Annotated in this window: 139 protein-coding genes and 2 tRNA genes (2 of these 141 running past the window's edge); 67 read left to right on the top strand and 74 right to left on the bottom strand. The window is 62.7% G+C overall.

What is annotated here, in order from left to right:
- The 9 genes from FJ953_RS15670 to FJ953_RS15625 form a co-directional block, all read right to left on the bottom strand.
- Positions 1-627, bottom strand: the 5' portion of a protein-coding gene (locus tag FJ953_RS15670; RefSeq protein WP_140624725.1) for a site-specific integrase. Its footprint begins 561 nt before the window's first position; only the first 627 of its 1188 coding nucleotides appear in the window; its start codon is at positions 625-627; the stop codon falls past the left edge of the window.
- Between the two features lie 219 nt (positions 628-846).
- On the bottom strand, positions 847-1341 hold the full coding sequence (locus tag FJ953_RS15660) for a hypothetical protein (RefSeq protein ID WP_140624723.1): 495 nt from the start codon (positions 1339-1341) through the stop codon (positions 847-849).
- On the bottom strand, positions 1338-1886 hold the full coding sequence (locus FJ953_RS30865) for a hypothetical protein (RefSeq protein ID WP_246674815.1): 549 nt from the start codon (positions 1884-1886) through the stop codon (positions 1338-1340). Before FJ953_RS30865 ends, FJ953_RS15660 begins: the two co-directional genes overlap by 4 nt.
- On the bottom strand, positions 1883-2524 hold the full coding sequence (locus FJ953_RS15650; protein ID WP_210239646.1) for a hypothetical protein: 642 nt from the start codon (positions 2522-2524) through the stop codon (positions 1883-1885). Before FJ953_RS15650 ends, FJ953_RS30865 begins: the two co-directional genes overlap by 4 nt.
- Positions 2517-3149 (bottom strand): hypothetical protein, encoded by a 633-nt coding sequence (locus FJ953_RS15645; RefSeq protein WP_140583481.1) that lies wholly within the window; start codon positions 3147-3149, stop codon positions 2517-2519. Before FJ953_RS15645 ends, FJ953_RS15650 begins: the two co-directional genes overlap by 8 nt.
- The gene (locus tag FJ953_RS15640; protein ID WP_140583484.1) at positions 3146-3502 is read right to left on the bottom strand and encodes an HNH endonuclease signature motif containing protein; all 357 of its coding nucleotides are present in this window, start codon (positions 3500-3502) and stop codon (positions 3146-3148) included. The genes FJ953_RS15645 and FJ953_RS15640 overlap by 4 nt, the downstream gene beginning before the upstream one ends.
- Entirely contained in the window at positions 3502-4062 is a 561-nt protein-coding gene (gene ssb, locus FJ953_RS15635) for a single-stranded DNA-binding protein (protein WP_140624722.1), read from the bottom strand. The genes FJ953_RS15640 and ssb overlap by 1 nt, the downstream gene beginning before the upstream one ends.
- Positions 4062-4631 (bottom strand): hypothetical protein, encoded by a 570-nt coding sequence (locus FJ953_RS30505; RefSeq protein WP_140583532.1) that lies wholly within the window; start codon positions 4629-4631, stop codon positions 4062-4064. Before FJ953_RS30505 ends, ssb begins: the two co-directional genes overlap by 1 nt.
- Positions 4598-4671 (bottom strand) — tRNA-Gln (locus FJ953_RS15625). Before FJ953_RS15625 ends, FJ953_RS30505 begins: the two co-directional genes overlap by 34 nt.
- A 101-nt stretch (positions 4672-4772) precedes the next feature.
- Here FJ953_RS15625 and FJ953_RS15620 point away from each other — a divergent pair.
- A complete protein-coding gene (locus FJ953_RS15620) occupies positions 4773-5297 on the top strand; it encodes a hypothetical protein (RefSeq protein ID WP_140583534.1) in 525 nt (174 codons plus the stop codon).
- 459 nt (positions 5298-5756) lie between these two features.
- Here FJ953_RS15620 and FJ953_RS15610 read toward each other — a convergent pair whose 3' ends face one another.
- From FJ953_RS15610 to FJ953_RS15525, 20 genes are all read right to left on the bottom strand, one after another.
- A complete protein-coding gene (locus FJ953_RS15610) occupies positions 5757-7121 on the bottom strand; it encodes an AAA family ATPase (protein ID WP_140624720.1) in 1365 nt (454 codons plus the stop codon).
- Complete coding sequence (locus FJ953_RS15605) at positions 7114-7329, bottom strand: helix-turn-helix domain-containing protein (RefSeq protein ID WP_140583539.1); 216 nt, start codon at positions 7327-7329, stop codon at positions 7114-7116. The genes FJ953_RS15610 and FJ953_RS15605 overlap by 8 nt, the downstream gene beginning before the upstream one ends.
- 2 nt (positions 7330-7331) lie before the next feature.
- Positions 7332-7727: a hypothetical protein gene (locus FJ953_RS15600; RefSeq protein ID WP_181175028.1), complete on the bottom strand. Its 396-nt coding sequence runs from the start codon at positions 7725-7727 to the stop codon at positions 7332-7334.
- The gene (locus FJ953_RS15595; RefSeq protein WP_140583542.1) at positions 7727-8518 is read right to left on the bottom strand and encodes an exodeoxyribonuclease X; all 792 of its coding nucleotides are present in this window, start codon (positions 8516-8518) and stop codon (positions 7727-7729) included. The genes FJ953_RS15600 and FJ953_RS15595 overlap by 1 nt, the downstream gene beginning before the upstream one ends.
- On the bottom strand, positions 8511-8726 hold the full coding sequence (locus FJ953_RS15590; RefSeq protein WP_140583544.1) for a hypothetical protein: 216 nt from the start codon (positions 8724-8726) through the stop codon (positions 8511-8513). Before FJ953_RS15590 ends, FJ953_RS15595 begins: the two co-directional genes overlap by 8 nt.
- Positions 8726-8959 (bottom strand): acyl carrier protein, encoded by a 234-nt coding sequence (locus FJ953_RS15585; RefSeq protein WP_140583547.1) that lies wholly within the window; start codon positions 8957-8959, stop codon positions 8726-8728. The genes FJ953_RS15590 and FJ953_RS15585 overlap by 1 nt, the downstream gene beginning before the upstream one ends.
- A 16-nt stretch (positions 8960-8975) precedes the next feature.
- Positions 8976-9329 carry a hypothetical protein gene (locus tag FJ953_RS15580; protein ID WP_140583550.1) on the bottom strand — a complete coding sequence of 118 codons (354 nt, stop codon included), beginning with the start codon at positions 9327-9329 and terminating at the stop codon, positions 8976-8978.
- Positions 9326-9676: a hypothetical protein gene (locus FJ953_RS15575; protein ID WP_140624719.1), complete on the bottom strand. Its 351-nt coding sequence runs from the start codon at positions 9674-9676 to the stop codon at positions 9326-9328. Before FJ953_RS15575 ends, FJ953_RS15580 begins: the two co-directional genes overlap by 4 nt.
- Positions 9677-9679: 3 nt before the next feature.
- Positions 9680-10879: a hypothetical protein gene (locus tag FJ953_RS15570; RefSeq protein WP_140624718.1), complete on the bottom strand. Its 1200-nt coding sequence runs from the start codon at positions 10877-10879 to the stop codon at positions 9680-9682.
- Between the two features lie 29 nt (positions 10880-10908).
- Entirely contained in the window at positions 10909-11679 is a 771-nt protein-coding gene (locus FJ953_RS15565) for a hypothetical protein (protein ID WP_140624717.1), read from the bottom strand.
- Entirely contained in the window at positions 11666-12604 is a 939-nt protein-coding gene (locus tag FJ953_RS15560) for a YqaJ viral recombinase family protein (protein ID WP_140624716.1), read from the bottom strand. The genes FJ953_RS15565 and FJ953_RS15560 overlap by 14 nt, the downstream gene beginning before the upstream one ends.
- Complete coding sequence (locus FJ953_RS15555) at positions 12601-13017, bottom strand: hypothetical protein (protein ID WP_140583564.1); 417 nt, start codon at positions 13015-13017, stop codon at positions 12601-12603. The genes FJ953_RS15560 and FJ953_RS15555 overlap by 4 nt, the downstream gene beginning before the upstream one ends.
- Entirely contained in the window at positions 13014-13244 is a 231-nt protein-coding gene (locus FJ953_RS15550) for a hypothetical protein (RefSeq protein WP_140624715.1), read from the bottom strand. Before FJ953_RS15550 ends, FJ953_RS15555 begins: the two co-directional genes overlap by 4 nt.
- On the bottom strand, positions 13241-13387 hold the full coding sequence (locus FJ953_RS30500) for a hypothetical protein (RefSeq protein ID WP_181175027.1): 147 nt from the start codon (positions 13385-13387) through the stop codon (positions 13241-13243). Before FJ953_RS30500 ends, FJ953_RS15550 begins: the two co-directional genes overlap by 4 nt.
- Positions 13384-13575 (bottom strand): hypothetical protein, encoded by a 192-nt coding sequence (locus FJ953_RS15545; RefSeq protein ID WP_140624714.1) that lies wholly within the window; start codon positions 13573-13575, stop codon positions 13384-13386. The genes FJ953_RS30500 and FJ953_RS15545 overlap by 4 nt, the downstream gene beginning before the upstream one ends.
- A complete protein-coding gene (locus FJ953_RS15540) occupies positions 13572-13889 on the bottom strand; it encodes a hypothetical protein (RefSeq protein WP_140624713.1) in 318 nt (105 codons plus the stop codon). Before FJ953_RS15540 ends, FJ953_RS15545 begins: the two co-directional genes overlap by 4 nt.
- On the bottom strand, positions 13889-14083 hold the full coding sequence (locus tag FJ953_RS15535) for a hypothetical protein (protein ID WP_140624712.1): 195 nt from the start codon (positions 14081-14083) through the stop codon (positions 13889-13891). Before FJ953_RS15535 ends, FJ953_RS15540 begins: the two co-directional genes overlap by 1 nt.
- A gap of 3 nt (positions 14084-14086) precedes the next feature.
- Positions 14087-14347: a hypothetical protein gene (locus FJ953_RS15530; RefSeq protein ID WP_140624711.1), complete on the bottom strand. Its 261-nt coding sequence runs from the start codon at positions 14345-14347 to the stop codon at positions 14087-14089.
- A gap of 103 nt (positions 14348-14450) precedes the next feature.
- Entirely contained in the window at positions 14451-14576 is a 126-nt protein-coding gene (locus FJ953_RS31110) for a hypothetical protein (RefSeq protein WP_281405117.1), read from the bottom strand.
- A 382-nt stretch (positions 14577-14958) separates the two neighbouring features.
- On the bottom strand, positions 14959-15618 hold the full coding sequence (locus FJ953_RS15525) for a LexA family transcriptional regulator (protein WP_140624710.1): 660 nt from the start codon (positions 15616-15618) through the stop codon (positions 14959-14961).
- Positions 15619-15705: 87 nt separating this feature from the next.
- On the opposite strand from FJ953_RS15525, the gene FJ953_RS15520 reads away from it, so the two are divergent.
- The 21 genes from FJ953_RS15520 (at position 15706) to FJ953_RS15425 (ending at position 32073) form a co-directional block, all read left to right on the top strand.
- A complete protein-coding gene (locus tag FJ953_RS15520) occupies positions 15706-15978 on the top strand; it encodes a hypothetical protein (protein WP_140624709.1) in 273 nt (90 codons plus the stop codon).
- Positions 15975-16817, top strand: a complete 843-nt coding sequence (locus FJ953_RS15515) for a hypothetical protein (RefSeq protein ID WP_140624708.1) — start codon at positions 15975-15977, stop codon at positions 16815-16817. The genes FJ953_RS15520 and FJ953_RS15515 overlap by 4 nt, the downstream gene beginning before the upstream one ends.
- Positions 16810-17199, top strand: a complete 390-nt coding sequence (locus FJ953_RS15510) for a hypothetical protein (protein ID WP_140624707.1) — start codon at positions 16810-16812, stop codon at positions 17197-17199. Before FJ953_RS15515 ends, FJ953_RS15510 begins: the two co-directional genes overlap by 8 nt.
- Positions 17196-17789 carry a GcrA family cell cycle regulator gene (locus tag FJ953_RS15505; protein ID WP_140624706.1) on the top strand — a complete coding sequence of 198 codons (594 nt, stop codon included), beginning with the start codon at positions 17196-17198 and terminating at the stop codon, positions 17787-17789. The genes FJ953_RS15510 and FJ953_RS15505 overlap by 4 nt, the downstream gene beginning before the upstream one ends.
- Positions 17789-18295, top strand: coding sequence for a hypothetical protein (locus FJ953_RS15500; protein WP_140583594.1), 507 nt, complete (start codon positions 17789-17791; stop codon positions 18293-18295). The genes FJ953_RS15505 and FJ953_RS15500 overlap by 1 nt, the downstream gene beginning before the upstream one ends.
- A gap of 143 nt (positions 18296-18438) precedes the next feature.
- Positions 18439-19047, top strand: coding sequence for a hypothetical protein (locus FJ953_RS15495; RefSeq protein WP_140583598.1), 609 nt, complete (start codon positions 18439-18441; stop codon positions 19045-19047).
- On the top strand, positions 19016-19363 hold the full coding sequence (locus FJ953_RS15490; RefSeq protein ID WP_140624705.1) for a hypothetical protein: 348 nt from the start codon (positions 19016-19018) through the stop codon (positions 19361-19363). Before FJ953_RS15495 ends, FJ953_RS15490 begins: the two co-directional genes overlap by 32 nt.
- A 50-nt stretch (positions 19364-19413) precedes the next feature.
- The gene (locus FJ953_RS15485; RefSeq protein WP_140583603.1) at positions 19414-19611 is read left to right on the top strand and encodes a hypothetical protein; all 198 of its coding nucleotides are present in this window, start codon (positions 19414-19416) and stop codon (positions 19609-19611) included.
- A 118-nt stretch (positions 19612-19729) separates the two neighbouring features.
- The gene (locus FJ953_RS30670; protein WP_210242379.1) at positions 19730-20449 is read left to right on the top strand and encodes a response regulator transcription factor; all 720 of its coding nucleotides are present in this window, start codon (positions 19730-19732) and stop codon (positions 20447-20449) included.
- Entirely contained in the window at positions 20446-20913 is a 468-nt protein-coding gene (locus FJ953_RS15475; protein ID WP_140624704.1) for a hypothetical protein, read from the top strand. Before FJ953_RS30670 ends, FJ953_RS15475 begins: the two co-directional genes overlap by 4 nt.
- Positions 20910-21113, top strand: coding sequence for a hypothetical protein (locus tag FJ953_RS30495; RefSeq protein WP_181175026.1), 204 nt, complete (start codon positions 20910-20912; stop codon positions 21111-21113). The genes FJ953_RS15475 and FJ953_RS30495 overlap by 4 nt, the downstream gene beginning before the upstream one ends.
- Before the next feature lie 178 nt (positions 21114-21291).
- On the top strand, positions 21292-23046 hold the full coding sequence (locus FJ953_RS15470; RefSeq protein WP_181175025.1) for a DUF87 domain-containing protein: 1755 nt from the start codon (positions 21292-21294) through the stop codon (positions 23044-23046).
- Positions 23043-24875: a ParB/RepB/Spo0J family partition protein gene (locus tag FJ953_RS15465; RefSeq protein ID WP_181175024.1), complete on the top strand. Its 1833-nt coding sequence runs from the start codon at positions 23043-23045 to the stop codon at positions 24873-24875. The genes FJ953_RS15470 and FJ953_RS15465 overlap by 4 nt, the downstream gene beginning before the upstream one ends.
- Before the next feature lie 4 nt (positions 24876-24879).
- Complete coding sequence (locus tag FJ953_RS15460) at positions 24880-26097, top strand: phosphoadenosine phosphosulfate reductase family protein (RefSeq protein WP_140624701.1); 1218 nt, start codon at positions 24880-24882, stop codon at positions 26095-26097.
- Between the two features lie 2 nt (positions 26098-26099).
- Positions 26100-26390: a hypothetical protein gene (locus FJ953_RS15455; RefSeq protein WP_140624700.1), complete on the top strand. Its 291-nt coding sequence runs from the start codon at positions 26100-26102 to the stop codon at positions 26388-26390.
- Positions 26387-27151, top strand: a complete 765-nt coding sequence (locus FJ953_RS15450; RefSeq protein WP_140624699.1) for a hypothetical protein — start codon at positions 26387-26389, stop codon at positions 27149-27151. Before FJ953_RS15455 ends, FJ953_RS15450 begins: the two co-directional genes overlap by 4 nt.
- A 1-nt stretch (position 27152) precedes the next feature.
- Positions 27153-29426, top strand: coding sequence for an AAA family ATPase (locus FJ953_RS15445; protein ID WP_140624698.1), 2274 nt, complete (start codon positions 27153-27155; stop codon positions 29424-29426).
- On the top strand, positions 29423-29905 hold the full coding sequence (locus FJ953_RS15440; protein WP_140624697.1) for a hypothetical protein: 483 nt from the start codon (positions 29423-29425) through the stop codon (positions 29903-29905). Before FJ953_RS15445 ends, FJ953_RS15440 begins: the two co-directional genes overlap by 4 nt.
- Positions 29902-30330, top strand: a complete 429-nt coding sequence (locus FJ953_RS15435; RefSeq protein WP_140624696.1) for a hypothetical protein — start codon at positions 29902-29904, stop codon at positions 30328-30330. Before FJ953_RS15440 ends, FJ953_RS15435 begins: the two co-directional genes overlap by 4 nt.
- Before the next feature lie 256 nt (positions 30331-30586).
- On the top strand, positions 30587-31144 hold the full coding sequence (locus FJ953_RS15430; RefSeq protein WP_140624695.1) for a DUF6362 family protein: 558 nt from the start codon (positions 30587-30589) through the stop codon (positions 31142-31144).
- Between the two features lie 599 nt (positions 31145-31743).
- Positions 31744-32073, top strand: a complete 330-nt coding sequence (locus tag FJ953_RS15425) for an HNH endonuclease signature motif containing protein (protein ID WP_140624694.1) — start codon at positions 31744-31746, stop codon at positions 32071-32073.
- Here the strand turns inward: FJ953_RS15425 and FJ953_RS15420 are convergent.
- Complete coding sequence (locus tag FJ953_RS15420) at positions 32070-32264, bottom strand: hypothetical protein (protein ID WP_140624693.1); 195 nt, start codon at positions 32262-32264, stop codon at positions 32070-32072. The two genes, FJ953_RS15425 and FJ953_RS15420, sit on opposite strands and share 4 nt — an antisense overlap.
- Positions 32265-32441: 177 nt before the next feature.
- Here FJ953_RS15420 and FJ953_RS15415 point away from each other — a divergent pair, with 177 nt between their 5' ends.
- The 25 genes from FJ953_RS15415 (at position 32442) to FJ953_RS15295 (ending at position 57030) form a co-directional block, all read left to right on the top strand.
- Complete coding sequence (locus FJ953_RS15415) at positions 32442-32888, top strand: hypothetical protein (RefSeq protein WP_140624692.1); 447 nt, start codon at positions 32442-32444, stop codon at positions 32886-32888.
- On the top strand, positions 32888-34663 hold the full coding sequence (locus FJ953_RS15410; RefSeq protein ID WP_140624691.1) for a terminase large subunit: 1776 nt from the start codon (positions 32888-32890) through the stop codon (positions 34661-34663). The genes FJ953_RS15415 and FJ953_RS15410 overlap by 1 nt, the downstream gene beginning before the upstream one ends.
- Before the next feature lie 15 nt (positions 34664-34678).
- A complete protein-coding gene (locus tag FJ953_RS15405) occupies positions 34679-34912 on the top strand; it encodes a hypothetical protein (protein WP_140624690.1) in 234 nt (77 codons plus the stop codon).
- Entirely contained in the window at positions 34912-36216 is a 1305-nt protein-coding gene (locus tag FJ953_RS15400; protein WP_140624689.1) for a phage portal protein, read from the top strand. Before FJ953_RS15405 ends, FJ953_RS15400 begins: the two co-directional genes overlap by 1 nt.
- A 2-nt stretch (positions 36217-36218) precedes the next feature.
- The gene (locus FJ953_RS15395; RefSeq protein ID WP_181175023.1) at positions 36219-36929 is read left to right on the top strand and encodes an HK97 family phage prohead protease; all 711 of its coding nucleotides are present in this window, start codon (positions 36219-36221) and stop codon (positions 36927-36929) included.
- 10 nt (positions 36930-36939) lie between these two features.
- Positions 36940-38322, top strand: a complete 1383-nt coding sequence (locus FJ953_RS15390; protein ID WP_140624687.1) for a phage major capsid protein — start codon at positions 36940-36942, stop codon at positions 38320-38322.
- A 97-nt stretch (positions 38323-38419) separates the two neighbouring features.
- Positions 38420-38845, top strand: a complete 426-nt coding sequence (locus FJ953_RS15385; RefSeq protein WP_140624686.1) for a hypothetical protein — start codon at positions 38420-38422, stop codon at positions 38843-38845.
- 94 nt (positions 38846-38939) lie between these two features.
- A complete protein-coding gene (locus tag FJ953_RS15380; protein ID WP_140624685.1) occupies positions 38940-39626 on the top strand; it encodes a hypothetical protein in 687 nt (228 codons plus the stop codon).
- A gap of 22 nt (positions 39627-39648) precedes the next feature.
- Positions 39649-40302 carry a hypothetical protein gene (locus tag FJ953_RS15375; RefSeq protein WP_140624684.1) on the top strand — a complete coding sequence of 218 codons (654 nt, stop codon included), beginning with the start codon at positions 39649-39651 and terminating at the stop codon, positions 40300-40302.
- Positions 40302-40649: a hypothetical protein gene (locus FJ953_RS15370; protein WP_140624683.1), complete on the top strand. Its 348-nt coding sequence runs from the start codon at positions 40302-40304 to the stop codon at positions 40647-40649. Before FJ953_RS15375 ends, FJ953_RS15370 begins: the two co-directional genes overlap by 1 nt.
- Positions 40649-41269 carry a hypothetical protein gene (locus FJ953_RS15365; RefSeq protein WP_140624682.1) on the top strand — a complete coding sequence of 207 codons (621 nt, stop codon included), beginning with the start codon at positions 40649-40651 and terminating at the stop codon, positions 41267-41269. Before FJ953_RS15370 ends, FJ953_RS15365 begins: the two co-directional genes overlap by 1 nt.
- On the top strand, positions 41269-41682 hold the full coding sequence (locus FJ953_RS15360) for a hypothetical protein (protein ID WP_140624681.1): 414 nt from the start codon (positions 41269-41271) through the stop codon (positions 41680-41682). Before FJ953_RS15365 ends, FJ953_RS15360 begins: the two co-directional genes overlap by 1 nt.
- Positions 41679-41861 (top strand): hypothetical protein, encoded by a 183-nt coding sequence (locus FJ953_RS15355; protein ID WP_140624680.1) that lies wholly within the window; start codon positions 41679-41681, stop codon positions 41859-41861. Before FJ953_RS15360 ends, FJ953_RS15355 begins: the two co-directional genes overlap by 4 nt.
- A gap of 74 nt (positions 41862-41935) precedes the next feature.
- Positions 41936-43399, top strand: a complete 1464-nt coding sequence (locus FJ953_RS15350; RefSeq protein WP_140624679.1) for a phage tail tube protein — start codon at positions 41936-41938, stop codon at positions 43397-43399.
- 99 nt (positions 43400-43498) lie between these two features.
- The gene (locus tag FJ953_RS15345) at positions 43499-43936 is read left to right on the top strand and encodes a hypothetical protein (protein ID WP_140624678.1); all 438 of its coding nucleotides are present in this window, start codon (positions 43499-43501) and stop codon (positions 43934-43936) included.
- A complete protein-coding gene (locus FJ953_RS15340; protein WP_140624677.1) occupies positions 43876-44298 on the top strand; it encodes a hypothetical protein in 423 nt (140 codons plus the stop codon). The genes FJ953_RS15345 and FJ953_RS15340 overlap by 61 nt, the downstream gene beginning before the upstream one ends.
- Positions 44299-45050: 752 nt before the next feature.
- The gene (locus tag FJ953_RS15335; RefSeq protein WP_140624676.1) at positions 45051-48152 is read left to right on the top strand and encodes a phage tail length tape measure family protein; all 3102 of its coding nucleotides are present in this window, start codon (positions 45051-45053) and stop codon (positions 48150-48152) included.
- Positions 48153-48155: 3 nt separating this feature from the next.
- On the top strand, positions 48156-48911 hold the full coding sequence (locus tag FJ953_RS15330; RefSeq protein ID WP_140624675.1) for a hypothetical protein: 756 nt from the start codon (positions 48156-48158) through the stop codon (positions 48909-48911).
- Positions 48912-48914: 3 nt separating this feature from the next.
- Entirely contained in the window at positions 48915-49547 is a 633-nt protein-coding gene (locus FJ953_RS15325; RefSeq protein ID WP_140624674.1) for a hypothetical protein, read from the top strand.
- A gap of 7 nt (positions 49548-49554) precedes the next feature.
- The gene (locus FJ953_RS15320) at positions 49555-49962 is read left to right on the top strand and encodes a hypothetical protein (protein ID WP_140624673.1); all 408 of its coding nucleotides are present in this window, start codon (positions 49555-49557) and stop codon (positions 49960-49962) included.
- Positions 49947-52232 (top strand): hypothetical protein, encoded by a 2286-nt coding sequence (locus FJ953_RS15315; protein WP_140624672.1) that lies wholly within the window; start codon positions 49947-49949, stop codon positions 52230-52232. The genes FJ953_RS15320 and FJ953_RS15315 overlap by 16 nt, the downstream gene beginning before the upstream one ends.
- Before the next feature lie 76 nt (positions 52233-52308).
- Positions 52309-54729: a hypothetical protein gene (locus tag FJ953_RS15310; RefSeq protein ID WP_140624671.1), complete on the top strand. Its 2421-nt coding sequence runs from the start codon at positions 52309-52311 to the stop codon at positions 54727-54729.
- Between the two features lie 44 nt (positions 54730-54773).
- A complete protein-coding gene (locus FJ953_RS15305; RefSeq protein ID WP_140624670.1) occupies positions 54774-54968 on the top strand; it encodes a hypothetical protein in 195 nt (64 codons plus the stop codon).
- Between the two features lie 148 nt (positions 54969-55116).
- The gene (locus FJ953_RS15300) at positions 55117-56736 is read left to right on the top strand and encodes a hypothetical protein (RefSeq protein ID WP_140624669.1); all 1620 of its coding nucleotides are present in this window, start codon (positions 55117-55119) and stop codon (positions 56734-56736) included.
- Between the two features lie 90 nt (positions 56737-56826).
- On the top strand, positions 56827-57030 hold the full coding sequence (locus tag FJ953_RS15295; RefSeq protein WP_140624668.1) for a hypothetical protein: 204 nt from the start codon (positions 56827-56829) through the stop codon (positions 57028-57030).
- A gap of 58 nt (positions 57031-57088) precedes the next feature.
- Here FJ953_RS15295 and FJ953_RS15290 read toward each other — a convergent pair whose 3' ends face one another.
- Complete coding sequence (locus tag FJ953_RS15290; RefSeq protein ID WP_140624667.1) at positions 57089-57304, bottom strand: hypothetical protein; 216 nt, start codon at positions 57302-57304, stop codon at positions 57089-57091.
- Between the two features lie 78 nt (positions 57305-57382).
- Between FJ953_RS15290 and FJ953_RS15285 the strand changes: the two genes are divergently transcribed.
- Genes FJ953_RS15285 through FJ953_RS15270 form a run of 4 tightly spaced genes read left to right on the top strand, consistent with a single transcriptional unit; the run spans position 57383 to position 59101 of the window.
- Positions 57383-58234, top strand: a complete 852-nt coding sequence (locus FJ953_RS15285) for a glycoside hydrolase family 108 protein (protein WP_140624666.1) — start codon at positions 57383-57385, stop codon at positions 58232-58234.
- Positions 58231-58524, top strand: a complete 294-nt coding sequence (locus FJ953_RS15280) for a hypothetical protein (RefSeq protein WP_140624665.1) — start codon at positions 58231-58233, stop codon at positions 58522-58524. The genes FJ953_RS15285 and FJ953_RS15280 overlap by 4 nt, the downstream gene beginning before the upstream one ends.
- Positions 58499-58678 carry a hypothetical protein gene (locus FJ953_RS15275; protein ID WP_140624664.1) on the top strand — a complete coding sequence of 60 codons (180 nt, stop codon included), beginning with the start codon at positions 58499-58501 and terminating at the stop codon, positions 58676-58678. The genes FJ953_RS15280 and FJ953_RS15275 overlap by 26 nt, the downstream gene beginning before the upstream one ends.
- A 51-nt stretch (positions 58679-58729) precedes the next feature.
- The gene (locus FJ953_RS15270) at positions 58730-59101 is read left to right on the top strand and encodes a DUF1515 family protein (protein ID WP_246674824.1); all 372 of its coding nucleotides are present in this window, start codon (positions 58730-58732) and stop codon (positions 59099-59101) included.
- Positions 59102-59302: 201 nt separating this feature from the next.
- Here FJ953_RS15270 and FJ953_RS15265 read toward each other — a convergent pair whose 3' ends face one another.
- A complete protein-coding gene (locus FJ953_RS15265; RefSeq protein WP_140624662.1) occupies positions 59303-59530 on the bottom strand; it encodes a hypothetical protein in 228 nt (75 codons plus the stop codon).
- Positions 59531-59607: 77 nt separating this feature from the next.
- Here FJ953_RS15265 and FJ953_RS15260 point away from each other — a divergent pair, with 77 nt between their 5' ends.
- Positions 59608-60486: an RNA ligase family protein gene (locus FJ953_RS15260; RefSeq protein WP_140624661.1), complete on the top strand. Its 879-nt coding sequence runs from the start codon at positions 59608-59610 to the stop codon at positions 60484-60486.
- Positions 60487-60709: 223 nt separating this feature from the next.
- Here FJ953_RS15260 and FJ953_RS31170 read toward each other — a convergent pair whose 3' ends face one another.
- The 6 genes from FJ953_RS31170 to FJ953_RS15225 form a co-directional block, all read right to left on the bottom strand.
- Entirely contained in the window at positions 60710-60955 is a 246-nt protein-coding gene (locus FJ953_RS31170; protein WP_140624660.1) for a hypothetical protein, read from the bottom strand.
- 2 nt (positions 60956-60957) lie between these two features.
- Positions 60958-61221, bottom strand: a complete 264-nt coding sequence (locus tag FJ953_RS15245) for a hypothetical protein (protein ID WP_140624766.1) — start codon at positions 61219-61221, stop codon at positions 60958-60960.
- Positions 61222-61415: 194 nt separating this feature from the next.
- Positions 61416-61604: a hypothetical protein gene (locus tag FJ953_RS30490; RefSeq protein WP_181175020.1), complete on the bottom strand. Its 189-nt coding sequence runs from the start codon at positions 61602-61604 to the stop codon at positions 61416-61418.
- A gap of 18 nt (positions 61605-61622) precedes the next feature.
- Complete coding sequence (locus FJ953_RS15235; protein WP_140624659.1) at positions 61623-62327, bottom strand: SOS response-associated peptidase; 705 nt, start codon at positions 62325-62327, stop codon at positions 61623-61625.
- Positions 62328-62336: 9 nt separating this feature from the next.
- Complete coding sequence (locus FJ953_RS15230; RefSeq protein ID WP_140624658.1) at positions 62337-62717, bottom strand: hypothetical protein; 381 nt, start codon at positions 62715-62717, stop codon at positions 62337-62339.
- Positions 62717-63304: a hypothetical protein gene (locus tag FJ953_RS15225; protein WP_140624657.1), complete on the bottom strand. Its 588-nt coding sequence runs from the start codon at positions 63302-63304 to the stop codon at positions 62717-62719. The genes FJ953_RS15230 and FJ953_RS15225 overlap by 1 nt, the downstream gene beginning before the upstream one ends.
- A 623-nt stretch (positions 63305-63927) precedes the next feature.
- On the opposite strand from FJ953_RS15225, the gene FJ953_RS15220 reads away from it, so the two are divergent.
- Positions 63928-64004: transfer RNA gene (locus tag FJ953_RS15220), tRNA-Pro, on the top strand.
- 46 nt (positions 64005-64050) lie between these two features.
- On the opposite strand, the gene FJ953_RS15215 is transcribed toward FJ953_RS15220, so the two are convergent.
- Both FJ953_RS15215 and FJ953_RS15210 read right to left on the bottom strand, forming a co-directional pair.
- Positions 64051-64512 (bottom strand): YbaK/EbsC family protein, encoded by a 462-nt coding sequence (locus tag FJ953_RS15215; RefSeq protein ID WP_140624656.1) that lies wholly within the window; start codon positions 64510-64512, stop codon positions 64051-64053.
- A gap of 138 nt (positions 64513-64650) precedes the next feature.
- Positions 64651-64935, bottom strand: coding sequence for a helix-turn-helix transcriptional regulator (locus FJ953_RS15210; protein WP_140624655.1), 285 nt, complete (start codon positions 64933-64935; stop codon positions 64651-64653).
- A gap of 285 nt (positions 64936-65220) precedes the next feature.
- Here FJ953_RS15210 and FJ953_RS15205 point away from each other — a divergent pair, with 285 nt between their 5' ends.
- Entirely contained in the window at positions 65221-65832 is a 612-nt protein-coding gene (locus FJ953_RS15205; protein ID WP_140624654.1) for a hypothetical protein, read from the top strand.
- 220 nt (positions 65833-66052) lie between these two features.
- Positions 66053-66238 carry a hypothetical protein gene (locus FJ953_RS15200; RefSeq protein ID WP_140494001.1) on the top strand — a complete coding sequence of 62 codons (186 nt, stop codon included), beginning with the start codon at positions 66053-66055 and terminating at the stop codon, positions 66236-66238.
- A 282-nt stretch (positions 66239-66520) separates the two neighbouring features.
- Here FJ953_RS15200 and FJ953_RS15195 read toward each other — a convergent pair whose 3' ends face one another.
- From FJ953_RS15195 to FJ953_RS15165, 7 genes are all read right to left on the bottom strand, one after another.
- Positions 66521-66823: a hypothetical protein gene (locus FJ953_RS15195; protein ID WP_140515713.1), complete on the bottom strand. Its 303-nt coding sequence runs from the start codon at positions 66821-66823 to the stop codon at positions 66521-66523.
- 100 nt (positions 66824-66923) lie between these two features.
- Positions 66924-67463, bottom strand: coding sequence for a MerR family transcriptional regulator (locus tag FJ953_RS15190; RefSeq protein WP_140494005.1), 540 nt, complete (start codon positions 67461-67463; stop codon positions 66924-66926).
- 224 nt (positions 67464-67687) lie between these two features.
- Positions 67688-68011: an integration host factor subunit alpha gene (locus FJ953_RS15185; RefSeq protein WP_140494007.1), complete on the bottom strand. Its 324-nt coding sequence runs from the start codon at positions 68009-68011 to the stop codon at positions 67688-67690.
- A 100-nt stretch (positions 68012-68111) separates the two neighbouring features.
- Complete coding sequence (locus FJ953_RS15180; protein ID WP_140494008.1) at positions 68112-69083, bottom strand: beta-ketoacyl-ACP synthase III; 972 nt, start codon at positions 69081-69083, stop codon at positions 68112-68114.
- 9 nt (positions 69084-69092) lie between these two features.
- Positions 69093-70163, bottom strand: a complete 1071-nt coding sequence (plsX, locus tag FJ953_RS15175; protein ID WP_140494009.1) for a phosphate acyltransferase PlsX — start codon at positions 70161-70163, stop codon at positions 69093-69095.
- A 119-nt stretch (positions 70164-70282) separates the two neighbouring features.
- Positions 70283-70831 carry a DUF177 domain-containing protein gene (locus FJ953_RS15170; RefSeq protein ID WP_140515709.1) on the bottom strand — a complete coding sequence of 183 codons (549 nt, stop codon included), beginning with the start codon at positions 70829-70831 and terminating at the stop codon, positions 70283-70285.
- The gene (locus FJ953_RS15165; protein WP_140624653.1) at positions 70828-71376 is read right to left on the bottom strand and encodes a ubiquinol-cytochrome C chaperone family protein; all 549 of its coding nucleotides are present in this window, start codon (positions 71374-71376) and stop codon (positions 70828-70830) included. Before FJ953_RS15165 ends, FJ953_RS15170 begins: the two co-directional genes overlap by 4 nt.
- Before the next feature lie 114 nt (positions 71377-71490).
- Between FJ953_RS15165 and FJ953_RS15160 the strand changes: the two genes are divergently transcribed.
- The gene (locus FJ953_RS15160) at positions 71491-72006 is read left to right on the top strand and encodes an outer membrane protein assembly factor BamE (RefSeq protein WP_140624652.1); all 516 of its coding nucleotides are present in this window, start codon (positions 71491-71493) and stop codon (positions 72004-72006) included.
- A gap of 243 nt (positions 72007-72249) precedes the next feature.
- Here the strand turns inward: FJ953_RS15160 and FJ953_RS15155 are convergent, their stop codons facing one another.
- Positions 72250-74391, bottom strand: coding sequence for a sodium-translocating pyrophosphatase (locus FJ953_RS15155; protein WP_140521791.1), 2142 nt, complete (start codon positions 74389-74391; stop codon positions 72250-72252).
- A 230-nt stretch (positions 74392-74621) separates the two neighbouring features.
- The gene (locus FJ953_RS15150) at positions 74622-75122 is read right to left on the bottom strand and encodes a DUF2165 domain-containing protein (protein WP_140515707.1); all 501 of its coding nucleotides are present in this window, start codon (positions 75120-75122) and stop codon (positions 74622-74624) included.
- Here FJ953_RS15150 and FJ953_RS15145 point away from each other — a divergent pair.
- Positions 75094-75435 (top strand): hypothetical protein, encoded by a 342-nt coding sequence (locus tag FJ953_RS15145; RefSeq protein WP_224519177.1) that lies wholly within the window; start codon positions 75094-75096, stop codon positions 75433-75435. The genes FJ953_RS15150 and FJ953_RS15145 overlap by 29 nt on opposite strands.
- A 25-nt stretch (positions 75436-75460) precedes the next feature.
- On the opposite strand, the gene FJ953_RS15140 is transcribed toward FJ953_RS15145, so the two are convergent.
- From FJ953_RS15140 to FJ953_RS30485, 5 genes are all read right to left on the bottom strand, one after another.
- Entirely contained in the window at positions 75461-76210 is a 750-nt protein-coding gene (locus tag FJ953_RS15140; protein WP_140494023.1) for an ABC transporter permease, read from the bottom strand.
- Positions 76207-77145 (bottom strand): ABC transporter ATP-binding protein, encoded by a 939-nt coding sequence (locus FJ953_RS15135; RefSeq protein WP_140565206.1) that lies wholly within the window; start codon positions 77143-77145, stop codon positions 76207-76209. Before FJ953_RS15135 ends, FJ953_RS15140 begins: the two co-directional genes overlap by 4 nt.
- Positions 77142-78305 carry an ABC transporter permease gene (locus FJ953_RS15130; protein ID WP_140556991.1) on the bottom strand — a complete coding sequence of 388 codons (1164 nt, stop codon included), beginning with the start codon at positions 78303-78305 and terminating at the stop codon, positions 77142-77144. Before FJ953_RS15130 ends, FJ953_RS15135 begins: the two co-directional genes overlap by 4 nt.
- Positions 78306-78621: 316 nt before the next feature.
- Positions 78622-79533 (bottom strand): ABC transporter substrate-binding protein, encoded by a 912-nt coding sequence (locus FJ953_RS15120; RefSeq protein ID WP_140494029.1) that lies wholly within the window; start codon positions 79531-79533, stop codon positions 78622-78624.
- A gap of 79 nt (positions 79534-79612) precedes the next feature.
- Entirely contained in the window at positions 79613-79822 is a 210-nt protein-coding gene (locus FJ953_RS30485; protein WP_181165181.1) for a hypothetical protein, read from the bottom strand.
- On the opposite strand from FJ953_RS30485, the gene FJ953_RS15115 reads away from it, so the two are divergent.
- A complete protein-coding gene (locus FJ953_RS15115; protein ID WP_140494031.1) occupies positions 79739-80311 on the top strand; it encodes an NADPH-dependent FMN reductase in 573 nt (190 codons plus the stop codon). The two genes, FJ953_RS30485 and FJ953_RS15115, sit on opposite strands and share 84 nt — an antisense overlap.
- A 14-nt stretch (positions 80312-80325) precedes the next feature.
- On the opposite strand, the gene FJ953_RS15110 is transcribed toward FJ953_RS15115, so the two are convergent.
- From FJ953_RS15110 to FJ953_RS15050, 13 genes are all read right to left on the bottom strand, one after another.
- Positions 80326-81540 (bottom strand): MFS transporter, encoded by a 1215-nt coding sequence (locus FJ953_RS15110; protein WP_140494033.1) that lies wholly within the window; start codon positions 81538-81540, stop codon positions 80326-80328.
- Positions 81537-82037, bottom strand: coding sequence for a transcription antitermination factor NusB (gene nusB, locus FJ953_RS15105; protein ID WP_140494035.1), 501 nt, complete (start codon positions 82035-82037; stop codon positions 81537-81539). Before nusB ends, FJ953_RS15110 begins: the two co-directional genes overlap by 4 nt.
- On the bottom strand, positions 82034-82528 hold the full coding sequence (gene ribH, locus FJ953_RS15100; RefSeq protein ID WP_140494037.1) for a 6,7-dimethyl-8-ribityllumazine synthase: 495 nt from the start codon (positions 82526-82528) through the stop codon (positions 82034-82036). Before ribH ends, nusB begins: the two co-directional genes overlap by 4 nt.
- 237 nt (positions 82529-82765) lie before the next feature.
- Positions 82766-83383, bottom strand: coding sequence for a riboflavin synthase (locus FJ953_RS15095; RefSeq protein WP_140624651.1), 618 nt, complete (start codon positions 83381-83383; stop codon positions 82766-82768).
- Positions 83384-83394: 11 nt separating this feature from the next.
- Positions 83395-84525 carry a bifunctional diaminohydroxyphosphoribosylaminopyrimidine deaminase/5-amino-6-(5-phosphoribosylamino)uracil reductase RibD gene (ribD, locus tag FJ953_RS15090; RefSeq protein WP_181171634.1) on the bottom strand — a complete coding sequence of 377 codons (1131 nt, stop codon included), beginning with the start codon at positions 84523-84525 and terminating at the stop codon, positions 83395-83397.
- Positions 84522-85001 (bottom strand): transcriptional regulator NrdR, encoded by a 480-nt coding sequence (gene nrdR, locus FJ953_RS15085; RefSeq protein ID WP_010915593.1) that lies wholly within the window; start codon positions 84999-85001, stop codon positions 84522-84524. Before nrdR ends, ribD begins: the two co-directional genes overlap by 4 nt.
- A gap of 139 nt (positions 85002-85140) precedes the next feature.
- Positions 85141-85725 (bottom strand): hypothetical protein, encoded by a 585-nt coding sequence (locus FJ953_RS15080; protein WP_140494043.1) that lies wholly within the window; start codon positions 85723-85725, stop codon positions 85141-85143.
- 81 nt (positions 85726-85806) lie between these two features.
- Complete coding sequence (glyA, locus tag FJ953_RS15075) at positions 85807-87120, bottom strand: serine hydroxymethyltransferase (protein ID WP_140494046.1); 1314 nt, start codon at positions 87118-87120, stop codon at positions 85807-85809.
- A gap of 181 nt (positions 87121-87301) precedes the next feature.
- Positions 87302-88942, bottom strand: coding sequence for a Na+/H+ antiporter (locus FJ953_RS15070; protein WP_140494048.1), 1641 nt, complete (start codon positions 88940-88942; stop codon positions 87302-87304).
- Between the two features lie 163 nt (positions 88943-89105).
- A complete protein-coding gene (locus tag FJ953_RS15065; protein ID WP_140494050.1) occupies positions 89106-90359 on the bottom strand; it encodes a murein L,D-transpeptidase in 1254 nt (417 codons plus the stop codon).
- 349 nt (positions 90360-90708) lie between these two features.
- Positions 90709-91224 carry a winged helix DNA-binding protein gene (locus tag FJ953_RS15060; protein ID WP_013896002.1) on the bottom strand — a complete coding sequence of 172 codons (516 nt, stop codon included), beginning with the start codon at positions 91222-91224 and terminating at the stop codon, positions 90709-90711.
- Positions 91225-91461: 237 nt separating this feature from the next.
- The gene (locus FJ953_RS15055) at positions 91462-91884 is read right to left on the bottom strand and encodes a DUF6163 family protein (RefSeq protein ID WP_140494052.1); all 423 of its coding nucleotides are present in this window, start codon (positions 91882-91884) and stop codon (positions 91462-91464) included.
- Entirely contained in the window at positions 91881-92924 is a 1044-nt protein-coding gene (locus FJ953_RS15050) for an enoyl-CoA hydratase/isomerase family protein (RefSeq protein WP_140494054.1), read from the bottom strand. The genes FJ953_RS15055 and FJ953_RS15050 overlap by 4 nt, the downstream gene beginning before the upstream one ends.
- Before the next feature lie 193 nt (positions 92925-93117).
- On the opposite strand from FJ953_RS15050, the gene FJ953_RS15045 reads away from it, so the two are divergent.
- From FJ953_RS15045 to FJ953_RS15035, 3 genes are all read left to right on the top strand, one after another.
- Positions 93118-93948 carry a DUF2066 domain-containing protein gene (locus FJ953_RS15045; protein ID WP_140494056.1) on the top strand — a complete coding sequence of 277 codons (831 nt, stop codon included), beginning with the start codon at positions 93118-93120 and terminating at the stop codon, positions 93946-93948.
- Between the two features lie 88 nt (positions 93949-94036).
- Positions 94037-95068, top strand: a complete 1032-nt coding sequence (hemB, locus tag FJ953_RS15040) for a porphobilinogen synthase (RefSeq protein ID WP_140494058.1) — start codon at positions 94037-94039, stop codon at positions 95066-95068.
- Between the two features lie 244 nt (positions 95069-95312).
- A complete protein-coding gene (locus FJ953_RS15035; RefSeq protein ID WP_140494060.1) occupies positions 95313-95960 on the top strand; it encodes a dihydrofolate reductase family protein in 648 nt (215 codons plus the stop codon).
- A 90-nt stretch (positions 95961-96050) separates the two neighbouring features.
- On the opposite strand, the gene ppk2 is transcribed toward FJ953_RS15035, so the two are convergent.
- Positions 96051-96971 (bottom strand): polyphosphate kinase 2, encoded by a 921-nt coding sequence (ppk2, locus tag FJ953_RS15030; RefSeq protein WP_140624649.1) that lies wholly within the window; start codon positions 96969-96971, stop codon positions 96051-96053.
- 240 nt (positions 96972-97211) lie between these two features.
- Here ppk2 and FJ953_RS15025 point away from each other — a divergent pair, with 240 nt between their 5' ends.
- Together FJ953_RS15025 and FJ953_RS15020 are read left to right on the top strand one after the other, a co-directional pair.
- A complete protein-coding gene (locus tag FJ953_RS15025) occupies positions 97212-98255 on the top strand; it encodes an aldo/keto reductase (RefSeq protein WP_140624648.1) in 1044 nt (347 codons plus the stop codon).
- 80 nt (positions 98256-98335) lie between these two features.
- Positions 98336-98482, top strand: coding sequence for a hypothetical protein (locus FJ953_RS15020; protein WP_140494066.1), 147 nt, complete (start codon positions 98336-98338; stop codon positions 98480-98482).
- 27 nt (positions 98483-98509) lie between these two features.
- Here the strand turns inward: FJ953_RS15020 and FJ953_RS15015 are convergent, their stop codons facing one another.
- Both FJ953_RS15015 and FJ953_RS15010 read right to left on the bottom strand, forming a co-directional pair.
- The gene (locus FJ953_RS15015; RefSeq protein ID WP_140494068.1) at positions 98510-98770 is read right to left on the bottom strand and encodes a DUF982 domain-containing protein; all 261 of its coding nucleotides are present in this window, start codon (positions 98768-98770) and stop codon (positions 98510-98512) included.
- Between the two features lie 103 nt (positions 98771-98873).
- A complete protein-coding gene (locus FJ953_RS15010; RefSeq protein WP_140494070.1) occupies positions 98874-99539 on the bottom strand; it encodes a GntR family transcriptional regulator in 666 nt (221 codons plus the stop codon).
- A gap of 118 nt (positions 99540-99657) precedes the next feature.
- Here FJ953_RS15010 and FJ953_RS15005 point away from each other — a divergent pair, with 118 nt between their 5' ends.
- Both FJ953_RS15005 and FJ953_RS15000 read left to right on the top strand, forming a co-directional pair.
- Positions 99658-100911 carry a multidrug efflux MFS transporter gene (locus FJ953_RS15005; protein WP_140583731.1) on the top strand — a complete coding sequence of 418 codons (1254 nt, stop codon included), beginning with the start codon at positions 99658-99660 and terminating at the stop codon, positions 100909-100911.
- A 36-nt stretch (positions 100912-100947) separates the two neighbouring features.
- A complete protein-coding gene (locus tag FJ953_RS15000; protein WP_140583733.1) occupies positions 100948-101313 on the top strand; it encodes a DUF423 domain-containing protein in 366 nt (121 codons plus the stop codon).
- A 15-nt stretch (positions 101314-101328) separates the two neighbouring features.
- On the opposite strand, the gene FJ953_RS30480 is transcribed toward FJ953_RS15000, so the two are convergent.
- Together FJ953_RS30480 and FJ953_RS14995 are read right to left on the bottom strand one after the other, a co-directional pair.
- Positions 101329-101469, bottom strand: coding sequence for a hypothetical protein (locus FJ953_RS30480; protein WP_181167406.1), 141 nt, complete (start codon positions 101467-101469; stop codon positions 101329-101331).
- Between the two features lie 73 nt (positions 101470-101542).
- Positions 101543-101686 (bottom strand): hypothetical protein, encoded by a 144-nt coding sequence (locus FJ953_RS14995; RefSeq protein ID WP_140583734.1) that lies wholly within the window; start codon positions 101684-101686, stop codon positions 101543-101545.
- A gap of 164 nt (positions 101687-101850) precedes the next feature.
- On the opposite strand from FJ953_RS14995, the gene FJ953_RS14990 reads away from it, so the two are divergent.
- Positions 101851-102927 carry a LacI family DNA-binding transcriptional regulator gene (locus tag FJ953_RS14990; RefSeq protein ID WP_140583736.1) on the top strand — a complete coding sequence of 359 codons (1077 nt, stop codon included), beginning with the start codon at positions 101851-101853 and terminating at the stop codon, positions 102925-102927.
- Between the two features lie 18 nt (positions 102928-102945).
- Here FJ953_RS14990 and FJ953_RS14985 read toward each other — a convergent pair whose 3' ends face one another.
- On the bottom strand, positions 102946-104124 hold the full coding sequence (locus FJ953_RS14985) for an OpgC family protein (protein ID WP_140583738.1): 1179 nt from the start codon (positions 104122-104124) through the stop codon (positions 102946-102948).
- A gap of 201 nt (positions 104125-104325) precedes the next feature.
- Between FJ953_RS14985 and FJ953_RS14980 the strand changes: the two genes are divergently transcribed.
- Positions 104326-104985: an alpha/beta hydrolase gene (locus tag FJ953_RS14980; protein WP_140583740.1), complete on the top strand. Its 660-nt coding sequence runs from the start codon at positions 104326-104328 to the stop codon at positions 104983-104985.
- A gap of 24 nt (positions 104986-105009) precedes the next feature.
- On the opposite strand, the gene FJ953_RS14975 is transcribed toward FJ953_RS14980, so the two are convergent.
- Positions 105010-105109, bottom strand: partial view of a TetR/AcrR family transcriptional regulator C-terminal domain-containing protein gene (locus tag FJ953_RS14975; protein ID WP_140624647.1) — the 3' end only. It continues 521 nt past the right edge of the window; only the last 100 of its 621 coding nucleotides appear in the window; its start codon lies off the right edge, out of view; its stop codon occupies positions 105010-105012.

The following is a 105109-nucleotide window of genomic DNA, read 5'->3' as shown; positions in this document are numbered from 1 at the left end:
GGCGACATCGTAGCCGCGGCCGAGTTCGGCCATGATTGCGGCCTCCTCGCCGGTGCTGGCTTCGCGAACTCGCTCCTTGGGCTCCGGCAACAGATGTTCGGACCAGTCGATCGTCGCCGTCCTGGCGCCCCAGAGGGCGCCGGCGCGCAGAATGATCTCGCGCAGCGGCTGCGTCACCGTCCGGTTCACCGTGGCGTTGCTGACCCGCCGTCGAACCTCCGGCTTCTTGTACTTGCGGCCAGGCAATCGTTGTGACGGCACGAACTCGCCGCGACGCTTCGCCACCATAGCGGCAACCTTGCTGTCGCCGATCTCCTGGAGGAGGATCGATTCGCCGAAGTGATCCTTCAGCCAGCCCATCGACCAGAGCGTGTTTGACGCGTTTTCGTGGTGCTGACCGACTTCCTGCCAATATCTTGCCGTGGCGTTGAGAAGGGTGAGGTCTGGCGCAAACAGGGCGGCCTCAGCCTTGATGACAGCGCGGGCCTCCTCGCGCTTGATCTTCTCTATCTGTTTGGCTTCCCGCTCCGTTTTGCGTTCAGTGCTTCCAGAAAATCGGCGACCGCCGAGCTGGAAGTCGTACGAGAACGCGCCATCCTTGGCGTCGGGCCTTCGATAGACGGACATTCTGCGACCTTCTTTCTCCGCGCCTTCCAGGCATTGAGGTCGTCGAGCTCGTACCGTGGAGTTTCGCGCTTCTTCCCCTGCCCGACGTTGATGTACGGGATCTCGCCTGCCTTGCGCATCGCGCGCAAGGTGTCTTCGCCGATGCCCAGTTCCGCGCATGCCTCCTCAGGCGTCAAGAGCGGCATGGCGGTGGTCCCCATGTTTCTGGAGGATATAGCATCAGTCGTAGCCCTCCAGCCAAAGCCGGTAGCTCTTGTCGATGTCGCGGAAGCTGGCGGCCTTACCTTCATCGTAGTCGAAATCGATCCGGCTCTCGACGCTGCACAGCGCCTTCAGGCATTTCGCGGCCTCATCAACCGACGCGATGGTCATTCCATATTTCTTCGCCAGGAACGTCCAGAACCCCTTTTCACCGCAGATGATCCCGGCCTGACGGGCAAGCGGGCCGCCCTTGCGGGGCGGCTCGACGGGCGCCGCCGTTGCCGTGTTGATTTTTTCCTCCGCTTCGGATGTGCTCTGCGCTCGGCCGTCGACCGTGTATTCGTACTCGCCAACGCGCAAACTGACCTCCGCCGGCCCGACAACATCGATGACGACTTCATCGCCCTCGATCCGGATGCGCCAAGCATCACAATCGCCGGCGGCGCCACCGAGCAGGTGCTCGATCGCTTCGCGGACCGGCCATGTGTAGCGGTGGACGAGCGTTGGCGTCATAGCCCGATCTCCTCGAGGAAGGTTTCCAGCCCGGCCGGCTTGTCCGGCTGCTCGATCGATTGACGTATCTCTGCCCAGCCTACGTTGAGGCGGTCGACCCATTCGTTGCAGATATCGCGCATGCGTTGCGCCTTGAGAGGGTCGGCAGTCCGCAGGATGCGGCGCTCCAATTTGTTGATCTCGCGCCAACAGCGGCGATGCTCAGCGCGGAATGCTGCCGGCAACGCGCGGAAACACTTGCCGCAGATGATCTCGTGGCTGTCCGGAAACTTGTCCTGGGCTGCCGTGCGCCGGCAGCGCGGGTTGATGCAGGGGATGCGATCAGACACGTCTACCCCCCCCCATGTCTGAGAGTTCTCGGGAAGGCCGAACAGGCTGTCGCCGGCCTCCTTCAGCGCGAACTCGCCAGTGGCGCGGATTCTCACCACGACTGCGTCGGGTACATCCTCGAACGGTTCATCAAACCACCACTGCCGGCGACCATCGACGATCTGCTGGTGTAGACGCTCGCCAGCGCGGAGGCGGGTGAGGACGGCTTCGATCATGGTGCCACCTGATCGATATTGCGGCATTCAACGCTGAAGGTGACGGCCACAACCCACGGGTTGGTGTCCCATCCGAAGCCGCGATCGTGATTTAAGCTGTCCCATAGCCCGCAATAACTTGTGATCGGGCTGGCGGCATGATGGTCGTTGGCGATATGAAACAGCCCATCAACGGACTGGACACCCTCGGCGACCGCGTCGGCTTCGCTGATGTCCTGCAAGCGCTGCACCCGAACATCGGTGACGGTCAGCGTCAGCCGCGAAGCCCAGCGCGGCATGTGCATGCCCTGGCGGAAGCGGCCGAGCTTGGTGATGGCTGGATACCCGCAGGTCTGATGGACACCGTCCGCCACGTATAAAATGGCTTCATCGCCGCCCATAGCCGCGGGCGAAACGTCGTCGTACGCCGCATGGGTTTTCCATGCCTCGCGGACATAAAGGCGGTCGCCGACGGCATACGGAATGCGGAAATAATGGTTCATCGTCAACAGACCGGCGCCGGTAGACAAATGGAAATCGTCGACACGACGGAGGTGCGGCAGAGTTGTCTCGGTAGCGACCCGCCGCGTCTGCGTCTTGGTGCCGGCGAGCAGCGCGCGGACCATCGGGGCGGAAAACAGGATGGGGAGATCAGCCACAGCCACCCTCCTCTGAGGCCGCCGCCGGCTTCAGCCAGCGTTCCCCATAGACGTGGACGACTTTCGTGCCGACCTGCTGCAAAACGACGCCATGCTTGCCCTCGCGCGTGACATAGCTGCCCTGCGCCGTGCCTTCGAAGCCGTCGTGTTCGATGCGGTGCACCGCTCCCAGTTCTGGCGCCGTGGGGGTGGAAAGGGCAAAGCGGTCCCAAGCTTCGCTATCGGTGTCGTCTCCGAACTTGCCCGCTGCTTCACCGGCGCTGAAGCCTGCGAAGAACGCCGTCCTGACCTCCCCTGGAGCGGGTGGCGGGGATAGGGATGCGATGACGAGGCGTGCGCGTGCGAGGCATTGGTCTAAATCGGCGGATCGGCTCGCCTTGTTCGGTGCGTAGTCGAACATGTCTGTTAGGCCGTATCCATTCAACGTGGCACCGGCCATGGTTGCCTGCCGGGCCTCGTCATCGCATCGCAAAATATCGGTGAGCGCTGCGAGTGCCGTGTCTCCCTTGGCGGCGGGTAGCGCGGCAAGCAGAGCTGTGATGCCGGCGACTGAGAACGTCGCTCGCTCCTTGCCGGCGTGCTTCTCGACGTGCGTGCGAATAGCCTGGATATGATCGTCGCTCATGCTGCGATACCCAGCGGAACTTGTGCAAGGATCTCGGCGCGCGTCGCCCAACGGAGATTGGTCTCAACGTTGTCGAGCGTGTCGCCGTTGCGGTGCAGGACGTCGGCGTTGTCGAACGGCGCGGGACCGTGGAACGCCTCGCAAACGAGGCGATGAACCTTGTGAGTCTTGCCACGGAAGCGGATCACGCGGCGCGGCCTACTGACATCGCGGGCTATGTTGCCAAGCCAAGCATGCCCGCCATAGGTGCGGACACCGCCGTAAGGCATCTCCCTCTGATAAGCCAAGACGCGGATGCGGCCGAAGCTGCTGACCTCAAGCCCGTCGACCGACGGCTTCCAAACCTCGGTCATCAGCGCCACTCCATAAAAAATGGGATGTCGTCGTCAAGGTCGCTATTTGATCGCCGACCGGCACCGCCACCGCCCTGCCCGCTAGCGTGGCCACTGCCCCCGCCGAACCCTCCCCCACCGAAGTCGCTCGATCGACCTCCGCCTCCGCCACCACCATTGGATCTGCTGTATCCGCTGCGATCATCACCGCGATCGCCGTCTCCACCATTCTTGGTATCGAGCATCTGCAGTTCGCCCCGGAACTTCTGCAGCACGATTTCCGTGGTGTAGCGGTCCGCTCCGGATTGGTCCTGCCACTTCCGGGTTTGCAGCTGGCCCTCGACGTAAACCTTGGCGCCCTTCTTCAGGTATTGCTCCGCGACCTTGGCGAGATTGTCGTTGAAAATTACAACGTTATGCCATTCCGTTTTCTCCTTGCGTTCACCGGAATTCTTGTCGCGCCAGGACTCCGAGGTCGCTATGCGGATGTTGACGACCGGATCGCCGCTGTTTAGGCGGCGGATCTCGGGGTCGGCGCCCAAATTGCCCACCAAAATGACTTTGTTGACGGAACCGGCCATCAGATATCTCCCATGATTGCAGATGAAAGTCGGTAGAAGCCGCGCTCTGGCTCCTCGATGAGGTCGTTGCTGCGGACGCGCGATAGATAGGTACCGAAAGTGCCGCCGCCGGGCGCCAGGCCAAGTCTGAATGCAAGGTCAGTGCGGCTGATCAAGTGTGGATAGTGATTGCGCAGCGCATCGAGCATCGGTCCGACGCCGGCGATCTTGCCCTTCCACATCGCGAGGCGTTCATCCGGGGTGCGCGGCATCGTCGGCACATCACCGCCGATCGCGTCGACGCCGGCTTGCGTCGCGAACCACAGATCACCGCGTTGCTCGATCGCCGCCTTGGTCCGGAGCCGGCTCTTGTAGGTCGACCAGGTACCGCCGGTCCGCTTGAAGCCAGCCAGGCTCGCCCATTGCGCCTCCGTGTAGCCGGCCGGATAGGCAGCGGCGAGCAGCGCCAGAGGCTTCCGTTCCGCGCCGAGGCCGATCGACGCTTCAATTTTCGGGACGATTGTGCACGGGCGCTTGAGTTGATTGTCGGGTGAAGTGGTTCCCTCCCGTGGATTCGAACCACGATTCACGGCGTCAAAGGCCGATGTCCTACCGTTAGACGAAGAGGGAAAAGCAGTCGAAGCAACATCGACGACCATATCGGGTATGCGAAGCGCTTCCAATGCGTTTCGAACTGCAGCGAGCGCAACGGCGGCGCCGACGCTCTTACCGTGGTCGATGCCTTCGTTCCTGCCTTGGGCCAAGCCGCGTTCAAAGGCCCGCTTTTCAGCCGCCTCGATCTCGGCCGGCGTCGTTCCGCTACTCAAATTCGAGGCGTCTTCAATGCGCGGCGCCGCCTTCAGGGCGGTGCGCAGCGCGTCGACGTCAACAGCGGTCAGCGCCGGCGCAACCACGCTTTCGCCGTCGCCAGGGGTCCGACTGGAATCGAAGGTGCGGATCGCGGGGAACTCGACACGCTCGAGCAGATCGTCCGCCGGCGACCACACCCACCCTTCACCGCGCTTCAGAGTCGGCAGGCTCGACATCACAGCGCGAGCCTGGCCGGCGTCGGCGTTTCCCTTCACCCACTCCTCGATCGCCTTGCGGTCCTGTGGACTGGTCAGCTTCATCGCGATCAGGGTGCCGATCTGCGAGAGCACGTTCTTGTGAATCACCGCCGGCCGCTGCGAGATCATCAGCGGGCGAAAGCCTTTGATGCGGCCGCGACGGACGATCTTGTCAAAGGCACCGAATAGCCGCTGTTCTCCGTCGGCGAGGCGCTGCGCGGCGACCTCGTCGGCTTCGTCGACGACGAGATGGAGCGCCGCCTTGTTGCGGGCGTAGAGGTGCTCCAGGAAAGGCGTGAGGAATCGGTTCTTCTCGCCGCCGGTCATCTCCGATGTATCGATGATGGCTTGGACGTCACGTTCTGCGAGTGCCAGAGCGAGAGCCTTACCGGCCTCGCCGGTCGGGTCGATCGGGATATCAGCGTGGTCGCCGCCGAAGATCAAGACGGGAAAGCCGCCCTCGGCGCCACCATCGGCCCCGGCGCGCAGCCCGTACCATGCGCCGGTTGGATCCAGGATGATGACGCGGCGGCCGAGCTCGAGCAGCCGTTCAACCGCGCCCTTCGCGGCAAAAGTTTTACCGGCGCCGGTTGTGCCGACGATGGCGGTGGGCTTGTCCAGGAAGGGCGCGATATCCATCGTGGTCCCTCAGCTCGAAACCAGTTCGAAGCGGGTGCCGGTCTTGTCGGTGACGACAGGACCCTTTCCCTTCTTGCCGGCTTCAATGATGGGAACACCGGTGATCTTCAGCACTTCACCTTTGGCGTTGAAGCCGTTGATCGTGATCGATGCGCTGGCCCGCTTTGCCGACCAGTTCATGACCTTCTTCGGTACTGCCATTTCCATGCTCCTCATGCTCACCGCCGGCGTCATGCCGGTCGGGATTCGCATCACAACGGTGATTTTCTCGGCCGCGCGGGTCAGGCCGGTGTAAAGCCAGCGCGCGCGGTCGGATTGGAAGTTGGGGCTTTCGTCGAACAGGCAGACGGTCTCCCATTGGGAACCCTGCGCCTTGTGCACTGTCAGCGCGTAGCCGTAGTCGAACTGCTGGGTTCCGTTGAGCTCGCGCCACGGGATCTCATTACCGGCGCCCTCGAAGAACTCCTTCCGCACTTTGATCTCCACGGGCTCTGTCGAATCGAAATCGAGCGAGGAGACATGCATGCGGATGCAGTGGTCATTGAGGTGACCCTTGCGGCGCTTCAGCAGTTCGATGACGCGCCAGAGACCGCCGTTGAAGATGCCCTTGTTGCGGTCATTCTTCAGACACACCAGCTGGTCGCCGGGCTCCGGCATCGTACTGGAGCGGCCGTGGAGCGCCCGCATCCTGGTATTGTAGCTCGCTCGTGTCTTGTTCAGGCCGACGAGGACCTGGCCGGCCTTCATGACGTGATCCTGCGTCAATGCGGAACGGCGGATCACCTCGCTGATGCCGTAGACGCCATAATCGAGCCGACCGCCCTCGCGGATCGTCGTCGCCATCCTGACGATAGGATTCTCCGCGGCTTGCCGGTGGATCTCGGTCAGCATGATGTCGGGGTCGGCGTTCGTGAAGAAGCCGCCGCCCTTTACCGGCGGTAGCTGGGCGGGATCCCCCAGCACCAGCACGGGGACACCGAACGAGAGGAGGTCCTTGCCGATCTCCTCGTCGACCATGGAACACTCGTCGACCACGAAGAGTGCGACGTCGGCGAGCTCGTCGACATCCTTGACGACGAACTTCTTGACGCCGGTCTCGTGGTTGAATTCGACATCGTAGATCGAGGCATGGATCGTCATGGCGTTGCGGCAACCGTTCTTGCGCATCACCATCGCGGCCTTGCCGGTATAGGCCATGTACATGACGGCACCCTTCAGGGCGTCGGCGAAATGGCGGGCCAGTGTCGTCTTGCCGGTGCCGGCGTACCCGAAGACGCGGAAAACTTGACGTCGCGCCAAGCCGCTCCCGTACCAAGCGGCGACTGCCTTCAGCGCGCCATCCTGTTGCGGCGACCAAATCGGGGCGTCAGCCACGGCTCGCCTCCGCCTTGCGCTTCAGCATGTATCCCATCCCGGCCTCGGACAGGATAGGTGCGCCGGCGGCGCGCAGCTGGCGGATATAGCGATAGATCGTCCGCTCGCTGACTTTCACGTGCGCCGCCAGCTTGTCAGCCGTCGTGACCTGGTAGTCGCCAAGCGCGGCGAGAACCTCGTCTTTCTTGGCTTCGCGGAGGCCGGGCATCGTCACCACCTCGGCCCGTCGTCGTCACGATCAATGAAGGGATCGTCATCCGAGGGAGCCGGCGGCGGCTCTTCCTCATCCGGCGGCGCCAGATACAGGGCAGGCTTCGCGTACGGCGCATTACGGACCAGGACGGTCCGCTCGTCCGTCAGGGTGTTGGAGAAGATCGAGGCGCCGCCATAGAAATGCGTCACCCAGCCTGTGGCGATCGGCTCCGGCGCCGGCTTCTCCTCGGTCGGAGTGCACTCCACCTGCGGGACATCGATGCGCAGCATCTTGGCGCCGAAGCGTTCCACCTCGATTCCTCGACCCCAGTGGGTGCGGTGACCGAAGATCTCCACCAGCATCCATTCGAACGGCTGCTCGTCTGCCTGCACAGTTTCAGCGACAGTTTCCATCAGAAGGCCTTCCCTATGTCTTTGCGCCACGCATCTGGGTCGACGACTTCGAACTGTGGCCGTGGCTGTTGCGGTTGGGGATCGGAGGTCCGCTTCACCCATTCCAGACGAGCGGTATGGACGACATCGACCCGCTTTGGGTCCTTCGGCATGTCCGATTTGTGCAGGATCCAATCGAGATACGAGGTCGGGATCTCGGAGAACCGCTTTCCCTGATGCTCACCGAAATCCATCTTCAGTAGCAGCACCGGTTTCGCCGAGATCTCGATCAGGGTTTCCGGCGGATAGAGCTTGAGGAGATCGAGCAAGATATGGGCGGTGACCCAGGTGTCAGGGCCGGCGCGATGCGACGGCTCCGTCCTCGGATCGTCGAGGCAGAGCCCCCGCTCGTACCGGATCGAACCGTTCTTATGACTCTGGAGCTCCGGCCAAGCGGTGCGCGCCGCTTTGAATGAGCAAATCCACGGCAGATCGTGACCGCGAATGAAGCGGCTGTCGAACTCGACGTTGTGAGCGCAGAGGGTATCGGCGCCGGCGACTACATCCTTCCGCGCCAGGTCAGGGTCCATACCCCCGCCCGCTACCGCGTCGGTGATGTGGTGCACCGCCATCGCGGGGAAGCTGATCGGCATACCCGGGTTGACGAGGCGGGAATGCGGCCCGGTCTCGATGGCCCAGCCGGTCGGGAAGAGGCGGACATCGGTCCAGCCCACTTCGACCATCTCGGCAGGATCTTCCATCGATGTTGTTTCGACGTCGACGACGCGGATGAGGGTGAGCGGCTCAGTCATCGGACTTGCTCCCGAAGGCCGATCCATCGCCGTGGGTTACTCTGACCTGGTCGATCTTGCGCTCCAAATCGACGATGAACTCCTCGCGGAGATCGTCGACATGCGTGTCGATCAAGCGCGCCAAGAGGCGGTGCAGACGCTCTCCCGGCTCGATCGTGATGTATGTGTCGAGATGCTCTGGATCGATGGGCAGGAGTTCGTCGGCCATCAGCCGATCGCCTTCTCGACGTAGGTGACGGCGTCACCAACGGTTAACCAGGTCTCGGCCTCGGCATCCGAGATCTCGATCCCGAATTCCTCCTCGCAATCCATCACGAGTTGGACGAGATCCAGGCTGTCGGCGTTGAGGCCGTCGATGAAACCGGCTTCCTTCGTCACCCGATCGGCGGCGACACCCAAGGTCTCGACGATGATCTTCTTCACGCGGTCTGCAATGGTCATTGCTTTTCCTCGGGGTTCAGGTCGCTACGGCGACGGCTTCAACGGGTTCAGGCGTAGGCTCCGGTGCCACCACCTGCGCGGCGAACCCAATTACTGCGGTCGCCAGCGCGCGCAGAGAATGGCTGTCGGTCACCGCGCCGGAGTGGCCCTCGATGACGGCCCGAGCGAGGTCGGTGGCGCCGGCGAAGCTAAGCGGCGTCACGATCGCGCGACCTCCGGCTTCAACGAGCATGACGTCGCCGACATTGAACGGCTGATCGATTGGGCCGGTATTGCTTGGCACCTTCATGGTGCCGGGCCGGGTCACGCTGACGACTTTGCGGCCGTTCGCGAACTTGGCGACAGCGGCGGCGTGAACCTCGACCGTCATGCCCGGATGTCCTTATGGACTTGGACGACGGTGTCCGCTGCATTGGGGACGGCACTCGGGACCAGCCTGCCGACCTTCTTCGACGCCGATTCCTGCACGGGCCGCTTGCCGCCCTCGATGATGGCACCGGCGGCATCAAAGGCGGTGATGGCAACACGAGTCTGGCGAAGCCGCTCGGTCATATCGGCGATGTCGCGTTCAAGCGCGACCTCATCCGCCCGAAATCGGTCCAGCATGTTGGTGACCGAATTCGCGCTTCTATCGAGAAGCGAGACGAGCAGCGTGTCCGGCTTCAGGTCGGCCTCGGTGAGCTCGACCTCGCGCATGGCTTTGCGGAGCTTGAACATGGCTCACTCCTCCTCCACCGAACCGGGCTCCGGCGCCTCGGCGTCCTCCTCGGCGGCGAAGCCGTCGAGCCAGGCCTGCCGCTCCGCCTCCCTGCCCTCAGTCTTGAAGTCGACCGGGATAGCCTTCTTCGACATGTTGCGGCGGTAAGCGGCGCGGCCCATGCGGGTCGCCTTCGCGATCGGGTCGCCGTCGTCCGGGTCTTGGGAGGGTTTCTGGCCGGACGACGGCTGGTTTCCGGTAGCAGTCGCCTTCGGCGTGGAGGCCTGCTTGCCGGACTGCTCGGAGCCGGCCGGAGAGGAACCGGCATCCGATTTTGTCGCCGCTTTGTCTGCGGCGGGCTTCTTGTCGGTGGCATCGCCGGCGAGCTGGTCGAGCTTGCCTTTGAGGCCGGCGGGCTGATCTCCGGTTTTCTTGACGGCCGGGAAGACCTCGTCGACGTCGGTCTCCTTGCTTTTCACACCCTGGTACATCGCATAGAGATCGGTGAGCTCATCGAGACCGATCTCCTCGATCCCGGCGACGCCGACTGCAGCAAACACGCGCTCCGGAGTGACGCCGATGCCGGCGAGCGCCTTCATGGCCTCCTCGCGGCGCTCCACGAGCGTGGTGACATCCCCCCTGATGACGTTCTCCGCATGCTCGAAGGCCTGCCGCCAGACCGCCTTGGGGACGCCCTTCAGGATAGCTTCGCGCATGCCGATCGAGGCCGCCGCGTTACCAGCCGTCATGATCATGTCCTGCGAATATAGGCCGCCGTCGCGCTTCGAGATATTCTTGCGGGTCCGCGCGGTGCGCTTCAGGCCGGTCTCGAGGTCGTGGAAGATACCTTCCGATTCGACGTACTTCTCGATCTTGTCGACGTGAACCACGCGGGAGGCGCAGTGGCAGTTCCCCCATTGAGACGCGATGATCTCGGCAAGGCGAATCGAAGGTCCGCGGATCGTCTTGCCGTCGCGCGGCACCGCATAGACGCATTCCTTGGCGGTCTGCTCGTCGAGCATGACGAGCTCGGTGATATTGCGCATCACTGCGGCGACGGACCGCGGGAACGCGCGGGCCGTGGTGACATCCTGGTTGAGTTCGGCCATCGCTAGCTGGACAGCGAGGCTTTGATTGCTGCCCGACATGCCTGGTGGCAGGGTGGTGAGTTCGCCGGTGGTGCGGTCGATTGTCTCGACGGCCTTGCCTGCTTGAGTGTTCATGGTGTCGGTCTCCTGTTGGCCGCCGGCGATCAGCCGCGGAATGAGGTCTTCTGATCCTGGAAGATTTCGACGCCGGGCAATGGCGCCGTGTTCTTGTTGGCGCGGACATAGGCCCGGACGAACTTGTCGATGTCGTCGATCGACATGTACGGCCGGAGCCTTTCGAGCGGGATCTTCGACGGCTCCGTGATGCGGTGCGTCCATTTCGCTGTTGCCGACACCGTGCCGGCTTCAGTGCGGGTCGGGCCCGATCCCGCGGTGATCGCCTCGTTGACGAGCACGGCCGCCTTGTGCTCCGCATCGACGGCTTCCTGCATCAGGACGTCACCCAGAACGCTATGGCTCGATGATGCGGCTTCCTCGAGCTTGCGCTTCGCTTCCTCTTGGGCGCGCTGCGCCTCCGCGGCGGCGGCGATCCTGGCCTCCTCGCGCTTCTTGGTGTCGTACTTGCCGACGATCGTCTCGAAAGCGCTCTGGATGGCCTCCGGCCGGACAATGACCGTATCGAAGAAACGATTTGTCTCGGTGACCTCATCGCGAAGTGGCTTTGTCGTCGCCAGCTTGGTTTCGGCGAGACGCTTCGCCAGTTTTCGGGCCTCGATGCCGAGCGCAATGAGGGGGTCGCGCTCGTTGTCGTTGGCGATGGCACCATCGGTCAGCGCGTTTTTTGCCGCGGTGGCGCGTTTCGCGAGATCCTCGACTTCGTCAAGCATCGGCTTGAAGCGATCGCGCAAGAGGTCGGCTGTCGTCGCCAGATTGTGCCCCGGCCCTACGATAGATGGTGCCTCAGAAACTTGCATTGGGGTCTCTCCTTGGTTTGACGCGCAGCACGCGCGATTGCGATCCCGACCGGAACGTCGTCCTCGCGGAGACCTCCCAGTTGGCGGTCAGGCCGATTTCGGCGTTGCCTAGCGAGTGGATGATGTGCGGCCGCAGTTGGTCGACCACCGCCTTCGCGCCGGCGGCTTCAACCCGGGCGCGGTTGTACTGATGGATCAGCATGTCGAGCTCGCGGTCAGCGCTGAGATCGCGCCGCTCCGGCATGCTGTCGCGGTAGACGTCCGTGACGACGTCGCCGTCGCGCTGCCAGTCCGGGGAAGGCTCCTCGCCGCTCGCCACCATCGCCCAGAACTCGTCGACCTTGGTGACGAGGCGATTCCAGAGACGGAGGTGGATCGGGATGTCGATGATGTGCAGCTGGAAGGTGCCGCGCCAGGTGATCACCACCAGTGCGACGCAGGCCCACGCGCAGCCGGTCAGCTGTGCTTCCGTGATCGCCTGGACGGCGATCCATGTTGGGGGGACGACCTCGTCGGTGTCCGGGTCAAGCCAGAACTGCTTGAAGGCGTCTTCCGAACAGGTCTTGATCTGGCAGTTCCCGGTACCGGCGCGGTCGGCGCGCACGATGAAGGCGTCCGGGGTGGCGCCGATGCGCCGGTCGGGATCACGAAAGTAGGCGCGGTCGTTCTCATAAGTGACCAGCCACACTGGGAACCGCTTCCGGATCATCGCGACGACGACCGGCTCCATCAGGTTGCCGCGCTCCATCGCCTCGGTTTCTTCATCGTCAGGCGAGAGACGGCCGGTCTTTTCGGCCCAGAGGGCATAGGGCGTCGTGTAGGGGTGTGCGCCGAGGACCGCGGCCACGACTGAGGCGGTAACGTCATACTGCCGGGCGGCAAGCCAAGCCTGGCGGTCGGCTGGTCGGATAATTTCGATGGTCATAGCTGCGCATCCAGCGCTGAGCGTCCGACGTCGGTGCGACGGCACCGGCCTTTCTGCCACTCGACCGCGCCCTTGTTGCGGACGCTGTCGGCAACGTGGATGTCCATCGTCTTTCTGACGTCGAGGTCGGGATCGTATTCGTTGGGGACGGAGGCGATGAACGCCAGTTCCTCAGCGGAAAAAACCGGTGGGGTATTCAGTCGATCAATCGCCTCGGCAAAGGTCGGTACATCCTCGCCATCCACGCGCCATGTGCTCGTGCTCGAGCGTGTTGCTCGCAGGTACTTATCGAAGCGCGACAGCCGGGGTTGTTCAACACAGCGATGCAAATAGGCGAAGAACACCTTGCCGCCATTGTAGTGCGCGGCCTCTTGCATGTGCCAGCCGCCGGCCTGTTCGAGGGTTATGCTCATGGCCGCGCCTCCGCATACCTGCCGTAGATGTCCATCTCGGCGATGCGCAGCTGGCAGCCATCAAAGCCGGAGTAGCCCTGCCATGCCGTCTGGTTGCGGCGGGCATCATCGAGGGCGCGTTCCCGGTATCTGACGCGATCGCGCTCGGTCTTGCCGTCATCGATCGGAACCGAGGTTACGTTCAGCCAGTCTTTTCCGCGCAGGACCTGGACGTAGAGCTTGGTCATTTCCTGGTCCTCCGGCGGATGTGGCAGCACCCGAGCCGGCGCCAGAACGCGACGTAATCGTCGGCATCGATCGGCCGCGCGAACTCGCGGCGGAACATCGGCGCCGGCGGCATACTGAGTGAGAAGATGGTGACCACGGTCATTCGGCGGCCTCTACAGGGCGGACCGGCTCGCGGTAGCCAAGCCGGACCTCGAAGGCCCGGACGAGCTCGGCGACCTGGGCATCCTTCCTGAGGCCGTTGCGCTTCGCCCAATTCAGGACATCAAACGCATCGTCGGCGAGCTCGAGGAGCTGCGCGCTAGTCAGACGGTCTGGGCGGTCCGCGCTCATGGCCACACCATGCAGAGCGCGATCGCGATGACCGAAGTCGCCGCGATGGCTACGAGCCAGACCACGCGTGGTGGTGGCGGCATCGGACCGATCGGGTCGTCGTTGAAGTCGGACAGATCGAGACCCAGGAAGTTGTCGTGGTGGAGGAATGGAACCGCGAGCTCGTCATCGAGCGCGTAATCGAGCGGTGGGGCGTCGACTGTGGCGCGACAGGCTCGGCGCTCCATTTCCTCGACGAACCGAGCGGACGATATCGCCCTGCAGTCCGCCATCGCACGAAGATCGCCTTCTGGGATTTCTGAGAGCGAGGCCATTAGTTCCGGCCCTCCGCGTCGTGGAGAACGGCGATCTGCGTCTTGATGGCGTCACGCCGGCGACGCGCCTCATCCATCTCGATCTGCCGACGTTGCCCGTTGTCGATCATGTCCGCGCAGACGAGGTCACGTTCGGCGCGGGCGAGTTCGATGCGGAGGTCGTCGAGGTTGGGGACGAGGGGCGGCGTTTCCATCGGTCAGCCCTCCGCCTTGGCGATGGCGGCGCGAACGGTTGCCAGCGCGGCGACCTCCTGTCGCACTTCGGGGGCCCAGCCGTCCGTCGCGGAGCCCGCCTCATATCCGCGAGCCTTCAAGGTGCTGGTGAGCGCGTCAGCGGCGATCTTGAGCGTCGCCAGCATGCCTGGCGCTGCGTCGATCAGCCTGAAGTTCGCCGCCTGCTCCTCCTCGCTTGGAAGGCGAAACTCAGCTGGGTCGCCGTCGATTCTGCGTGGCCGCATCGCGATAATCATCGTGCCGCCTCCACCGAAGGTCCGCACTCCGAGCTGGCGCAAGCTGTTGAAGGAACACCATGGGGCGGGCGTGTGCTTGGGAGTACCCATCTCAGCGCACCATCTGGGCGAGGCAGTACGCCGCGACGGTCAGCGTCGGCGGCAGCACGAAGAACACGATCAGGCACTTCGCGAATTCGGAAATATTCTCGGCGATGACGCGGGATGGTTTTGGCATCGGATGTCTCCTACTGCCATAACGATAAGTGGGTTTATTCCTACTCGTCAAGCGGAAAATAGGAATGATCCTACTTTTTCGAAAAGCTTGGAAAGCCTCGCGCGCGCAGCGCTAAGTTCTGATTCGTAGGGCGCGGCACAGTGATTGCGTCAAGCAATCACCCTAGATCGCTGCGGGGCACGGAATCGTTTCAGGATGTAGCGGGACACAGAATCGCAGCGCTCAACCTGCAACGGTGAATCGTAGAGCTCTATGATCTAAGGTTAGAGTTAATCTCCAACCGAGCGCGAGGACGCGCGCGGTTAGACCGCGCGCTCTGCGATTGTCAACAACGCTCACTTCAATCTCGACGGAGAAATTTAAGCCCTGCCAGCGGGAGATCTCACTCCCGACTCACGGAGTAGACGACACGTCCGACGACACGCACGGTATCGTCCTCGCCGCCCTCGATCGGGATCGGCTCCTGGAACCTGGGATCTTCCGATTCGGGAAGAAGCCAGACCTTGCCGGCCTCGTCGCGCCACAGCGTCTTGACGGTGGCCTCGCGCAAGCCATCGGCCCGCTCACGTTCGACGATGTAGCGTTTTCCGAGATCGAGCGACGCCCCTGTCTCGACCACGTCGGTGAAGACCAAGACGGTGCGTTCCGGGTACCTCTTGTTCATCGACGGCCCGCGCGTCTCCGCAGCGTGCAGCATGAAGGGGCGCAGCGCGGGATCATCAGGCACCGGAACGGAATAGACGTCGTCGTCGCCCCACTCCCAAGTTTCCGCCCAATGGCCGGCCTGGACGAAGCCTTTGACCGGCACGTTGCGGACAGTGCTATCCACCGCAGTCGATTTCGAGTGGCTCAGATCGGCAGCATCGAGCTGCAGTGCGCGCGCCAACGATTCGAGCTTGTCGGTTCGTACCGAAAGCTTCTTCCCCTGGACGATATCGCGGATATAGGTGCGCTCAAGCCCTGCCTTCGTGGCAGCCTCGACGGGCCCAAGACCGAGCTCATCTAGCCGTCGCACAACAATTTTTTGCAGTTCATTCTCCATGTAGGAATTATCCAACTCGCGCTCCTGACACGCGAGGGGGAAGTTTCCTATTGACGAAGTGGGATAGTTCCTACTATCGTTTCGTCTATGGAAGCCGAACTCATTCGCCATCTTCTGACACTTCTCGATCGGTTCCGGGCCCACCGGGACCGCGAGGAATCGACAATCGGCCGCCACTGCGCCGCCGATGGCGCATTCTTTTCCCGTCTTCGTGAAGGGAAAACGCTGACCGCTCGCAAGTACGATTCGGTCGTTGGCTGGTTTTCCGAGAACTGGCCGGAGGGCGCGGAATGGCCGTCCGATGTGGCGCGGCCGACTAAGGCGCAGAACGCGCCGATCGAGAACGAGGCCGCGGAATGAGCACCTCAGTGCCCACCCTTTGCCAAGCTGACTCGACCTTCGACGAGCAGCTTCCGGAAGGCCTCGTTGCTCATAACGAGATGAGCAGCCGGATGTCGATCGGATTTCCGGTCTCCGTCCTCTGTCGCGAAGCCGACGAGGTGGACGAGCCCTTCATCCAGCACCAACTTTATCTCTCGAACAAAAAGCGCTGGCTGCATGGTTTCCTCCCCGTGATGCACTCGGCCCGAAAGAGCGAGTCAGATCACGGGAAGATTCGGCGTGAAACAATCCGTAAAGCGGTTTGCACAGCTTTTTCCGAGAATAGTTTCCAAGGCCTTTCAGTTCCGGCTTCTTCCGATCTTGCGGCCGTCCGAGACGAACCGCCGAAATATCTTCTCCGGCATCGCCATTCGGGCTTGAAGCCGGGCCTGATGCTCCTGCCCACCTATGGCGGGCAGCTCGGTCCAGAACAGCAGCCGGACAATATTTTCCTCGACGACCTGGATCGCATATCCGCTCACAAAGAGACTGGGGAGCGGTTCCGGTTCCGTCAATGTCGGCGTTTCGCCGTGGCCGTCGGTCTTCATCTGCTGCAATCCTTATTCTCGATTTCGCGCGCGTCCCAAACCCTGGCGCGCGATCGCCGGCGCCACCCCGCCGGCATGGTGGCCCTGTCTGTCCCGTCTGACATGGGCCACCACTCTTTTTCGCTCGTCCGGGCATTGGTGAAGTCTCCGTCTGTTTCCGTCGCTGGAAATGGAGATAGCAATGTTCGGTTCTGGAAACTCGGAACAGCCTTCCAAGGTCTCAGAATTCCATTCAGAGGCCCAGAAGCGCCGCGGTGGTCTCATGTCTAGCGTGGCCACCGCCCAGTCGCTCACCAAAGAGATCGGCGACATTCTTGCCCCTGGTGAGAAATGGAAACGGCAGATCAGTGCAGTGCATCGGGCACTGACCTCAGATCACTTCGAGCATGCGCTTACCGGCCTCACTTGGAGCCGCGTGAAGACATGGTTCTATGGCGAGGCCAGGCGTGTAAACTATGAAGAGGTTGTGGCCCTGCGAGAGCTGCGGGCCATTGAGGAGGCTAGACGTGCAAGGCTCAAACTCGCCGCCACGGCGAACATTCTGGCAGCTCATCTTGCCGCGGAGGGTGCGCCGCTGGATAGCCACCAGATGCGTGCTCTGGGCCGACTCGCTGGCTCGGTGGATCTATCCGGAAGCGGAGCCGCCAGATGAGTGGGCTCCCGGACTGGACGAAGATCCCACGGGATGAACGCAAGCAGCTGCTCGCCGCCTACTGCGACGAAGGCCTGACCGCCCAGAAGATCGCCGACAAGTTTTTCAACTGCACCCGATCCGCGATAATCGGCCAGGTCCAGCGCCTCGGCCTTCAGCTGAACAACGGGAAGCCTCGCAAGGGTAAAGTCGGCAGGCGAGCGAAGACTGGCGCCGCTGCCGCGCCAAAGCCGGCGAAACCAGCTGCCCGCCGTCCCTCTAAACTCGTCCAGCAAACCAGTTCCTGGCGCCGCGCCAACAACCCACCTGCGATGGATTTCAAGGCCCGCGCCGAACAGCGCGCCGCTTCGCCGGGCATCGTGATCAAGCGCGAAGACGCCTTCCAGCCCATTCCCGGTGTTGACCCCGTCGCCTTCGGCTCCGCCGGTTGCCGTTGGCCGGTGGATGGCACCAACGGTCAAGGTCTTCTCGCCTGCGGCGCCACGAAGGAGCCTGAGCGCTCCTACTGCGAAGCGCATCGGCGGCTCTCCTACACCCCACCAACCATCCGTCAGCACGCCGGTCTTCGATCGGCGGAAAGGATCTCCTGATGACGAAAGTGCATGAGCGCCCTAACCGCGCATCCCCTTCTGAGGCGGGTTCCTTCGTCGAGGAGTTCGATCGCCTCGAGCAGGAGCGCGAGGAGAAGCTCCGCGTTCTCGACGCCGAATTCAAGGTCAAGAAGCGAGCGATCCAGAAGGCGACCGACACGGATCAGAAAGAGATCCTGTCCGACGCGAAAAAGCACGGCGTCAACAAGGGCGTCATCCGGGCGATCGTCGACGCGCAGAAGCTGAAGCGCAAGGCCGAAGCCATGATCGAGCGCGCCGACGGCAAGGTCGACGGTCTGGAAGACGACGATCGCGAGTTCGCAACGGATATCCGCACCGCCTTAGGCGACAACTTCGCCAGCTTTGGCCTCGGCGCCGCCGCGGTGCAGCGCGAGGGAGCCGATGAAGAGCCGGACGAGACCACATCGGCCGTCGTCAATGCCGTCAAGGGCAGCATGACCGATGACGAGTGGAACAAAGCCGGCGGTGCCGGCGCGCCACACTGAATTCAGAGGCAGCGGGAAGACGTCGTGTTCCCAGCGTGAGGGTCAAAGCTCTTAGGAGCCTCCCGAGCAACAGCGCAACACCATCGGCGTAACAGGGCGGAGAGACGCCCACCAATCAGCCCGAACGGGCACGAGGACCTGGGATGACGGCTCCACGCATTCTCGCGATCGACGCGGCCAGACGCCTTGGCTTCGCATATGGCGCCGCTGGCTCGAAGCCGACGTCGGGCTCGATCGAGTGCGCCAGCGAAGGTGCTTCACGCGGTGCGATCTTCTCCGGCGCCGGTCGCTGGATCACCGGCTTCATCTCGGCGAACCCGGTCGATGTTCTCGCCATCGAGGCGCCGCTGCCGGGTTCCTTCGTCCAAGGCCAGACCAACATCAGCACGGCCACCATCCTGCTCGGCCTTCCTGCTGTCCTGGAATTCATGGCGTACCAGCTGAAGGTCTATCGCCATATCCGTATCAACCAGTCCTCGGTGAAGAAGCATTTCGCCGGCCACGGCCAAGGCGACCAGAAAGCCGCGATCATGGCGAAATGCAGGGCGCTTGGCTGGATCGACAAGGACGATGCCGACCAGTCGTTCGATCGTAGCGACGCCCTCGCGGTCTGGTCGTTCGTCGAGGCCGACGTCGCGCCGAAATTCACGCAAAGCGTTGACGATCTCTTCATCGCTTCGGAGCGCCGCAAGCGCGAAGCCGAGGAACTCAGCCGCCGATATGCCCCTGCCCAAATCCCGGAAAGGTTCTGAAGTGGACTACCAGGTCAGCAAGCTCGTCGCCTGCATCGACGATGATTTCAGGTTCACGCGGGAATGCGAGCCCGGCATGGTGATCCCGCACAAAGGGACTGTTTACCGCGTCCGGACCGTCGATCTGTTCCGGGTGCGCGGTGTCGACAAGGCCCTGACGTTCCTGCGGTTCGACGAGATCCACAATCCAAAATATCCGAGCATCGTCGGGCCCTACGAACCCGTCTTCGACGCCCGATCTTTCCTGCCGCTTGACGATCGGCGGCTCGACGCCCTCCGTCGGCATCTCGCACCAGTCGATCGGGTGCCAGCATGAACCTCCGACATCGCCTAATCAGATACCTATCATTTGGCGACCTCATATTGATGAACGCCGAAATCAGCCTAGCCGGCGTGCTCAGGACGCGAGAGGCGGGTGGTTTCCTGATCGACAATGTACGTATCGATCACCAGCGTACCGCAGCGATCGGGTTCAACTATCCGGACGCCGGTCTTGCACTCGAGATGACGCAGACGCAGCAGTTCGTCGCGCGTGAGTGCTTATTTAGGTCGGTGCCATCGTGAGCACGCGCCCATCGAACGGTCGTATGCGCGGCAACCATTCCCTCAGCATGGCTCTGGCTCTCAGCATGCTGTTGGCCTCGGTCGCGTTCATCGTCTTCGTGATGTGCGGTGGCGCCTGATGCGCGTGCTCGTCTCCGCCCCATCTCGCGAGATCGAGCGCGCGCTGCGGACCGCCGCGGAAAGCGCCGGTTTCGAAACCGCCGGCGAAACCCTTCCTCAGGATCTCTGCAGCGCCCTCTTCCGCGATCCCGATGGCATCGGCGTCATCCGTGCGCTGAACAGCGCCTATGCCGCGGTGGTCTGCCGGGATTTCCGTCGCGCCGACGTCAAGAACATCCTGTTCGTGCTGCTCGACGCCGGCGAGTTCGACAGTGGCGCGGCGTCATTGATCCTGCGTTGCGGTGCCGATGATGTGCAGCCCGCCCCGATCCACACCGACGAGTTCATCGCCAGGCTGAAGGCGCTGGTGCGGCGTGGCAGCTACAACGATCATCTCTTCATCAAAATGCCAGGATGCGTCTATGACGCCGATACCGGCCTTGTCGAAGGCAGCGACAGGAAGAGCAGACTGGCACCGGCGGAAGCAAAGCTGCTGACGACACTGGCCCTAGATCCGAACAAGGTGTTCTCCAAAGCCGATCTGATGGATCACATCTATGGCGGCGAGGACGAACCGGAACAGAAGATCATCGACGTCTTCGTCTGCAAGCTCCGCCACAAACTCCTGGAGATGAATGACGGGCTCGATGTCGTCCGCACTGTCTGGGGCCGCGGCTACCAGTTCGAGCCGAAGGGCTTCGAGCCGGTCTTCCGCAACCGCGTCAGGGCGCCGCGATGAGGGCGGTCCGCGACATCCTCGCCGAAGGGATGCGACGTGAGCGCCTCGGCCTTGTGCGCCCCCTGTGGCACGATTGGGACGACGACAGCCGTGAAGAGGTCCGCCGGCGCGCCGACCATCTCATCCGCATCCTGGCCGACTACGGCGTCCAGATGGTGCAAGCTGGCGACCCGGCGCCGATCGCGATGCCGACGTCGTCGACTATTGTCGCAAACCAGGTCTACGCGCAGCCCGACACGATGCGCGAAGTCCGCGCCGAGGCCGGCAAGTTCTCGGTCGTCACCGTCACGGGCGGCGTCGACACCGTCGAGCAGACCTTCACCCTCAACGATGTGATGGTCAACGCCGGCTTGGTGCTGACCGGCGATCCCGCCGCCAAGACGATCAAAGATCTTGGCAAGCAGCTCGCGGCCGCAACGGAAATCTATCGGCTCAACGCTGCCGGGATGGGTGGCGGGAAATGACGGGCCCGCTCTCCACGGCCTCACGTGCGCTCGACGAGCTCGTCGACGTCACCGCGGATTGGTCTGCTGAACAGCTGCGCCGCGCCGCCGACGATATGGCGGCCGCGCTGGATGATGCCGCGATGGCAGCGATCGAAGGCGCAACGGAATGGCGAACTCTTGCAACAAAGGACAGCCGCTATGCAGCATCTCGTCCGTGAGGCCGGCGAACGGCCGATCGACCGCCGTTTCGGCATCGCATTCCCGAAGCCAGAGGATATGGCGAAGCTATCGCTGGCCGACCAGAAGGTCGCCCTGCTGCTGGCGCAAGAGGCCGGCGTCCCGTCGCCTGTCCGTGCCGAGGAAGAGGAACCAATCGAGAGGGAGGCCAGCGCCACCGTGCTGCCGATCGAGACCTCGGCGCCGGCGCGGCCGATCACCGATAGCGACATCCACATCGGCGCCACCGGCAAGGGTGAACCAGTAGGGATCGACCTCGCCAAGCTGATCGACGGCCGCCTCTTGATTCAGGGCAACAGCGGCGCCGGCAAATCGATGCTGCTGCGCCGCCTCTTCGAGAAGTCCTTCGGCCGCGTCCAGCAGTTGCTCATCGATCCCGATGGCGAGTTTTCAACGCTGAAGGAACACTTCGATGTCGCCGTGCTAACCGCAGCGGACATCGCGCGTGTCGGCGGCCAGATTTTCGCTCACCATCTCCGCGAGCATCGTTACAGCGCTGTCCTCGATCTGTCCGATGCTACATCAGAGGATCGCCTCGATATCGTCGCCGACCTCGCCGAAGGTCTGCTGAGCGCATCGGAGCAGTTCTGGCATCCGTTGCTCGTCCTGGTCGACGAGGCCCAGACGCTGGCACCGCACTACGATACGGGCGACGTCTCCGCCGATACACGGAAGCGGTCGACCGCAATGCTGGCCGACATGATGGGCCGCGGCCGCAAGCGCGGCATCGCCGGCGTCATCGCGACGCAGCGCATCGCTGAAACCGCCAAGGCTGTCGTCTCCAAGGCCACGAACGTCGTCGTTGGCCGCACCATCTTCGATCGGGATCTCGAACGCGCCGGCGCCCTGCTCGGATTCACCCTTGGCCACAGCCGCGCGCTGCGCAGCCTCGCCGACGGCGAGTTCCTTGCCATCGGGCCTGCCATCGCCGGTCCGCGCCGTATCCGCTTCAAGGCTGGATCAGTGGTGTCTCGCCACAAAGGCCGCTCGCCGGACATCGTGGCACCACCATCGATATCGGCGGCCGATGCCGCTGCGTTGCTCATGGCGGTACCCACCGCAACCAGCCTTGCGCCGGCGGCACCTGAGATTGACCCCAACACCAATCACCGGCGCGGCTGGAGCGCGTCAGATGACGCGATCGTGCGGGAAGGGTTTGCCAGGGGCTTTAAGCTTACGGATATCGCCGCCTCGCTGATCAAGAACGGCGGTGCCGCTCGATCGCTCGGCGCGATCTCCGTGAGGGGCCAGACGCTCGGCATCAAGAACACTCGAACCGTTGGCGGTTGGACGGACGAAGAATATCAGGTCGTTCTCGACGGGTATGAGGCTGGTGCCGCGATCGCCGATATCCGCAAGTCGCTTGCCGCCGCCGGCTACGATAGAACCTTCGGTGCCATCCAAATGGCGGCGATCAAGCTTGGCGTTAGCGGGTCTCGCGTCAATCTCTGGACCGAAGAAGAAACCCGGATCGCGTTGGCCGGTCTGGCCGCCGGCAAATCCCACGCCGAATGTCTGATCGAACTTAAGGCGGCTGGCTACATTCGTGGCCCCACAGCCATGCACAAGTTCGCGACCAAGCACGGCGTTTTGCGCAAACACCGCGACTTCACCGACGAGGACATCGAAACGATGCGGACCATGTTCGCAGAAGGCAAGTCGCATGGCGATATCGCGACGCGCCTAGATCGGACGAAGGCGTCAATCGCAAGCCAGTGCAGCAAAATGGGCCTGAAGCACCGTCGTCCATGGACCGAGGCGGAGCGCCAAACCCTCATCGATTACCAAGCCACCGGGAAGAAGTTGAAGGAGGCCGCAGAAAAGGTCGGCCGTCCCTACGCCAACGTCGCCGCCGAGTGCGGTCGTCTGGGTCTCTCCTTCCTGAAACCCTCCATCGAAAGGACACCGACATGACCTCTCGCCTCATCCCGCTCGATCAACTCCGCTTCGGCCACGAGGCAGAACCTCCCATCAACGCCCGGCGCGTCGGTCGCGACGACAGCATCGCAGAGTTGGCCGCTTCGATAGCGGCCCACGGCCTACAAACGCCGCTCAAGGTCAAGGAAGGTCACGATAGCGATGGCGTCGTCGGCATCTTCGTCGGCACCGGAAACCGCCGTCTCGCCGCGCTGCGCCTCTTGGTCGATCAGGGCCAGACCGCAGCGGACGCCCCGATCGAATGCGGAGAGTTCGATGTTTCGGTCGATGCCAGGGAAGCCGCACTGGCGGAGCAGATCCATCGCGTCGAATTCCACCCCGCCGACGAATATGTCGAGTTCCGCGAACTCGCCGACCACGGGCTCGACGAAACCGCGATCGCCACCAGGTTCGGCATCGATCCGAAGCGCGTGAAGCGCATCCTAGCGCTGGGTCGTTTGTCGCCGGTCATCATCGACTGGTGGCGCGGTGAAGCACAGAGCAACGAGGTCTTCGCGACCGTCTGCGCCTTCACGCTGGCGCCATCGATCGAGGACCAGGAGAAGCTTTTCAAGAAGCTCGAGAAGCAACGAGATCTCCGCGCGTGGGCGATCAAGGACGCCCTCGGTGCCGGCAACCAGAAGGCAGCTCGGCACATCAAGATTGCCGGCCTCGAAGCCTACAAGGCCGCCGGCGGGCACATGACGACGGATCTCTTCGGTGACAATCACGTCATCGCCGATCCCGACATCGCGGAGAAGGTCGCCGAGGAGAAGATCGCGGCGGTCATCACCGGGTTGAAGGCTGAGGGCTGGTCTTGGGTGAGCATGGGCGCCGACCTCGGCTACTACTGGGAGCACAGCTGGAAGCGTGAAAAGGCGGGCGACGGCAAGGCGACGGCCGACGAGAAGAAGCTGATCAAAAAACTGGAGAAAGCGGTCGCCAAGGGGACAGATGGCACCGCCGACGAGCTCGCCCGGCTTCAGGCGGCGATCGCCGGCCGCCAGTGGACACCGGACCAGCTCGGCAAGGCCGGCGCCGTCGTGAAGATCGGCCACTACGGCGAAGTCGATGTCGTTCGCGGCGTCGTGAAGCCGCAGGCGGAGAAGAAGCCTGCGTCGGCGTCTGGCGCGCCGAAGGAGAAGGGTCCGCCGGCGATCTCGAACGCGATGACGCACCGCCTATCAATCCAAGCCACTCACGCGACCAGCAAGGCAATAGCCGAGGAGCCGCGCCTCGGCTTGGTGGCCCTGCTGGCCGGGTTCCTCGGCGGCATCCATCATGGCCCCGTCAAGGTCTCGATGAGTGGGATCGGTGGCCGCATCCCGCACGGTGAGCAGGAATCGTATTCGGGTGCGTTCGCACGCCTGTCGGCGATGTCAGACCCCGATCTGTTCAAGGTGGCCGCCGGGCTCGCCAGTCGTGCGCTCGATATGCAGTGCCACAACACTGGCAACCTGCCGTTCGACAGAGGCGCAAAGGAGCTTGCAGCCGCAATTGACGCCTCTCACATGACGGCCGCGCTGCGCGAGACCTTCGACGCGGCCGACTACTTCGGGGGCGTCTCCAAGCCGATCGTCATCACCGCGATCCGCGAAGCCCTGAACGACGACGAGGCCCGCAAGGCGGAGAAGCTGAAGAAGGCGGAGTTGACGGCATTCGCCCTCGCCAACGTGCCTCAGACCGGCTGGCTCCCACCGGAGTTGCGCGCTCCGACCTACAGCGGCCCGGGCGCCATCCCGATGCTGGAGGAGGTGCCACCAACCGAGCACGATCCTGACTTCGACGAGATCGAAGGCTTCGAAGACGAGATGGAGGAAGCCTGATCAAATGGGGCGGCAACCAACCCTTTTTGATGGTTCAAAGCGTCTTGTCTATGACGAGGCAGTCGACCTGACCTTGCAGTCCATGCAGGCCTACGGCCCAGCGCATGATCATTGGGGCATCGCGTGGTCCGGCGGCAAGGATAGCTCGGCCACACTGACGCTCATCGTCCATCTGCTCGACAGCGGTCGGCTAGCGCGGCCGAAGAGCCTCACCGTCTTTTACGCCGACACCAGGCAGGAACTGCCACCGCTGGCGATAGCCGCGTCGAGCATCATGTTGCAGCTTCACCAGCGCGGCATCCGCTGCGAGGTCGTCACCGCTCCGCTCGACAAGCGTTTCCTCGTCTACATGCTCGGTCGCGGAGTGCCGCCGCCGAACAACAGAACCTTCCGGTGGTGCACTCGGCAGATCAAGGTCGATCCGATGGCAGATGCTATAGCGGCGCGCCTCGACCAGCTGACCGGCAACGTGCTCATGATCACTGGTGTCCGCGAGGGCGAAAGCGCCATTCGCGATGAACGCATCCGCATGTCCTGCGGGAAGGACGGAGCAGAATGCGGTCAAGGCTGGTATCAGGAAGTGCTACCCCAATCGAGGGGAGTACGCGGCCGCATCGCCACGTTGGCGCCACTGCTGCATTGGCGGGTCTGTAACGTCTGGGATTGGCTTCGGATATACGCGCCCATGCCTGCATATGGTGGATGGGAGACATCCGCGATCGCTGACGCCTATGGCGGGGATGAGGCCGAGGAGGTCAACGCCAGAACGGGCTGCATAGGTTGCCCACTCGCCAGCAAGGAGATGGCCCTCGAAACCATCCTGGCAATGTCTGCATGGTCATATCTCGCGCCATTGCGCGGCCTGAAACCGATCTACCGTGAACTCCGGGAAGACGACAGCAAGCGCCTGAAAAAGACCGGGCTCGATGACGACGGCTCGCTCTCTTCAGGGAAGAACAAGCAGCGCAAAGGCCCCTTAACCTTCGAGGCCCGGCTCGAAGCGCTCGACCGCATCCTCGCGATACAGGCGGCGTGCAACGCCGCCGCTCGATCTCTCAATCGGCCCACCATCGACATTCTCAATCGCGAAGAGGAGGAACGCATCCGCGAACTGATAGCAGCCCAGACTTGGCCGAACGGCTGGGATGGGGACGAGCCAACCGCCGACACGCCGATGGATATGATCTTCAGGGACGGCTCCGTTCAGCCGCTGTTGGTGTAACCATGAACGGCGTCAACGCGCGCGCCATCGCCACCCGGGGCGGCTTCGAAGGCCAGTTCCGCAAGGTCCACAAATCGGAGTGGGAGCCCGTCCAGGTCAACGGCGTCCCGCAGCTCTATGAAACGGCCGATGCCGCTGAGGTCGCTGCCTGGCGGGCTCTTCTCGCCCACCTGCAGGGCGATATCGTAGGCAGCGGCGAGAAAGCCTCGATCGCCCGCACTCAGGCGGAGGAGCGCTTTGGCAAGATTTTCCTTGGTCACGGCAAGAAGCCGGTGGTGGTGGAGCGTCGATGAGCAAGGACGTCTTCTTCAAGACCGAGGCGGAACTCTGCACCGCGTTCGTCGCCGCGCTACCTGCGGGCTGGACAGCCTACGCCGAAACGGAGGGCTACGACATCCTGCTGGTGCGGCAGGACGGCTTACAGATCGGTGTCGAGGCAAAGCTGAGGCTCAACCCGGAAGTCGTCGTTCAAGCCTCCAAGGCGTGGGGATATGTTGCCAATGCCCCGGGCCCCGACTTCCGCGCCGTGCTGGTGCCCGCCGGCCATGCGCAGAAACACATGTCCGAGATCTGCGCCATGCTTGGCATCACCGTCATCACGGCGACGCACCCCGACGACAACACGGAAAAACGGTATGGCTGGCGATCGCCGCCATTCCGCCCTGATCTCCCTTCTCTCGATGCCCGCCTATACTGGAGCGGCCGCGAGCACGACTGGTACGATCGTTGCCCCGCGGCACGCTGCAAACTCCCGGAGTACGTCCCTGACGTCGGCGCCGGCCACTCCGCGCCAGTGGCGCTGACGAACTGGAAGATCCAGGCCATCAAGCTGCTCATCATCCTGGAGCGGCAAGGCTACGTCACCAAGGCGGACTTCAAACATGTGAAGATCGATCCCAGCCGGTGGACGCGCGATTGGCTGGAGCGTGGTCCGGAGCGCGGTCAGTTCGTCACCGGCAAATACACTCCTGATCTGAAGGCGCAACACCCAACGAACTGGGCCCAGATCGAGGCCGACTTCGACAAGTGGAAGCCGGCGGAGGTCGCCGCCTAGCATGTCAGGATTCGATTTCGGAGCATTGATGCCGGAGGTCGCCAGCATGTTGCTGGGCGCCCCCAATCCTCACCACAGCAAGGGCAACGACAACCGCTACGGCACCAACGGCTCGCTGTCGATCGACCTTGAGAAGAACACCGCGTTCGACCACGAGAATAGCGAAGGCGGCGGCGTCCTCTGGCTGGTCTCGAAATTGACGGGCTGCGGCGACGACGGCGCCGTGGACTGGCTCAAGGCCAACGGCTTCGATATCCCGGACAATCGCGGCGCCGCGGCTGGTTCCAACCAGAATGCGGGACCTGGCAAGAAGGAGATCGTCGCCGTCTATGACTACGCCGACGCCGACGGCAACCTCGTCTTCCAGGTCGCCCGGATGCAATACAAGCAGCCCGATGGCACATGGCGTCTCAACAAGCACGGCAAGATCGACAAGACCTTCGCGCAGCGTCGCCGTTTCACCGAGGAGAAGGACGTCTGGATCAACGGCCTCCTCGATGGCGAATACATGCGCAAGGGTCCCGGCCAGAACTGGACCCGATACGATTCCAAGACCTTCGACAAATGGGGGATGAAGGAGCGTCGCGAGTTCGAAGGTATCACGCAGCTGCCGCTATACCGCTGGCCGGAGGTCGCCGAGGCGATCAGCATGGGTCAAGCGATCTACCTCGTCGAGGGCGAGAAAAAGGCCGATGCCCTTTGGCAAGCCGGGATCGCGGCGACCTGCAACGCTGGTGGGGCAAAAAAATGGACGCCCTATCATGCGGAGCAGCTGCGCGGCGCCCACATCATCCAGATCCCGGACAACGACGACGCCGGCAGGATGCACATGCAGATCGTCGGTTCCCGAATGAAGGAGATCGCGGCGTCGGTCATGATGCTCGATATCCGGTCGTTCTGGCCCGAGGTTCCGGAGAAAGGCGATATCTGGGATTGGGTGCAGGCTGGTGGTGACCCCACGGATCTCTTCGACATCGTCGATCAGCACGCCCGACCATGGACAAAGGAGCCGCCGAAGTCGCGGTTCGGCGCCGTCACCTGGGACCGGCTCGATGAAGTCGGCCAGGAGCATGAATACCTCATCGAGGACATCCTGACCCGGCATGAGGTCGCCGTGATCTACGGTGAATCCGGCTCCGGCAAAAGCTTCGAGGCCATCGACATGGCGATGGCGGTGGACCGCGGCGTCCCCTTCAACGGCAAGGAGGTCAGACGGGGCGGCGTCATCTACCAGGCCGGCGAAGGTGGCATCGGTGTAAAACAGCGCCTCCGCGCCTACCGGCAGACCTACATGGAGCCCGGCGAACGTGTCGACTTCGTCCTGTTGCCATCCCGCGTCGATCTCTTCGCCAAACCCGGGGAGCAGGATGTGGAGACCTCCCGAGGCACCGATGCCTTGATCGCCGAGATCAAGGCGTGGTCGGAGACCTTCACGGTTCCGCTCGAGCTCGTCGTCATCGATACCCTGGCGACGGCGACGCCGGGCGCCAACGAGAACGCCTCCACCGACATGTCCGTGGTGCTCACCAACCTGGAGCGGATCCGGGACGAATGCCGGACCTCCGTTCTCATGGTCCATCACAAGCCAAGGAACGGCAACAATCCCCGGGGTCACTCCTCGCTATTCGCCAACGTCGACAACGCCATCGAGCTCGAAATCACGCAACGCCTCGATGTGGGCCAGCGCGCCGACGGCACCCAGCTGATCCGCCAGATCCACCGCGCCACCGTTCAGAAGAACAAGGATGGCGAACGCGGTCACGGCTGGGACTTCATCCTGAAGCAGGTCGTCCTCGGAACCCGGCCGAACGGGAAGCCACTGACCTCCGTGGTTTGCGCTCCTCCAGGCGGGCAGAGCCCGGAGACCAATGACGACAAGCGGCTGACCGACCAGCAGCACATCGCAATGCAGGCTTTGATGTTTGCCCTGGAGCAGTTCGGCGAAGACACCCCCGAGATCCTCAAGCTCCCACGCAGCATCAAATCCGTGGTGCTGTTCAAGCACTGGCGAGCCGAGTTCGAGAAGCTCACCTTCGTCGACGATGAAGATGAGAAGAAGCAGCGGGAGCGCATCAAGTCGGCGCTGAAGCGCGCAGGCGAGGCCTTCTACGGCCGCAAGTTCATCGGTCGCGCCGATCGGTTCATTTGGCTCACCGGGAGGCCGATCCCGGGCTTCAGGACGAGGAACAGCACCGGCATCGAACCGCCGAGGGAGGATGCTCCACAGACCTTGGCGGCGATGCAGGAGCTCGCCGATGGGGACATCCAGTTATGAGCAAGGATGTACCCTTCGATGTACCCAGCCATATTTCGGCACCTTCCAAGCAAAGCCTTGCGGCGCAAGGGCTTGCGGTGGATGCGCGGGAAATGCGCCGGGAGGCCTCATCGCGGTCCCGTACCCAGAATGTACCCAAAACGCCAGAAAATGTACCCTGCCCTGTACCCCCGCTGCGCGTTGAAGCAATCGGCTTCGGCGCCTACTATTGTGCCGCCTATCGACGTGACGGCGCCCCCGACATCCTGCTGGATGGTGCCGACGGCAAGCCGCAGCGCTTCGCCTCGGCGACAGCGGCCGTCAAAGCCGCCAAGCTCGCCCTGCACTTCAGGCCGGATCAGCCGGTTGCCCCTGACGTCCTCGGCGCCAAGCGGTTCCACGAGCACCGCGCCGCCGAGCAGGCCGCCCTTCAGATCGAAGCCCTTGGTGGTGTCGTCGTCGACGGCCGCGTCGTCCCGGTGGAGGTGCGCCGGCGATGAAGCACCGTTGCGATATCTGGCGTGTCGCCGAACAATGTGGTGTTCGCCTCGTCGACCCCGATGCTCATGCCTGGCGCCAGCGCCGGCCGCGGGAGTGTTTCGCCAAGAAGACGCTGAAGAAGATCGGGCAACGGCATGGCGAAGCCCACCTCGCGCTGACGTTGCGGCTCATCGTGGAGACCTATGGAAACGCGGCGGAGCTTTATTCGGAGACCATCCAGGCGGTGTCCTCGCTGGTGGCGAACCCCGCGGTCGAGGCGCGCGGCGGCGCCCTGTTCGAGCAGTTCGATCTGATCAGCCTTGCCGAGATCCGGCATCAGGCCCGACAACTCGCCCTAGGGCTGCCGCTGGCGCACGTCATGCGGGTGCTGCTGGCGGTTAGGCTGGCCGATGGTATAGTCGCTGGGGATCGGAGGGCGGCGTGATGAGCAAGATGGAATTGGTGGGCGCGGTTTGCGTTGCGGTTTCGTGGTACTTGGCGCTCGAGGGCGGCTTCCGCGGGGCCAGGTGGGTATCGGAGGGCAATGATCCGGGTGGAAGCTGGTCCAAAGCTTCAACGATGATCATCCTTTCAATACCGATCGGCCTTTTCGGGATCGCGGCAATGGTTTGGTGGGGTTAATGGGGGCTTGGACCGCCAAAGCCGTCGAATACCGCGTCCTCGAAGCCGCGGAGACACTGATGCTGACCCCGAATGTCGGCGGTGGCGTCGGCTCCGCATGGCCGGAGTATATCCCACACTATCCCAGGGCGATGAAGATCAGGATCCGACCCTCCCCCGGTGCGCTGACCCGGATGATGGAAACCTGGGGCTGGATAAACGCGTTGCAATCCGAGTCGGATCGGCGTCTTCTCTACGCTTGGGCCTGGACGAAGGCCCGGAAGGGGAAATTCCTCGACGACTTCGCCTCACGAGAAGGGATCAAAACCCGGACGCTTCGCTGGACGATATCCCGTATTTGCCAAGCCATTGCGGATCGATTGGAGCAAGCCAAAGTACCCTGCTTCGAGCAGGCCGTTGACGACGTTGCCGAAATCGAGCCAGAACCTGCATCACAAACGGTATCTTCCGAGACGTCTGCCCTCACCGGAATCGACGGTATCGTGAGCCACATCGAGCCTGGCGCCCGGCCCCGCTACCCCACCCGGGAAGAGATCGAGGCGCTGCGGAAGCGCCTTGAAAAGCAGAACAAGCTAAGAGCGCGTCAGTCCAGACGAGCACCTGGGAACGCCGCCTGAAGAAGTTCCTTCACCCCGCCGGCCCCTGGATCAGATGCCGATGTCGCACTTACTCCTCTGATCAAAGCTTCGAGCTCCCTGTCGGTGAGTAGCCCCTTGTCGCGTAGTTTGATCATCAGGCTGCTCAACAAATTTAGAGCGGCCGCAGTTGCCGCTTCGTTTGAAACCATAGCCTCTTCCCTCGTTGCTGATTTGCATGATTTGCAACGAGTCGGCCGATGCCCGTCAAGCTAATTCGCAGCCCACGGGGGTACATCGCAGGGGTCATCGCCTCACCCGCAAACCCTTGTGTGTCCGTCGAAATGGGTACATCGACGGGGTACATTGTGGGTACATCTGGGTACGGGCCAGAGTCGACACAATTCGTGATTTCCCTTAACGCCCTGAATTCGTGCATTTCTTCGCGCCTCCCTCCCCTCGCGTAGACGCCAAGTACTGATGAGTGCAGCCTGACGGCGAGCGCGAAAGCGCGCTGCCGCCGTCGTAGAGCTCTACGTTCTCAAGGCTGGCTCTACATCAAGAACCGTAGAAGAGAAGAGCGCTCGCTTGCGCGAGCTCCTGTCCGTCAGGGGATCGCTACCGTAGAGGTCACCACCAGCATGGCGAAGCAAATCGGCCCCCAGGTCCGGCAGCTCGACATGCGGACCGCGATGCCCGCGGCGAAGAAGGCGGACGCCGAGCTGCTCACCCCTCAACATAGGGCATGGCGTGAAGCCGTCCTGCGTCGTGCCAACCATAGATGCGAAGCCATCGATGATGGTCGTCGCTGCCCTACATCGGCACCATCACGCCTCTTCGCCGACCACATCATCGAGCGCAAGGATGGTGGTGCCCCCCTCGATGTCGCCAATGGGCAGTGCCTTTGTGGGCGGCATCACACCCTGAAGACCGCCGCCGCTCGAGCCCAACGGATGAAAGAGCGATACTAGCTCTCCCACTGTTCCGTACTGCGATCGTATCGGACCGTTCGCATCTCTACCGTGGACTGGCGCGGATAGCAGTCGATTGCCACCTCGGCCGCGGTCGATACGATGTGCTCATCGGCCCTTGCTTTCGCCGCCTCAAGCGCGCCGAAAGGGGGTGCGATCATATGGCCGTCCAGGGTGATGAAATGTTGCATTGGTCCGATCTCCTTCAACTCGCCCATCTTCCGGCGAGCTGATCCTCGCCGTCAAGGCGGGGGGGGTATCGAATCTCTAGGGCCTTTCGGGGGTCGAACCGCTCGGGGCTCATGTTCACGAAATTTTTTCCGCCACCACCAAAATCCGGCTGATTTGCCGAAAGTGACCGAAAAAGCATGGCGAAACGAGGAAGGCCGCAGTGGAAGCCGACGGCGGCGATCCGGCGCACGGTTGAGGAAATGCGGTCATGCGGCGAGAGCGAGGCCACCATTGCACGGTCGCTGGGCGTCGACGCCGACACGTTGCGCAAGCATTGCGCCGATGAACTCGACAATGGATTCTCTCACCGCCGACGCGAGGTCATCGGACTGCTCTACAAAAGTGCGCGCGGCGGGAACGTCACCGCGCAGAAGCGCCTCGAAGAGATGACGCGCCTCGCCGGCGCCGCGGCCGAGTTCGACGACAAGCAGAAGCAGGCTGGTCCCACGGCACCCCAACCGGTCGCCACGAGGTCGCCGAAGCGCGGCAAGAAGGAAGTCCAACGCGAGGACGCCTTTCACGCCGGCACGAATTCCGAATGGGGTGAGGATCTCGCGCCTATTCCGGGCACGAAGCCGAACTGATGCAATGGTCGACCGCGTGTCTCGACTGGGAGGCCCGCATCATTGCCGGCCGGTCTCTCATCCCGGATGGTTTGCCGATCGACAAGTTCCGCGCAGAGAAGGCGCTGCGCATCTTCAAGCGGCTGAAGGTGAAAGACATCATTGGCAAGCCGACCTTGGGAGAGGTCTGCCCGCAATGGATTTTCGATCTCGTTTGGGTGGTGTTCGGTGCCCATGACAGCGCCGCGAAACGCCAGCTGATCCGGGAATTCCTCGTTCTGATCAGCAAGAAGAACGCGAAATCGACGATCGCCGCCGGCATCATGGTCACCGCGCTGATCATGAACCAGCGCGCCATGGGTGAGTATCTGATCCTAGCGCCGACGAAGGACGTCGCGGATAACAGCTTCCTGCCGGCGCACGGCATGATCACGGAGGACGACGCGCTCTTCAAGCGCTTTAAACCGAGCGATTCGACGCGGGAAATCACGAACCGGCTCGATGGCGCCGTGCTCGCTGTGAAGTCCGCTGACGCCGATGTTGTCGGCGGACAGAAGGCGATCAGCTCGTTCATCGACGAGCTCTGGCTCTTCGGCAAGAAGGCATCATCGGCAAACGTCCTGTCTGAGGTCACCGGCTCGCAGGCGTCACGGCCGGAAGGCTTCACTATTTACGCGACAACGCAGAGTGACGATCCCCCCACAGGAGTGTTTGCTCAGAAACTGCTCTACCACCGCAGCATTCGCGACGGAAAGATCGAAGATCCAACCTCCCTGCCGCTGATCTACGAATATCCGGAACGGATGGTTAAGGCGCAGGCTTGGCGCGATCCGAAAACATGGCACATCCCGAACCCCAGCCTCGGCTACTCCGTCGACAAGCAGTGGCTGACCACGGAAGTCAAGAAGAAGGAGCTTGAGGGGCAGGATGCCCTCAGCCTCTTCGTTGCCAAACACTTCAACATTCAAGCCGGTCTCGGGCTGAAGGATGAAAATTGGGCAGGAGCCCAGTTCTGGACCGCGGCGGCCAACAGGCGATTGACCCTCCAGGAGGTCATACGGCGATCTGATGTGATCGTGATCGGTATCGATGGCGGCGGCCTCGACGATCTCCTCGGCCTCGCCATGATGGGCAGATGCAAGATCACCCGCAAGAATCTGCTTTGGTCCCACGCTTGGGCCCATGAAATCGTGAAGAAGCGCCGCACCGAGATCGCGACGAGGCTCGACCAATTCGCCGGGCTTAAGCAGCTGACGTTCGTCAAGCTGCCAGGCGAGGACGTCAACCAGCTCGCGGACATCGTGATGGAGGTTGAAGCCTCGGGCTTGCTGGCGGCTGAAAACGCGATCGGCGTCGACTCCTTCGGCGTCGCCGCGATCACCAAAGCGCTGACCGGCGAGGACCGCGGGATCGCTAAGGAGCGGATCGTTGGCATCTCGCAGGGCTGGAAGTTGAACGGCGCCATCAAGGACATGGAGCGAGATCTCGCTGGCGGCCAGCTTGTCCATTCCGGACTCGAGCTCATGGATTTCGCAGTCGGCAACGCCAAGATCGTTCCGCGAGGCAACGCGATCTCAATCGACAAGCAGGTCAGCGGGTCGGCAAAAATCGACCCGCTGATGGCAGGTCTGCATGCGCAGGTTCTCATGGGCCTGAACCCTATCGCCTCCGGTGCCTCGGGCTGGGACACTGATGATCTCGATGCTCTCGAGGCGAAGATCGAGGCGGAAGTTGCCAGAGCTGAAGCGGATGGGCTGGCGCAAGCCAAGGCCGACGCAGTTTCCCACGTTTACTGACCGCTGGAGCAGCAGATGCGCTTTGTTTCCGCCGCCGCGCGCGGTATCGGCCGCGCGGCCGCCGTGGCGATCGCGGTCGTCCCGGCGCTGCTGCGCGATCTCGTCGGCATCGCTGGCGCCGGATCGATCGTGTACGGGATCTGGCAGATCTACGTTCCTGCCGCCTTCATTGCAGGCGGCATCATATTGACGGGTGCCGCCTTGGTGCTGGCGCGCCGAGCGGCGCCGCGGCCGCAGGATAACGCTTGATGCGCGGCCTCTTCGGGGCTCTCGCTGGCGGGGAGCGAAAGGACCAGGGCGGAAGTCGATATGGCTTGGTCGACGAGATGTGGGCGGATTTCTTCGGTGGGTACCGGTCATCGAAATCCGGTATCTCGGTAAACTGGAAATCCTCTCTGTCGAACACGACGGTCCTGGCGGCTTGCCGCGTTCGTGCTGACGGCCACGCGACGGTGCCATGGAAACTCTACCAGCGCACCGAAAAGACGAAAAACGGGCGCGTTGTTGTGGGCCGCCGTGAAGCTCGCGACCATCCGCTCTATGATTTGCTGGCGACGGCGCCTAACGAATGGATGACAAGCCTCGAGTTCCGGGAAACGCAGAGTTTTCACGTCGATCTGGTTGGTCGCTCTTACGCCTTCAAGAACATCGTACGCGGCGAGATTGTGGAGTTGATCCTCCTCGATCCGGGCCGTGTCACCAAGCGCACCAATAGCGACTACTCACGCGTGTATACGCTTCACGGCCTCGACGGCACCACTGAAACCGTGTCTGGCGACCAGATTTGGGAGGTGAAGGGCCCATCCTGGGATACGATCGACGGGCTCGATGTTGTCCGTCTCGCCGCGGAGGCCATCGGCCTGGCTCTGGCAACTGAGGAGAGCCATGCCGCGTTCCATCGCAATGGGGTGAGGCCAAGCGGCATGCTGTCGGTCGAAGGCAACATGAATGAGGCCGGTTTGATCCGCCTCGCCGCATGGGTTCGTCGGAACTTTGGCGGCGCCAACAACACCGGGCGGATGATGGTGGTCGATCGGAACGCCAAGTTCCTTCCGATGCAGATGACCGGCGTCGACAGCCAGCACATCGAGACCAGAAAATTCCAGGTGGAGCGGATCTGCGAAGTTCTGCGGGTAATGCCGATCATGATCGGCTTCTCCGGCGACAAAAATGCAACCTTTGCCTCAGCGGAACAGATGTTTCTCGCCCATCTCGTCCATTGCGTCCGGCCGATCCATCGTCGCTTCGGCGGGTCCGCAGATCTGCATCTGCTGACGAAAAAGGAACGGCAGCAAGGTTTCTACACCGGATTCGTGGATTCCGATTTCCTCAGCCCCAGCGTCGAGGCGAAGGCAAAATACAACCAGATCGCACTCGGCGGACCGAATAACGCGGGTTGGGTAACGCAGAACGATGTCCGTGGCTGGGACGAGATGGACGCCGTCGACGGTGCCGACACCTTGTTCGTGCCCGCCGGCATGGCCGCGCTGGACGAGAACGGCAAACTTGTTCCGATCACCGCGCCGGCGAAACCGGCGCCATCTGGAGAATGAAGATGGATCGTTTCACCTCCGATCTCTGCGAGGTCAAATTCGCCAACGGCGCGCAGGACGGCACGTTCTCCGGCTATGGGTCCATTTTCGGAAACGTCGACAGCCACGGCGACGTCATCGAAAAAGGTGCCTTTAAGGAATCGCTGCGGGCGTGGGAGGCCAAAGGCAAGCTCCCGCCGATGCTCCTGCAGCACGGCGGTTTCTTCGGTCCCGTCGACGATATGCTGCCGATCGGCAAGTGGAACTCGATGGAGGAAAACTCCAAGGGTCTGAAGGTTGAAGGCCAGCTCTTCGCCCTTGGTACTGACCGCGGTCAGCTGATCTACGAAGGCATGAAGGCGGGGTCGCTTGACGGTCTTTCGATAGGCTATCGTGCCAAGAAATACACTGTCGGCACGAAGCCGACCGATCCGTCACGTACGTTACACGAAATCGACCTGGTCGAGCTCAGCGTCGTCACCTTCCCCTCCAATGACAAGGCCACGGTTGGCGCGGTGAAATCCGCTGACATCGATGCCTTGAAAACCCTTTCGGACTTCGAGGACTTCTTGCGCGAGGCAGGCGGGCCGCGATGGACGAAGAACACGGCCCGCGATTTTGTCGGCCGTCTGACCAAGATCGCACGGCGCGAGGCTGGGGGCGATCTGGACGTAACTGGCTTGCTGGAAGGACTTCGGTCCACGCGCAAGCTGATCTCCCCCAACCAGGCATAAGGAGGGCGACATGCCCGAACTGAAAGACGTGCTGGAAGATGTCCAGCGCGAGGTAAAGAAGTTTGGCGACGACGTCGGCACGCTGAAGACCTCGATGGAAAAGGACCTCAAGGAGGTCCGCGAACTGGCCGAGAAGGCCGGCAAGGCCGCAGGCGAAGGAACTCAGCTCAAGAAGGACCTCGAAGCGCTCACCGCCGGCGTGACCGCGAAACACGAGGCCATCGAAAAGCAGGTTAAGGACATCATGGACAAGGCCGCCAAAGAGGCGGACGCGATCCTCGAGATCCAGAAGAAGCTCGGCCGCCCCGGTCTCGGCGGCAACGTTGACGACCAGGCGAAGTTCCTGAGAGAAGCCACCGAGTTCAAGCGCGTCGCGATGTCTCGTCGGGGCGAACTGAAGGCGACCACGATCCTGAAGCCGGAAGACGTCAATCCGGACGAGTACAAGGCCTATCAGGAGGCATTCAAGCAGTCGTTGCGCCGGGAAGTGAATTTCCTGTCGCCTGACGAGCAGAAGGCCATGCTTGTCGGCTCCGATCCCGACGGCGGCTCCCTGGTGCCAACGCAGACCTCTTCGCGTATCATCACCAAGGTCTACGAAACCAGCCCGATCGACGAGCTCGCATACCATGAGACCGTCTCGACGGACGCGCTGGAGATCGCCGTCGACACCGATGAGGCCGGCGCCGGCTGGGTTGGTGAAACGGAGGCGAGACCGGAGACCAGCACACCGCAGGTCGGCGTGCAGCGCATCCCCGTCTTCGAGATCTACGCGAAGCCGAAGGCGACGCAGCAGCTGCTCGAGGACGCCGGGATCGACATCGAGGCATGGCTTGCCAACAAGGTGTCGGAAAAGTTCGCCCGCATGCGCGCCCTGGCCTTCGTTTCCGGCAACGGCATCAAGAAGCCCCGGGGCATCCTGACCTACCCGTCCGGCTCCAACGGCGTCCGCGGCACCATCCTGCAGGTTGCATCCGGCAATGCGACCGCTCTGACGGCGGATGGTCTCGTCACGATGACCTTCTCCCTGAAGGACAAGTATCTCGCCAACGCGACCTGGCTGATGAAGCGCCAGACGGTTGGCGCCGTGATGCTCTTCAAGGATCTCAACGGCCAGTATATGTGGAGGCCCGGCCTGGAGGCCGGCAAGCCCTCAATGCTGCTCGGCTACAACATCCGGCGCGCCGACGACATGCCCACCGTCGGCGCCGGCACGCTGCCGGTCGCCTTCGGTGACTTCCGAGCCGGCTACACAGTGGTCGATCGGCTCGGCATCCGCACGTTGCGCGACCCGTATTCCTCGAAGCCGTTCGTCGAATTCTACACGCGACAGCGTGTTGGCGGCGATGTCGTCGACTTCGAGGCCTACGCACTTCAGGTCGTCAGCGCCTGATCCCCATGTGAACCCGCGAGGCGCGCCAATGCGCCTCGTTCCCCAACCTGACCGGGGTCGCGTTGCGTTTCCGGCGTAAATCAAAATGGAGGTTCCCGTGCGGGACATCATTTCTCACATCGACCCGAAGCGCGGCATCTCGCCCGCGGCTGCGGTTGCCGACAACACTGCGATTGTTTCGCAGATCAACAACCGTATCGGCGCGGAGTCCGTCGCGTTTCTCCTGCTGATGGGTGCAATCGCAGATGCCGACGTCACGTTCACGTTTCTGATGGAACACAGCGATGCCGCCGATCTCTCCGATGCCTCCGCGGTGCCGGACGACATGCTCAACGGCACCGAACTCCTCGCGACGCCGCTGTTTTCCAGCGACGATAAGGTGTTCAAGATCGGGTACACCGGCGGCAAGCAGTATCAGCGCGTTACGCTGACCCCCGCTGCGAACGCCGGCAATGTCTTCGCGGCCGGTGTCTGGATAAACGGCAAGCTCAACCGGGGTCCAGCGGCGAATCCGCCGGCATAAGGCGAACGCCGCTCTTTTTGAGGGGTTGATCAGCCGGTCGGCGTTCCATCCGAACGCCGGCCTTCATCCATCACAACCATGAGGATTGACCGCCATGAAAACCGGCAAGGTCACAAGGGCATTTCCGTTCGCATTCGACGGAATCAATGTGCAGCATCTCGCGGAGGGCTCCGATTTCCCACCGGCAGGCTATTCCGTCACCGATTCCGCTTTCGGTGGCTTGGTGGCTTCAGGATATATCGAAGAGAGCAAGAGCGGTGTTCCCGCCGCTGAGCAGCTGAACCAGGACATCATCGAGGCTTTCGATCGGAAGATCTCCGCCGTTTCCGACGAGGAACTGAAGGCCATCATCGCCCGCTCCGGCGAGCCGTACAGCGGCAACCTCATTCATGCCCACCTCGTCTTAGCGGCGAAACAGCAAATGCTCCGCGAGCTCCAGGGGGCCACACCGATCTTTTCCATCGATCCCAACGCAGGCGTCACCGAACAGCCGTTGGCGAAGCCGGGCGAGGCGACGCCGCCATCTGCCGCGGCCGCGGTCGAGAAACAGAAGGCCGAGGTGGAAGCCGCCAACGCGGCCGGGGAGAACAAGGCGACCAATCAGTTCGGCGACCCCCTGCCGGCCGGCGGCGCCAAGCCGAAAAGCGAAGCCGATGTCGACCTCGAGAGCCTGAAGAAGGATGAACTCGAGAAGCTCGCAGCCGATCGCGGTGTCGATATCAGCGCCGCAAAGACGAAGGCCGACATGATCGAAGCGATTAACGCCGGCAAGTCGGCCTGATCGAACATCCGGAGCGGGCCGCATGCGTTCGACATTCACCGTGGTTACGCCTGCGGCCAACCCTTCCTTGCTGACGATCGAACAGCTGCGCGCCGCCGCAGGTCTCACGGCCGGCGACGCGAGCCGTGATGGCGAGCTGACGGAACTCGGAGCCCGGGTGTCGGCCGACATCGCATCGGCCTGCCAGGTCCGAGGCGACGGGGTGCACGTCCCTACCCTCAGAAGCGAGACCGTCCGCGAAACCTTCCGCCAGCGCGGGCGCGACGACATGCTCTTTCTTGCTCGTCGGTTCGTCTCTGATTTGGTTTCGGTCAGCGACGCCGGGACGACACTGGTGACGGATGACACGGACTTGGACGCCGAGGCTGGGCTGCTCCAGAAAATATGCGGTACCCGTACGCTTGTGTGGACCCGCGGAGACGCGATCGTTGAGTACACCGCAGGTTTCACAGACGTCCCGGCCGACCTCGCCGGCGCCGCGATGGATCTCGCTCGATTGCGCCTCTCCGCCGATGCCCGGGATCCGCTCGTCAAGAGCGAGAGCGTCGAAATCCCGGATGTGCGAACCGTCAGGCACGATTTCTGGGTGGGCGCCATCCCCGGTTCATCGGCGGGCCCTGTGCCCGCCGACATTCTCGCTAAGCTGTCGCGGTACATAAACGTTGCGGTCGCGTAATGACGAATCCTGCATCGCTCATCGCCGATCTCGACGCCGCGCTTGCCGATGCCGGCGAGACCGTCACTGTACGCCGCTACACCGCGCCAACAGGCAGCCCGCGGCCGAAGATCGACATCGAGGACGTGCCGGCCGCCGTCCGGCCGGTGAAGCCGGACGAGCTCGTCGGCGACATCCAGCAGTCCGACCGCGTCGTCGTGATGAGCCCGACGCAGATCGGCGCGCTGCTGCCTATGAAGATCGGGGATAAACTGCTGATCGCCGGCGCCGAGGTCAACGTCCAGTTCGCCGGCCATATTCGGGTTCAGAATGTCGTCGTGCGCATCAAGCTTATGGTGCGAGGCTGATGGCCAGTTTCGCCACCTTCGAGCGCGACCTCAAGGTTGCCACAGCCGGTCTGGAGCCAGATGCAATCAACGCAGCCGTCGCCAAGTTTGCTCGTGAGGAGATCGCACGGGTCGTCGCGTCCGGCGAAGGTAGCCCGAATTTCGACCGCTACGTCAACGGCCGCGCCGGTGCCGCCGAGGAGTCGGTGCAGGCGCCAGGACCGATCCTTTATGTCTTCAACTGGTGGGCGGACATAATCACCGCAGCGCTCGAGGAGCTCGTGAAGCGAAGCCCACGGAAATCGGGGCGCTACGCCCGCTCGTTCCTGGTTGTCGTCGGCGGCAGGACCGTCGTCACCGATTTCACCAAGCTTCGCAGCGACGCCGAGGTCGTCATCTTCAATCCGCAGCCGTACACACGCCGCATCGAAACCGGATCGATGTCGCTATCGGTGCCGGCACGTCATTTCGAAACGGCGAGAGGTGCGCTGCGCCGGCGCTTCGGCAATTCGTACCGCGTCGAGATGAAGTTCGTCGAGGTACCGGGCGGGATCTCCACCATGGCGCCCTACCGGCTTCGAACGGGCAAGCGAGCCGGCGCCATGCTGACCTATCCCGCACTCGTGATGAACGCGCTCTGATGTCTAGTCCCGAAGCCTTTGACGGCATCCACGACTACCTGTTGGCGGCCTGGGCCGGCCGGACGCCGATGGTGTTTGAAAACGAGCCCTCCCCGATCGGCGACACCCCGGAGGCATGGGTGCTCGTCGAGATCTTCGGCGACTTCTTCGATCTCGCCTCGATCGGCGCCGAACCCGTGCTTGCGAATCGCTGGCGCGAAGGCGGCCAGGTTCTCATGCATGTTCTCACTCCGAACGAAACCGGCTCTCGGGCCGGCCGCGTCTACGCCAAGCAGCTGGTCGATCTATTTCGCGGCAAGGAAATCGCTGGGGTGCGGTTTCGCGACGCCTCGATCGGCGCCGGCGAGCGGGGAACGCAGGATGGAAACTACTACCGCATGACCGCAACAATCGACTGGGAGCTCGACCAATGAACAATGTTCTGAAGCCCTTCAACTCGACGTCACGCCGGTTTGCTGTTGGCGATCCGGTCCGCGAAACCGACGATCTCTCGCCGCACTCCTTCGTGGACCTGAAGGCGCGCAAGTTCATCGGGACGCCCAAGCCTGCCCAGGCCGAGAAGCCCGTCGCGCCATCCTCAAAAGACAAATAGTCCGCCTCACCTTCCTGACCACCAGAACCGCCCGCCCGGCCCCGCCGTAGCGGGGTTTTTCATGGAGAAACCCAGTGACAGATTCCAATCGTCTGCGCCTTACCACCGTGCGGGAATCCTCGCTCGGCGTCACTCCCGTTACCCCACGCATGCGCACCATGCGCATCACCGGCGAGGGTTTGAAGTACGAGCCTCAGTTCGTGCAGTCCGCCGAGCTGCGGTCCGACCGCATGAACGCTGATCCGATCAAGATCAACGAGCAGAACTCGGGTCCCGTGAATTTCGAATTCTCCTACCCCGTGCAGGATGGATCGCTTGCCGACTTCATCCAGTCCATGATGTTCAATCCTTGGGTCAACACCCCGACCCGTGACAACGACGGCACCGCCGATAGCGTCATCACGGCGCTCACCGGCACCACGGATGTGGTGACCTGTACGACTGGTCCCGCCTTTGCCGCGGGACAGATTGCCAGGTTCTCCGGGTTCGCCACCGGGGCGAACAACGGTGTCTTCAAGTGCACCACTGGCGGCGCCACCGCTCCGGCGTTTCTCGGCGCCGGCTTCGTCACGGAAGCGGCGCCGCCGGCAGCGGCACGCATCAAGGTGGTTGGCTTCCAGGGTGCCTCTGGCGACGTCACCGCGCTGGCCGATGGTCTGGGATCGACCGCGCTCGATTTCACCACTCTCGGGCTGGTGCCCGGTCAGTGGGTCAAGATCGGGGGCAGCGCGGCAGGCGATAAGTTTGCGGCTGCGGTCTGCAACGGATGGGCCAGGATTTACGGAGCCATCACGGCGACCAAAATCCCCCTCGACAACCTGCCAGTGGGCTGGACCACCGATGACGGCTCCGGAAAGACCATCAAGGTGTGGTTCGGCGATCAGATCAAGAACGGCGTCACGATGACGTCGCAGACGATCGAGCGTGGCTTCATGGGCCAGGCCGTGCCGACCTATATCGCGCAGCGCGGCATGGTCGTTGGCCAGGCCTCCTTCAACTGGACCACAGAACAGGTGATCTCGGGTTCGTTCACGATGAACGGTCTCACCGGCGAGCAAGGTACCACGCCGCTCGATGCCTCCCCGGATGCAGAAACCACCAATCGCATCATGGCCGCAAATGTCGACGTCGGCCGCATCGCGGAGTCCGGGGCATCTGTGGGTTCCCCGAACTGGATCCGGGCGTTGACGATGAACGTCAACAACAATCTCCGCATGAAGACGGCGGTTGGCAATATCGGCTCCGTCGACATCGGCGTCGGCGAACTCGCGATCGACGTCACGCTGGAGACCTACTTCGGCGACAACGCGCTTCTCACCAAGCTGCTCGCCGGCACCGTCGGCAACCTGAACTGCCGCACCGCCAAGGACGGCCAGGCCGTCGTGATGGCGCTGCCGCGGCTGACCTTCACCGGCGGCGCTCCCTCAGCCGGCGGCAAGAACCAGGATGTCACCATGGCGCTCGCCGGCATGGTGTCGAAGGATGCCCTGACGGCTGCCAGCCTCATCTGGGACCGGTTTGAGTACTTCGAGGCCTGATCCCAAATCCCGGCCCGACACCGGGGGAACGTTTGCGCGCGAAGGCGGGCGGCGCTGTCGGGGCGTCGCCCGTTTCCTCCCGACAAAGGATCCACCGACATGACGATCAAGCTAGGCAGCCTTGCTGCAGATCTCAAAAAAGAACGCGAGGGCGACTGGATTGAGCCTAGGGAATGGGGCGGTCTAAACCCGGAGAAGCCTTATGAGCAGACAGCGCTGCCGGGCCTGGCTTTCTTGGTGCGCTCGACGAACTATCCGCCCTACACGACGGCACGACAGGCCGCGCTGGAGGATCTGAAAAAGAACTATCCGGACGACAAGGTGCCACCGGAGGTGCAGGCTCGCGTCGAGGGAGAGCTGTCTGTCCAATATCTTCTCCTCGACTGGAAGGGGCTCGATATCCAGTATTCCGCCGAGTTCGCAGGCACCATCCTTGTGGCCGAGGAGCACCGCGTCATGCGCAGTATGATCTTCTGGTGCGCCGGCCAGGTCGGCAAGAAGAAGGTCGAATTCGTCGAGGCCGCCACAAAAAACTAACAGCGGCCTTCCGCTACGATCTGAAGCGGAAAGGCCTTGATACATGGCTGCTGAAACTGGCAGCCCAGTATCCGAACGAATTCCCGAACTCCCAACTGCCGTCACGTCCGGTCGAAGCAAAAGCCGAGGCCTGGCACAGCTTCTACTGGCGAGCCTGGGAAGCGCTTCGGTTCGACCGCCACTACGGCGCCTTCGGTGGTGAAAGCCCGATCAGCTTCGTCACCCTTGATACCTATGCGCGTCGCTACGGGATCGAGGGCGAAGCCTTCGAGAACTTCCATAGGTTCATGACTGCCATCGATACGGAATGGCTGCTCTACAGGGCAGAAAAAGACAAGGAAGAGGAGGCTGCACGAAAATGAGTAACGTTCAGCTCTCCAGCCTTCGCGTCTCCGCCGACATGGACGCCGGCAAGTACAAGGCCGGCGCCGATCAGAAGGTGGCGGCCGATGCGGCGATGGTGGCGTCGTCGCGCGCGGTCGGCGAGGCCATCGCACAGACCGACACGAAAATCAGTGCCTCCGGCAATGTGGTTTCCCTCCTCAGCCGAAAATACGTCGATGGCCAGAAGGAAGCACAAGCCTTCGAGCGGGACCTGCGCGGTCTCAACAAGCAGCTTGAGACCGGCAAGGTGTCCGTCGAGCAGGCCGCTACAATCCTTGTCGGCATGAACCAGAAGCTCGGCATCACAGCCGATCAGTCAGAGATCGCAGCAAGGGGCCAGGTGCAGCTTGCCGCGGCTGTGGGGGCCGCCAACGCCCAGATACAGGGGCAGACCGCCGCACTGGCGCGGGCTTCGGCAGCCCATCAGGCGTTCATCGCCCAGGCCCGGGCTGACCAGCAGGCCGAGAACAGCCGGCAGAGCGGTGCCGCCAACCAGAGCCGGTTCAACAGCTTACTCGGCGTCCAGACCACGCCGTCATCCGGCGCGCGCTCGTCGGCATCGGTTTTCGAGGCTCAATTCGCGCAGATCGAGCAGATGGCGCAGCTGCGGGCTCAGCACGCCGGCGCACTGTTCGCCGACAATTTCAACTCCTCGCTCATGATGAATTCGGGGAAATCGGCGAGAGCCTCCGCATCGGTTTTCGAGGAGGCCGGACGCGAGGCCGATCAGATGGCGGCGAAAGTCGCCGCGCTGCGCGCCGAGCTGAACCCGCTTGGTGCCGCCCAGGACCGCGTCAACGCCGAACTCGCGGAATACTCCGCGTTGGCCGCAAAAGGAGCGATTTCCGCAGAAGAGCTGGCGCGAGCCCAGAACTTGGCCAGGGGACGTCTTGCCGCCAATCAGAACGGCCATGGCGCCGGCAACTTTGCCGCATTCAATTCAGGGCAGCAGCTGCAGGACATCGCCGTCACCGCCAGCATGGGCCAAGGTATCGGCACCATTGCGCTCCAGCAGGGTCTGCAACTCGGCACCGCCTGGCAAATGTCGATGGGGGAAAAGGGCGCGACCGGCGTCGTGAAGACACTCGCCGGCGGCATCACGAGTCTCTTCTCCCCTCTCAATCTTGCTGCAGTTGGCTTCACTGCGGTCGTCGCCGCCGGTATCCAGTTTGGATCTAAGCTTCTGCCGCAGGTGAAGTCTGTCGACGATGCTATTCAGGCTCAGAAGAAGTCGGTCACCGAATTGGGAGAAGCCTACGGTGTCACGGGGCTGAAAGCGGACGATTTTGGCAAGAAGTCCGTTATCGCAGCGGAATCGGCGGCAAGGCGTGACACCGCTGCACTGCGTCTGTCCGCTGCCGCGGCCGACAAGGCAGCGCTGTCGCAGCTCACAACCTTTGTTACCCCGGGTCGCAGCGCCGGCGGCTTCTTCGGTCCAACCGAACCTGAGTTCCGCGCCTTCGATTCTGCGATCCAGACGTTACGAAAGAGCGGCCATGATTTCGCGGCTTTCGAACAGTTCGAGAGGTCGGTCACTGGCGTCGTAGCCAACAATCCCGGCCTTCAAACTGCAGGCGACAAGATCCTCGGCATCGTTGCGGCTGCCACCGAGGCGGCTAAGCAGCTGCAAAAGACCAACGAGATCATCAAGGACATCAATCGCGGCTCCGTAGGCGGTCCCGCCGCGATGGATCGCGCTCAACAGGCCGGTCGTGACGAATTGGAACGCCGCCGCCGCATAGGGACAGATCCCTTCGCGACGATCCGGATTGACCCCGCCGCCGATCAAGCCGGCATCGCGCAGCGCCGCGAGGCAGCGGCGGCCCAGCTGCAAAGCCTCGTCGCTAAATCGCCGGCGGAAAAAGAGGCGGCAGCACGCGCTGAAGCCGCGGCACAATACGTCAAGGGCGAAAGTGAGGTCGCTCGAGCAGACCGTATCGATCTCGCCGGCAAGATTGCACTGGCCCAATCAACGAACGCGCTGTCTGAGGCCCAGAAGGAGCGCGGCCGCTCACTCGAAAACACGCTGGCATCGGGCAAGTTCGATATCGACCTGATCGGCAAGACTACTGCGCAAGTCGAAGCCTTGCAGATGGCGTTCCAGTTGGAGCAGCAGGTCCGCGACGAGGCCGCCCGAAACAATGTCGCCGTCGACCAGGCCGAACTGGCAGCCATAAAGGCCAAAGCGGCCGAATACGGCAAATTGCGCGCGCTGCAACAGGCTCGTGACACCATCTTCACCCAAAGCCAGGATATCGACCTGCAAAGGGCCGAACTCGGTCTGATCGGTCAGAATACGCTCGCGCACGACCGCGCCATCGCCAGCTTTAAGGCTGAGCAGCAAATCCGCCAACTTGGCATCCCGCTCTACGGCGCCGAGGCCGTAGCCATCCGCAAGAACACCGCCGAGCTGGCGGCGATGGCGGAAGCCTCCGCAAAGGCGAAGCTAGCGCAAGACCTGATGTTCGAGCGCGACCAGCTCGGCCGCACCTCGCAGGAGCAGGACATCGCGTCCCGTCTGCGCGGCGCCGGCTTGCCCGTCGATCTCAACTCGCCGGAAGCGCAGCGGATGCGTTCCAACCAGGTGTTCTCCGACAACAAGGAGATGGCAACCGGCTTCCTCAACGACTTCAAGAGCGAGCTTCTCAATAGCGGCGGCAACATCGGCAAGGCGCTTGGTACCTCGATCCTCAATGCCCTGACGCATTCGATGGATAAGCAGTGGGAAGCCATCTTCGACAGGCTCGGCACCGCCTTTGCCAACTGGATGAGTGGCGGCAAGGGCGCCGGCGGCGCACTCGGTGCGGGGTCGAGCATCGTCGGTGCCGCGCTCGGTGGTGCCAACGATAATTATGCGCCTGGCGCGGTCACGCGCGCGCCGCTGGGAGCGATCGGCGGCAGCATGGCGCAATATGCCGCCGCGATCCGCTCGATCGAGAGCGCTGGCAGCGGTGGGTATTCAGCGCTGGGACCGGTCCTGAAGAATGGCAACCAGGCGCTCGGCGCCTATCAGGTCATGAAGAGCAACCTGCCGTCGTGGTCGCAGGATGCCCTTGGCAAGACCCTGTCGCCGAGCCAGTTCCTCGCCGACTCCGGCGCGCAGGACGCGATCTTCGCGAAGCAGTTCGGCAAATACCTGTCGAAGTACGGAAATCCGCAAGATGCGGCATCAGCATGGTTCACCGGCCGGCCGCTATCGAGCGGCGCCGGTGCCACGGATGTCCTCGGCACCACCGGTTCCGTCTATGTCGACAAGTTCAACGCCGCGGTGGACAAGGCCGCCGGAAGCCTTGGTGGCCTGGATAGCAGCGTCACCAACACGGTGCAGGCGCTCGCCGGCGGGATTGGCGGCAAAGGCGGTCTCGCCTCCATCCTGGACGGCTTGAAGCCGTCGAATTTCCAGGCCAACACGACGCTGTCGGACATTCTGGGATATTCGGGAGGTGGCGCCGCGGCACCTAGCGGCGGTGGCAGTGGCTTCCTAAGCTCGATCTTCAGCTTCATCCCGAAGTTGTTCGGTTTCGCTGACGGCACCGAATCGGCCCCAGAGGGCTGGGCATGGGTTGGTGAGCGCGGCCCGGAGCTCCGCAGGCTTCGCGCCGGCGACACCATCCGCAGCAATGCGAGGTCGATGCAAATGGCATCGGCCGGCAATTCGAACAGGCAGCCCAACGTCGAGCTGCATGTCCACGTCAATGGCGCCAGCGGTGATGATCATATCCGAACGCTGTCCAAGCAAGGCGCCCAGGAGGCGATCGGCGAGTATCACCAGGGCCAGGTGAACGGCGGGTTCGGTGATACGCAACGCCGCTACACCTCGCAGAAGGGGTAAGGCATGGGGTACATCAATCTCCCCACGCTCGACATCGACTTCCTGCGGCCATCCAAGATGTCCTTCGACACCAAAGGCGGCGGTCTGGAAGGCGGCCGCAACGGACTGGGCGAATCTATCACGATCGAAACCAGCGGCGGCGGTGTCCTCATCGGCTCCTACGAGGAGTGCTTCGTCCAGGCGAGGGAATCGCACGAATACATCAACTGGGTGGCGGCCCGCATGAACAGCTCGGTCCGGTTCATGAACGTGCCGATCAAATCAGACTGGATGGGGCCTTTCCCGGTCGACACGAGGAGCATCCCGCGGCCGATCATCGACGGCATTCCGCATTCGGATACCTCGCTGTTTTCCGACGGCGCCGGCTACAGCCAATTCTCCGTATTCGGCACTATGGGGGCCGCCGCGGCTCTCAACGCGGGGCAGATCACGCTCAACCTGTATGGCGCCGAGCGCAACCTGCGTTGGTCGGACTGGTTCTCGATCTATCATCCAATCAAGGGCTGGCGGGCCTATCGCTACTGGGAGACCACCGACCCGGTTCCGATTACCGAAACCGTTGAGGGTGTCGTCTACACCGGTTCGCAATACGTGCTGTCGCTCGACCGGCCGTTGCGCGAAGCGGTGCCGGCGGGGACGCGTATCGAGTTTGCGAGGCCGCGCTGCGTTATGAAATTCCCGTCAGGGTTCACGCTGCCTTGGGATGCGCAAGGGTTCTGGCAGTCTTCGCCGACCATCCAATTCGTCGAAGGTTTCTAATCGATGGCCTGGCAGGATCTGATCGGCTCCTACTCCGTCGACTATGTGCCTCAAGAGGTCGTCGATCGCATGGGATCGAGCCATATACTTGGCATCTTCTTCCGGCTCGACAGCGATCCCGGCCTGCATATCTGGGCAGGCGTCAACGACATCCCGGCCGGCTTCGACAGCCTCGACGAGGACGGCACAGTCTATCTCGGAGGCGGCAGGCTGCTCAATATTCCGACGCTCGAGGTGCTGGTCAACGGCCAGAGCTCCAGTGTGGAATTCGGGATATCTGGCGTCGACCCGGACACCGCGGCCAATGTTCTTGACACCATGCCAGACGTTCGCGGCAAGGATTTGAAGATCGGCTTCACCACGCTGGACGACTACTATCAGCCGACGACGCCGATCATTGCGCTTTGGACAGGAACGGCGTCGCATCCCACCGAATCCATGCCGCCAGTCTCAGGCACCGACAATCCGACCACGACGCTGACGCTTGCCGTGGTTTCCGGATCGAACACCAGGTCGCGCGCCTCGCTGGTGCTGTGGTCGGGGCCGCACCAGAAGGCGATGTATCCGACTGACAAGTTCTGCGATGGCACCGCGCGTCTGGCGCGCGGCGTCGCGCCGGCATGGCCGAACTACTGAGGCACCAATGACGCTGAAACAGTATATCCGGCTGCCGCATCGCTGGCAGTGGGGGTTCACCGACTGCACCCTGTTCGCCGCCGACTGGGTGGTCGAGGCGACCGGCAAAGATCCGGGCGCCGAGTTGCGCGGCACCTACTTCGATGCCGATGGCGCTGAAGCCATCCTGCGGGCCGCTGGCGGCTGCGAAGCCCTCGTCGGGGCAAAGCTCGGCGCCCATGGATTTCAGCGCGTCCAGCAGCCACAGGACGGCGATATCGGCATCATTAGCGCCATGACGGGTTTCGAGGCAGCCGGCCTCGCGGTCAAGGAGATCCCAGCCATCAAATTCGGCCCGCTCTGGGCGGTGATGTCGGCGCGCGGGGCAATGGTGAAGCATCTCGACTGGACCGGCGTGGCATGGCGCATAGCGTGAACCCGTTCGACGATGCGTTGCGCCAGGCGCTGGCCACGGTCTCGCGCCGGCGGAGCTATAATCCCGGCATCGGCGCTTTCGAGACAGCGACGACGCAGGAGATCATCGCAGAGGGCTGGCACGGTGCATATCGCTGGCCGGTCCGCAAGGACCCGATCTTCACGCCAATCTTTACCGCCATTCTGGGCAGCGGCGGGTTCACGCTTTTCGGCACGACCGTCTCCTATGCGGCGATCGCCTCGGCTATTGCCACCACCGCGATCGTCGCCGGCGTGCAGTATCTGTTGACGCCGAAGCCGCCGAAGCCGGAGGATGGCCGCGCGCCACTGACGCAGCCGATCCCATACCGGTTCTGGGGCGTCGGCGAGGCCAGGCTTGCCGGTGCGATGATGCTTTGGGAAGCTGTCGACAACCGCATGTATTCGGTGCAGGCGATCGTCGGCCATCGCATCAATGCCTATACCGGCTACTACCTGAATGACGACAGGGTCGAGCTCGACGGCAACACCGTCATCAGTCCGGACGGCGACCGATACGCCAGTGCCGATCCTGTTCGCATATACCGGCGGCTAGGGCTGACACCGGAAACTGCGATTGCCGAAATCGTAGATGATCTGGGCGCAGAAGGCGTCTGGACTTCAGACCATCGGGGCGACGGCCAGGCGTCGGTCGGCATGACATGCCGCGCGCCTGGTGCGGAAAACTTCCAGAAGCGGTATCCGTACGGCAAGCCTGCTCTCTCAGTCGTCGCCGAGCTTGCGCTGTGCTGGGATTTCCGCGATCCGGCGCAGGACCCTGAAAACCCGGGGACATGGCTCTTCACCAGGAATTCGGCCCTGATTCTGGCCTGGCACGAATGCTTCAATCCGTTCGGCACCAAGCGTGATTTCCGCAAGGCGCTGCTGCCGGTTCTCGACATGTGGCAAGAAGAGGCCGACGTCTGTGATGAGGATGTGCCACGTGCCACCGGCGGCACGGAGAAGCGCTACGAGTGCGGCGGCTTCGACACCACTGACCATGATCCGAAAAGCGGCACGAATGCCATCCTCGCCTCCTGCGACGGCTGGATGTGCGAGCGCGGCGATGGCGCACTGCTATTCGTCGCCGGCAAATTCAGGGAAAAGTATGTCGCCACGCTGACTGACGCCGATATCGTCGGCCACACCGTGCAGCACGATGTCCTGTTCGAGGAAGAGGTCAACCAGTTCATCCCGAAGTTCACCTATCCCGCTACCGATTTCACGACAACGGACACCGATTTTTTCGAGGATACGCCGGCCCAGATCGAGGCCGGCCGCGTCTTGCCGCAAGACGGCAACTATATCTGGGTACAGCAATGGCGGCAGGCTCGCCGGCTCGGCAAGCGGGAGTTCGCGCGACTGCGGGAGAAGAAGCGCGGCACGTTCGATGTCCGCTTCACCGGCATCAACTCGGTCTACGCACCATGGGTCAGGCTGGCGACACCGCGGCGGCTGCCGTCGATGGATGGCAAGCTGATCGCCAACCGGCGGTCGGCTCTGTCGGTATCGCGCGGCGGTTTCCAGATGACATGGATCAAGATGCCGGGTTCCGGTCCCGAGATCGACGACTGGAACCCGGCGATCGATGAAGGGGCGGCGCCACCGGTGCCGGCGAAGCCGGTTTCCGACGGCATTCCGAAGCCAATCATCGATACTGCGGCGGCAATATCCGGCAGCGGGACCGTCTACATCCGCCTCGCCTTGGTTGATCCGAACCGCAGTGATCTAACATCGGCCTTGCGCTATCGCGTCGCCGATGTGGGCGGTGGCGTCCCCGGCGCCTGGATCGAGCAGAAATTCCCCGGGATCGCACCGGATGCCGGTCTCATCGTGCTGAACACCAATCCGGTTCCCGCCGACACATCGATCAACATCGAGGCCGTCTATATCGGGTCGAACGGCAGCTATGGCGATTACTCCGATAGCGAAACGGTGGTCTCCACCGTCGACAACACACCGCCGGCCGCGGTCTCGGGTGTTGTTGCAACCGGCGGCGTCGGCCAGGTCGCATTGACCTGGAATACCCCGAACTCCGGCAATTATGTCGCCACCAATATCCGCAGGAATACGGTGAACACAGAGGGCTCGGCAACCGTGGTCCGCACCGAATACGGGGCGCCGTCGTCGTCCGATGCCTGGACCGATACGGCGATCGCCGCCGGCACCTATTACTACTGGCTGCGCTCGGTGAACGGCTCTGGTGTGGAAAGCACGTCCAGCGTCGCCACCGGACCGAAAGTCGTTACCTAACCCCAATCCGTCAAAGCCTCGTCGACGATTTTCACCCTTGCCGTTCCGGTGGGGTCTCCAGCCCTGGAGTTTTCGCATGCCCGAACTGATGAACACGATCATGGCCGATGGGCCGTCCTCCAATCCGTCTCAGCCGGTCAAGGCCCTGTTGCGGGCATGGGGCACTTGGGTCGAGGGCATCATCACCGCCTTCCTGTCTAATGGCGGTCTCATCTATGACACCAAGGCGCACATGGACGCCGATCTCGCCCACGGCGCCAATTCGTCAGCATGGGTGGTGAGCGATGCGACGGTCGCCAATAATGGCATCTACCGCAAGCTCGGCGCCTCCGGGGCCGGGTCCTGGACGCGAGTTGCCGATCTGCCCTACAGCTTCATCAAGGCGATCGATGCTGGTGCCGGGGCGCCGAACGCGATCGTGGCGACGAGCACAATTCCGCTGCCGTCGGCCGACGGTGGCACGCTCGTCAACTTCATAGTCTTCGAGGCAAATACCGCATCGCCAGTGACGGTCGCGTTCAATGGTGGCACCGCGCTGACGATCAAGACAGCTTCCGGCAACGATGTCGCGCCGGGCGGGCTGACGGCCGGCATGATGATTGCCGGTTTTAAGTCCGGCGCAACTTTCCGGCTTTTGTCCGACCAGGCGAGCGCTGCAATCCAAGCCGCGGCTGAGGCTGCGGCAAACGCCGCCGCGGCCAGTGCATCGGCTTCCGCCACCAGTGCCGCCTCTGCGGCAGCATCCGCAGCGAGTGCATCTGGAGCGGTCCCGGTTGCCAACAGGACGGCGGCCAAGGCGCTCGATCCCTCCACGAAGAAGGCATTTATCATCTATGACGAAGGTGGCCGAAACGGACCGTTCGTCTATACGCTGACGTCATCGCTCTCAACGATGGAGGCAGCAGCTGCTGCGGCCGATACACTTGAGGGCGTCTTCTTCACCAACGGCCTTTACACGGCAGTCCGCCAAGCAGACTGGCACGAGTCTGGTCTTGACGCGCGCTGGTGCGGGCTAAAGGCGGACAGCAACGGAACGACCGGAAACGGCACTGACAACCAGCCCGCATTTCAGGCGGCGGTGAATCTTGCCGTCGCCTTGGACATACCCAAACTCAACCTCCCAAATGGTATCGTTCGGTGCGGGTCTGTCGTCACCATCAGCGAGAAATCCCTGACCCTGAACGGCGCTGGCATGGGCCTGCCTGACGCATGGCCTGACCCGATTATCCCGTCAATGTCACCCGGCACCTGGCTTTATTTTGATCACACCGGCATCGGCATACAGCACACCAAGACCTCTACAAATCCGCGTTTTGCATCGCGCGTGCAAAACCTGACCACGATGCGGAATCAGCCCGCACCAGGACCAGGGTGGGCACCCACCTCAAGCGGAGCAGACTTCGATATATGGGCGCACATGGTTCATTTCGATAATGTCGGCCTGCTCAACCCGTACATCGCATTCAGCATGGTCGGCGCTCCGTGTTCGTTCAACCACGTCCGGGGGCAACCGCTTTACAGGTTTGTCCAGGTTTTCGAGACTTTCGATGTCTGCCGGTGGAATGACATTCATTTGTGGCCGTACTGGTCACTCGATGCCGATGTCGGCGCGTTCATGAACAACAATCTCATCGCGTTCAATATGGCGCGATGCGACAACCCACAAATGTCGAATATCTTTTCAATTCGGCAGAACATCGGCATTCGGCTGTATCAGGGCACCACTGGGTCGACCACGCGCCTAAAGGGCACCAACATAGAGTTTGACAACGGCGGGTCTGGTCTTGTCATAGCATCGGGAACGACCGGGCTAATCGTCCAGCTCACGCATTTTATCGTCTATTGTTCCACTTCAATAGCCGCTGACACCCGCGGTATAATTATTGAGGGCACCGGCCACAATGTCCACATCAACGGTCTGGACGTATCAAACTCCGGTGCGCAGGCAGTGCTACTTCAAGGGACCTCCAATAAGCTTGGCATCGAAAACTACCGGCTGGCGAACTACGGTGAAAATACCGCTACCGTTGGGGGACTGACGGTTTCCGGAACAGGTAACCGTTTGACGTTGACGGGCGCGGAAGACGTTTCCTCGCCACAGGTTGGCTCTACCAAATACAGCGATCTCGGCACAGGTAATGCCATCGTTGTGGATGATTGGAGAGCCTACACTCCGACCATCACCGCAACGACCGGAACGATTACTACCGTATCCAGTGTTGTGGGACGTTTTCGGCGCAACCTGAAATCGATAGATTGGTATGCCGAGTTTGTCGTCACAACAAACGGGACGGGAGCGGGAATGCTGCGGGTTACAACGCCCGAGGCGGCTACGGCCAGCGCTGGGGCGGAAGGCACCCAGTCCAATAGTGGTTTCAACCTCAATGGAAGTATCGCGTCCGGTAATGCGTACGCAGACTTTCGGAAATATGACGGCACTTACCCCGGTGTGTCTGCGACGGTGGTTCGGGTTTGGGGGAATTACCCTGTCGCTTAACGGCTCATTGCGCACAGAAGGCCAATTGTGCAAATGATGGTGGCATGCCGTTGATCGAGAAAATCACGCTTGCCACCCTGATTTGCCTGCTGTTTACCGTGGTTGCTGCTTGGTTCGTCACCCCTCGTCGAGCCAATCAGATACAGGACATCGCCAACGCGGAAATTCTTTGCCTGGAAGACGCGGCAAAACACCTCCCGCCGGGGACGCCCCCTTCCGTTGCATGCCCAAGCTTTTGATCATCCCAAATCGCTGGCTGACCGGCGGGCATAGGATGGTTGAACGCGCCCAATCCTTCGGATAAGTGGAGAAGTGGGAGCCAGAGGGGCAGTAATGCGATCTAGATCATCTCTTGTAGTCGGGGCACTCTGCGCCGGCTTGTTCTGCGTGCTGGCTCTACTTGCCATCGGTTTCCGGTTCCCGACCGTGAATGATGAAATCGGCTATCTCTCGATCGCCAACTACCTGGCGGGCGGCGGCGGCTTCTCGATGGCGGAGAACCCCTTCTATCATGCGGGTCAGGGCATTTTGATCGCCCCACTCTTCGCGATTTTGGGAGACACAGGCACGGTCTATCAGGCGGCGGTGCTTTTGAGTTGCCTGGCTACCGCCTTAATCCCTGCCGTTCTGGTTGGTTTGGCGAAGGAACTGGAGATTCCGCTTGATGCGAGGCTGTTGGCGGCATCGGTCCTGGTGGCGGTGTTCCCGAGCTTTTTCTATCATAACTTCCTGGTCTGGCCGGAAACAACTCTGCGTCTAGGCGTTCTGGTGTGGCTCTATGTCTTCGCTCGATCGGTTCGCACCGGATCGGTGGTGACTTGGGTTCTGTTCGCGGCGATAGCCTGCCTGCTCTATGCGCTGCACCCGCGAGCGCTTCCGTTCATACCCTTGTCTCTTGGGCTGGCCTTTCTCGGTGCATGCTGCGCACGCATTTCCTGGCTCACATTCGCGCTGTGCGCCGTTGCAGCTGCTTCAATCTTTCTCGGCATCGGAGCGGTCCACGACCAGTTCCGCATTCTATGGGAAGGTACACGATCCCAAGGCGATCAAATCGGGCGCCTGGTTGCGAGCATTCAGAACGTAGTGGGCGTGAAAAGGCTTATAGTCACCGCCACGGGGCAGCTCTGGTATCTTATCGCGTCCTCGTTCGGCCTTTTCCTGGTAGGCTTGTGGGCCGCATTCCACATCGTTGGCGAGCGGAAATCGCTTAAGTCGTTCGCGATATGGGCGGCGGCAATCCTGGCGTTTATCGGGGTGTTTGCCGCTAGTGCGTTGCAAATGGTCGGCTTCTCGCGGGTCGATCATGTTATCTACGGGCGCTATCTCGACGCGGTTTCGACGCCTTTCATCTGGCTTGGGCTGCTCTACCTGCCGATGCTCTGGAAGCAGTCGCGCGTTGGTCTCCTCTTTGCGCCGGTTCTGGCCATAGTCGTTCTTGGGGCGATCCCCTCAAAGGCTGTCTACGACGAAAACCTGGCCAGCGCGGTCGAGCCCAATATCTCCGGCCTCTTGTGGGTGAAATACATAGGCAGTCCGATCACTTCATTGCCGGTGCCGACAATCGTGCTGTTCGGTTCAGCCCTGGGGATCTTGGTCTTCGTCGTCGCCGGCCTGCTGGCGAGAACGAGCGCGTGGCGAGGCATGGCGGTGGTTGCTGTTGCGGTTCTGTTTGCGGATGTCGCCGTCTATGGCCAGAACCAAAACAATCGTGATGGGCGAGAGGATTACGTCGCAAGAAGCGCCGAGCTACTATCCGCCGCCGGCGGCAAGCCGGTCTATTGGGACCGATCGGCCTGGCCGCTCATAGGAGCGTTAGTCGATCAGTATTCGGCACTTCAGCAGCGCATTCCGACTGTTGACCTGCGCAACGAGCAGTTGCCTGATGGTTCTTTCGCGGTCTTCGGAGTCGAGGGGCCGTTACCTGCTGGTTATGGCTGCGCGGGGCGGTTTCTGGACGGGACACGGCTTATAGGCCCGTCAAGCGTTCTGCCGTCGACTTTCTGCTAAGCCTGCGCTTCACTAGCACCTTCAGCCTTCCTGGCTGGTAGCAAAGCCTAATTGTAGGCCGGCAGTCAGGGGAATTAGGAGAAGTTCCTTATGACAGAGACGAAAGAAGAGATTGGAGAGGTTCGGTTAGCCCGGTGCATCCTTCGCGCCTTGACCGCGGGGGATCGGGATGCATTCGTCCAGCCAGACGCAGATGATTTTTCGTCTGTGGATCGAAAAGTGGTGATTGATGGGCGCTTTGATATACTAAAGGTGGCAAAAGAGTTGGATAGGTTGCTTTCAACGCGGGAATGAATATTGCACGGCCTTCATGGCGGCATCTATGCTGGCTAGGATCGGGCCTGACTAAAGGCTAGTTCGGCCTTCGCAGTACATTCAGCACCACGTCGGCATCGTTGTGATCGCCGCTCACCATTACTTCCCATAAGCCGTCGACCAGCAGGAGATGTCCGCCGTCATAGGTGCGGATTTCGCCGGCGTTGAAAACCGCGTCGCGCATGCCCTGCCGTAGCTCCAGCCACGGTTTCGGCAGCGATACCCAATCCCCTCGGGGTTCGTCGTATTTCATCCCCTGGCCCTCCCGGGGCCGACCATAGCCAAAATCTGAAAAGCCACAAGCTGCCCGCAAGGGCGGAAAGGAACTGTCATGGCCGTTTCGCGCGAAAAGGAATCGCTTGCCAAGGTGCTGGTGCACGAAGGCGGCTATGTGAACCATCCGGCCGACCCGGGCGGTCCAACTAATAAGGGCGTCACTCAGCGCGTCTATGACGGCTACCGCAAGGGCAAGGGCCTGGCGAAGCGCTCGGTCAAGAGCATCACCATGGACGAGGTCGGCGAGATCTATGATCGCCAGTACTGGGACGCGGTGAAGGGTGACCTGCTGCCCGACGGCGTCGATTATGTCGTGTTCGATGGCGGCGTGAACTCCGGGCCCGGCCGCTCGATCACGTGGCTTCAGCAGGCGCTTCGTCCGATCTACACCGGGCCGATCGACGGCGTCATGGGTGTGGGCACGCTGGCGGCGCTGAAGGCGGTCAACAACAACGACGCGTTGATCGATCGCATCTGCGACGCGCGCATGAACTTCCTTCGCCATCTCGGCACGTTCCCGACCTTCGGCAAGGGCTGGACGGCGCGTGTCGCCGAAGTGCGGGCGATCGGCAAGGCATGGGCGACCGGCGAGAAGCCGCAGGCCGCCAACTTCATCGACGGGGGCCAGGCAAAGGCGCTGGTCGAGGACGCCAAGGCAGCGCCATCGACCGCGCCGGCCGACTTGGCGACCGGTGGTGGCGTCGCCGGCGGCGGGCTTGCTGGCACGTTGACCGAGCTGCAGAACCAGATCTCGCCGCTCTCCTATTCGAGCGAGCTTATTGGAAAAGTCGTCGTTGCCCTGGCGTTCGCGAGTGCGCTGCTGGTCATCGGCGGCCTTGCCTATCGCTGGTACGTCAATCGCAAGGCCAAGCACCTGGCTGAAGCCCTCGGCACGGTGCCCGCATGACCTGGCTCATCTCCCTAATTGCCGGCCTCGTCGGCGTTCCCCGACCGCTGGCCGGCGTCATCGCCTGGGCCGCCATCGCTGTCGCCGTCTCGGGCGCCGCAGTCGGCGGCTATGCACTCATCAAACATTGGGGCGCCGACGAGCTGCGCGCCAAGATCGAAAAGGAGAATACCGATGCGATCCACAAGGGCATTGACGCTCGCATGTCTCTTGACGAGTGCATCGACGCTGGCGGCGTGTACGACTTCGGGCGTCAGCGGTGTGATGCCGCTACGCTCGGCCCTCGGTAACAGCCTTGCCGGCGCGCAGGGCAAGACCATCGCCGACCAGAACAAGATCGACCGCACCATGGCGCCTGGCTGCGCCGTGAAGTTCTATACGCCGGCCGAATGCGACAGGCACACCAAAGCGAGCGCCGCGCGCCGCGCCGAACTGAAATCATAGCATCGCATCGAGGGCGGGATGATGCCGACATCAGGAACGAAAAGCTTGGAAATGATGATCGGCGGCTTGCTGCAAGCGACGCAGGATATGCAGCGCGACATCACCGAGATCCGGCGCGACATCAAGGACAGCGATGCCCGAGCGGCGCTCAGCTACGAGCAATCTGAACAGCGCGCCGCTGCCAGCCGGGCGAAGATGTACCAGAAGACCGACGAGCTGGTGGAGCGCGTGAGCGCCACCGAAAGCGCGGTCAGCAAGCTCAATTCTGACATGACCAGCGTCAAGCAGGTGACAGCGGATGTGACTAGGTGGAAGCTCATGGGCTTGGGCGCGTTGGGCGTCACCGGTATCGCCGCCGGCGCCGTGGCCTCGGGCTTAACCTACTTCTGGCACGACATCTGGCGCGTTCTGCGCGGCGGCTGACCTTTTTCCCCGACCTTGGCAATATGATCGCCCGTCTCGGCTCGCGCCGGGGCGGGCTTTTTGCGTTATAGCGCGGAACAAACCGGCTGTGTGCTAGGTTTTGAGCGTCGGAAGCTTCGCAGCGATGACAACTCCCCAGGCTTCCACAGCCCGTCTCGCTCCACGGCAATGGCTTCGAGACGGGCTGTTCTTGCGTTCAGGCTATGCCTTGATATTCGGCGCCGGCGGCTTCATGGTCGCTTGCAATTGCAATCTCTCTACCGTCGCCACGATTGCCGCTGAGATCGCCTCGGCCTCGCCCAGCAAATCGGGACCAAATAGGCCGTTGACCGTCTCTTCGCTTGGCAGCACGCCCGGCGGGCAGTGTTCCTCGATCGTTCGCCGGATCATCGTCAGCGCCAACCGGCAATCGTCCACTTCGATCTTCATTTTTCCCACATTCAATTTCGCTAAAATGCAACCAAAACGCCCCGCGCGCCTTGTGTCGCGGTTGGAGTAACAAGTGCATGCGTAACGCCGGAGAGCGGCTGAAGTTCATCCCGCCCATGGAGCCGGAGCTTGTCGACACCCCACCTGAGGGTGACGACTGGCTGCACGAGGTCAAGTTCGACGGCTACCGCACACAGGTCATCAAGGACGCCGACGGCATCCGCCTGCTCACCAGGAGAGGGCACGACTGGACGGGCCGGTACCGCCACCTCGCCGAAGAGGCCGCGGCAATCGAGGCCGAGACCTTCATCCTCGAGGGCGAGGCCATCATGATCAATGAGGCCGGCCTGTCCGACTTCCACGCCTTGCAGGCCGCGGTGAGCAAGCGCACGCCTTCGCGCGAGCTCTACCTCGTCGCCTTCGATCTGCTCCATCTCAACGGCCACGACCTGCGCGACATGCCGGTGGAAGACCGTCGCGAGATCCTGCATGCGATGATCCCGGCCGGGGGCCGCATCCAGTTCAGCGAGGCACTGCCAGGCACCGGCGATGCCGCCTACCACCTTGCCTGCGAGGCGAACATCGAAGGCATCGTCTCGAAGCGGAAAACCAGCGCCTACCGCAGTGGGCCGACGATGAATTGGCGCAAGATCAAATGCTTCGACGAAAAGGAGATGGACATCATCGGCGTGCAGCGAGAGACCGGGAAGCCGGCCATGGTGCTGATGGCCGACAAGGGCCACTACAAGGGCGGGGCGTTCGTCACCTTCAAGGCCGACAAGCGCCAGCGCCTGTGGGATCGCGTCCAGGGCAAGGTTGGCGGGCCGGTGCCCAAGGGCCTGAAAAAGGAAAAGGCCGAATGGCTGAAGCCGGGTCTTGTCGGCCGGGTCAAATTCCTCAAGGGTGAGGAAAAGCTCCGGCATGCGAAGCTGGTGGACTACCGGGAGAATGTATGATGGCAGTAGCCAAAAAGGACCAGGAGCGCATCACCTACGCCTGGATGTATGGCGCCCAGGCGCGAAAGGACGGCAAGGAGCGCGCGGTACCCGCCTAACTGCCAGGAATTCGCCGACGCCTGGCTCCAAGGCTTTGATGGCCCGCCCATCGCCGGCGCGGGCAAGATTCGAAAATCAGCGACCAGATGGAAGCGGAGATCGACGAGGCCGGCGTCGAGAAGAGCTAAATCCGCTTGCCGGCGCGGATCATCGCCCGCGCAAGTGCAAGCTCCGCCTCGGTCCTGGCGTTCTCTTTCTGGGTCATGTTGTCGGCCGCGATGAGCCGCTTCAACGATTTCAGGATCTCGCCGCGCGTCCATCCGACCTCAAGCATGCAATCCACGATGGCTTGAAATCCCGGTTCCATGGCCTCTTGGCAATCGATCGATCGGTCCGGATATTCTTCCTGTCGCTTGGGCGGATTGAACATCTTCATTCCATGTCAGGCACTTCGCCGCTGGTGAAAAGCACATTCGGCGGGCCGTAGTCACCCAGTGCGGGGTCTGCATCTCGGCTCCAGGCTATGACACCGGCATGTTGCGCGGCAAGCGCTTTGGCCGTCCTGATGGCGCGGTCTTCGCTCTGCTGGTCTGTCGGGCCGTATGCGGTGAACAACTCACCGTCTTCGCCACGATCGAACGCGACGACAACGATCAGTTTTGGTTTCTTCTGGTTAGGCAGGACTTGATCAGACATTGCCGCTCCTAAAGGTAATGATCGCCCATCAGCTCGATGCGCCAGACAGAACCAGTGTGGCTCTCGTCGCGGCCGAGCAAAGCCGAACGGCGCCCGCAGACCGCACCCGGCATGTTCGCAGACGTGGTTTTCAATCCGCGCCCGCTCGCGGGGTGCCGCGGTCATGCCAACGGCAAGTCTGGCCGGTTCGTCGCTCATCCGTAGCGCTTGCCGAGAGGAGAAGCCTTGAGCGCGTCGAGCTGATCCTGAAGGCGGCCGTTCAGCACGATCATTTCCTTCAGGGCTTTCATCGTGTCGCCCTTGTGCAGGGCAACGAACTTGTCGGCTACGGCTTGCAATGCTGCTTCCTGGCGACTGTCGAGAGTGATGATGCGGTCTGCCATGAGCGGAACCTCCACTGTCTAGAACAACGAGCCCTGCTGCGGCGCCTGCTGTGGGAATTTGATCTGGGTGGCAGGCTTGTCGACGATCACGAGGGCATCGTCGGGCGCGGGGCGCTGCAACTTCTTCGCTTCCGACCAGGGCGCGGTAAGCCAGGTCTCGATCTCTTCCTGGCTCGTCAGGATCACCGGCATAGCCTTCTCGTGGATCGGCTTGACCAGCGCGTTGGGCGCGGTCGTCATGAAGCCGTAGAGCTCAAAGTCGCCCGGGCCATCCTTGACCTTGCGCACGCCATGCCAAGGCGTCCAGAGGCCTGCGAAGAAGAACAAGGGACGCTCCTCGTTCAGCGCGAACCAGTAATTCCGCTGGATACCGGTTTCGGGGTCTTTGTCGCCGGGCGTTGGGGACGGCTCGGCAAAGCTGGTTATGGGAACCACGCACCGATGCTCGATCCCGACATATTGCTGCCAGTGGCCATACTGTGGGTTTCGTATGTTCGTGGTGCCGTAGTCGGCGGCACCTTTCACGCGCTCGGCCGGCGTCGGCATCCCCCAGAGAAGGTTAGCGACCTCGCGCTGCCCATCCTGGGCGTTACGAACTACCGGCCCCGGCCTGTTCGGGTAGATGTCAATCGACGGTTCCAGGTTGCCGAGGATATCCCGGAGGGCGCCCGTCCACTGGCGTATGGCCTCCTGGCTGGTGGTGAGATTGTAGAGATTGCACATGTCTTGCCCCTAGTTGCGCAGGATCTCGGGAACGCTCAAAGGCCCAAGGTCGAGGATGCGCTTGTATTCGCCCGTGCGGCGCCAGACACCCCGGATTTTCCCACCCTCCCGATCGCGTTTGGAATCGAACACGTCGCCGGCAAAATGGTCAAGAAACGCCTTCGCCGCGGCGGGGTCGGAAAAGCAGTGGATGCGATAGTCCTCATATTTGCCGTTCGGCCATATCGCCTGCACGCGCCTTATCTGTGGCTTGACGCCGATGTCCTGGCAGAACTTCGTGATCATGGTCAGGTTGCGGTCAGTGCAGATGTCGTCCGGCAAGGCAACCTGGTACGGCCAATCCCGGTCGATAACCGATGGCGCCGGCGTGACGCGATTGCGTTTCGGCATCAGTGTAACGACGGCTTCTCGGTAGCTGCCTCCAGCGCATTGATTGCGTCGCGCACAGCCCGGCGCTTCGGTTCGATCGGCTCATCAGGGCGACGATGCGCAAGGGCTAGGACGGTGAAGGCCCTAGACAGGTCGCCAATAAGGTCGCGCATTGAAAGCTGGTCAACGACCTCGGCAGCAACCCGCCAAGCCAAAACAGCGTCCTCCCCGTTCAACGTGTCCTTGCCATCTTGCTCGAGATGTTCACGAAGCATTGCCAGCGCTGTCGAACGATCGGCGAGTTGCGTCTCGGGATCGGTCAGCAACTCCAGCTCTACTGATATGGGCATGCGGCCCTCCGGCCAGCCGTTACAACAGGCCTCCAATGCTGCAGCATGAGCTTGCGCCCAAGCACTTGCGGCGCGGGATGCCGAATGGTCAGGACCATCTTCGGGCGGACCGTTGATATCCCAACCTTCAACGGTAAAGGCACCGTAAGCTGCTTCCTCGGCAGTGAAGCCAGCGCGCGCCAGGGCTTCCTCTGCTGCCGCTAGGCCTCGCGAAATTTCCTCGGGCGATGCGCCCGGAACTGACAGAACGAGGTCCATGTCATCCTCCTGTGGCTATCCTGCCGATAGTGAACGAAATGAGAACATTTGAGTCAAGCCCCCTCTTGACGAGTCAGGAATACGTTCCTCATTTCTGGGTATGCCAGAGACCTATGCACCCAAAAGACGAGACTATCCGCTGTCAAATTTGAACGACGGCATGCGTCTGGTGCGCATCCGCTGTCGCTACTGCAAGCGGACCCACTGCTACTACCCCTCGGACCTCATCCAGATATTCGGGGACGTCGATGTCGATTCCCTGATGGAAAGAATGAAGTGCGAAAACGATCCAAGCCACGGCCGGCTCGATGTCGAGGCGTTCGCGCCGACGGGCAGAGAGGCAGTCGGGCTTCGGATCCGGCGCCTTGTTGCTCTCAAGATCCAGCGCGTTCCTGTCTGGCGAGAGGAGCCGCCGCGGTGACCGATCGCCTGACCGTCCGCCTAGCCTAGGCGGTTTGGCCCCGCTAGTTATCCACAGAACGACTCGCGAACGTCCGTGGGACTTCCCGTGGGACTTTTCGTCGGGTTCCCCCGATATCTGCCCAGATTGATCGGCTTCTGTTCTCATCGCGCTTTTTTGCTCTTGCACCGCAACGCCTGAGAATATAGGGCTTTGCGCGGTCCGGAGTGTAGCGCAGCCCGGTAGCGCACTTGACTGGGGGTCAAGGGGTCGTCGGTTCGAATCCGGCCACTCCGACCATTGTAAACAAGGACTTACCCCCAAAGTCCGTCTCATCGATCGCCATCTACCCCTGGCACACATCGACCCATTCGGCGCCGGTGAGATCAGCCATGCGCTGCGGTGCGATCCGCACCGCCGCGTTGGTGGCGCCGGCGGCAGGCACGACCTCTTCGAAACCGCGCAGCGACACGTCGCAATAGACCGGCAGCGGCGCCGGCAGGCCGAACGGGCAGACACCGCCGACCGGATGGCTGGTTGCCTCGATAACCTCAGCGGCCTCCAGCATGCGCGGCTTACTGCCGAACCGATCCTTGAACTTGCGATTGTCCAGCCTGGCGGTGCCGCTGGTCACGACCAGCATGGTGCGTTCGCCGACGCGAAGGCAGATCGTCTTTGCGATCTGCGCCGGCAACACGCCGTGTGCCTGCGCAGCCAATGCTACGGTCGCCGAACTCGCCTCGGTCACGATCACGTCGATATCGGGCGCCTTGCTGGCGAAAAAGGCACGAACGGATTCCAGGCTCATCGAAACCCCGCGGATCGAAATGACGAAGCAGCAAGCTAGGCCGGCGCGTCCATAAACACGTGCCAAGGCCTTCAGTCACGGCAAACAGAAAACCCGCCAAGGTCCCCGGCGGGTTTTCGAACATGCATGGCACTGGCGCTACAGCACGGGGCGGTCTTGCGCGGCCCGCGCCTGCACGGCCGTGCCGAGCAGCGCCTCCTGAGGAAGCCGAAGCGCCGACGCAATACGGCGCAGTTGCGACGGATCGGCCGTCCTGCCGTTCTCGATATCCTCGATTTCGTCGACCGACAGACCGGTTGTCAGGGAAAGCTCCTCGACACTGTATCCCTTGGTTTCCCGAATCGTTCTGAGGGCGCTATGGCCTTGCCCGGCTTCGCTGGCAACCAGTTCCGGGAGGGGTTCGCGCTTTGCACTGTATGGCATTGGCAACTCCGTTGGCTGAAAGAGTTTGATGAAAATGGTGTTGCCTGAGACGGCGAGAACATGCCCGCTTGCGGGTGATTTGCCAAGTCACAAACTGGCCGTCACAGCATCGTGAACCATGCCTGGCGGACGCCGCTCGCAACCGCTCTCGATCAAGTTCTTTTGAACACCTGATCACCTCGTCCCTCGATGATTTTTACGACCCCGTTCGTTGGTTCAATTGCGCCGGCGCGAAACCCAAGACGTTGCCGGCGCGGCTGTCATTTTCCTGAAAGGATCGATGCGATGAAATTGCGGACAATCATGATCGTGCTCGGCACGCTTTCCAGCCTTGGCCTTGCTGCAACCAGCGCGCCGGCGGCAGACACGGTGCGGGTGCGCGGCGTCGTGGCCAGTTCCGACCAATCCCAGCTGACGGTGAAAAACCGCCAGGGTGGCATGGATAAGATCAAGCTCGCTGCCGGATGGAAGATATCGGGCGTCGCGGGCGCGTCGGTAAAGGACATCAAGCTCGGCGATTTCCTCGGCATAGCATCCGTGTCGAAGGCCGATGGCGGCAGCGGCGCGCTCGAGGTCGTGGTGTTTCCCGCAGCCTTGAAAGGCACGGGCGAAGGCGACCGCGCCTGGGACCTCAAGCCCAACAGCCGCATGACCAACGGCACCGTCGCCGACGTGACCGACGTGAATGGCCGCGCGGTGACGCTGACCTATGACAACGGCCAGACAAAGAATATCTCAATCCCCGACAAGACGCCGGTCGTCACCTTCGCGCCGGCCACGCCGGGCGATCTCAAGCCCGGCGCGCCCGTCGTGATCACCGCGACGCGCGGCGTCGACGGCACGCTGAGTGCCAACCGCGTCGTGGTCGGCAACAATGGCGTGGTCCCGCCCATGTAAGCCGGTTGCGTCTGCGGCCCCGTACCGAAATTTCTCCCGCTCATCGGCGCTGTGGGCTCAGCCTGTCGGCGGAGCCCACAGCCTGCGCCGCCAGACACATTCCAGAAACAAAATTCTATATTCGGGAAATACTGACGAAAAAAAACGGGAGCGTAATCCCGCTCGCGGCGAACAGGCTGTTGGCCTGATTCAGATTGCCTGCGAAAAAAGGAAGATATCCATGAAGAAGTCCCTCCTCTCGGCCCTCGGGCTTGCAGTTGCACTTGCATTCACCATGCCAATTCTCGGCGCGACCAGCGCTGATGCGGCGCCGATGCACAAGCATCACCGTCATCATCGCAAGCACCATCGCAGCCACCACTACCATCATCACCACCACCACAAGGTTATGGGCAAGAAGGCCTGAGCTTAACCGACTGCCAATGAGAAGACCGGCTTTGGCTTCTTGTTCGAAGCCGGTCTTCTCCTGGTTTCCTCCGGATACGCGCCGTATCAGCGCGATCTCGCAGCGCTACAACGAGCGCCTGCTCTGACGAAAAAACCCCTGTTCGTGCTGCAGACCGACAAGCTGGGGCTATGGCCCTTTTTTCGTGGCACCCACAGGCGCCGCTGTCCTAAACCGGGTGCACTTTCGGGCAACATGAATCGCCCGCGCACCGATCCAGCGGAACCGAGGAATAAATAAAGGTCAGCGCCGGCTGAACAGCAGACTGGCGACCAGACCAAGCACCACAAAGCCGATCGCCGCGGCCGTCGCCGGATGCTCGCGGGCGGATTTCTCGATCGCCCTGCCCCGCTCGCGGATCGCCGGCAACGCATCGTGCAGACGTTCCGCAAGGTCGGAATACGTGTCAAGCGCCGCGTCGCGACCGTCTTCGTAATAGGCGCCGCCCCGCCTGGACGCAGCCTTCTTCAGGGCCGCCAATTCCCTGGAGAGTGCAGCGACCCGCCTGTCGAGATCGACGTCCGAGAGGGTCGAGAATAATGCCATGATGCGTTTCCTTGTCTGCTCAAGCCTTGTCTTGCTCAAGAAAACGTAACGCATCACCCAAAGGCGGGTTCCCGTTCTTCAGGCGCCGGCCGGTTGCCCGTCAGCGCACTTGGTCGAGGAGGCGCTTGCATTCGAGGAGGTCGAACAACGCTTCCTGCAACAGCGCGCGATTGTCCCGCGACAGTTTCGAAGCGTCCGGCTGGACCGGGCCTTCCTCGTCGCTCTTGCCAAGACCGAAGAAACGGCGGCTGGGCTTGACCCTCGGCTGGCCAACCAGTTCGTCATCTCCGCCGCGCGGCTGCGCTGCCGCCGTCAACGGCACCTGGTCGGCCTGCTTTCGTTGCGAGATCGCCTCGACGGCGGCCATATCGCCATTGCCGATGGCAACCAGGAAATGGTTGCCGTTTTCGCGCAACAGCTTCTGCACGCCCTTGATGGTGTAGCCCTGGTCGTAGAGCATATGGCGAATGCCCTTGATCAGTTCGACATCCTGCGGCCGGTAGTAGCGGCGGCCGCCGCCGCGTTTCATCGGCTTGATCTGGTTGAAACGCGTTTCCCAGAAGCGCAGCACGTGCTGCGGCAGATCGAGGTCTTCGGCGACCTCGCTGATGGTGCGAAAGGCGTCAGGGCTCTTGTCCATGGGCGAAATCCTCACACTGGAGCATGATCCCGGGACATGGGAACCGGCGTTCGAACGGGATTCCCTCGACAGGAGGGGAGCTCATTCCGGCTGCGCGTAACGATCACGCGGAACACCAATCCGGCCATGTTGCCGAATCGGGTCTCATTTCAGCGGTTTGTGAGGCAATATTCAAGCCCGGCATCATCGCAAGGCCTGTTTTCAACCGTGCATTTGCAGCGAGCCTACTTGCCGCCCTTCGCCTTGCCGCTCTGGTGGGAGCGCAAGATGCGGTTCTTCAGCACGTTCGACGACTTGAAGGTCATCACCCGCCGCGGCAGGATCGGCACCTCTTCGCCGGTCTTGGGATTGCGCCCGATGCGCTCGTTCTTGGAGCGGACGTGGAACGTCGCGAAAGACGACAGTTTCACCGTCTCGCCACGGACGATCGCCTCGCAGATCTCGTCCAGCACCGCCTCGACGAGTTCGGCCGATTCAGTGCGCGACAAACCTACCTTGCGGTAAACGGCTTCGGCAAGGTCGGCGCGCGTAAGTGTCTTTCCCCCCATGCGACCGTCCCATCAGCTCAAACATAAAATCGACACAACAGCGGCAGAGCCTAAGTAATTGATCCGGCAAGGTCAAGGACCGAACCGGACCGTTCGGCACTTACCAGCGAAGCAGAACCGCGCCCCAGGTGAAGCCGCCGCCCATCGCTTCCAGAAGCACAAGGTCGCCCTTTTTGATGCGGCCATCGGCAACAGCCACGGAAAGCGCCAGCGGCACGGAAGCAGCCGAGGTGTTACCGTGCAGATTGACCGTCACCACCACCTTTTCCTCAGCTATCCCGAGCTTCCTGGCGGAAGCGTCAATGATCCGTTTATTGGCCTGATGCGGCACGAACCAGTCCAGGTCGTCGGCGGTGATGCCGGCCTGCGAAAACGTCGCCTCGATGACGTCGGTGATCATGCCCACCGCATGCTTGAAGACCTCGCGGCCTTCCATCCTGAGATAGCCGACCGTTCCCGTCGTCGAAGGCCCGCCGTCGACAAAGAGCTTGTCCTTGTGCGCGCCGTCGGAGCGCAGGCTCATCGCTAGCACACCGCGGTCGGCAATACTGCCGCCCCCTTCGCCGGCTTCAAGAACCAGGGCGCCGGCGCCATCGCCGAACAGTACGCAGGTCGAGCGATCGGTCCAGTCGAGGATGCGCGAGAAGGTCTCCGAGCCGATCACCAGCACACGCTTGGCCAAGCCGCCGCGAATATAGAGGTCGGCCGTGGTTACCGCATAGACGAAGCCCGAGCATACCGCCTGCAGGTCGAAGGCAAAGCCGTGATGCATGCCGAGCCGGTTCTGGATTTCGACGGCCGTGGCCGGAAAAGTATTGTTGGGTGTCGAGGTCGCCAGCACGATCAGGTCGATGTCTCCGGGTGTCAGGCCGGCATCGGCGAGCGCTGCGCGCGCCGCCGCCTCACCCAGCGAAGCGGTGGTCTCGTCGTCGGCCGCGATATGGCGCTGGCGGATGCCGGTGCGCTGGGCGATCCACTCGTCCGAGGTTTCGACCATGCCTTCAAAGTCGGCATTCTTCATGATGCGGCGGGGCAGCGCGGCGCCCATGCCGCGCACGACTGATCTGATCAAAGTTCTTTCCTATTCCTTTGCGTCGCTGACGACGTCGGATTTCCTAGATGTCTGGGCATGCGGATTGCGCGCATGGAACAAGTCCAGGTCGGCCTCGATGCGGTCGAGCAGATTGTTGCGCACCATATCGTAGCCGAGTTCGATGGCGGCGGCGAAACCATCCGAATCGGCGCCGCCGTGGCTTTTCACCACAATGCCGTTCAGCCCCAGGAAAACGCCGCCATTGGAGCGGCCGACATCCATCTTTTCGCGCAGGCGATCGAACGCGCCCTTGGCGAAGATATAGCCGATCCTGGCCATCAGCGTACGGCTCATCGCCGCCCGCAGGTAGCCGCCAATCTGGCGCACCGTGCCTTCCGCCGTCTTCAGGGCGATGTTGCCGGCGAAGCCTTCGGTGACGACGACGTCGACCACGCCCTTGCCGATATCGTCGCCCTCGACGAAACCGTGATAGTTCATCGAGGCCATATTGGCTTCACGCAGCATGCGCCCAGCCTCCTTGACCTCTTCCTGGCCCTTGATCTCCTCGACGCCGACATTGAGTAGGCCGACACTGGGCCGCGAGACGCCGAAGACCGATCGGGCCATGCCGGTTCCAAGGATGGCAAAATCAATGAGCTGGTGCGCATCCGCGCCAATGGTGGCGCCGACGTCGAGGACCACGCTTTCGCCGCGCAGCGTCGGCCAAAGTGCCGCGATCGCCGGGCGGTCGATGGTGGCCATGGTGCGCAGGCAGAATTTCGACATCGCCATCAGCGCGCCGGTGTTGCCGGCCGAGACGCACGCGTCCGCCGTACCCGACTTGACCGCCTCGACAGCCTTCCACATCGACGATTTCCAGCGGCCATGGCGCAGCGCCTGGCTCGGCTTGTCGTCCATCCTGACGGCCACCTCGCAGTGGAAGAATTCGCTCACACCGGCCAGCTTGGGAAATTTGGCCAGTTCGGGTCGTACGGCCTCCTCCCGCCCGTAGATGACGAAGCGGACGTCGGGACGGCGGGTCGCGACCGTCATGAGCGCCGGAATGACCACGGCTGGTCCGTGATCGCCGCCCATGGCATCGATGGAAATCCTGATCACGCGGTATTCATCTCACGGTTTTGCTTAGGCGGCGGATCGTTTTAGTGATCGCGAAGGTTCGGCGAAAATAGCGGTTTTGGACATTCGCACAACCGACTTTTCCGTCGCGGGTGAGGTTTTCAGGATTTTCCCAACAGCGACCGCAGTTTCTGCTGAAATTCATTCTCCACCGGTTCGGCCTCGCGGCCGGCATCAAGCGACGCACCCGGCTTGCGCGGATAAGGATCGATGGCCAGTCCGAAGAACTGCTCGGCGAGTGCCCCGACATCGATCGTGTCGCCTGAAAAAGTTTCGGGACTGTCAGGTCCATCCGCGTCGAGCAGGATCTCGCCGCCGCCTTCGAATCCCTGTCGTCCAAGCTTGGAATCCTCGGGCAGGAACAGAGCCTCGAATGATTCGTCGATATGCGCCCCGACCGGATCGAGCGTGACGATACAGGCCTGGGTGATGTCGGCCTCGACCCGGCCGCTGACCTTCACGCCATTGCGTTTCCACGGCGTCACCAGGAATTCGGCACGGTAGGCTTCGACCGAGAGCAAGCTGTGCTCTTCGGCGAGGGTCGCGCGCTGGGTGGCGTCGGCCTCGATGACCACCGGCAAGCCCTTCTGCGGCAGGCGGGCGACGTTGGCAAAAAACGATACCGGACTTTGCGGATCGGCGTGCTTCATCGATCTGCCTCCTGGGCGAGCGGAAAGGTCACCGTGCCGGAGACGATCGCCCGGCACGGCTGCGTGGCCAGCCGGTTGCGGGCATCGGCGACATAGTCGGACAGTCGTGACGCTTCCGCCCAGGCCGCGGCGTCGGGCCGGACATTGCGTGCAAGGGCGGCGGTGAGCCCATCATGATCATTGCGCTCCAATGCGTCGTCATAGGCGGCGGTGCGGCCATAAAACATCTTCGCCAGCTTTTTCATGCGCTTGGGCACTCCGACATCGCCAATGCCGAGTTCCCGCAGCGAATGGTCGACGTCGAGGAAAAACTCGTCGATCAGCACCTGCGCGATCTCCTGCGCCACGCCGTCTTCCCCACGCAGCCGGTGCTGGACCAGGAACATGTGCAGCGACAGCATCTCGAAACGCCCAAGCGGCGTGTCCGGCACACTCCAGTGGGAATAAAATACGGTCTGCCGCGCGGCCGCCACGATTTGTGCGTAAAGCGCGTCGGTGATGGCGCGGTTGGCGTGGCGTTCGCGACCAAAAAGGCGCTGGAACATGGGGATGGTCTCCGGGGACCGTTTGTTGAATTGGCCTTGTTGCATCGGCAAGCAAGCTGGTTTACCGGTTTTGCGGCCCAGCGCAAGTTGCGGCGATATAATGGAGAATTGTTGTTGCGCGCGCTGAATTTCAAGTCGACCTTCTCTTCCAGGCCCGCTGGCGCGATCTCGCTGCTGGCCATCATTGCGGCGCTTTCGGCCTGCAACAGTTCCAAGATGATCGGTGATCTGAACCCCAGCGAAACGCTGACGCAGGGGTATGTCATCGATCAGCAGGCGATCGATTCGGTGCCGGTCGGCTCAAGCCGCGAGCAGGTGCTGCTGGCGCTCGGCACGCCCTCGACGACGGCGACCTTCGACAATGAAGCCTTTTACTACATCTCGCAGACTCGCAAGCGCTATGTCGCCTTCGACAAGCCCCGGCTGATCAATCAGCATGTGCTGGCGGTTTATTTCGGGGCCGATGGGCGGGTCACCCAGATCGCCAATTACGGCCTGAAGGACGGCAAGATCTTCGACTTCATCTCGCGCACCACGCCGACTGGCGGCAAGGACCAGAACTTCCTCAGCCAGATCATCAACGGCGCCAGCAAGCTGGCGCCCGGCATTCCCGGCGGCGGCACTCCCTGATCTCAGACCCGCCTCCCCTTGGGGATGGCAGCACCATCTCAGGCGACCAAAAACCCGTGGGAGCGATCCCACGGGTTTTTGTTATCATGGGGCGGGAGAGGCCGGCTCGTGGGCGATGGGCAGACAGCGACGGCAGGACGCGGACGCAGCCGTTGAAATTCGTTTTCCGCGTTCCAAAACCGCCGTCAAATAAAAACCCGCGGGGATTGCTCCCCGCGGGTTTTCAATGTCGAGCTTTGCCGCTCAGCCGTGCGCCAGCACCGCCAGCAGCAGGAGCGCCACGATATTGGTGATCTTGATCGCCGGGTTGACCGCCGGGCCGGCCGTGTCCTTGTAGGGATCGCCGACCGTATCGCCGGTCACCGAGGCCTTGTGCGCCTCGGAACCCTTCAGGTGCTTGATGCCGTCCTTGTCGGTGAATCCGTCCTCGAACGACTTCTTGGCGTTGTCCCAGGCGCCGCCGCCCGAAGTCATCGAGATGGCGACGAACAAGCCGTTGACGATGACGCCGAGCAGAGAGGCGCCGAGAGCCGCAAAGGCCGACGCTTTCGAGCCCGAGATCAGCAGCACGCCGAAATAGACGACGAGCGGCGCCAGCACCGGCAGCAGCGACGGGATGATCATTTCCCGGATCGCCGCCTTGGTCAGAAGATCTACCGCGCGCGCATAGTTCGGCTTGGACGTGCCGGCCATGATGCCCGGGTCGTCACGGAACTGCTTGCGCACCTCCTCGACGATGGCGCCCGCCGCGCGGCCGACGGCCGTCATGGCGATGCCACCGAACAGATACGGGATCAAGCCGCCGAAGATCAGGCCGGCGACGACGTAGGGGTTGGAAAGATCGAAGGAGACCTCGCCCATGCCCTGGAAGTAGGGATATTTGTCGCCATTGGCGGCAAAGAATTTCAGGTCGTTCGAATAGGCCGCGAACAGCACCAGTGCGCCGAGGCCCGCCGAACCGATGGCATAGCCCTTGGTCACCGCCTTGGTGGTGTTGCCGACCGCGTCGAGCGCGTCGGTGGAGTGGCGCACTTCCTTGGGCAGGCCGGCCATTTCGGCGATGCCGCCGGCATTGTCGGTGACCGGGCCAAAGGCATCGAGCGCGACGATCATGCCGGCAAGGCCGAGCATGGTGGTGACGGCGATCGCCGTGCCGTAAAGGCCGGCGAGCTGATAGGTCGAGATGATGCCACCGACGATGACGATGGCCGGCAGTGCCGTCGATTCCAGAGAGACCGCAAGGCCCTGGATGACGTTGGTGCCGTGCCCGGTCACCGACGCCTGGGCGATCGAGTTGACCGGACGCTTGTTGGTGCCGGTGTAGTACTCGGTGATCACGACGATGAGACCGGTCACCACGAGGCCGATCAGGCCGCAGATGAACAGGTTCTTGCCGGTGATGACCATGCCGGCGACAGTGCCGACCTCGCCCCAGCCAAGCGTGGCCGAGGTGGCGACGCCCAAGCCCACGATGGACAACAGGCCGGTGACGATCAGCCCCTTGTAGAGCGCGCCCATGATCGAACCGTTGGAGCCGAGCTTGACGAAGAAAGTACCGACGATCGAGGTCAGGATGCAGGCGCCGCAGATAGCGAGCGGATAGAGCATCGCGGCACTCAGAACCGCGGTGCCGCCAAAGAAGATGGCGCCCAGCACCATGGTGGCGACGACTGTCACCGCATAGGTCTCGAACAGGTCGGCCGCCATACCGGCGCAGTCGCCGACATTGTCGCCGACATTGTCGGCAATGGTGGCGGGGTTGCGCGGATCATCCTCGGGAATACCAGCTTCGACCTTGCCGACCAGATCGCCGCCGACATCGGCACCCTTGGTGAAGATGCCGCCGCCGAGACGGGCGAAGATCGAGATCAGCGAGGCGCCGAAGCCGAGCGAAACCAGCGAGTCGATGACGATACGGTCATTGGGCTGAAGCCCCATGAAATGGGTGAGGATCAGGTAGTAGATCGACACGCCAAGCAGGGCAAGGCCGGCAACAAGCATGCCGGTGATGGCGCCCGACTTGAATGCGATGTCGAGGCCGGCGGCAAGGCTGTTGGAAGCGGCCTGTGCCGTGCGAACATTGGCCCGCACCGAAACATGCATGCCGATGAAGCCGGCCGCGCCCGAAAGCACGGCCCCGATCAGGAAGCCGATCGCGGCGGTGATGGACAGCAGCCACCAGGCGAGCAGCAGCACGACCACGCCGACGATGGCGATGGTGGTGTACTGGCGCGCCAGATAGGCTTGCGCGCCCTCACGGATGGCGGCGGAGATTTCCTGCATGCGTGCATTGCCCTGGTCCGACGCGAGGACCGAACGTGTCGCCCAGATGGCGTAAAGGACAGAAAGCAGGCCGCAGGCGATGACGGCGGAAATTATGGTCATGCCGGGTTTTCCTCGATTGCTGGCCCAAAAGAACCCCTCCCTGGGCCGTTGAGACAAAGACGGAATCCCGTGCGCGGAATCCCCCTCTTCGCAGCGGTGTATGCGAAACAGGGCCGCGAACGTCAAGATATTGTTCGGTTTTTGCCCGGCTTTCGCCCAAAAGAGCCAGACGGCGGCAGATGTCGCCATGCCGCTGCTGCTTTATATCGATTGAAATCACGGATCAGCACTCAGGTTTGGCGCAGATCACCGTCTGGCTGGATGACGAAGATCAGCACCGCCAGCATGGTCATGTAGAACATGAATGCCTTCTGCTGGCCGTTCCAGATGCTCGATTGCCACATGGCGAACCACTCGCCGCCCACCACCATAAATCCAAGATACCAGATCAGGAATCCCATCGTCGCGGCGATAACGGCGAATTTCTTGGCATCGTTGAAAACCTCTCCGCTGGCATTGCGCGCTTGCCACAGGTTCCAGGCCGCGATCAGGTAGAGCAGACAGGTCAGCGCCTCGCCGGCGATGATGAGCCAGTAGCCCGTCGTCCATAGCGAGGGGTCGGTGATCGAGCGATACATCAGCGCGTTCCCGGGAAAGGTCGTGTCCATGCTCAGCACGTGCTGGACAAAGGCGAAGTTTGAGCCGTAATCGGTGACGTTGCCGAAAGCGACAAGAAAGGCGAAAGCCGCCAGACAGAGACACATGACGATCTTGGAGAAGCGCAAGGTCATGGCAAGAACTCCTGCTGAAGGATCGGGGCATCGGCCCAATCAATCGCCGAGTCCCGAAGATCGCGCAACTGGCAGGCGGGTGTTGATTACGCTCACGGCCAGCGCAAGACATTATGCCGGCAAGCAAGTCATCGCCGAACCCATCGAGGCGCTCCAGCTCGGCAGCGATTGCGCCGTGGGTGATCTTGTCTCGCTCGTGAAAGCCGGCACACAACACGACTTTGCCGTCATCTGCCGCCGCTGGATCTGCAAAGAGCAAGGCATCGAACTCGAACTGACGCTCGACCACCCTGCCCGTTCAAGTGGACGTTGAAAGATCGGAGCACCGGGACAGAAGCCTACTCGGCCTGGCGCCCCATGCGCCGCGCGGCATAGCGTTCGACCGCCGACAACCCATCATAGATCAGCACGGCCAAGGCGGCGACGATCAGGCCGCCCTGCAAGATGAAAGCGAGATTGTTGGACAAGAGCCCGGCAATGATCACCTCGCCCAATGTCTTCGCTGCAACCGTCGAGCCGATGGTGGCGGTGGCCAGGCTGATAACCACCGACAGCCTTATGCCGCCGAGGATGACCGGCGCGCTGAGCGGCAATTCGACCTTCAGCAGCCTTTGCCAACCGGTCATGCCGGCACCGCGCGCCGCTTCCATGACATTGCCGGGCAACGTCGTCAGGCCGGTCAGCGCGTTCTCGAAGATCGGCAGCAGACCATAGAGGAACAATGCGATCAGCGTCGGCTTCTCGCCGAACCCGACCGCCGGCACGGCAAGCGCCAGCACCGCCACCGGCGGGAAAGTCTGACCGATATTGACCAGGCTGCGTGACAGCGGCAGGAATTCGGCGCCGGCAGGCCTGGTGACCAGGATGGCGAGCGCGACCGCCACGATGGTGGCGGCGAGCGTGGCGATCAGCACGGTGCGCAGGTGCAGCAGCATCAGCGTCAGCAAGCTGCCCTGATTGTAGATCACCGGCGCGCCGTTCTCGGTCAGCGGCTTGAGCAGCGGCTCGAACCAGCCGGGACTGGTGACGAAAGCGACCAGCAGCACCACCAGCGCAAGCCTGAGCAGCAACGGCAGCCAGGCTTTCATGCCGGCCTCGCCGCACGCTTCACCAAGCCGTCGACGGTAACGCGACCGAGCGGCTTGCCGTCGGCATCCTTGACCGGCAGCGCCGGGCGGCCGGACCAGAGAAGTTCGGCCAGCGCGTCGCGCTGGCTGGCGTCGCCAGGAATCGCCTCACCTTCCGCCGCGCCCTTTTCGACTGCGTCGCGCACGCGGCCGAGCGACAGCAGCCGGAACGGTTTTTCGCTGGCGCCCACCAGGGTCTCGACGAAGCCGCTGGCCGGCCTCGCCAGGATCTCCGCCGGCCTGGCATATTGTACCAGCTTGCCGGCATCCATGACGGCGATCTTGTCGCCCATATGCACGGCCTCTTCCATGTCGTGGGTGACGAGGATGATGGTGGTGCCGAAGCGCCTCTGGATCGCAAGAAGGTCTTCCTGCGCCTTGGTGCGGATTATGGGGTCAAGCGCGCCGAACGGCTCGTCCATCAACAGCACGTTGGGTTCGGCCGCGAGCGCGCGGGCGACGCCGACGCGCTGCTGCTGGCCGCCGGAGAGCTCGTGCGGGTAGCGCGGGCCGTAGGCCTGCGGGTCGAGCTGATAGAGCGTCATCAGTTCGTCGACGCGCGCCTTGATGCGATCCTTATCCCAGCCAAGCAGCACCGGCACGGTGGCTATGTTCTGCGCCACCGTTCGGTGCGGGAACAGGCCGTGGCCCTGGATGGCGTAGCCGATGCTGCGCCGCAGCTCGTAGCCGGGCACCGAGCGGTTGTCGGCGCCGTCGAGCTTGATGACGCCGGAAGTCGGCTCGACCAGCCGGTTGATCATGCGAAGCAGCGTCGTCTTGCCGGAGCCCGAGGTGCCGACGATGACGCAAAGGGTGCGGGGCTCTATGATCATCGAGACTTCATCGACCACCGTGATCGCATCGTAGCGCTTGGTAATGCCTTCGATCTCGATCATGCGGGGTCCGCCCTGCGCTTGGTTGAGGTCATTTCGATCACCGCGTCGAGAATGATGGCAGCAGCGAAGGCGAGCGCGACCGTCGGCACGGCGCCAAGCAGCACCAGGTCCATCGCGGTCTGGCCGACGCCCTGGAACACGAACACGCCGAAGCCGCCGCCGCCGATCAGGGCAGCGATGGTGGCGAGGCCGATGTTCTGCACAAGCACGATGCGGATGCCGGTGAGGATCACCGGGAAGGCCAGCGGAAACTCGACGCCGAACAGGCGTTGGCGATCGGTCATGCCCATGCCGCGCGCCGCGTCATTGGCGGCACGCGGCACACCGGCAAGGCCGACCACGGTATTGGCGACGACCGGCAGCAGCGAATAGAGGAACAGCGCCACGAACGCAGGTGCCGTTCCGATGCCGCGGATACCGAGCGCGGCCGCTCCCGGCACATGCGCCGCCACCCAGCCGAGCGGTGCGATCAGCAGGCCGAACAGCGCGATCGAGGGAATGGTCTGGACGATGTTGAGCACGTTGAGCACGCCGGCGCGCAGGCGCTCGACGCGATGGCACAGGATGCCAAGCGGCAGGCCCAGTATCACCGCCGCCGCCAGCGAACCAAGCGCCAGCGTGACATGTTTGGCGCCCTCGGCCCAGAAACTGTCGGCACGGTTGAAATATTCCTTGAGGATCGAAAGGCTGTCCCAGGATCCCGATATGAGCAGCAGCCCGATGGCGAGCGCGGCAACGACAAGCACGCCGACACGTGACCAGGGAGACAGGTTCATTCTCGTCAGCACGTCGGCCAGCAGGAGGGTAAAGGCAAAGATCAGCAGCCAAAACCCGGAGGCCGGCGAAACGCGCGCGAAGGTATTGCCTGCCGGGGTCAGGAATGTCCCGGTGACGCCGATCAACAGCGCGAGAGCCGCCAGCGTGATCACGCTGGCGGCAAGGCGCAGGACGAGCGGCGTTTTCAGCAGCGCGACAAGCGCGGCTGCGACAACGATGGCCAAAAGCAGCGGGCCGGCCATTGCCGGAAGTGCCTCTACGATCGAGCGCGCCTGGCCGGGCACGATGCGATTGGCGCGGAACGTGGCGAAGGGTGCTACGAAAGCCGCATAGGCAGCGATCGCAGCGATGACCACGCCGAGCTTGTCGAAGCGGAGGGTCATGGCTGCCCCTCAAAGGGGGAAATCTGCCACGAGGTACACAGTTGGCTGGCGACTGGCGAAAGCCGACGCGATTTCCGATCTCCCCCCTTGCGGGGGAGATGGCCGGCAGGCCAGAGGGGGGTGTGAAGGATCGCCAACTTTCGAGCGTCGGCTTGTTCGAAAACGGTCCTGTCCGAGCGCGCAGCTGTGACGAGTTGAGAGGTCGGCGGGACAGCACCCCCCTCTGTCCTGCCGGACATCTCCCCCGCAAGGGGGGAGATCGGCAGCTTCCAGAGGGGGGCGCCTCGCACCAGCATCACGGTCAGCTAAGCGCTGACTACTTCAAGAACCCATTCTTCTTCAAAAAGTCTTCCGCCACACCCTTGACCGGCTCACCGCCGACCTGGACCCGGCCGTTGAGTTCCTGCAGCGTGATGAGGTCGAGCTTGGCGAAGACCGGCTTCAACAACGTCTCGATCTCGGGATGCTCCTTCAGCACCGCCTCGCGGATGATCGGCGCCGGCTGGTAGACCGGCTGCACGCCCTTGTCGTCGTCGAGCACGACCAGCCCGGAGGGCGCGATGCCGCCGTCAGTGCCGTAGACCATGGCGGCGTTGGCGCCATTGGTCTGGTTGGCTGCCGCCGCGATGGTCGCGGCCGTGTCGCCGCCGGAGAGCGTGATCAACTGGTCAGGCTTCAACGTGAAGCCGTAGGTAGTCTGGAACGCCGGCAGGGCCGCGGCTGAATTGACGAACTCGGCCGAGGCCGCGAGCACCACCTTGCCGCCGCCGGCGACATATTTGCCGAAATCGGACAGGGTGGCGAGCTTGTTGGTTTCGGCCACCTCCTTGCGCAGTGCGATCGCCCAGGTGTTGTTGGCCGGCGACGGCGACAGCCAGACGATCTTGTTGGCGTCGTAATCGAGCTTCTTGGCCGTCTCATAGGCCTTGGCGGCGTCCTTCCAGACCGGGTCGTCGGCCTTCTCGAAGAAGAAGGCGGCATTGCCGGTGTATTCGGGATAGATGTCGATCTCGCCGGCGGTGATCGCCTTGCGCACTACCGGCGTGCCGCCGAGCTGGATGCGGTCAGTGGTCTTGATGTTGTTGGCGTTGAGGACGAGCTGGATGATATTGCCTAGCACGCCGCCCTCGGTGTCGATCTTTGAGGAAACAACCACCTGAGCATTCGCCGATGCCGCCGTGATGCCGAGCGCGAGCGCCGCGCCAGCCAGAAGCTTGATTGAAAACATTGTGAAAATCCCTTGCTGTGAACCGGAATTCGGTGCCGCATATGAGCACGGCTCCAACGTCTCGTCGGGGCACACGGTTTCATAACAAGTGGTACAGACGCAATATTTTTGTTCGGAAGGCCAATTGCGACGCGACGCTGGCGATCTGCTGCCATCTGGCGGATAATGCGGTGAGGGTGCGGGTGGCAAACACGGAGAGCGTGTCATGGCCATACACAAAGTCGGTTACCTCATCGGCAGTCTTGCCCGGGAATCCATCAACCGCAAGCTCGCGAAGGCGCTCGTTCAACTTGCCCCTCCCGAACTCGACATGACCGAAATCGCCTTCAAGGATCTGCCACTGTACAGCTACGACTATGACGCCGACTTCCCACCGGCAGCCCGGGATTTCAAAAAGGCGATCGCCTCCGTCCAGGCCGTATTGTTCGTCACCCCGGAGTACAACCGCTCGATCCCTGGTGGATTGAAGAACGCAATCGACTGGGCCAGTCGGCCCTACGGCAAGAATTCGTTCGCGCGCAAACCGTCGGCTGTCATCGGAACATCGCCGGGCGCCATCGCGACCGCCGTCGCCCAACAAAGCCTTCGAAGCGTTCTGAGTTTCTGCAATTCGCCCCAGATGAACGCGCCTGAAGCCTACATACAGTTCACGCCGGGGCTGATCACCGACGACGGCGAGGTGACGGTCGAATCCACTGAGGACTTCCTGCGCAACTACATGGCTGAGTTTCACATGTTCATAGCGCGAGTGCTTCAGGTTCTGCCGCCGGACGCATAGATTCAAATTGGGCGTCAAGCCAGACGCAAGCTCGCAATCCTCAGCGCGCCGAGCGCGACGAAGCATAGCACGGTGACGGGAAAGATCATCCAGTTCAGCATGGTCCAGCCCCAGGCATTGTAGACCATGCCCGACATCAGCGAGGCGCAGGCCACGGAGCCGAACAGGACGAAGTCGTGGAACCCCTGCACCTTGCCCTTTTCGGAAGGCCGGTAGCTTGCCGCGACCATGGCCGTGGCGCCGATGAAGCCGAAATTCCAGCCGAGGCCGAGCAGGATCAGCGCCGTCCAGAATTGCCATAGCGCCAAGCCGGACAGCGCGACGACCGCACAGCCGATCAGCAGCAGGAGGCCGACCGCGACAATGCGTTCAGCACCGAAGCGATGGATCAGCGATCCGGTGAAGAAGCTCGGCCCGAACATTGCCATGACATGCCACGAAATGCCGAGCGTCGCATCGTCCTCCGACAGGCCGCAGCCGACCATGGCGAGCGGCGCGCCGGTCATGACGAAGCTCATCAGGGCATAGCTGCCGACCGCGCAGAAGAGTGCCGCGACGAAACGCGGCTGCGTGACGATCTCGGCCAAGGGCCGGGCATCGCTGCCGGCAATTTCCGTTCCGCCGGCGGCGGCCCTCGCCGGCAGGCGCAGCAATGACAGGATCGCCGCGCCGACGGCGGCTAGCACCAGGATGGATGCGAACGAACCGGCAAACATCACCGGTGCGAACAACTCGCGGGTGAAGATGACGATCTGCGGTCCGAGAATGGCGGTGATGATGCCGCCCGCCAGCACGAAGGAGATGGCGCGCGCCTTGAACTGCGGCGGCGCATTGTCGGCGGCGGCAAAGCGGAACTGCTGGACGAAGGCGCCACCGACACCGATCACCGTCAGGCCGAAGGCAAACAGCCAAAAACTGCCATGGAAGAGTGCCAGCGTCGCGACCAGACCGCCAAGCGCGGTGACGATCGTACCGGTCATGAAGCCGCCGCGCTGGCCCATGGCGCGGATGATGGCCGCCGCCGGCAGCGCACCGAGTGCCACGCCGAGATTGAAGCCGGTGATCGGCGCCGTCGCCAGCGACTTGTCCGGGCCGAGCAGATATTGACCGGCAAGCGCGCCCATGGAGATGGCGATGGGCGCTGCCGAACCGATGATCGCCTGCGAGGCGGCGAGGATCAACGCGGTGCGCCGCGCCTCCCTGGCCGCCTCGATGGCGACCGCCGTCATGAAGCGTCCTTGCCGCGTCCCTCGCCACGCACCCGACGGGAGACGCGATCGAGCACGGCGTTGACCAGCTTCGGCTCGTCTTCCTCGTAGAAAGCCTTGGCGATATCGACGTATTCGGAAACGATCACCGCCACCGGCACGTCTTCGCGCTTCATCAGTTCGTAGACACCGGCGCGCAGGATTGCGCGCAGTGTCGAATCGAGGCGCGACAGCGGCCAGTCATCGGTCAGCGCCTGGCGGATAACCGGATCGATGGTTTTCTGGTCCTCGACGACACCGGTGAGGATGGCGCGGAACCATTGGGCATCCGCCTCGCGGTAAAGCGCGCCATCGACTTCCTTGCCAAGGCGAAACGCTTCGTATTCGGCAGTGATCTCGAAGACGCCGCTGCCGGCGACATCCATCTGATAGAGGGCCTGCACGGCGGCAAGCCGCGCCGCGCCGCGCTTGTTGGCGTGGCGCACCGTGGGCTGTCCGGGCGAAGCGGGGTCGCTCACGATCGCGCTCCCAGTCGTTCCTTGAGCGCGATCATGGTCAGCGCCGCGCGCGCGGCAAAGCCACCCTTGTCGCCCTCCGAACGCTTGGCTCGCGTCCAGGCCTGTGCGTCGTTTTCCGTGGTCAGGATGCCGTTGCCGATACAGACCGAGTCCTGCACGGACAGGTCCATCAGTGCGCGGCTGGATTCATTGGCGACGATATCGAAGTGATAGGTGTCCCCGCGGACGACGGTGCCAAGCGCGACGAAGCCGTCATAGTTCATGCCGCCTTCCGCCGCGCCGTCCAGCGCGAAGGTAATGACGGCGGGAATTTCGAGCGAACCTGGAACGGTGACGACGTCGTAGGTCGCACCCGCTTCGTCAAGCGCGCTCGTTGCGCCTTCGAGCAGCGCGTCGGCAAGATCGTCGTGGAAGCGTGCCTCGATAACGAGAAGGTGGGCCTTCTTCTTCGGGCGAATGAACGCTTTGCCGTGTTGGGATGTGCCAGCCATAAATGTCTCCGGGATCGCCGGTGACTTAGGCCGAAGCCGGATTGATCGCAAGCACAAGATTGCCTCATTGGGACGGGGTACCGAGATCGGACAGTCTGTAGCGAGGCTTTGAGCCCAGGCAACAATGGCGTGGGCCACTACTCGGCCAGCATCTACATCGGCCACCCCAGCCGCGCTTGCACTTTGGAATTCCTGTTTTCCATCACCGCTAGTTCCTCATGAACAGCTCGGCGATGCTCAAAGCCCCTCTTTCGCCGCTTCCGCCAGGCGGGCCGCATAGCGGGCCATGGTGTCCATCTCGAGATTGACGCGGTCGCCGACCTGGCGCTCACCCCAGGTGGTGACGGTCAGCGAATGGTGGATCAGAAGCACGTCGAAGCGGGTGCCTTCCACCTTGTTGACGGTGAGCGAGGTACCGTCGAGCGCGACGGAGCCTTTCGGCGCGATGAACTTCGCCAGCCCGCGCGGCGCTTCCAGCGTGAAGCGAACGGCGTCGCCTTCATCCTTGCGCTCGACGATCTCGGCGGTACCGTCGACATGGCCCGACACGATGTGGCCGCCAAGCTCGTCGCCGATCTTCAACGCCCGCTCCAGATTGATCCGCGTGCCCGATTTCCAGCCCATCGCCGTCGTCAGCCGGAGCGCCTCCTCCCAGGCCTCGACTTCGAACCAGCGCGCGTTCGAGCCGCTGTCGGGCAAGGCCGTCACGGTAAGGCAAACGCCGCCGCATGATATCGAGGCGCCGATGGCGATGGTTTCGGGATCATAGGCGGTGTCGATACGCAATCCCACGCCTTCCCGCAGCGGCTTGACGGCCGCGACGGTACCTATGTCTGTAACAATGCCGGTAAACATCGGTGTTGATCCTAAAAGTCTCTTATCCACTCGGCGTAGCTGTCCTCGCCGAACCGCATCTCGCGCAGTTTGCGAAATCCCGCTGGGACATGGTTGGCATCGATGGGCGATGCAATGCCCCCCTTGCCGATCGCCTCCGGCCCCCGGAACAGCACGATGCGGTCGACCAGGCCTTCCGACAGGAAGGCGCTGGCCACCCTGGCTCCGCCTTCGACCAGCACGCTGGCCATGCCGAGCGCGGCAAGATCCTCGAGCAGTTCCGGCAGCGCCACGCCGCCTTCATGCGTCTCGGTGCCGATGAAACGCACGCCGGCGCGTTCGAGCGTTGCCCGCCGCAGAGGATCCGCTTCCAGACAAGCCGCGACGTAGAGCGGCACCCTGTCGACACCGGACACCAGTTTCGAAGTCTCAGGCAGCCTGATCTGCCTGTCGAGCACAATGCGCGCCGGCGACCGGTTCTCCAGTCCGGGCAAGCGCACCGTCAGCGCCGGGTCGTCCTCCAGCGCCGTGCCAATGCCGATCAGGATGGCATCGGCTTCGGCGCGCATTAGATAGACTTCACGGCGCGCAATGTCGCCTGTGATCGACACCTGCCCAACACCTTCCATGCCGATCTTGCCGTCGCTGGAAAGCGCTAGCTTGAGAGTCACTTCCGGCCGTTTCCTAAGCGATCGAATGAGATAGCCGGCCATCTGCTCGGCGGCCTCCGCCGCCAGGACATTCTCCACAACATCGACGCCCGCGGTGCGCAGGATCGCGTAGCCTTGGCCTGACACGCGCGGATCGGGGTCGCTGGCGGCGCCAACGACGCGCGCGATGCCGGCATTGACCAGAGCGTTGGCGCAAGGCGGCGTGCGTCCGTGATGCGCGCAAGGCTCCAGCGTGACGTAGGCGGTGGCGCCGCGCGCCAGTTCGCCCGCTTCGGCGAGCGCCTCGGTCTCGGCATGCGGGCGGCCGCCGACAGCGGTGACGCCGGTGCCGACAATCATCGGGCCCAAGCCATCGTCGCGCACGATGAGTGTACCAACGGAAGGATTGGTTGAGGTCCGGCCCGCATTCCTGCGCGACAGTCTGAGTGCGGCTGCCATGAAACGGCGGTCAAGGGCTGCCTGTCCGGCCTCGCTGTGTTCCGCCATGCTCAGCCAGCGTCCTCTTCGCTCTTGTCCTCGTCGCCTTTCAATTCCCCCAGCAGCTCATGGAAATCCTTGGCCTCGCGGAAATTGCGGTAGACCGAGGCGAAGCGGACGTAGGCGACGTCGTCGAGCGACTTCAGCGCTTCCATGACCAGCCGCCCAACCTCGCCCGAGGCCACTTCGGTCTCGCCGGAGCTTTCCAGCTGGCGCACGATGCCGGTCACGGCACGATCAATGCGCTCGGGATCGACATTGCGCTTGCGCACCGCGATCTCGACGGAGCGCAAGAGCTTGTCGCGGTCGAAAGGCACTTTTCGCCCCGACTTCTTGACCACGACGAGGTCGCGCAACTGCACGCGCTCGAAGGTGGTGAAACGGCCGCCGCAATCGGGGCAGACGCGACGCCTGCGGATCGCCGCGCCATCCTCGGCGGGGCGCGAATCCTTCACCTGCGTATCTTCGGACTGGCAATAGGGACAGCGCATTGAGAGCCTTGGGTTCACGAATCTGGTGAGGCGAAAAGGCTTAGAGCCTTTTGCCACGATGGCAAGGCACGCAGACCCTTTCGCGTCAGAGATAGCGAGCCGCGAGGCAGATTGCCAGCACCCGCCTTCGCGCGCTTGGCTAGGGTGCAACGTCCTTGGTCGGAAAGCCGCATGATGTGCCGAGGTTGCGGTAGGCTTTAGTGAAGCCGTCCATCGGAATGCTGGCGAAAGCCTCTTTGCCGAAAGCGACATCGAGCGAGGTGACTTTGCGCATGGCTCGCAAGAGCGCGAGACTGGTCTTGGGCTGGTTGTCGACCGTCCAGCTGGGACGGCCGTTCACGGCATCGTTCGAATAGACGGTGGCGGAAACCTTGACGCCAGGATCACCAAAAGTCGCGGCGATCTTCTTGCCAGTGGGCAGGTTCCGGTTGTCGACAATAAGCATGATGGCCGGGTAGGCGTCCGGCGGCATGGCGTCGCCGTTCGAGATCGACAGCGTCAGCGTGCCCGAATTGCCGCTGGCATCGAAAAAGGCAGTCGAAGCGGCGCAGGTCTTGCGCGCATCCTGCCCGGTGTCGAGCGTATCGACGATGGTTGTCCATCTGCCGAAGGTAGCGGTGGCGGGCACTTCAGGGGCGGTCTGCGCAAGGGCAGTCCCGGGCAATGTCAGGGAAACGGCCAGCAAGCCATGGGCGCCAAGGATGGCGGGACGGAAATTACGCATCGTCTGGTCTCCAGTTCGGCGCGTCGACCGATCGGGGGTCGGCGCGCCGCTGGCGGATAAGAGATGACGCGTGGCGCGAGGTCAACCGAGATAAGGGTAGAGCGGGAATCGATCGGTCAGCGCCACGACCTTGGCCTTGACCGCGGCCTCGACCGAGGCATTGCCCTCATCGGAATTGGCGGCCTTGAGGCCATCCAGCACCTCGGCGATCAGCTTGCCTATTTCGCGGAACTCGGCCTGGCCGAAGCCGCGCGTTGTGCCGGCGGGCGTGCCGAGCCGCACGCCGGAGGTGACGAAGGGCTTTTCCGGGTCGAAGGGGATGCCGTTCTTGTTGCAAGTGATGTTGGCGCGCCCAAGCGCTGCCTCGGCGCGCTTGCCGGTGGCATTCTTGGGGCGCAGGTCGACCAGCATCAGGTGGTTGTCGGTGCCGCCCGACACGATGTCGAGGCCAGTCTCCTGTAGGCTGGACGCCAGCGCCTTGGCGTTGGCGGCGACGCTCTCGGCATAGAGCTTGAAGCTCGGCTTCAGCGCCTCGCCGAAGGCAACCGCCTTGGCGGCGATGACATGCATCAGCGGTCCGCCCTGCAGGCCGGGGAACACCGCCGAGTTCATCTTCTTGGCGATCTCCTCGTCGTTGCACAGGATCATGCCGCCGCGCGGGCCGCGCAGCGACTTGTGCGTGGTGGTCGTCACCACATGGGCATGCGGCAGCGGCGAGGGATGCACGCCGCCGGCGACGAGGCCGGCGATGTGGGCCATATCAACCATGAGGTAGGCGCCGACCGCATCGGCGATCTCGCGAAAGCGCTTCCAGTCCCAGATGCGCGAATAGGCGGTGCCGCCGGCCAGGATCAGCTTCGGCTTCGTCTCATGCGCCGTCTTCTCGATGGCGTCCATGTCGAGCAGGTGGTCGTCCTTGCGCACGCCGTAGGACACGACCTTGAACCATTTGCCGCTCATGTTGACTGGCGAGCCGTGCGTCAAATGCCCGCCGGAATTGAGGTCGAGGCCCATGAAGGTGTCCCCCGGCTGCAAGAGAGCCAGGAACACCGCCTGGTTCATCTGGCTGCCGGAATTGGGCTGCACATTGGCGAAGTTGCAGCCGAACAGTTTTTTCGCGCGCTCGATCGCCAGCTCCTCGGCGACATCCACGAACTGGCAGCCGCCATAGTAGCGCTTGCCCGGATAACCCTCGGCGTATTTGTTGGTCATGATCGAACCCTGCGCTTCGAGCACGGCGCGCGAGACGATGTTCTCAGACGCGATCAGTTCGATCTCGTGGCGCTGGCGTCCGAGTTCGTTGCGGATCGCGCCGAAAATTTCCGGATCGGCATCTTCCAGCGTGGTTTCGAAGAAGGATTCGAATTTGTTCGACGCTGCCGCTGCTGTTGCCATGGCCTGAATTCCTTAGGTCCGGAGGTCGGTTTTGTCTTGCGCATGCCGTTGTCCCAAACCCCTGCACATTTTTGTGTGACAGGATTGGGTTCGCCGCGCCATTAACACAGTTGTTTTCGCCTCGCCACGTTTGCGGCGCGAAATTTGCTGGCCCGATTGCGGCAAGCAGAGCGGCGAACCGTTATTTCCTGTCGCGCCGCTGCTTCAGAAGAGCCTCGGTCAAGGTGATCTCGGAAAACAGCGCCCGCATCGTATGGTCATTGATCTCGCGGCTGAGAAACATGGCGCGTAGCGCGGCGCGCTCGGCTTCTATGCCGGCCGCCCTGAGTTCAAGCTCCAGACGGCTCGCCTCACGCGCCTCGGCACGCGCTTCGTCGGCCTCGTCGGAGGCGGCGATGCGGCGCCGGTAGCCGGCGACGATGCTGTCGGCAACGGCGAGCCGTGCCTCGACGGCCCCGCCCTCGCCTGCCTCATTGGCGATGCTCTCGATCCTGGCGATCGCCGCATTGGCTGCGCCGACCCGCGCCCGGCGCTCCTCGGCCGCTGCCGGGTCCTCGCCCGGTTCGACCAGCCCGCGAGCGATCTTCGGCAGCGCGAGGCTGGCGATGGCCAGCGAGCAGATGATGACCCCGGCGGCGAGGAAGATCACCACGTCGCGGGCCGGGAACGGCGAGCCGTCCTGCAAGGTGAGCGGCAGCGACAGGATACCGGCCAACGTGATCGCTCCGCGCACGCCGGCGACCGATCCGGCGAGCCGCACGCGCAGGCCGAACGGCTCGGCCTTTCGCTTGCCGAGCCGCGCCGCCATGGCGCCCGCCATGTCGCCGATCCATATCCACAGGAAACGCAGGCCGATCAGGCAAAGGGTCAGCAGCAGGACTGTCAGCACCGGCTCGATGATCCAGTGCCGGCTGGACAACTCCGGCGGCACCTTACGGATGATATCGGGAAATTGCAGGCCAAGCAGAATGAAGAGCGCGCCGTTGAAGACGAAGGACAGCGTCGACCACAGCGACATCGTCTGCATGCGCGCCGAGACACCGAGAAAGCGGAACATGCCGGAAACTCCGGTCAACAGGCCGGCGGTGACCGCCGCCAGGATGCCCGAGGCGCCGATATGCTCGGCGCCGAGATAGGAGACGAAAGGCACCAGGATCATGACCAGAACCTGCGCCTCCGCCGGCACGCCGCCGATGCGGTTGAGCAGTTGCAGCGCCTTGGCGGCAACGAACAGCGCCGCCATGCCGGCGAGGATGCCGGCAGCCACGGCATAGAGAAAGCTCAGCGAGGCCGCGGCAAAGGAAAAGCTGCCGGTCAATGCCGCCACCACGGCAAAGCGGAACATGACCAGACCCGACGCGTCGTTGAGCAGCGACTCGCCTTCCAATATGTGCATCAGCCGCGCCGGAACGATGTTCCTGTCGACTATGGAAGACACCGCCACCGCGTCGGTCGGCGACAGCACCGCGGCGAGCGCGAAAGCGACGACGAGCGGGATGCTGGGCACCAGCCAATGCAAGGCGTAGCCAAATCCGACGATGGTGAAGAAGACCAGTCCAATGGCAAGGTCGAGGATAGGGCCACGCAAGGCGACAAGCTCGCGTTTGGGCGCAGCAAAGGCATCGGCGAACAGAAGCGGCGGAATGAATACGAGCAGGAACAGTTCCGGATCGATCTCGACATGCAGCCCGCGCGCCGGCCAGGCCAGCGCAGCACCCATGGCGATCTGCAGCACCGGCAGCGGCACCCGCACCAGCCGCACCAATGCACCGGAAAGCGCCACCAGGACGAGCACGACGAGGATGAAGACGGCAACTTGCATGGTCCGATTCCGGCAGTTTTGCCGACCATGCGCAATCGCCCGCGCTTCGTCCAGCCGGAGCGCGCCTACGCAGAGTTGGAGGTCAGCGGCGGTGTGAACGGCCTAGCGGCGGCGACAGAAAAAGGCCGCTCAAGAGCGGCCTTTTCCCTGAATAATCAATCGCTTAGAGCGACGAAGTGATCTGCAGCTCGTTGTTTCCGTCGAGGCCATATATGTCGTCGCGGAACTGGACGACGCCGGGGCCCGTCGACCAGGCCGAGAGATAGAGGAAATGCACCGGCACCGGGTTGGTGACCTGGACCGGCGTGTTTTCGCCGGTCTTGATCGCAGCCTCGAAATGCTGACGGTCCCAGCCGGGCGTGTCGCGCAGGATCCAGGTGACGAGGTCGCGCACGTTCTGCACGCGCACGCAACCCGAGGAATCGAAGCGCATCATCTTGCCGAACAGGCTCTGCTGCGGCGTATCGTGCATGTAGACACCGTCCGGGCTCGGGAAATTGATCTTCACCGACGCCATGGCGTTGTCCGAACCGGGGTCCTGGCGGAAACGGTACTTGGCCGCGTCATCGGTCGACCAGTCCACATTCATCGGATCGACTTCGCTGCCGTCTGGCGCAAACAGGCGAATATGGCTGTTCTTGAGATAATCGGGGTCCTTGCGCATCAATGGGATGATGTCCTTGCGCACGATCGACACCGGCGCGTTCCAATATGGATTGACGATGATCTCGTTGATCTTGGAATTGACGATCGGTGTCTGGCGATCGATCTTGCCGACGATCGCGGTATGGCGAAGCACGACGCGATCGTTCTCGACCGCCTCGACCTGCGCTGCCGGAATATCGACCAGCACATAACGGCTGCCAAGCGTGCCCGCCTTCTCCTTCAATCGCTGGAGATTGGTTTGCAACTGGCCGAGCCGGATCTGCGCCGAAACGTTCATCGCCGCGTAGGTATATTTGCCCAGCGCTCCGTCGGCCGGCAGGCCGTGGCGCAATTGGAAGCGCTTGACCGCCGAGTCGACATAGGAATCGAAGGCCGTCGAGATGCCGGCGCTCTGCGACAGGTCGCCGGCGACCATCAGGCGCTTGCGCAGCGGCACGACATCGGGATCGTCGACGCCGAGCTGCAGTTTCTTGGTCGCGGGAACCTCGACCCAGCCGCCCTGCCCGACAATGTTCTGGTACTGCGCCACAGCCTGCTCGGTGAAGGCCACGGTCTGCGGGCTGAAGATCGGCAGCGTCGAGGCCACCTTGCCGCCTGCGCTGGCGCGGGCGTCGAACTGATCGTCCCAGTTGCCGCGCGCCGAGGACTTCAGGATGTCCCCGATCACATCCTGCGCGCTGGCGCGGCCGGCAACAACGGCGGCTGCGAGCGCGGAGGCTCCGGAAAGGAAGAAACGGCGGCTGGTTCTCATGGACGTTCCAGACATTTGTAGCAGTTCGAACACTTGCTGCGTTGATCATCGGGCGATCTCGCCCGCACTCTAAAATTGGCAATCTTAACAATTAGCCAACCATGGTCCGCATCACCTCGGTGTGAAAACGCGCAAGGCTACGCGGCTGCGGGTGAACTCATGGTCTTCACCACAGCATCACTGTCATCTTCGGTTCCATTGGAATATGGCGGCAACGTGGCCTTGGCCCGCAATTTGCTTCGGCCAGCGCAACGAAAAGAAAAGACCGATGCTTTTCGGCACCGGCCCTGACTGGAGGTCGCTGTTGCGGCCGCGCTTCTGTGGCGCGGCTTCTGATTGGGGATGTGGCTTACATCCGGTAAGCGATGGTGTCGTTCCAGAAGCGGTCGAGGCGCTGGAGGGCGCGGTTCATCTGCTTGAATTCATCGGTGTTGATGCCGCCGACCTGCTCGATCGAGCCGACATGGCGCTCATAGAGACCGGCGACCACGTCCGCCACCTCGTTGCCCTTCGGCGTCAGCGAGACGCGGACCGAACGACGGTCGATGCGCGAGCGCTGGTGGTTGATGAAGCCGAGATCGACAAGCTTCTTGAGATTGTAGGAGACGTTCGAGCCGAGATAGTAGCCCCGCGAGCGCAACTCGCCGGCAGTCAGCTCCGAATTGCCGATGTTGAAGAGCAGCAGCGCCTGGATGGCGTTGATGTCGGAACGGCCATTGCGGTCGAACTCGTCCTTGATCACGTCGAGCAGACGGCGGTGCAGGCGCTCGACCAGTTGGAGCGATTCCATGTAAAGGGAACGGATTGCCTCGCGGCGATCGTCGGAAACGTTGGCGGTCTTTGCCGCCGGACGCGAATTGATCATTGTCTTTGCCTCTCGTTTGTCGCCCTGGTGATTTTTTGTTTTTCACCTTGATCGCGACACTATCGAATACTCATAAAATTCGACTTAAACGCCAAGGCTAACAAGAGCTTACCGGTAATAGGTTTCGCAAGACGCTTAACGAACGGTCACTCGAGCAAGGATAATTAACCTAAAGATTTAGCCAATGATTTCAGGGCGAAATCCGATCCGCCGGATCGCCGGCGGCGCGTGCCGGCTTCAGGTCCGGGGCGACCGCTTCTGCAGATAGATGACGAGGCGGAAAACGACATAGAGCAGCGCCACCCCCGCATGCGAGACGACGATGAGCGGGCGGCGGCCGAAGAGTTCGGGAAAGCCGGCATACATGACGATCTCCGTCGCGGCGCAGATGAACCAAATCACCGGCCCCCAGGAAGCCAGCATCCATAGGCCGGCTGCGGCAAAGGGAAAAAACACGGCGAGCATCACCGCTGCCACCTGCCAGTGGACCGGCATCAGGTCGAAGCGCCACAGCGAGCCGGGATAGAAGCCGATAAGCCTGATCCAGTACAGGATACCGAACAGCAGGCAGTATCCTGATATGATTCGCTGGAACCAGGCGAAGATAACCTCCACCCCTGAAGGCTGAAGCACGACGCGTCTGGACGTCACCTCACTCATAGCGCGAGTTCCCGTTCACCGAGCGAGGCAAAATAGGCATCGACATCCGCGTCGTCGACCGCATCGAGGGTTGCCGGCAGCCATTGCGGCTTGGAACCCTTTTCGATGATGGTGGCGCGTATGCCTTCGTAGAAATCGTGGCCCGCGAGCATCCGGTTGAGGATGCGGAACTCCATCTTCATGCATTGATCCATCGGCAGCGTCAGGCCGGCAGTGATCTGGCGCCAGGCGACACGAAGGCTGGTCGGCGAGCGCGTCAGGATCGTCGCCAGCGTCCTTGCCGCAAACTCATCGCTCCCTGCCGCCTGCTCCAGGCTGCCGATGATATCGGCAAGCGACGCCTGCGCGAAGTGATGGGCGATCGCCTCCAGCACCTGCCTGTCCGTCTCGCGCTTCGCCGGGATGAAGAAGCCGCGCAGCACCGATTCGGGATCGCCGGTGGCGGCGAGCTGGTCGAGAAAGCCAGCCTGGTCCTGCGCCTTGATCGTATGCGTGGCCAGCCCGGACCACAACGCGTCGCCATAGCGGATACGATTGCCGGTCAGCGCCAGGTACATGCCGAAGGAACCTCCAAGATCGGGCAGCAGATGGCTGGCGCCGACATCCGGGAAAAAGCCGATACCCACCTCCGGCATGGCGAACTGCGCATTTTCCGTCATCACCCGGTGCGATCCATGAAAGGAGATGCCGACGCCGCCGCCCATGACGATGCCGTCGATCAGCGCCACATAGGGTTTTTTGAAACGCGCGATCTGGGCGTTCAGCCGATACTCGTCGGCGAAGAACTCGACAGGCGGCTTACCGGCCCGGCCGGCCTCATAGATGTGGAGAATGTCGCCCCCGGCCGAAAACGCCCTACCCTCGGCCTTGACGACGACGACGTCGACGCTCCAGTCCCGCTCCCAAGCGTGCAATGCCTTGGCGAGTGCATTGACCATGCCGTGCGTGACCGCATTGAGTGCCCGCGGCCGCGTCAACGTGACGATGCCGGCCCGGCCCAGATGTTCGAAGCGGATCTCGTCGCCTCCGCCAAAATCCATCGTGAAAGAATCCCTCCCCCGCTCCGCCGGGACTGAAGTGCTAAAGCGTGGCCCATGGCCGCGTCAATGCCGGCATGCCGGCAGCGCGTCTTGGCTCGTGCCGGAGCCTAGTGCTAAAAGAGCCGTTGTGGCCGCAACGCCGAGAACCACGGCGACTGCGCAGCTGTAGCGGGTTTCCAACGGGGTGTTGCTCATGGCTGGATTTGCGCGCCTCGTGCCGATGACGATCGGGCTGATCATCATTTGCCTGGCTTTGCAACCGACCCTGGCGGCAAGCCTCGCCGATCTTTACCAGTCGCAGACCATCGTCAACGGTCGGTACGAGAAGAACCGCCAGGCCGGCTTCAAACGTTGCCTCGACGCGGTTCTGGTCCGGGTTTCCGGCGACCAGCGCCTGCCGGCGAAACCGGAGATGGCGGCGCTGCGCGACAAGGCCGGCAGCTTCGTGGCGGCCTTTCGCTACCGCGATCGCATGGAAGGCATTCCCAACCATGACGATCAGGGCACGTATGATCGGCCTCACAATCTCTACTGCCAGTACAGCCCGGCGATGATCGATCCGGTGCTGGCTTCGCTCGGCAGCAGGCCATGGCTGACCGAAAGGCCACGGCTGGCGGTGTTCTTGTCGACCGAGCGCGGCGTCAAGCATTTCGCGCTCGATGCCGATGACGAGCGCGGCGTGCTGATGCGCGAGTCGTTCGGCAATGCCGCCGCGCCGGTTGCCATGCAGGTAACCTTCCCAACGGCAGCGCTGCTGTCGAAGGCGGGGCTGGACGACAGGATCATGCGCGAGGCCGACATGGCGAAGCTGGACACGGTTGCGAAAATGGCCGGCGCCGACCAAGCGCTTTCCGGCAGCATCGTCTGGAGCGACAAGGAGTTGGGCTGGATCGCCGACTGGCGGCTGGCGAAGGCCGGCAAGACCTACGCCTGGCAAGTGCGCGGCGTCGGCTTCGACGAGGCGTTCCGTGTCGGCATGCGCGGTGCGGCGCAGATCCTTTCGGGCAACGGGCAACCCGAATAAGGACCCGGCCGGATTGCTGGCACAAACGTGTCGCATTGGTCAGCACCACGGGTGCGTGATAAAAGCCGGCCAAACGAGAGTTTTGGCGATGAACAGATTCACCCCCGCAAAACCTGCCGGCGCGCGCAGCGTCGACGACATCACCGGCAGCCGCCGCTTGCGACGCATGCGCAAGGCCGACTGGTCGCGGCGCCTGGTGCAGGAGAACAGGCTTTCCGTCGACGACCTGATCTGGCCGATCTTCGTCGTCGACGGCAGACAAGTGCGCGAGCCGATCGCCGCCATGCCGGGCGTCTTCCGCCTGTCGATCGACCTTGCCGTCAAGGAGGCCGAACGCGCGGCGAAGCTCGGCATCCCCGCGCTTGCCACCTTTCCCAATGTGGACATTTCGCTGCGCGACGAGACCGGCTCGCATATCCTCGACCCCGACAACGTCATCAACCGCGCCACGCGCGCGATCAAGGACGCGGTGCCTGAGATCGGCGTCATCACCGACGCCGCGCTCGACCCGTTCACCAGCCATGGTCATGACGGCATCCTGCGCGACGGCCTCATCGTCAATGACGAGACGGTGGAACAGGTAACCGCGGCGGCCGTCATACAAGCAGCGGCCGGCGCCGACATCATCGCGCCGTCCGACATGATGGACGGCCGCATCGGAGCCATCCGCGACGCGCTCGACGCAAACGGTTTTCAGGACGTGGCGATCATGTCCTATGCGACGAAATTCGCCTCCGCCTTCTACGGGCCGTACCGCGAGGCGGTCGGCACGGCCGGCCTGCTCAAGGGCGACAAGAAGACCTATTACATCGACCACGCCAATTCCGACGAAGCGGTGCGCGAAGCCGAGCAGGACCTGGCCGAAGGCGCGGACATGCTGATGGTCAAGCCCGGCCTGCCCTATCTCGATATCATCCGCAGGCTGAAGGACGAATTTGCGATGCCGACCTTCGCCTACCAGGTGTCGGGCGAATATTCGATGATCAAGGCGGCGGGCGCCAATGGCTGGATCGACGGCGAAAAGGTCATGCTGGAATCGCTTCTTGCCTTCAAACGCGCCGGCTGCGACGGCATTTTGACCTATTTCGCCCCTGAGGTGGCGGAGATGCTGAGAGCATAGTTTCCCCAGCGCCTTCAAACCATATGCTCTTCATGGAACTCACCGGCAAATGAGCCGGTATAGCGGCTGTCTCGGCAACCGCCATTTTGGCATCCGCACCAACCATCAGGCAACACTCTGGACATCGCATAGGCGAAGTACGGATATGCATCTTTTCGATCGCGGAAAATACTACTTGCAATTTGCAATCGGTTTGCTAGAAAGTAACTGCTTGCAAAATACAACTGGTCTGAGGAGGCTTTCCATGTCCAGACTTCGCGTCAACGCATTCACCTTGTCGCTCGACGGTTACGGCGCCGGTCCCGACCAGGATTTGAAAAACCCGCTCGGCGTCGGTGGGGAAGCCCTGCACAAATGGATGATCGGTACCCGCACCTTCCGCAAGATGGTGCTCGGAGACGATGACGGCACAACCGATATCAACGAGGCGTTCGCGGCGCGCAGCTTCGAGAATGTCGGCGCCTGGATCCTCGGCCGCAACATGTTCGGGCCGATCCGCGGCGAATGGCCTGACGAAAACTGGAAGGGCTGGTGGGGCGACAACCCGCCCTATCATGTGCCGGTCTTCGTGCTGACCCACCATGCGCGCGAGCCGATCGTCATGGAGGGCGGCACGACCTTTTACTTCATTACGGATGGCATCCATTCGGCGCTCGAGCAGGCAAGGGCAGCGGCCAATGGCAGCGATGTGCGGGTCGGCGGCGGCGTCGCCACCATCCGGCAGTACCTCCAGGAGAGGCTCATCGACGAGATGCATCTGGCGATCTCGCCGGTGCTGCTCGGCTCCGGCGAGCACCTCTTCGCCGGGATTGATATGCCGAAGCTCGGCTACGCGTGCAGCGAACAAGTAGCGACGCCGCTTGCCACGCATGTCGTCATCAAGCGGACTTAGGAATTAGTTGTCTGCGACAGTGGGAATTGGCAACCCTTGGTGCAGATCCTTTCTCCCCGTCACTATACGGGGAGAAGGACAAACTCTCGTTCAATACTTCTCGGGCACGTAGAGCTCGCGCGGCAGCACCTGGCGCTCGTATTCGGGATTGAAGACGCGCTCGGGCAGCTTGATCTCCTCGTGCGGCACCTCTTCGTAGGGAACCTGCTGCAAGAGGTGGTCGATGCAGTTCAGCCGGGCGCGCTTCTTGTCGTTGCCCTCGACGATGAACCAGGGCGCCTCCGGAATGTTGGTACGGGCGAAGGTCTCTTCCTTGGCCTTGGTGTACTGTTCCCAGCGCACCCGCGACTGCAGGTCCATCGGCGACAGCTTCCACTGCTTCATCGGATCGTGGATGCGCATCAGGAAGCGCATCTGTTGTTCCTCGTCGGTGATCGAGAACCAGTATTTGACCAGCGTGATGCCCGAACGGACCAGCATGCGCTCGAACTCCGGCACGTCACGGAAGAATTCCTCCACCTGATCGGCCCCGGCGAAACCCATCACCCGCTCGACGCCGGAGCGGTTGTACCAGGAGCGGTCGAACAGAACGATCTCGCCGCCGGCCGGCAGGTGCGGCACATAACGCTGGAAATACCATTGCGACGTCTCTCGCTCGGTCGGTGCCGGAAGCGCCACGACGCGGCAGATGCGCGGGTTGAGCCGCTGGGTGATGCGCTTGATGACGCCGCCCTTGCCAGCCGAATCGCGGCCTTCGAAGATCACCACAAGCTTCTTCTTGTGGTAGGCGACCCAGGATTGCAGCTTGATCAGCTCGGATTGCAGCCCGATCAGGTCGCGAAAATACTGCATGCGGTCGATAGAAGGCGGATGCGCGTTCTTGTAGATCCTGGCGATCTCCAGCGACAGCGCTGGTTCCGACATCTCCAGTTCATAGTCCTCGTCGAGCGTGTCGGCGAGTTCGGCTTCCAGCCAGTCCCGGGCGCCGGACTTGGGTATGGATTCATTCATCTGGTGTTCCTCCATCTGCAAGCTGCCGCCTCCGGCAACGACCGGGCGCACTGGTCGCGTCCTGACGGCGGCGCGCAACGCCCTGATCGACTGAGTATAGGCCGGCAATGACGGTTTTATTGCAGGGGCACGCCACGGCCGCTCATCGGTGTGCTGGGGCCGGAGGGCGACAAGCCGCACGGATTGTCCTACAAATCCAGCAACCTGATCGGGCCATTCTTCTCAATCGCGAGGACTGACATGGAATACCGCACTCTCGGCCGTTCCGGCCTGAAGGTTTCGGCGCTAACGATGGGCACCATGACCTTTGGCGGCGCCGGCCCGTTCGCGGCTGTGGGCAACAGCGATCTCGCCGAGGCGAAGCGCATGATCGATCTGTGCATCGATGCCGGCATCAATCTCATCGACACGGCCAATGTCTATTCGGACGGCCTGTCGGAGGAGATCATCGGCGAGGCACTCGGCGGCAAGCGCAGGAACGACGTGCTGATCGCCTCCAAGGCGCGCATGCGCATCGGCGACGGTCCCAATGACGAAGGCCTGTCGCGCCATCATTTGATCCGCGAATGCGAGAAGAGCCTGAAGCGGCTCAAGACCGACGTCATCGACATCTATTTCCTGCACGAATGGGACGGCGTGACGCCACTCGAAGAGACCATCGCCGCGCTCGACACGCTGGTCGGCCAGGGCAAGATCCGCTATATCGGCTGCTCCAACTATTCCGGCTGGCAGGTGATGAAGGCGCTCTCCATCAGCGACACCCGCCATCAGCCGCGCTTCGTCACCCAGCAGATCCACTACACGCTCGAAGCACGCGAAGCCGAATACGAGCTGCTGCCGATCTCGGTCGACCAGGGATTGGGCGTGCTGGTGTGGAGCCCGCTGGCGGGCGGCCTGCTGTCGGGCAAGTATCACCGTGACAGCCCGACCGCGCGCAAGGTCGCCGGCTGGTCCGAACCGCCGATCCGCGACGAGGACCGGTTGTGGCGGATCGTCGATGTGCTGGTCGAAATCGGCAAGGCCCGCGGTGTGTCCGCCGCACAGGTGGCGCTTGCCTGGCTGCTTGGCCGGCCGGCTATCAGCTCCCTGGTGATCGGCGGGCGCAACGAGGCCCAGTTCAGGGACAATATCGCGGCGGCCAGCCTGACGCTGGCCGGCGAGGAACGTGATCGCCTCGACGCGGTCAGCCGCCCGCCCCTGCTCTATCCCTATTGGCATCAGCAGTTGACGGCAAAGGAGCGTTTCGGCGCCGCCGACCTTGTGATCGACCGAAGCAGCTTATAGGAACCCTGGTGCCGGCTCCGAGACGTCGGAAGGCGAACGACGCGTAGTCAGCCCACAAGAACAGCAAAAAAGGAGCCGCTATGGCACGAGCACCAAATTACGATCAGGAACGCAAGGAACGCGATCGCCAGAAGGCGGCCAAGAAGGCCGAAAAGCTGGCGGCCAAGGCTGCGGCGCGGGAGCGTCAGAAACCCGAGACTGACGCCGAGATTGAAACAGAGGAATGACGGCGCGCGGCGGCAATCCGGCCTGGATCAGGCCGGCGCCTTGTCGCTGACGAAGACGTCCACTTCACGCGCCGCCGCGATAAAGGCGCGCCTTGCGTTCATGGCCGGCTTGTCGCCGGCCAGCGCATCGTGGCAGGCCTGCAGCGCCGCGCGATGCTTGGGGGTGCGCTTGCCGGGCCAGCTGTTCATGAGATAGTCGGAAGCCTCGCGGGCCGAGCGTAAGAGCTGTGTACTTCCCGCCGTGACTGATTTGACGGTCACGGGTACTTCAAATCGGTTGTTTTCCATCGCCCGGTCCTACGCCATCGGCGTCCGCGAAGCGAGGCCGAAAGTGGGGCTCGGGGCCGGTGGTCCTTTTTTCGGCGGCGAGTGGCCTGCCCTGCAGGCCGCATTATGCCGCCACGACGGCAAATCCCCTGGCGCGAAGGCCGCGGCGATCATTGGCCAGCGACGTCAACAGACGGTCGCGACTGCCCACGATATGCTGCGAGAGCAAGCGCGCGGCTTCCTGTGCATCGCCGCTCCGCACGGCGGCCAGGATGGCATGATGTTCGGCCCAGGCGCGGCCAAGGGCCGCTCCATCGCGTACCTCCAGCCAACGGGCGCGCGAAAGCCTGGTCATCGCGTCGCGGACGGCCCGAAACAGGAATTCATTGCCGGACAGTCGCGCCAGCTCGATGTGGAAATCCATGCCGACGCGATGCCATTCCTCGCGCGGAGTGTCGTCGTCGCAGGAGACGAGCATAGCCTCGATGACATCGACGGCACTTCTGTCGGCAAGCCCGCATGTCAGCCGCAAGGCCGCGACCTCGACCGCTTCGCGGTAGACCGCGATCTGCTCGAGTTCGGCCAGGTTGATGGGCGAGACCGTCCAGCCGCGCCCGTCCCTGCCGACCAGCCCTTCGGTTTCGAGCCGCAGCAGCGCAGCCCTGACCGGCGTGCGCGAGGCGCCGAAGCGGCTTTCGATCCAGCGCTCGGTGAGTTTCTCACCCGGGCCGATCTCAAGTCCAAGGATCATCTCGCGGAGCTGCCGTTCGACGTTGTGCATCTGCGACATCGTTGTTGCCTTTTCACGTGCCCGCATTGACAGCGGTCGGGCTGTGGGTCCATGACGGATACCGACTTGGTATCCCAAAATGGTATCCACAACAATCCCTGGCACACGCAGGCACGGCATGACGCAGAACGATACGGAACAGGGCGGCTACAATATCCACTGGCGGCGCAATCTCGCCGTCTGCTTCGCGGGTTCGTTCAGCACGCTCATCGCCATGACCCTGCTCTTGCCGTTCCTGCCGCTCTATGTCGAGCAACTGGGCGTCGAGGGCCATGCGGCGATCGTGCAATGGTCGGGCGTCGCCTATGGGGCGACCTTCTTCGCGGCGGCGCTCGTTGCGCCGTTATGGGGACGGCTCGGCGACCGCTACGGCCGCAAGCTGATGCTGGTGCGCGCCTCCTTCGGCATGGCGATCTGCATGTCGCTGACCGGAATGGTCGAGACGGTCTGGCAATTGGTGCTGCTGCGCCTGCTGATCGGCTTTGCCGGCGGCTATTCCTCCGGCTCGACCATATTGGTGGCCATGCAGACGCCGAAGGACCGCTCCGGCTGGGCGCTCGGTGTCTTGTCCGCTGGCATCACGGCAGGTTCGCTGGTCGGCCCCTTGCTCGGCGGCGCGCTGCCGCCGGTAATCGGCATCCGCGCGACCTTTCTGTTGTCCGGCGGCGTCATCTTCCTTGCCTTTCTGGCGACGACATTCCTGATCAAGGAGAACCAGCGCCCGCAAGCAAGCAAAGCCGCGACGGCGGCAAAGCCGAAGAGCGGCTGGTCGCAAATTGCCGACAAGCGTCCGGTCGTGGCCATGCTGACGACCGGCATGCTGCTGGCCTTCGCCACCATGTCGATCGAGCCGATCATCACCGTCTATGTGCAGCAGCTGATCGAGGACCAGAGCCGGGTGACGCTCGTTGCCGGCGTGGTGATGTCGGCGGCCGCCCTTGGCGCAATCCTGTCGGCGTCATGGCTTGGCAGGCTCGCCGACCGCGTCGGTCACTGGAACGTCGTCGTCGGCGCGCTGGCCGTGTCGGCGCTGCTGCTCATTCCGCAGGCCTTCGTCACCGACGGCTGGCAACTGATCGGGCTGCGCTTCCTGATGGGCCTGGCGCTCGGCGGTTTGCTGCCTTGCATCACCAGCGTCATCCGCCACAACATTCCCGACGGCGTCGGCGGCAACGTGCTCGGTCTTTCGATCTCGGCCCAATATGTCGGCCAGGTCGCCGGACCGCTTGCCGGCGGTTTCGTCGGCGGCCATTTCGGCATGCGGGCGGTGTTTCTCGGCACGTCGGTGCTGATGGCGCTCGGCGCGGTCTACAACTGGATTGTCCAGGCGCGGCGGACGCGGAATATGTTGATGGAAGCGGGCAAGCCCTGACGAACTGCCCAGCCGATCAACCGAAGGAGCGTCGACATGAACCTGACCGAAACGACCGGCAGCCGTCTGCTTGTGCTCGCCGCCGGCATCGTGGGCGCGGCCGGCGTGGCGCTGTCGGCGGCCGCCGCACATCTCGGCGGCGCCTTCACCGGTACGGCGGCATCGTTCCTGCTGATGCACGCACCGGTGTTTCTCGCCGTCGGTCTCCTCGACGCGAATCACCCGCTGCGGTTAGCCAGCCTGGTGCTGCTCGTCGGGCTCGTGCTTTTCACGGGCGATCTTCTCGCCCGCGATTTTCTCGGATCGAGGCTGTTTCCGATGTCGGCGCCGATCGGAGGCACCCTGCTCATCGCAGGCTGGCTGACCATAGCTGTCTCCGCCGTGGTGCGTCGGCGACCCTGAGATGCGCGGCCGGTTTCAATCCCGGCGACGTTCAAGTCGGATCCAAAGATCGCGGTTGCGCGCTGAGAGCGTCGCGCGGCGCGGCGCCTCTGGCCGCTCCGCGGCCGTGCCGATGCCCCAATAATTGCGATAAATGTCGTCGAACAGATGCTTCATGGGATGCATGGCTCTTCTCCTCTTGATTTGAATTGAATCGATCCAATAGACCGACGCAAAAAATTCACGCCAGTCAGCTCCGCTTGCGCGCCACCAGGAAGCGCAGATCGCGAATCCACGGGCTTGTTCCGCCGCGGCGCTTGGACTTGTTGGCGACCGACCCGATGCTCCAGTCGTTGCGGTAGATGTCTTCGAACAGATAGTTAACAGGATGCATGGCGCACCTCCCATCTAGGTTTAATCCAGCAGGCAGATCTTAGTTGGATCGATTCAAAGATAGGCCTATGGAAGCCGCCGGTCAAGCAAAATTTGAATCGATCCAACGAAAGTGCTAGATGCAAATCGGGAACGTGCTAAATGCATGTCAGGAGGCACGCGCAAATGGCGTCACTCACCGCAGGCAATCGACGACCCGTCCGGCTGGCCGACATCGCCAAGGCCGCCGGTGTTTCGCACGGCACTGCCTCCAATGTTTTCAGCCGCCCCGAGATCGTGCGCGAAGAGGTCCGCGAACGCGTTCGCGCGACAGCCGAGGCGATGGGCTATGCCGGCCCCGACCCCAAGGGCCGCCTGCTGCGGGCCGGCAAGGTCAACGCCATTGGCGTGGCCACCGCGGAGCCCCTCTCCTATTTCTTCGAGGATCCCTTCGCGCGCGTGATGATGGCGGGTATCTCGCAGGCCTGCGATGCGACCGGGGCCGGGATCTCATTGGTCTCGGCGGCCAACACCGAACAGCTTGCCTGGAATATCCAGAGCGCCCTTGTCGACGGCTTCATCGTCTTCTGTATCGAAGGCGGCTCGCGCCTTGTCGAATTGGCGCGTGAGCGCAAACTGCCCTTCGTGGCGCTGGACCTGGATTCGGAGGATGGATCCGTCGCGGCGATCGGCGTCGACAACATCGCCGGCGCCAGCCTGGCGGCGCGCCATCTGACGGAACTCGGGCATCGCCGCTTTGCCGTGCTGGCGCTGCCTTTCGCCGACGGCAGGACAGGCATCATTTCGCCCGAAGAGCTTCGCGCCGCGGCCTATGCGGGGACACGCGATCGCCTCACCGGCTACTTCCGGGAGCTTTCGCGGGTTGGCATCGATACATCCAAAGTGCCCGTCTACGAAACCGCCAACGATGCCGCCACCACAAAGGCGGGGCTGGAAACGATCTTTGCTTCCGGCGAACCACCCACGGCCATCCTGGCGATGTCGGACAGGATGGCCTTGGCAACGCTTGAATGGCTGAGCGCGCGCGGGCTGAATGTCCCCGATGATGTTTCGGTCATCGGTTTCGACGGCGTTCCCGAAGCAGAGTTGTCCGAGCCACCGTTGACCACGGTCGCACAGCCGATCGCCGAGATGGGCCGGCTTGCCGTCAAGGCAATCCTGGAAAGCGACGGCAAGGTCAGCCGGCAGTTGCTGCCGGTCGAACTGATCGTGCGCGCCTCCTCGGCTCCACCGCGCCGCTGAAACCGGGCTCGCTGACCCTCAGTGGTTGGCTCTAGCCACGGCCGAGATACCGAAAGACGGCTGGACGGGCTTGGCTTCCTTTTGCGTCGTCCTGGCTTTCCCCGAACCGCCGATGGTCGACAACCATTCGAGATAGAAAGCGAGCGCGAACTGCATGGCAATGCCGGCGGCGAGCAACAGGCTGTCATAGGCGAGGCCGCCGGGATTGATCAGCTTCATCACCTGGGCAACCATGGCGATCAGCGTGCCGGCGATGAACACCGGAAGCGAACGCTTGCCGAGTATCGCCAGCGGATGGTCGGGGCCGGTGCGGAACAGGTTCGAGACCGCAGGCAGTGCCACCACCAGATAGCTGACCGCCAGGATGTGCAGCAGCCGCGGGAGCGACAGGAATGTCTTGTCGAAGCCGGTCAGCACCACCGGCAGGTCGAACCAGGTCACCTGGCCCCAAAGCGGACTATGCACCCATGCCAACGCGGCCAGCACATAGGCCGCGGCGGCACCGATCAGCCAGCGGTTGGCTGGAATGACGCCGCCGCGCCTGACATGCAGCATGGCGGCAAGGCCGATGTTGAACAGGAACTGCCAGGACAGCGGATTGAGGAACCACAGGCCGGGCTCGGGATAGTTCGGCGGGGCGATCTGCCAGATGCCGGCTACAAGCCACAGCAGGCCGGACACGGTCAGCGCTGCAAGCGGCCTGTAGCTGATGAACAGCAAGAAGGCCGGCGCCAGCAAAAGCAGCACCGCGTAGACCGGCAGGATGTTGTTGTAGCCGAGTTGGTGGCCGAGCGTGACGATGCCGACCAGCACCTCGGGCGTGTCCTTCATCAGCGGTTCGATGTTGATCAGCTTCAGCAGTTCCGGCCGCCGGCCGAACACCGCCGCGGCACAGAACAATGCCATTACCGCCATCGTGGTGACGATATGGGCGATATAGAGCACGCCTGCCCGCCGCCACATTTTCAGCGTCGCGAGCAGCCGGCCTCCCGGGCGGAACTTCGTGCCATAGGCAAGCGCGACCGAAATGCCCGATATCAGCACGAAAGCCTCGGCCGCATCCGAAAAGCCGAAATTCTTGTAGGTCAGGGTGTCGAAAGCCGTGCCCGGCACATGGTCGACGAAGATCGTCAGCAGCGCGAGCGCACGCAGCACATCGATGCGCGTATCGCGCTCGGTTGGAACTGGGGTGGTCATCGACAAAAGGCCTCAAAGCTGGTTGTTCATGCCCAGCAATGCGACCCCCGGCGCACCGCTTCGATTCCTCCGCGATGGAGTATATCGGCGCAGAAACGGACTGAAATGCGCCCGGTTCAATCAACTTTCGCGGAGCATGAAAATATTGCGTTTTGAAGCCGGCAAATTGAGTGAAACGAAATGTAATCAAAAGGATACGGCATGAGCGATACAAGCGTCGAAAACAGCCTGCCGCGGCTGGATCTGGCCTTTCCCTATCGCTTCTTCGGATCCGGCGGGGCCAGCGACGAATGCCTGTTCCTGCTGCATGGATCAGGTGTCGACGAGACGACCCTGGTGCCGCTGGCGAGGCAGATCGCACCGCATGCCTGCCTGGTCGCCGTGCGTGGCCGCATCGTCCAGGAGGACGGCTTCCGCTGGTTCGAGCGGATCACGCCGACCAGCTTCGAGCAGGCCAGCATCCGCCGCGAGACGGCCGCTTTCGCACGCTTCATGGCCGAGGCCATGAAGCGGCACCGGATCGATCCGAAGCGCGCGGCTTTCCTCGGCTATTCCAACGGCGCCAATCTGGTTTCCAGCCTGATGCTGCTCCATCCCGGCCTTGTCGGACGGGCGGCACTGCTGCGGCCGATGCCGGTGCTGGACGAGACGCCGGCAACCGATCTGACCGGCATCAAGGCGCTGATTGTCGCCGGCGCCGCCGACCTGACCTACGGACCCTTCGCGCCGGCCCTGGTAACGCTGCTCAGCCAGCGCGGCGCCGAGGTCGACGCGCGTATCGTCGCTTCGGGCCATGAAATCGGCGACCCCGATGCCACGATCGTGCGGCAATGGCTTGCCCCGCCCGCTCCTGCCGCCTGACGGGCAAGACGCGGATCGCCGCGCTCAGCCTCCTTCAGCGATGCCGGCCTGCGCCCCGGCAATCAGCAAGTCGAGGCCGCTTTCGAACAGCGCCTCGTGACCGCCCGCACGATAATCGGCCAGG

Source organism: Mesorhizobium sp. B2-3-6 (genome assembly GCF_006442305.1).
Lineage (GTDB): Bacteria > Pseudomonadota > Alphaproteobacteria > Rhizobiales > Rhizobiaceae > Mesorhizobium.
This window is presented reverse-complemented; position numbering and strand designations above follow the sequence as displayed.

Coding starts and splice junctions, on each gene's coding strand:
- FJ953_RS15660 (WP_140624723.1), bottom strand. CDS start 1,341: ATGACGCCAACGCTCGTCCACCGCTACACATGGCCGGTCCGCGAAGCG.
- FJ953_RS30865 (WP_246674815.1), bottom strand. CDS start 1,886: ATGATCGAAGCCGTCCTCACCCGCCTCCGCGCTGGCGAGCGTCTACAC.
- FJ953_RS15645 (WP_140583481.1), bottom strand. CDS start 3,149: ATGAGCGACGATCATATCCAGGCTATTCGCACGCACGTCGAGAAGCAC.
- FJ953_RS15640 (WP_140583484.1), bottom strand. CDS start 3,502: ATGACCGAGGTTTGGAAGCCGTCGGTCGACGGGCTTGAGGTCAGCAGC.
- ssb (WP_140624722.1), bottom strand. CDS start 4,062: ATGGCCGGTTCCGTCAACAAAGTCATTTTGGTGGGCAATTTGGGCGCC.
- FJ953_RS15605 (WP_140583539.1), bottom strand. CDS start 7,329: ATGCCCGGCCTCCGCGAAGCCAAGAAAGACGAGGTTCTCGCCGCGCTT.
- FJ953_RS15600 (WP_181175028.1), bottom strand. CDS start 7,727: ATGGAAACTGTCGCTGAAACTGTGCAGGCAGACGAGCAGCCGTTCGAA.
- FJ953_RS15595 (WP_140583542.1), bottom strand. CDS start 8,518: ATGACTGAGCCGCTCACCCTCATCCGCGTCGTCGACGTCGAAACAACA.
- FJ953_RS15590 (WP_140583544.1), bottom strand. CDS start 8,726: ATGGCCGACGAACTCCTGCCCATCGATCCAGAGCATCTCGACACATAC.
- FJ953_RS15585 (WP_140583547.1), bottom strand. CDS start 8,959: ATGACCATTGCAGACCGCGTGAAGAAGATCATCGTCGAGACCTTGGGT.
- FJ953_RS15580 (WP_140583550.1), bottom strand. CDS start 9,329: ATGACGGTCGAGGTTCACGCCGCCGCTGTCGCCAAGTTCGCGAACGGC.
- FJ953_RS15575 (WP_140624719.1), bottom strand. CDS start 9,676: ATGTTCAAGCTCCGCAAAGCCATGCGCGAGGTCGAGCTCACCGAGGCC.
- FJ953_RS15570 (WP_140624718.1), bottom strand. CDS start 10,879: ATGAACACTCAAGCAGGCAAGGCCGTCGAGACAATCGACCGCACCACC.
- FJ953_RS15565 (WP_140624717.1), bottom strand. CDS start 11,679: ATGCAAGTTTCTGAGGCACCATCTATCGTAGGGCCGGGGCACAATCTG.
- FJ953_RS15560 (WP_140624716.1), bottom strand. CDS start 12,604: ATGACCATCGAAATTATCCGACCAGCCGACCGCCAGGCTTGGCTTGCC.
- FJ953_RS15555 (WP_140583564.1), bottom strand. CDS start 13,017: ATGAGCATAACCCTCGAACAGGCCGGCGGCTGGCACATGCAAGAGGCC.
- FJ953_RS15550 (WP_140624715.1), bottom strand. CDS start 13,244: ATGACCAAGCTCTACGTCCAGGTCCTGCGCGGAAAAGACTGGCTGAAC.
- FJ953_RS30500 (WP_181175027.1), bottom strand. CDS start 13,387: ATGACCGTGGTCACCATCTTCTCACTCAGTATGCCGCCGGCGCCGATG.
- FJ953_RS15545 (WP_140624714.1), bottom strand. CDS start 13,575: ATGAGCGCGGACCGCCCAGACCGTCTGACTAGCGCGCAGCTCCTCGAG.
- FJ953_RS15540 (WP_140624713.1), bottom strand. CDS start 13,889: ATGGCCTCGCTCTCAGAAATCCCAGAAGGCGATCTTCGTGCGATGGCG.
- FJ953_RS15535 (WP_140624712.1), bottom strand. CDS start 14,083: ATGGAAACGCCGCCCCTCGTCCCCAACCTCGACGACCTCCGCATCGAA.
- FJ953_RS15530 (WP_140624711.1), bottom strand. CDS start 14,347: ATGCGGCCACGCAGAATCGACGGCGACCCAGCTGAGTTTCGCCTTCCA.
- FJ953_RS31110 (WP_281405117.1), bottom strand. CDS start 14,576: ATGCCAAAACCATCCCGCGTCATCGCCGAGAATATTTCCGAATTCGCG.
- FJ953_RS15525 (WP_140624710.1), bottom strand. CDS start 15,618: ATGGAGAATGAACTGCAAAAAATTGTTGTGCGACGGCTAGATGAGCTC.
- FJ953_RS15520 (WP_140624709.1), top strand. CDS start 15,706: ATGGAAGCCGAACTCATTCGCCATCTTCTGACACTTCTCGATCGGTTC.
- FJ953_RS15515 (WP_140624708.1), top strand. CDS start 15,975: ATGAGCACCTCAGTGCCCACCCTTTGCCAAGCTGACTCGACCTTCGAC.
- FJ953_RS15510 (WP_140624707.1), top strand. CDS start 16,810: ATGTCTAGCGTGGCCACCGCCCAGTCGCTCACCAAAGAGATCGGCGAC.
- FJ953_RS15505 (WP_140624706.1), top strand. CDS start 17,196: ATGAGTGGGCTCCCGGACTGGACGAAGATCCCACGGGATGAACGCAAG.
- FJ953_RS15500 (WP_140583594.1), top strand. CDS start 17,789: ATGACGAAAGTGCATGAGCGCCCTAACCGCGCATCCCCTTCTGAGGCG.
- FJ953_RS15495 (WP_140583598.1), top strand. CDS start 18,439: ATGACGGCTCCACGCATTCTCGCGATCGACGCGGCCAGACGCCTTGGC.
- FJ953_RS15490 (WP_140624705.1), top strand. CDS start 19,016: ATGCCCCTGCCCAAATCCCGGAAAGGTTCTGAAGTGGACTACCAGGTC.
- FJ953_RS15485 (WP_140583603.1), top strand. CDS start 19,414: ATGAACGCCGAAATCAGCCTAGCCGGCGTGCTCAGGACGCGAGAGGCG.
- FJ953_RS30670 (WP_210242379.1), top strand. CDS start 19,730: ATGCGCGTGCTCGTCTCCGCCCCATCTCGCGAGATCGAGCGCGCGCTG.
- FJ953_RS15475 (WP_140624704.1), top strand. CDS start 20,446: ATGAGGGCGGTCCGCGACATCCTCGCCGAAGGGATGCGACGTGAGCGC.
- FJ953_RS30495 (WP_181175026.1), top strand. CDS start 20,910: ATGACGGGCCCGCTCTCCACGGCCTCACGTGCGCTCGACGAGCTCGTC.
- FJ953_RS15465 (WP_181175024.1), top strand. CDS start 23,043: ATGACCTCTCGCCTCATCCCGCTCGATCAACTCCGCTTCGGCCACGAG.
- FJ953_RS15460 (WP_140624701.1), top strand. CDS start 24,880: ATGGGGCGGCAACCAACCCTTTTTGATGGTTCAAAGCGTCTTGTCTAT.
- FJ953_RS15455 (WP_140624700.1), top strand. CDS start 26,100: ATGAACGGCGTCAACGCGCGCGCCATCGCCACCCGGGGCGGCTTCGAA.
- FJ953_RS15450 (WP_140624699.1), top strand. CDS start 26,387: ATGAGCAAGGACGTCTTCTTCAAGACCGAGGCGGAACTCTGCACCGCG.
- FJ953_RS15445 (WP_140624698.1), top strand. CDS start 27,153: ATGTCAGGATTCGATTTCGGAGCATTGATGCCGGAGGTCGCCAGCATG.
- FJ953_RS15440 (WP_140624697.1), top strand. CDS start 29,423: ATGAGCAAGGATGTACCCTTCGATGTACCCAGCCATATTTCGGCACCT.
- FJ953_RS15435 (WP_140624696.1), top strand. CDS start 29,902: ATGAAGCACCGTTGCGATATCTGGCGTGTCGCCGAACAATGTGGTGTT.
- FJ953_RS15430 (WP_140624695.1), top strand. CDS start 30,587: ATGCTGACCCCGAATGTCGGCGGTGGCGTCGGCTCCGCATGGCCGGAG.
- FJ953_RS15425 (WP_140624694.1), top strand. CDS start 31,744: ATGGCGAAGCAAATCGGCCCCCAGGTCCGGCAGCTCGACATGCGGACC.
- FJ953_RS15420 (WP_140624693.1), bottom strand. CDS start 32,264: ATGCAACATTTCATCACCCTGGACGGCCATATGATCGCACCCCCTTTC.
- FJ953_RS15415 (WP_140624692.1), top strand. CDS start 32,442: ATGGCGAAACGAGGAAGGCCGCAGTGGAAGCCGACGGCGGCGATCCGG.
- FJ953_RS15410 (WP_140624691.1), top strand. CDS start 32,888: ATGCAATGGTCGACCGCGTGTCTCGACTGGGAGGCCCGCATCATTGCC.
- FJ953_RS15405 (WP_140624690.1), top strand. CDS start 34,679: ATGCGCTTTGTTTCCGCCGCCGCGCGCGGTATCGGCCGCGCGGCCGCC.
- FJ953_RS15400 (WP_140624689.1), top strand. CDS start 34,912: ATGCGCGGCCTCTTCGGGGCTCTCGCTGGCGGGGAGCGAAAGGACCAG.
- FJ953_RS15395 (WP_181175023.1), top strand. CDS start 36,219: ATGGATCGTTTCACCTCCGATCTCTGCGAGGTCAAATTCGCCAACGGC.
- FJ953_RS15390 (WP_140624687.1), top strand. CDS start 36,940: ATGCCCGAACTGAAAGACGTGCTGGAAGATGTCCAGCGCGAGGTAAAG.
- FJ953_RS15380 (WP_140624685.1), top strand. CDS start 38,940: ATGAAAACCGGCAAGGTCACAAGGGCATTTCCGTTCGCATTCGACGGA.
- FJ953_RS15375 (WP_140624684.1), top strand. CDS start 39,649: ATGCGTTCGACATTCACCGTGGTTACGCCTGCGGCCAACCCTTCCTTG.
- FJ953_RS15370 (WP_140624683.1), top strand. CDS start 40,302: ATGACGAATCCTGCATCGCTCATCGCCGATCTCGACGCCGCGCTTGCC.
- FJ953_RS15365 (WP_140624682.1), top strand. CDS start 40,649: ATGGCCAGTTTCGCCACCTTCGAGCGCGACCTCAAGGTTGCCACAGCC.
- FJ953_RS15360 (WP_140624681.1), top strand. CDS start 41,269: ATGTCTAGTCCCGAAGCCTTTGACGGCATCCACGACTACCTGTTGGCG.
- FJ953_RS15355 (WP_140624680.1), top strand. CDS start 41,679: ATGAACAATGTTCTGAAGCCCTTCAACTCGACGTCACGCCGGTTTGCT.
- FJ953_RS15345 (WP_140624678.1), top strand. CDS start 43,499: ATGACGATCAAGCTAGGCAGCCTTGCTGCAGATCTCAAAAAAGAACGC.
- FJ953_RS15335 (WP_140624676.1), top strand. CDS start 45,051: ATGGCGGCGAAAGTCGCCGCGCTGCGCGCCGAGCTGAACCCGCTTGGT.
- FJ953_RS15330 (WP_140624675.1), top strand. CDS start 48,156: ATGGGGTACATCAATCTCCCCACGCTCGACATCGACTTCCTGCGGCCA.
- FJ953_RS15325 (WP_140624674.1), top strand. CDS start 48,915: ATGGCCTGGCAGGATCTGATCGGCTCCTACTCCGTCGACTATGTGCCT.
- FJ953_RS15320 (WP_140624673.1), top strand. CDS start 49,555: ATGACGCTGAAACAGTATATCCGGCTGCCGCATCGCTGGCAGTGGGGG.
- FJ953_RS15315 (WP_140624672.1), top strand. CDS start 49,947: ATGGCGCATAGCGTGAACCCGTTCGACGATGCGTTGCGCCAGGCGCTG.
- FJ953_RS15310 (WP_140624671.1), top strand. CDS start 52,309: ATGCCCGAACTGATGAACACGATCATGGCCGATGGGCCGTCCTCCAAT.
- FJ953_RS15305 (WP_140624670.1), top strand. CDS start 54,774: ATGCCGTTGATCGAGAAAATCACGCTTGCCACCCTGATTTGCCTGCTG.
- FJ953_RS15295 (WP_140624668.1), top strand. CDS start 56,827: ATGACAGAGACGAAAGAAGAGATTGGAGAGGTTCGGTTAGCCCGGTGC.
- FJ953_RS15290 (WP_140624667.1), bottom strand. CDS start 57,304: ATGAAATACGACGAACCCCGAGGGGATTGGGTATCGCTGCCGAAACCG.
- FJ953_RS15285 (WP_140624666.1), top strand. CDS start 57,383: ATGGCCGTTTCGCGCGAAAAGGAATCGCTTGCCAAGGTGCTGGTGCAC.
- FJ953_RS15280 (WP_140624665.1), top strand. CDS start 58,231: ATGACCTGGCTCATCTCCCTAATTGCCGGCCTCGTCGGCGTTCCCCGA.
- FJ953_RS15275 (WP_140624664.1), top strand. CDS start 58,499: ATGCCGCTACGCTCGGCCCTCGGTAACAGCCTTGCCGGCGCGCAGGGC.
- FJ953_RS15270 (WP_246674824.1), top strand. CDS start 58,730: ATGATGATCGGCGGCTTGCTGCAAGCGACGCAGGATATGCAGCGCGAC.
- FJ953_RS15265 (WP_140624662.1), bottom strand. CDS start 59,530: ATGAAGATCGAAGTGGACGATTGCCGGTTGGCGCTGACGATGATCCGG.
- FJ953_RS15260 (WP_140624661.1), top strand. CDS start 59,608: ATGCGTAACGCCGGAGAGCGGCTGAAGTTCATCCCGCCCATGGAGCCG.
- FJ953_RS31170 (WP_140624660.1), bottom strand. CDS start 60,955: ATGTTCAATCCGCCCAAGCGACAGGAAGAATATCCGGACCGATCGATC.
- FJ953_RS15245 (WP_140624766.1), bottom strand. CDS start 61,221: ATGTCTGATCAAGTCCTGCCTAACCAGAAGAAACCAAAACTGATCGTT.
- FJ953_RS30490 (WP_181175020.1), bottom strand. CDS start 61,604: ATGGCAGACCGCATCATCACTCTCGACAGTCGCCAGGAAGCAGCATTG.
- FJ953_RS15235 (WP_140624659.1), bottom strand. CDS start 62,327: ATGTGCAATCTCTACAATCTCACCACCAGCCAGGAGGCCATACGCCAG.
- FJ953_RS15230 (WP_140624658.1), bottom strand. CDS start 62,717: ATGCCGAAACGCAATCGCGTCACGCCGGCGCCATCGGTTATCGACCGG.
- FJ953_RS15225 (WP_140624657.1), bottom strand. CDS start 63,304: ATGGACCTCGTTCTGTCAGTTCCGGGCGCATCGCCCGAGGAAATTTCG.
- FJ953_RS15215 (WP_140624656.1), bottom strand. CDS start 64,512: ATGAGCCTGGAATCCGTTCGTGCCTTTTTCGCCAGCAAGGCGCCCGAT.
- FJ953_RS15210 (WP_140624655.1), bottom strand. CDS start 64,935: ATGCCATACAGTGCAAAGCGCGAACCCCTCCCGGAACTGGTTGCCAGC.
- FJ953_RS15205 (WP_140624654.1), top strand. CDS start 65,221: ATGAAATTGCGGACAATCATGATCGTGCTCGGCACGCTTTCCAGCCTT.
- FJ953_RS15200 (WP_140494001.1), top strand. CDS start 66,053: ATGAAGAAGTCCCTCCTCTCGGCCCTCGGGCTTGCAGTTGCACTTGCA.
- FJ953_RS15195 (WP_140515713.1), bottom strand. CDS start 66,823: ATGGCATTATTCTCGACCCTCTCGGACGTCGATCTCGACAGGCGGGTC.
- FJ953_RS15190 (WP_140494005.1), bottom strand. CDS start 67,463: ATGGACAAGAGCCCTGACGCCTTTCGCACCATCAGCGAGGTCGCCGAA.
- FJ953_RS15185 (WP_140494007.1), bottom strand. CDS start 68,011: ATGGGGGGAAAGACACTTACGCGCGCCGACCTTGCCGAAGCCGTTTAC.
- FJ953_RS15170 (WP_140515709.1), bottom strand. CDS start 70,831: ATGAAGCACGCCGATCCGCAAAGTCCGGTATCGTTTTTTGCCAACGTC.
- FJ953_RS15165 (WP_140624653.1), bottom strand. CDS start 71,376: ATGTTCCAGCGCCTTTTTGGTCGCGAACGCCACGCCAACCGCGCCATC.
- FJ953_RS15155 (WP_140521791.1), bottom strand. CDS start 74,391: ATGACCATAATTTCCGCCGTCATCGCCTGCGGCCTGCTTTCTGTCCTT.
- FJ953_RS15145 (WP_224519177.1), top strand. CDS start 75,094: ATGACGATCTTGGAGAAGCGCAAGGTCATGGCAAGAACTCCTGCTGAA.
- FJ953_RS15150 (WP_140515707.1), bottom strand. CDS start 75,122: ATGACCTTGCGCTTCTCCAAGATCGTCATGTGTCTCTGTCTGGCGGCT.
- FJ953_RS15140 (WP_140494023.1), bottom strand. CDS start 76,210: ATGAAAGCCTGGCTGCCGTTGCTGCTCAGGCTTGCGCTGGTGGTGCTG.
- FJ953_RS15135 (WP_140565206.1), bottom strand. CDS start 77,145: ATGATCGAGATCGAAGGCATTACCAAGCGCTACGATGCGATCACGGTG.
- FJ953_RS15130 (WP_140556991.1), bottom strand. CDS start 78,305: ATGACCCTCCGCTTCGACAAGCTCGGCGTGGTCATCGCTGCGATCGCT.
- FJ953_RS15120 (WP_140494029.1), bottom strand. CDS start 79,533: ATGTTTTCAATCAAGCTTCTGGCTGGCGCGGCGCTCGCGCTCGGCATC.
- FJ953_RS15115 (WP_140494031.1), top strand. CDS start 79,739: ATGGCCATACACAAAGTCGGTTACCTCATCGGCAGTCTTGCCCGGGAA.
- FJ953_RS15110 (WP_140494033.1), bottom strand. CDS start 81,540: ATGACGGCGGTCGCCATCGAGGCGGCCAGGGAGGCGCGGCGCACCGCG.
- ribH (WP_140494037.1), bottom strand. CDS start 82,528: ATGGCTGGCACATCCCAACACGGCAAAGCGTTCATTCGCCCGAAGAAG.
- FJ953_RS15095 (WP_140624651.1), bottom strand. CDS start 83,383: ATGTTTACCGGCATTGTTACAGACATAGGTACCGTCGCGGCCGTCAAG.
- nrdR (WP_010915593.1), bottom strand. CDS start 85,001: ATGCGCTGTCCCTATTGCCAGTCCGAAGATACGCAGGTGAAGGATTCG.
- FJ953_RS15080 (WP_140494043.1), bottom strand. CDS start 85,725: ATGCGTAATTTCCGTCCCGCCATCCTTGGCGCCCATGGCTTGCTGGCC.
- glyA (WP_140494046.1), bottom strand. CDS start 87,120: ATGGCAACAGCAGCGGCAGCGTCGAACAAATTCGAATCCTTCTTCGAA.
- FJ953_RS15070 (WP_140494048.1), bottom strand. CDS start 88,942: ATGCAAGTTGCCGTCTTCATCCTCGTCGTGCTCGTCCTGGTGGCGCTT.
- FJ953_RS15065 (WP_140494050.1), bottom strand. CDS start 90,359: ATGAGAACCAGCCGCCGTTTCTTCCTTTCCGGAGCCTCCGCGCTCGCA.
- FJ953_RS15060 (WP_013896002.1), bottom strand. CDS start 91,224: ATGATCAATTCGCGTCCGGCGGCAAAGACCGCCAACGTTTCCGACGAT.
- FJ953_RS15055 (WP_140494052.1), bottom strand. CDS start 91,884: ATGAGTGAGGTGACGTCCAGACGCGTCGTGCTTCAGCCTTCAGGGGTG.
- FJ953_RS15050 (WP_140494054.1), bottom strand. CDS start 92,924: ATGGATTTTGGCGGAGGCGACGAGATCCGCTTCGAACATCTGGGCCGG.
- FJ953_RS15045 (WP_140494056.1), top strand. CDS start 93,118: ATGGCTGGATTTGCGCGCCTCGTGCCGATGACGATCGGGCTGATCATC.
- hemB (WP_140494058.1), top strand. CDS start 94,037: ATGAACAGATTCACCCCCGCAAAACCTGCCGGCGCGCGCAGCGTCGAC.
- FJ953_RS15035 (WP_140494060.1), top strand. CDS start 95,313: ATGTCCAGACTTCGCGTCAACGCATTCACCTTGTCGCTCGACGGTTAC.
- ppk2 (WP_140624649.1), bottom strand. CDS start 96,971: ATGAATGAATCCATACCCAAGTCCGGCGCCCGGGACTGGCTGGAAGCC.
- FJ953_RS15025 (WP_140624648.1), top strand. CDS start 97,212: ATGGAATACCGCACTCTCGGCCGTTCCGGCCTGAAGGTTTCGGCGCTA.
- FJ953_RS15020 (WP_140494066.1), top strand. CDS start 98,336: ATGGCACGAGCACCAAATTACGATCAGGAACGCAAGGAACGCGATCGC.
- FJ953_RS15015 (WP_140494068.1), bottom strand. CDS start 98,770: ATGGAAAACAACCGATTTGAAGTACCCGTGACCGTCAAATCAGTCACG.
- FJ953_RS15010 (WP_140494070.1), bottom strand. CDS start 99,539: ATGTCGCAGATGCACAACGTCGAACGGCAGCTCCGCGAGATGATCCTT.
- FJ953_RS15005 (WP_140583731.1), top strand. CDS start 99,658: ATGACGCAGAACGATACGGAACAGGGCGGCTACAATATCCACTGGCGG.
- FJ953_RS15000 (WP_140583733.1), top strand. CDS start 100,948: ATGAACCTGACCGAAACGACCGGCAGCCGTCTGCTTGTGCTCGCCGCC.
- FJ953_RS30480 (WP_181167406.1), bottom strand. CDS start 101,469: ATGAAGCATCTGTTCGACGACATTTATCGCAATTATTGGGGCATCGGC.
- FJ953_RS14995 (WP_140583734.1), bottom strand. CDS start 101,686: ATGCATCCTGTTAACTATCTGTTCGAAGACATCTACCGCAACGACTGG.
- FJ953_RS14990 (WP_140583736.1), top strand. CDS start 101,851: ATGGCGTCACTCACCGCAGGCAATCGACGACCCGTCCGGCTGGCCGAC.
- FJ953_RS14985 (WP_140583738.1), bottom strand. CDS start 104,124: ATGACCACCCCAGTTCCAACCGAGCGCGATACGCGCATCGATGTGCTG.
- FJ953_RS14980 (WP_140583740.1), top strand. CDS start 104,326: ATGAGCGATACAAGCGTCGAAAACAGCCTGCCGCGGCTGGATCTGGCC.